Here is a 113,339-nt window from a genome sequence, read left to right as displayed (position 1 = left end):
CCGCGCAGCAGATCGACCTGGATTTCCTGTGGGAATGCGCGCCGACCGACGAGTTCGCGTATACGGCGCTGGCCGCGGAATACTTCGGCGCGACGTACGGCCCGGTGGAGCGTGCGGCGCTGGTGTTGCGACTGCACGGCTCGCCCGTCTACTTCCGCCGCAAGGGGCGCGGCCAGTACCAGCGCGCGCCGGAAGAGCAGCTCAAGATGGCGCTCGCGTCGCTCGAGCGCAAGCGCCAGCAGGCGCTCGTCCAGGCGCAGTATGAAGAGGAACTGAAGGCCGGCAAGCTGCCGGAAGCGTTCGCGGGCAAGGTGCTCGGGCTGCTGACGCGGCCGGACAAGAACGCGATCGAATACAAGGCGATGGAGGCGGCGGCCGGTGCGCGCGGCGTGTCGCCGGCGCGGCTGATGCTCGACTGCGGCGGCATCGCGTCGCCGCGCGCGCTGCACGAGGCGCGCTTCCTCGCGGAGTTCTTCCCGCACGGCACGGGCTTCCCGGCCGTCACGGTCGGCCCGCTGCCGGACGACCTGCCGCGCGCGGACGTCGAGGCGTTCTCGATCGACGACATCACGACGACCGAAATCGACGACGCATTCTCGGTCGAGCATCTCTCCGACGGCCGCGTGCGCATCGGTGTGCACATCGCGGCGCCGGCGCTCGGCATCGTGCGCGGCGACGCGATCGACGCGATCGCGCGCACGCGCCTGTCGACCGTCTACATGCCGGGCGACAAGATCACGATGCTGCCGGACGACGTCGTCGACGTGTTCACGCTGAAAGAGGGCGACTACCGCCCGGCACTGTCGCTGTACATCATCGTCAACCGCGAAACGCAGGAGATCGTCGCGAACGAGACGCGCGCCGAGCTCGTGTTCGTGAAGAACAACCTGCGGCACAACAACCTCGACGAGCTCGTCAACGAAGAGACGCTCGCGGCCGGCACCGGCGACTACCCGCACAAGGACGACATCGCCGTGCTGTGGCCGCTCGCGCAGGCGCTGTTCGAGAAGCGCCAGGTCGCGCGCGCGGGTTACGGCCTGAAGCGCGAGGTGCAGCGCAACACCGACTACAACTTCTACGTCGAAGGCGAGCACGTGACGATCACGCCGCGCCGCCGCGGCTCGCCGCTCGACCTGATCGTGTCGGAGCTCGCGATCCTCGCGAACTCGACGTGGGGTGCGTTCCTGCACGATCACACGGTGCCGGGCATCTACCGCTCGCAGCGCGGCTTCGGCGCACCGGGCCCGAAGCGCACGCGGATGCAGACGACGGCCGCGCCGCACGAAGGTCTCGGCGTCGCGCAGTATGCCTGGAGCACGTCGCCGCTGCGCCGCTACGTCGACCTCGTGAACCAGTGGCAGCTGCTCGCGTGCGTGCAGCACGGCGTCACCGCGAAGCTCGCCGCACCGTTCAAGCCAAAGGACGCCGACCTGTACGCGGTCGTGCAGGGCTTCGACGACACGTATACGGCCTACGCCGACTACCAGCGCCGGATGGAGTACTTCTGGTGCCTGCGCTGGCTCGCGCAGGAGCAGAAGAAGCAGGTCGTCGCGAGCGTGGTGAAGGGCGATCTCGTGCGCCTCGAGGAAATTCCGCTGCTGCTGCATGTGCCGGGGCTCGGCGTGCATGCCCGCGGCACGCGCGTGCTGCTCGACGTGATGTCGCTCGACGAGCTGACGATCGAGGCATCGGTGCGGTTGCTGAACGTGCTCGATGCGCCGACCGTGACGAGCGGCGACGCGGCCGACGAAGAGGATGACGCCGAAGGCGGCGACGACACGCTGATCGACGCCGAAGACGCGACGGCCGAAACCGAGGCGGAAGCGCTGGCGGAGGCGGACGGCGCGGCAGCCGGCGAAGGTGGTGAAGGCGGCGAAGCCACGGGCGGCAACGCCGAAGAAGAGGGGCGCGCATCATGACCGCAGCTGCGTCGACGAGCGGCGCCGACCGCTATGTCGTGTTCGGCAACCCGGTGGCGCACAGCAAGTCGCCGTTCATCCACGCGCAGTTCGCCGCGCAGACGGGCGAGCCGGTCGAATACACGCACCGGCTCGCGCCGGTCGACGGGTTCGACGCGGCCGTGCGGGCATTCGTCGCCGAAGGCGGTCGCGGCGCGAACGTGACGGTGCCGTTCAAGCTCGAGGCGCATGCGCTTGCCGACACGCTGTCGCCGCGCGCGGCGGCGGCGGGCGCGGTGAATACGCTGCGCATCGACGCCGACGGCCGTATCCATGGCGACAACACCGACGGCGTCGGCCTCGTGCGCGACATCGAAGCGAATCTCGGCGTGTCGCTGGCGGGCGCGCGCATCCTGCTGCTCGGCGCGGGCGGCGCGGCGCGCGGTGTCGTGCTGCCGCTGCTCGACCGCGCGCCGCTGTCGATCACGATCGTGAACCGCACCGCGAGCAAGGCCGAGGCGCTCGTCGGCCAGTTCATGCAGGCCGCCCACGATGCGGGCTGCACGCTCGCGGGCGGCGGCCCGGACGTCGTGCGCGCGGAGCCATATGACGTGGTGATCAACGCGACGGCCGGCAGCCTCGATGCCGCGCTGCCGGAGTGCGACGCGGCCGCGTTCGGCGCGGGCACGCTCGCGTACGACATGATGTACGGCGCGCAGCCGACGGTGTTCATGCAGCATGCGGCGTCGCTCGGCGCGCGCACCGCCGACGGGCTCGGGATGCTCGTCGAGCAGGCGGCCGAATCGTTCTTCATCTGGCGCGGCGTGCGTCCGGACGGCGCACCGGTGCTGGCCGCGCTGCGCCAGGCGCTCGCGGCGAGCTGAACGGGGCGCGGCACGTGGTGGCGGTGAGCGGCACGCAGCACACGCGGACGGTGAGCCCGACGCGCTGGATCGTCTATGCGGGATCGGTGTTCGCGGGTGCGTGGCTCGCGACGCAACTGTTCTATCTCGTACAGATCGCGCTGTGGTCGTTCGTGAACCCGGGCTCGACCGCGTTCATGCGCACCGACGCGTGGTGGCTGTCGCGCGACAAGCCGCCCGCGCAGATCCAGCACCAGTGGGTGCCTTACGACCAGATCTCGCGCAACCTGAAGCGCGCGCTGATCGCGTCGGAAGACTCGACCTTCGCGACCAACAACGGCTACGACGTCGACGCGATCCTGCAGGCGTGGGAGAAGAACAAGGCGCGCGGCCGGATCGTCGCGGGCGGCTCGACGATCACGCAGCAGCTCGCGCGCAACCTGTTCCTGTCGCGCGAGAAGAGCTACATCCGCAAGGGGCAGGAGCTCATCATCACGTGGATGCTCGAAACGGTGCTCGACAAGGAGCGGATCTTCGAGATCTACCTGAATTCCGTCGAGTGGGGACGCGGCGTGTATGGTGCCGAGGCGGCCGCACGCTATTACTACCGGATTCCCGCGAGCCGGCTCGGCGCGTGGCAGTCGGCGCGCCTCGCGGTGATGCTGCCGAAGCCGCGCTGGTTCGACGCGCACCGCGGCTCGGCCTACCAGGCGCAGCGCGCGGCAGTCATCGCCCGCCGGATGGGCGCGGCCGAACTGCCGCAATCGGAGTGAACGGCGCGAGCGCGCCGTCACATTGACCGTTTCGACGCCCGTGCGCTGCACGCGGGTCGCTCGCGGGCCGTTTGTGCGCTGCAGCGCATGCGCGTCACGCGCATTTCGGGTCACATCCATTAGACGAATCCGTCTATTTCGCTTTGCTGAGCAATGCTCGCGATCACGCGCGTTTGTTGGCTGATATGGCACGAAATCCTGGAATTTTTAGTATTCCAGGGTAAACGCGAAAGTCCGTGAAAGGCACGTGAAATGCAACGTTTCGCGAACCGAAGCATTCCTGAAAGGTGTGCGCCGCACCGGCCGCCGGCCAAATATTTCAAAATTTTTCAAAGCTGACGGGCTCGCGTATATTGGCCAGCGCCTCGGCTTATCGGCCGCGATCGAGGCGGGGGGCGGCTTATCCGGCTGCTCGATACAAAAAACATCCGAGAGAAGGAAAGCAACGATGCCAGCGAGCAAAGCGAAGCTGTTGTTGGGAGTGGTGTTTTCTTCGCTGATTCTGACGGCCTGCAACGACGACGTGACATCGTCCGCTGCTGCCAGCGCCGACAACTCAGCCGATCCCGCCGGTCAGGTGGACAGGGCGTACAACGATCCGAACAGTTATTCGTCGAGCGCGAACGCGTCGCTCGACGCCTCCGCCGCGGTTGAAAAGGCCGCCGTCACGCATCACCAGATCACGCTGAACGGCAAGACGATCCGCTACACGGCCACGGCCGGCCACCTCGTCGCGCGCAATCCGCAGACGGGCGCGCCCGAAGCCTCGTTCTTCTATGTCGCCTATACGGCCGACAACCAGCCCGCGGCGAAGCGGCCCGTCACCTTCCTGTACAACGGCGGCCCCGGCTCGGCATCGGTGTGGCTGCACCTCGGCTCGTTCGGCCCGCGCCGGATCCAGACGGGCGACCCGAACGCGAACACGTCGACGTTCCCGTTCGTCGACAACCAGGAAAGCCTGCTCGACACGACCGACCTCGTATTCGTCGATGCGATCGGCACCGGCTTCTCCGAAGCGATCGCGCCGAACACGAACCAGACGTTCTGGGGCGTCGACCAGGACGGCGGCGCGTTCCGCGATTTCGTCACGCGCTACCTCGCCGTGAACCAGCGCAGTGCCTCGCCGAAATACCTGTTCGGCGAATCGTACGGCACGCCGCGCACCGACGTGCTCGCGAACCTGCTCGAGACCGCGGGCGTGAAGCTCGACGGCATCGTGCTGCAGTCGTCGATCCTGAACTACAACACGAACTGCGACATGGCGAGCGACTACATCGGCAACTCGAACAACGGGTCGAGCCCGGTGAGTTGCGCGGGTTTCGTGCCGTCGTATGGCACCGTCGGTGCGTACTACCAGCTCGACAACCCGAACCCGTCGAACCTGCCGCAGTATGCGGACCAGATGCGCCTGCTGACGGCCGGCAGCTACGCACCCGCCGTGAACGCGTACCTGGCGAGCCATACGCCGCCGCCGCCGGCCCTCGTCACGACGATGGTGAATTCGACCGGCGTGAAGCAGTCGCTGTGGAATGCGGACTTCAACGTGATCCCGACCTTCTTCGACAACAGCTTCCAGCTGTCGCTGATCCCGGGCACGCTGATCGGCCGCTACGACGCGCGCGTGAACGTGCCGGTGTCGAGCCCGCTTGCCGCGGACGGCGATCCGTCGAGCTCGTTCATCACGAAGCCGTTCACCGACACGATCGGCAAGTACCTGCCGAACGAGCTGAAGTACACCGCGCAGTCGGCGTATTCGTTGAGCAGCAACGCGATCAACACGTGGGACTGGACGCACGACGGGCTCGCGATGCCCGACACGATCCCCGACCTCGCCGCGGCGCTGACGCTGAATCCGCAGCTGAAGGTGCTGTCGCTGAACGGGTATCACGACATCGCGACGCCGTTCTACCAGACCGAGCTCGACCTCGCGCGGCTCGGGACGCAACCGAACCTGACGATCAGGGACTATCAGGGCGGACACATGGTCTATCTCGACGATACGTCGCGTCCGCAGGAGAAAGCCGACCTCGTGACCTTCTACAACGCGGCCGCGCACTGATGCTGCGCCGGCCGGCGGCAGGCGCCCGCGGTGGCGCCGCACCGGCCGTCGACGACCTCATTCCAGACTGGAGCCTGATATGAAGAATCGTTTCATCGTCGTTGCCGCGGCGCTCGCATGTGTCGGCGCCGCAGCATCCGTATCCGCGTTCGCGCAGGCGAGCGACGCCGCCGCGCCGGCGCGCGCGCGCCAGGCGCAGCTCGGCGATCCGTACGTGCCGCCGGCCGCGCGCAAGCCGACCGCCGGCACGCAGACGACGGGCGCCGCGCTGCATGCGCAGGTGGTGCGCAAGCTCGCGCGGCAGTTCAGCGCGGCCGACTCGCAGAACACGGGTTCGATCACCGAATCGCAGGCGCGCGCGGCCGGCCTCGGTTATGTCGCGAACCACTTCCGGCAGATCGACTCGAGCGGCAACGGCCGCGTGTCGTTCGCGGACGTACAGCGCTACATGCAGGCACGCAGCACGAGCCAGCAGTAAGCGCGGCGCGCGGTGAACCAACGGGGGCGGAACCTGCGACACGGCGGGTTCCGCCCCCGTGCACATGGCGCGGCCGTTACGGCGTGCCTGCCGCGGATTTCCGCCGAATTCTCATTATCTGGGCAACGCATTCAAATATTGGAGGCGAGTGCGTGCGCTCCTACAATCCGAAGCACATCGACAGCTTCGGACCCACGCATCGCGCGGCGCCCGACGCACACGGAGACACCTTCCATGAAGTTCGCCGGGCGCTTTATTCGGTGCATCGACCGCCGCCTCGCCGCGATGCCGGACGCAGTTCCGGCGTCGCGCGAACGGCTTCACCGGTTCCGTTGAAGAAGCCCGCCCCATGACCAAGATGCCCGACTCCCTTGCCCTCGACGCCCGGCGCGCGACGCCGGACGATGCGTCGCTGACCGACAGCATCGGCGCGACCAGCACGCCGCTCGATCTCGCTGCCCAGCAGGCCGGTACGCAGACGCTGCTGCGCGGTCTGGCGATCCTCGAGGCGATCGCGAACGGCGCGCGCGACATGCGCGCGATCGGCGCCGCACTCGGCACGACGCGCAGCACGACGCACCGCCTCGTCAGCAGCCTCGTGCAGGCGCGCTACCTGCGCCAGGTGCAGGGCGGCTACCTGCTTGGCCCGAAGCTGATCGAGCTCGGCACGATCGCGCTCGAGCAGATGCCGCTCACCGCGGTCGCGCGCCCGCACCTCGAAGCGCTCGCGGAAGCGACGCTCGACACGATCCATCTCGGCGTGCGCGACGGCGACGACGTGCTGTACATCGACAAGATTCCCGGTACGCGCGGCCTCGAGATGCGCTCGCGCGTCGGCCACCGGATGCCGCTCGCGTCGACCGGCATCGGCAAGGCGATGATGCTCGACCTCGATCCCGACCTGTGGCGCTCGCTGTTCGAGGCCGCACGGCGCGCGCTGGCCGGCGTCAATTTCAAGCCCGACAACCGGCCCGAGACGAGCGCGTTCCTGCAGCGCATGGCCCATTACGCAGCGGGCGGCTATACGTTCGACCTCGAGGAGAACGAGGCGTCGATACGCTGCGTGGCGGCACCGATCCGTGACGCATCGGGCGCGGTCGTCGCGGCGGTGTCGGTGGCGAGCACGATTCCGTACATGCCGCACGACCGGATGGACGAACTGATTCCGCTCGTGCAGCGCGAAGCGCGAGCCATTTCCGCGGAACTGGGCTGGAGCCCGCCGCAGGGTACCCGCAGGATCAAACGATGACGACTTCGACCCGGCCCGTTCCGGATGCCACCTCCGCCCCCCCGTCGCTGATCGCGCTCGACTGGGGCACGACCTCGCTGCGCGCGTATCTGTACGACGCGCACGGCGCGCTCATCGACACGCGCAGCCGTCCGGCGGGCGTCATGCATGTACCGGGCGGCGGCGCGCGCGCGTTCGACGCGGTGTTCGAGGAAGCCTGCGGCGACTGGCTCGACCGCTCGCCCGGCCTGCCGGTGCTCGCCGCCGGGATGGTCGGCAGCGCACAGGGCTGGCGCGAGGCGCCGTATGTCGCGGTGCCGGCCGGAGCCGACGCGCTCGTCGCGGGCCTCATCACGGTGACGACCTCGCGCGGGGCGACGATCTCGATCGTGCCGGGTGTGATCGCCACGGGCGAATTGCCCGACGTGATGCGCGGCGAAGAGACTCAGATAGTCGGCGCACTCGCGAGCGATCCCACGCTTGGCGCCGATCGTTCAGGGGTACTGATCGGCCTGCCGGGCACGCATGCGAAATGGGCGTGGGTGACGGACGGGCTGATCGAACGGTTCCAGACCTTCATGACCGGCGAGCTGTTCGCGGTGCTGCGCGACCACACGATCCTCGGCCGCACGATGCGCGCCGGTGCGTCGCCCGATCGCGCGGCGTTCGTGCGCGGCGTATCGGTCGCGCGCGGCGCGCGGCACACGGGGCTGCTCGCGACGATTTTCAGCACGCGCACGCTCGGCCTGACCGACCGGCTCGCGCCCGATGCGCAGGGCGACTACCTGTCCGGCCTGCTGATCGGCCATGAGCTCAACGCGCTCGACGCGATGCTCGCGGAGCGCGGCATCGCGCTCGCGGACCAGCCGCTGCTGCTGATCGGCGACGACGGCCTGTGCGCGCGCTACGCCGATGCGCTCCAGGAATTCGGCCACCCGCACGCGCGAGTCGTCGCGCATGCGACCGAGCGCGGCCTGTGGCGGATTGCGTCACGCGCCGGGCTCGTGCGCGCGGACGGCGAGCCCGTCTGCGCCGACCAATGAACCGATTGCAGAGGAACCCCTGATGCCGTCCGACCTTACGTTACCCGCGCCGTATACGCCTCACGCCGCGCTGATGCGCGCGTTCGACGCGTGTCCGCTGATCGCGATCCTGCGCGGGATCACGCCCGCCGAAGCGGCCGACCACGGCCGTGCGCTGTACGAAGCCGGCTTCCGGATCGTCGAGGTGCCGCTCAATTCGCCGGAGCCGTTCGGCAGCATCGCGGCGCTGCGGCGCGCGCTGCCCGACGACGCGATCGTCGGCGCGGGCACGGTGCTGCGCGCCGAGTATGTCGATCGCGTGCAGGATGCGGGCGGCTCGCTGATCGTGATGCCGCACAGCGACGCGGCCGTGATCCGCCGCGCACGCGAGCGCGGCCTCGCGAGCGCGCCGGGTGTCGCGACGCCGACGGAAGCGTTCGCGGCGCTCGCGAACGGCGCGGACGTGCTGAAGATGTTCCCGGCCGAGCAGCTGGGCGTGGTCGTCGTGAAGGCGTGGCGCGCGGTGATCGACCGCGCGGTGCCGCTGATCCCGGTCGGCGGGATTGCACCCGACAACATGCAGCCGTTCCTCGCGGCCGGCGCGAACGGCTTCGGGCTCGGTTCGGCGCTGTACCGGCCCGGCCAGCCGGCCGACGAGACTGCCGCGAACGCGCGCGCGTTCCAGGCCGGCCTGCGCGCGGCGCGCGGCGGAGCCGCATGATGGGCCGCCTCGCGGACAAGGTCGCGATGGTGACGGGCGCGGGCCGAGGCATCGGCGCCGCGATCGCCCGCGCGTTCGTTCGCGAGGGCGCGGCCGTCGCGCTCGTCGATCTCGACCTCCCGCAGGCGCAGCGCACGGCCGCCGGGATTGCACACGACATCGCCGGCGCGCGCGTCCTGGCGCTGCAGGCGGATGTCGCACGCCAGGATGCGGTGCGCGATGCCGTGGCGCGGACCGAGGCGGCGTTCGGCCCGCTCGACGTGCTCGTGAACAACGCGGGCATCAACGTGTTCGCCGATCCGCTGACGATGACCGACGACGACTGGCGCCGCTGCTTCGCGGTCGACCTCGACGGCGTGTGGCACGGCTGCCGCGCGGCGCTGGAAGGGATGGTCGAACGCGGTCGCGGCAGCATCGTGAACATCGCGTCGACGCATGCATTCAGGATCATCCCGGGCTGCTTTCCGTACCCGGTCGCGAAGCACGGCGTACTCGGTCTCACGCGTGCGCTCGGCATCGAATACGCGGCGCGCAACGTCCGCGTGAACGCGATCGCGCCGGGCTACATCGAGACGCAACTCACGCGCGACTGGTGGGACGCGCAGCCCGATCCGGCCGCCGCGCGCGCCGACACGCTCGCGCTGCAGCCGATGAAGCGGATCGGCCGGCCCGAGGAGGTCGCGATGACGGCCGTGTTCCTGGCGTCCGACGAGGCGCCGTTCATCAATGCCGCATGCATCACCGTCGACGGCGGGCGTGCGGCGCTGTACCACGACTGACACGATTGACGTAGCGATTCGAAAGACCGCACGTGCGACGGCCGCGCGCACGCTGCGTCGAAACCAACAAGCGGCTGCATCCTGTTCGATGAAGACAAGGAGACACTGGAGATGAAACGCAGAACGTTCGTAACGCTGGCCGCTGCGGCCGCGGTGGTGATCGGGAGCCCGGTTGCGCATGCGGCCGATCCGGTCAAGATCGGCTTCCTGGTGAAGCAGCCGGAAGAGCCGTGGTTCCAGGACGAGTGGAAGTTCGCCGAGATGGCGGCGAAGGCGAAAGGCTTCACGCTCGTGAAGATCGGTGCGCCGTCCGGCGAGAAGGTGATGAGCGCGATCGACAACCTGTCCGCGCAGAAGGCGCAGGGCTTCATCATCTGTACGCCCGACGTGAAGCTCGGGCCGGGCATCGTCGCGAAGGCGAAGTCGCACAACCTGAAGATGATGACGGTCGACGACCGCCTCGTCGACGGCGCGGGCAAGCCGATCGAGTCGGTGCCGCACATGGGGATCTCCGCGTACAACATCGGCAAGCAGGTCGGCGACGGCATCGCGGCCGAGATCAAGAAGCGCGGCTGGGACATGAAGGACGTCGGCGCGATCGACATCACCTACGAGCAGCTGCCGACCGCGCACGACCGCACGAGCGGCGCGACCGACGCGCTGGTGGCCGCCGGCTTCCCGAAGGCGAACGTGATCGCCGCGCCGCAGGCGAAGACCGACACGGAGAACGCGTTCAACGCGGCGAACATCGCGCTCACGAAGAACCCGCAGTTCAAGCACTGGGTGGCGTACGGCCTGAACGACGAGGCCGTGCTCGGCGCGGTGCGTGCGGCCGAAGGGCGCGGCTTCAAGGCCGACAACATGATCGGCATCGGCATCGGCGGCTCCGATTCGGCGCTGAACGAGTTCAAGAAGCCGCAGCCGACGGGCTTCTACGGCACCGTGATCATCAGCCCGAAGCGCCACGGCGAGGAAACCTCCGACCTGATGTACGCGTGGATCACGCAGGGCAAGGCACCGCCGGCGCTGACGCTGACGACGGGCATGCTCGCGACGCGCGACAACGTGTCGAAGGTGCGCGACGAGATGGGGCTCGCGTCGAAGTAAGCGGCCCGCCGGCTGCCGCGGCGATGCGGCGGCCGGCGGTCGATCGATTCCGGAAGTGGAGAGACGACGTGTCAGCGGCACTGCGTTTTGACAATATCGGCAAGGTATTTCCCGGCGTGCGCGCACTCGACGGCATCTCGTTCGACGTGCATGCGGGCGAGGTGCATGGCCTGATGGGCGAGAACGGCGCGGGCAAGTCGACGCTGCTGAAGATTCTCGGCGGCGAATACCAGCCCGATGCGGGCAGCGTGCTGGTCGACGGCCAGCCCGTGCAGTTCGCGAATGCGGCCGCGTCGATCGCGGCCGGCATCGCGGTGATTCACCAGGAGCTGCAGTACGTGCCCGACCTGACGGTCGCGGAAAACCTGCTGCTCGGCCGCCTGCCGAATGCGTTCGGCTGGGTGAGGAAGCGCGAGGCGAAGCGCTACGTGCGCGAGCGGCTCGCGGCGATGGGTGTCGACCTCGATCCCGATGCGAAGCTCGGGCGGCTGTCGATCGCGCAGCGGCAGATGGTCGAGATCTGCAAGGCGCTGATGCGCAATGCGCGCGTGATCGCGCTCGACGAACCGACCAGTTCGCTGTCGCATCGCGAGACCGAGGTGCTGTTCAAGCTCGTCGACGACCTGCGCGCGCAGGGCCGCGCGCTGATCTACATCTCGCACCGGATGGACGAGATCTACCGGCTCTGCAATGCGTGCACGATCTTCCGCGACGGGCGCAAGATCGCGTCGCACGAATCGCTCGCCGACGTGCCGCGCGAACGGCTCGTCGCCGAAATGGTCGGGCGCGAGATTTCGGATATCTACCATTACGCGCCGCGCACGCTCGGCGACGTGCGGTTCTCCGCCGAAGGCGTCGACGGCCATGCCCTGCGCGAACCCGCGAGCTTCTCGGTGCGCGCGGGCGAGATCGTCGGCTTCTTCGGGCTGGTCGGCGCGGGCCGCAGCGAGCTGATGCGGCTCGTGTACGGCGCGGACCACCGGCGCGCGGGCGTGCTGACGCTCGACGGCGCGCGCATCGACGTGAAGCGCACCGGCGACGCGATCCGCCACGGCATCGTGCTGTGCCCCGAGGACCGCAAGGAAGAAGGGATCATCGCGATCGCGTCGGTCGCGGAGAACATCAACATCAGCTGCCGCCGCCATTCGTTGCGCGCGGGGCTGTTCATCAACCGCAAGGCCGAAAGCGAAACCGCCGACCGCTTCATCCAGCGGCTCAAGATCAAGACGCCGAACCGGCGCCAGAAGATCCGCTTCCTGTCGGGCGGCAACCAGCAGAAGGCGATCCTGTCGCGCTGGCTCGCGGAGCCCGACCTGAAGGTCGTGATCCTCGACGAGCCGACGCGCGGGATCGACGTCGGCGCGAAGCACGAGATCTACGACGTGATCTACCGGCTCGCGGAGCGCGGCTGCGCGATCGTGATGGTGTCGTCGGAGCTGCCGGAAGTGCTCGGCGTGTCCGACCGCATCGTCGTGATGCGCGAAGGCCGGATCGCGGGCGAGCTGCCGCGCGAACGGGCGAACGAGCACGCGGTGTTGAGCCTGGCGCTGCCGCAGACGAGCGCCGTCGAGGCGGCCTGACGCGGGACACGACAATCGAATCGGACGCGCGGCACGGGCCGCGCGATGCAGGAGCAGGAGACACAATCATGCAAGTCAACGAAAACCTCGGCAGCGCCGCCGTGAAGCCCACGGCCGACGCGCTGGTGCCGCAGCAGAGCGACCGCCAGAAGTGGTGGCAGCACCTGACCGAATACAGCCTGATCGCGATCTTCGCGGTGATGTTCATCACGATGTCGCTGACGGTCGATCACTTCTTCTCGATCGACAACATGCTTGGCCTCGCGCTGTCGATCTCGCAGATCGGCATGGTCGCGTGCACGATGATGTTCTGTCTCGCGTCGCGCGACTTCGACCTGTCGATCGGCTCGACCGTCGCGTTCTCGGGCGTGCTGTGCGCGATGGTGCTGAACGCGACCGACAACACGTTCGTCGCGATCGTCGCCGCGGTCGCGGCCGGCGCCGCGATCGGCTTCGTGAACGGCGCGGTGATCGCGTACCTGCGCATCAACGCGCTGATCACGACGCTTGCGACGATGGAGATCGTGCGCGGGCTCGGCTTCATCGTGTCGAAGGGGCAGGCGGTCGGCGTGTCGTCGGATACGTTCATCGCGCTCGGCGGGCTCACGCTCTTCGGCGTGTCGCTGCCGATCTGGGTCACGCTGCTGTGCTTCATCGCGTTCGGCGTGCTGTTGAACCAGACGGTGTATGGCCGCAACACGCTCGCGATCGGCGGCAATCCCGAGGCGTCGCGTCTCGCGGGGATCAACGTCGAACGCACGCGCGTGTACATCTTCCTGATCCAGGGCGCGGTGACGGCGCTCGCGGGCGTGATCCTCGCGTCGCGCATCACGTCGGGCCAGCCGAACGCCGCGCAGGGCTTCGAGCTGAACGTGATCTCCGCGTGCGTGCTCGGCGGCGTGTCGCTGATGGGCGGCCGCGCGACGATCTCCGGCGTCGTGATCGGCGTGCTCATCATGGGCACGGTCGAGAACGTGATGAACCTGCTGAACATCGACGCGTTCTACCAGTACCTCGTGCGCGGCGCGATCCTGCTCGCGGCCGTGCTGCTCGACCAGCTGAAGAACCGCGGCGTTCGCGACTGACCCGGCCTGCCCTGACGGAGACGAACCGCATGACCATCGACATTTCCGCGCACGACGCGCACACCACGAGCCACGCGCGCTATGCACGGTATCCGAGCCTCGAGGATCGCGCGGTGCTGATCACGGGCGGCGCGACCGGCATCGGCGCGGCGTTCGTCGAACACTTCGCGTTGCAGGGCGCACGCGTCGCGTTCGTCGACCTCGACGCGAGCGCCGGCGCCGCGCTGGCGGACAGCCTCGCGCACGTACGCCACGCGCCGCTGTTCATCCAGTGCGACCTGACCGACGTCGGCGCGCTGCGCCATGCGATCGACGCGATCCGCGCGCGCATCGGCGCGATCGCGGTGCTCGTGAACAACGCGGCGAACGACGCGCGCCACGCGATCGGCGACGTGACGCCCGAATCGTTCGACGCGGGCATCGCGGTGAACCTGCGTCACCAGTTCTTCGCCGCGCAGGCGGTGATCGACGACATGAAGCAGCAGGGCGGCGGCGCGATCATCAATCTCGGCTCGATCAGCTGGATGCTGAAGAACGGCGGTTATCCCGTCTACGTGATGGCGAAGGCGGCCGTGCAGGGGCTGACGCGCGGTCTCGCGCGCGACCTCGGCCCGTTCGGCATCCGCGTGAATTCGCTGGTGCCGGGCTGGGTGATGACCGACAAGCAGCGCCGGCTGTGGCTCGACGACGCGGGCCGCGCGGCGATCAAGGCCGGCCAGTGCATCGACGCCGAACTGCTGCCCGCCGATCTCGCGCGGATGGCGCTGTTCCTCGCGGCCGACGACAGCCGGATGATCACCGCGCAGGACGTGATCGTCGACGGCGGCTGGGCCTGACCGTTCGCACGACCCGCATCGTTTCTTCGACGAAGGAAAGGAGTTCATCATGACCGCCACGTCCTCGCGCGCATCGTCGTCCACCAGCCAGTCGCGCCGCGCGCGCCTGGCCGCCGCCGCGCAGCCGGTCAGCCCCGGCCCGCAGACGGCCGCCTTCGCGCAGGGCGTCGGCGCCGCGCATGCGGCGGCCGTCACGCTGTCGAACGCGGCGCTGCGGCTCGACGTGCTGCCGCATCTCGGCGGCGGCATCGCGCGCTTCGACTGGCGCGGCGACAACGGCGCGTTGATGCCGGTGTTCCGCCGCTGCGACCACCCGGAGACGGCGACGGACCCGAACCAGCTCGCGTGCTACCCGCTGCTGCCTTACTCGAACCGCATCGGCGGCGCGCGTTTCGAATGCGACGGGCGCAGCGTCGCGGTGCCGCGCAACCGCCGCGACGAGCCGCTGCCGATCCATGGCGACGGCTGGCTCGCGCCGTGGCAGGTGGACGATGCGACCGCCACGTCGCTGCAGCTGTCGCTCGATCGCACCGCCGGTGCGCCGTATGCGTTCCGCGCGATCCAGTCGTTCGAGCTCGACGATACGACGCTGTCGATCGCGCTGACGATCGAAAATGCGGGGCGCGCGCGATTGCCGTTCGGGCTCGGCGTGCATCCGTTCCTGGTGCGCGACGACGTGACCGAGCTGGCCGCGGCCGCCGGCGGGCTGTGGCTGTCGGGCGCCGATTTCCTGCCGGTGCGGCACGTGAGCGTGCCGCCGGCCTGGCAGTTCGGCGTCGCGTATCCGCTGCCGGCCGCGCTCGTCAATCACGCATTCACCGGCTGGGGCGGCCACGCGACGGTGAGCTGGCCGCGCCGCGGACTGTCGCTGACGGTGGCGGCCGACGCCGATGCGTACGTGCTCTATACCCCGCCCGGCGAGGATTTCTTCTGCTTCGAGCCGGTCGATCATCCGATCAACGCGGTGAACCTGCCGGGCGGCGCGACCGCGCACGGGATGACGCTGCTCGCGCCCGGCGAGCGGCTCACGCGGCGGTTCGCGTTCACCGTCGAGCGCGCCGATGCGCGCGGCAATGGCGCGACACGCGAGGCGCGCCGGCGACGCGGGTAAAATACGCGGTCTACCAACGGTTTGCCGCGAGTACCCGCCATGTCTTCCCCGCTTACTTTCATCGAATCGCTGCGCGCCGCGTGGCAGCGCACGAATTCGCTGCTGTGCGTCGGCCTCGATCCCGAGCCGTCGCGCTTTCCCGTGCAGTTCGAGGGCCAGCCCGACGCGATCTTCGAATTCTGCCGGCAGATCGTCGACGCGACCGCGCAATACGCGAGCGCGTTCAAGCCGCAGATCGCCTACTTCGCCGCGCATCGCGCGGAAGACCAGCTCGAGCGCCTGATCGCGCACATCCACCTCCAGCACCCGGGCCTGCCCGTGATCCTCGACGCGAAGCGCGGCGACATCGGCAGCACGGCCGAGCAGTACGCGCGCGAAGCGTTCGAGCGCTATCGCGCGGACGCCGTCACGGTGAACCCGTACATGGGTTACGACTCGGTCGAGCCGTACTTCGAGCACGAAGGCAAGGGCGTGATCGTGCTGTGCCGCACGTCGAACCCGGGCGGCTCCGACCTGCAGTTCCTCGACACGAACGGCCGGCCGCTGTACCAGGTCGTGGCCGATCTCGCGGCGAACAAGTGGAATGCGAAGAACGGCCAGCTCGGCCTCGTGGTCGGCGCGACGTTCCCGAAGGAAATCGAGATCGTGCGCGGGATCGTCGGCGACATGCCGCTGCTGATCCCCGGCATCGGCGCGCAGGGCGGCGACGTGCAGGCGACCGTCAACGCAGGCCGCACGGCCGACGGCACCGGCATGATGATCAACTCGTCGCGCGCGATCCTGTACGCGAGCAAGGGCGAGGATTTCGCCGAAGCCGCGGCGCTCGCCGCGCAGAAGACCCGCGACACGATCAACGCGCATCGCTGATCGACGCTGGCGCCGGCTGCCCGCGCGGGCAGCCGGTTCCGGCAGGCCCGCGTTCGCGGGCCCGTGCCGCTTTCTCCGCTTTACCGCCACCGTTTCCCGCCTTCCCGGCCGTCGCACTGACGCGCACGGGCAATTTCCCGTCGTTTCCGCACCGCATGTCCGCGCGCCAATCGCGCGATGCTCGCGCTTGTCATCGATCTGTAACGAAACTGTCAAGAAAGGGAGTGACGCCATGCCCAAGCTGTCCCGACGTCTTCTGAGCGCGCTTGCCGCGTCGTTGTGCATGAGCTTCGCCCACGCGGCGGACCTGTCGCACTGGCCGGCCGACAGCGCGAAGGCGTTGAACGCGATGATCGCCGCGCACGCGAACCGCGGCGACTACGCGGTGTTCGACGCCGACAACACGACCTACCGCTACGACCTCGAGGAGTCGCTGCTGCCGTACCTGGAGAACCGCGGCGTGCTGACGCGCGACACGCTCGACCCGTCGCTGAAGCTGATTCCGTTCAAGGATTCCGCCGACTACAAGGAATCGCTGACGAGCTATTACTACCGGCTCTGCGAGATCGACGACCTGGTCTGCTACCCGTGGATCGCGCAGGCGTTCGCCGGGCAGTCGCTGGCCGACCTGAAGCGCCACGTCGACGCGATGCTCGCCGACGGCAAGCCGATCCCGATCCGCTACTGGCAGGGCGACAAGGTGGCCGACGGCACGGTGAACCCGCCGCGTTTCTTCCGCGGGATGCAGGAGCTGTACAACGCGCTGCGCGAGAACGGGATCGAGGTCTACGTGATGACGGCCGCGCACGAGGAGCTCGCGCGGCTCGTGCTGTCCGACCCGAAGTACGGCTACAACGTGAAGCCGCAGAACGTGATCGGCGTGACGACGCTGCTGCGCAACCCGGCGACCGGCGCGCTGACGACGTCCCGGTTGCAGATCAAGGCGGGCAAGTACGACGAGGCCGCGAACCGCAGCCTCGTGATCACGCCGTTCCTGATGAACCCGATGACGTGGTACGAAGGCAAGCTCGGCTCGATCGTCGGCTGGATCGACCAGTGGAAGAAGCCGGTGCTCGTCGCGGGCGACACGCCGACGTCCGACGGCTACATGCTGCTGAACGCGACCGACGTCGCGCGCGGCGGTGTGCGCGTGTGGGTGAACAAGAAGGACAAGCAGATGGCGCAGATCCGCGCGTGGTCGGATGAATCGGCCGCGCGGCAGAAGTCGCTCGGCCTGCCGGTCACGGCGGACAAGAACTGGATCGTCGTGAAGCCCGACGCGATCCAGTAAGCGGGCCGGCCGGGGCGCGGCGGGCGCCCCGGCCGGTCAGCCCTCGCGCTCGTCGAGCAGTTTCAGCAGCCCGCGCAGTGCATGCGCGGCCGCCTGCGTGCGGATCTGATCGCGGTCGCCCTTGAACACGAGCGTCTCGACGTCGGTATGCAGCCGGTTGCTCCAGCCGAACGACACGGTGCCGACCGGTTTCTTCTCGCTGCCGCCGGCCGGGCCCGCGATGCCGGTGACGGACAGCGCGACCTGCGCGCGGCTGTTGCGCAGCGCGCCTTCGGCCATCGCGCGCGCGACGGGCTCGCTGACGGCGCCGTGCTTGTCGATCAGGTCGGGCGGCACGCCGATCATGTCGATCTTGGCCTGGTTCGAGTACGTGACGAAGCCGCGCTCGAACCACTGGCTGCTGCCGGAGATGTCGGTGATCGCGGTGGCGATCATGCCGCCGGTGCAGGATTCGGCGGTGGCGAGCGTCAGGTGCTCGTCACGCAGCTTGTTGCCTGCGCGGATCGCAAGCTGGTGGACGACGGAATCGGTTGGCATGCGCGTCGGGAAACGGGAGTCGGGAAATCGGTCAGCCGACGACGGAGCGCCACAGGGCGATCACGAGCAGCGTCATGAACGCGGCGACCAGGTCGTCGACCATGATGCCGAGCCCGCCTTTCAGGCGGCGCTCGAAATAGCGGATCGGCGGCGGCTTGAGCATGTCGAAGATGCGGAACGCGACGAACGCCCATAGCTGGCCGATGAAGGTCGCGGGCGTGACGAACAGCATCACGAGCCAGATCGCGACGATTTCGTCCCAGACGACGGCGCCCGGATCGGACGTGCCCATCTTTCTCGCGGTGAAGCCGGTGAGCCACGTGCCCGCCGCGAAGCCGACCGCGATCAGCGCCCACCATTCGGGCACCGTCAGGTAGCGGTTGAGCACGACGAACGTGAGCCAGCCGAACAGCGAGCCGAACGTGCCGGGCATGAGCGGCGCGAGCCCGCTGCCGAAGCCGAGCGACACGAGGTGTGCGGGGTGCGACAGCATGAAGCGCGCGGTCGCGCGCCGCGGCGCGTGTCCGCCAGGTGCGGCGCCGGGCTCGGCCGCGGCGTGCGCGGGCGTCGGGTCAGTCTGCATGGAAGTGGTCGAAGCCGTGCAACGTGAGGGCGAGGGGCGCGCCGGCGGCGTCGCGCCACGCGATCGCGGGCTGTTCCGACGGCGCGGACAACGCGCGTATTGTACCGATTCGCGTGACCGGCACGCCGGCCGTCAGGCCGGCCGCTTCGACCGCCGCGCGGGCCGCCGCCGGCGCGGTGAAGCACAGTTCGTAGTCGTCGCCGCCGGCCAGCGTGCAGCGTCGCTGCACGTCGGGCGGCAGCGTCGCGAGCGCGGCCGAGCGCGGCACCGCGTCGGCATCGATCTCGGCGCGCACGTGCGAGCGGGCGAGGATGTGCTGCAGGTCGCCGGCGAGGCCGTCCGAGATGTCGAGCGCCGCGTGCGCGACGCCCGCGAGCGCCAGGCCGAGCGCGATGCGCGGCTCGGGGCGCTCGAGCGCGCGCCGGAACGCAGCGGCTTCGGCCGCGCCGGCCGCCCATTCGCCGCGCGCGACGCCGAGGCCGGCGCGCGCGTCGCCGAGCGTGCCGGACACCCAGACGTCGTCGCCGTCGCGCGCGGCATCGCGCCGCAGTGCGGCGTCGGGCGCGACTTCGCCGAATACGGTGACGCACAGGTTCAGCGGGCCGCTCGTGGTGTCGCCGCCGATCAGCTCGCAGCCGTAGCGCTCGGCGAGCGCGAACAGCCCGTTGCTGAATGCTTCCAGCCACGCCGCGTCGGCACGCGGCAGCGCGCACGCGAGCGTGAAGGCACGCGGTTCGGCGCCCATCGCCGCGAGGTCGGACAGGTTGACCGCGAGCGTCTTGTGGCCGAGCGCATCGGGCGCGACATCGGGGAAGAAGTGGCGGCCTTCCACCAGCATGTCCGTCGAAATGGCCAGCAATTTCCCGGATCGCGGCGCGATCAGCGCGCAATCGTCGCCGATGCCGAGCGTCGACGCGCGCGCCCCCTGCGCGGCGCGGCGCGTGAAGAAGCGTTCGATCAGTGAAAACTCGGAGAGGGCGGCTGGCACGGCGGGCGATCCGGAACGGTTGAAGGAACGGCATTGTACGAGGCGAACGGCGGCGCTTCTGCACCATCCGGACCATTTTTGTCGCGGCTGTTGCACCCGAATCGCCGGTCTGGCGGCCGATGATTGGCGCTACAATGCCGTCGAACAGTTATTCTAATCCGCCCGTCACGAGACACATGTCCACCCAATCCTCCTCCAAAGCCAAGCTCCGCGAAGCCGCCCTCGACTATCACGAATTCCCGACCCCCGGGAAAATCGCGATCGCCCCGACCAAGCAGATGATCAACCAGCGCGATCTCGCGCTCGCGTACTCGCCGGGTGTGGCGTACGCGTGCGAGGAGATCGTCGAGAATCCGCTCAACGCGGCACGCTTCACCGCGCGCAGCAACTTGGTCGGCGTCGTCACGAACGGCACGGCGGTGCTCGGCCTCGGCAACATCGGGCCGCTCGCGTCGAAGCCGGTGATGGAAGGCAAGGCGGTGCTGTTCAAGAAGTTCGCGGGCATCGACGTGTTCGACATCGAGCTGAACGAGTCGGATCCGCACAAGCTCGTCGACGTGATCGCCGCGCTGGAGCCCACCTTCGGCGGGATCAACCTGGAAGACATCAAGGCGCCTGACTGCTTCATCGTCGAGCGCGAAGCGCGCAAGCGGATGAAGATCCCGGTGTTCCACGACGACCAGCACGGCACCGCGATCGTCGTGGCCGCGGCCGTCACGAACGGGCTGAAGGTCGTCGGCAAGGACATCAAGAAGGTCAAGCTCGTCGCGTCCGGCGCGGGCGCGGCCGCGCTCGCGTGTCTCGACCTGCTGGTCGACATCGGCCTGCCGCTCGAGAACATCACGGTGACCGACCTGGCCGGCGTGGTCTACAAGGGCCGCACCGAGCTGATGGACCCGGACAAGGAGCGTTTCGCCCGCGAAACGGAAGCCCGGACGCTGGCCGAAGTGATCGACGGCGCGGACATCTTCCTCGGCCTGTCGGCCGCCGGTGTGCTGAAGCCGGAGATGGTGAAGGGCATGGCCGAGCGCCCGCTGATCCTCGCGCTCGCGAACCCGACGCCGGAAATCCTGCCGGAAGCGGCGCTCGAAGTGCGCCCCGACGCGATCCTCGCGACCGGCCGCACCGACTACCCGAACCAGGTCAACAACGTCCTGTGCTTCCCGTTCATCTTCCGTGGCGCACTCGACGTCGGCGCGACGACGATCACGCGTGAAATGGAGATCGCGGCCGTCAACGCGATCGCCGAGCTCGCGCAGCACGAGCAGAGCGACATCGTCGCGACCGCGTACGGCATCCAGGACCTGTCGTTCGGGCCCGAATACCTGATTCCGAAGCCGTTCGATCCGCGCCTGATCGTGAAGATCGCGCCGGCCGTCGCGCAGGCCGCGATGGACGGCGGCGTCGCGACGCGCCCGATCGAGGACATGGAAGCCTACAAGCAGCACCTGCAGCAGTTCGTGTACCACAGCGGCACGACGATGAAGCCGATCTTCCAGATCGCGCGCGCCGCGCCGGAAGAGAAGAAGCGCGTCGTATTCGCGGAAGGCGAAGAAGAGCGCGTGTTGCGTGCCGTTCAGATCATCGTCGACGAAAAACTCGCGAAGCCGATCCTGATCGGCCGCCCGTCGGTGATCGAGCACCGTATCCAGCGCTATGGCCTGCGCCTGACGCCGGGCACCGATTTCACGGTCGTCAACACCGAGCACGACGAGCGCTACCGCGACTTCTGGCAGACGTACTACAAGATGATGGCGCGCAAGGGCATCAGCGAGCAGCTCGCGCGCGTCGAGATGCGCCGCCGCACCACGCTGATCGGCTCGATGCTGGTGAAGAAGGGCGAAGCGGACGGGATGATCTGCGGCACGATCAGCACCACGCACCGCCACCTGCACTTCATCGACCAGGTGATCGGCAAGCGCCCGGGCTGCAGCGTGTACGCGGCGATGAACGGCCTCGTGCTGCCGGGCCGCCAGATCTTCCTCGTCGACACGCACGTGAACGTCGATCCGACCCCGGAGGAACTGGCGGAGATCACGATCATGGCCGCGGAAGAAGTGCGCCGCTTCGGCATCGAGCCGAAGGTCGCGCTGGTGTCGCACTCGAATTTCGGCACGAGCAACGCACCTTCGGCGAAGAAGATGCGCGATACGCTCGCGATCCTGCAGGAACGTGCACCGGAGCTGAAGGTCGACGGCGAGATGCACGGCGACGTCGCGCTCGACGCGGCACTGCGCAAGGAAATCCTGCCGGAATCGACGCTGGAAGGCGAAGCGAACCTGCTGATCCTGCCGAACATCGACGCCGCGAACATCGCGTACAACCTGCTGAAGACGGCTGCGGGCAACAACATCGCGATCGGGCCGATCCTGCTGGGTGCCGCACAGCCGGTGCACGTGCTGACCGAATCGGCGACCGTTCGTCGCATCGTCAACATGGCGGCGCTGCTGGTCGCCGACGTGAACGCCGCGCGCTGAGCCAAAACGAACGCGCCAGGCCGGTCGAACCGGCGTGGCGCGTCGGGCGAAATTGTAAACAAAAGCAAAAAGAGGCGTGCCCGCAATGGGCACGCCGCGGGCAGGGCGCAAACGCGCTTCCCTCAAGGCAACAGCAGCATCTCTCCACTCCTGGTAGCGAGCGCGGCAAGGAGGCAGGTCTTGCCGTACGAGAGATGCCGCCTTTATTTTATCTTGTGTAAGATAAATGTAGTGTGATTTCGGTAAAAAATGCGTAATTCCGGACATCGCGATGCTTTCGATTCCCAAACGGACATTGATTCGCGCGGCCAATAACGCTACGCTAACGCCTTTGTTGGTCGTCAACTACTTGATTTAACAGCGGGAACCCTGGTTCATGGCACGCAAGTGGCTCCGCAACGGCGCGCTCGCGTCCGTCTTCGCGATGTTCGCGATGGGTATCGTCGGCACGCCGACGGGCAGTCTGGTTTCCGCCGCTTACGCACGGGAGGCCGTTCCGGCCGACGTCGCGGCGAGCGGGCTCGATACGATCCCGACCGCCAGTCTTCCGCGCGAGGCCGTGACCACGCTGGGCCTGATCGGCGCCGGCGGCCCCTATCCGTACGAGAAAGACGGCGTCGTGTTTGGCAACCGCGAGCGGATCCTGCCAAAAGCGAAGCGCGGCTACTACCATGAGTACACGGTACCGACGCCACGTGCCCGCAATCGCGGCGCGCGCCGGATCGTCTGTGGCGGGCCGTTGCGCCGGATCGACAACTGTTATTACACGGGCGACCACTACAACAGTTTTAAACGTATTGTTGAATGACTTCGGGACGAATGGCATGAGCGACTCCATCTACGCGCACGAAACGGCGGCGGCGGAACTGTTCGCGGCCGGCGACGGCAACCTGTTTCAGCGCGTGATTCAACTGCACGCGGCGGCGCAGGCCGGCGGCACGCCGGAGCAACAGGAAGCCGTGCCCGGGCTTTCATCGAACGAGGAGCCTATGAGCCTTTTCACGACCGTGCGACCCAATCTCGTGCAGTCGATCCGCGCGTTCCGCGTGCAGGATCTTGCCGACGAAGCCGGCCGGCTCGGCCAGCATTTCCTGTATGCGTATTGCGGCGCCGCGCAGTCGAAGCAGGAAGTGATGGAAACGATCGCGACATCGTTCCTGTTCCCGAAGCATTTCGGGAAGAACTACGACGCGCTGTACGACTGCCTGACCGACCTCGTCGCGAAGGCCGGCGCGCAGCCCGGTTTCGTGATCGTCCTCGAAGGGCTGCCGATCGCGCAGAAATTCGACAAGGAAGGGCGCGAGACGCTGCTCGACGTGTTCCGCGAGGCGGCCGAATTCTGGGCCGAGCGCAAGGTCGCGTTCCGCGTGTTCTACTCGTTCGCATAAGCACGGGTCGGCCAACGGCCGATCCGGTGAAACACCCGCCCAAAGCCCGCTTCGAGCGGGCTTTTTTGCGTCCGCGCGCGATGCGCTGCACGCGCCGCGCCCGGCCCGACAAAAGCCTTTCATCGCGCACCTTTTTCCGCGACAATCGGTCAGCCCGGCCGCGGCCGCCGCGCCGGGCGCACAACACCAATCATTCGAGAGAGGGCCGTTTTCCCATGACCGCTACCCGATTTGCGGCGCGCGCCCGTGCGCGCCGTCCGCTCGTCCGCGCGCTGGCCACGTGTGCGCTGTCGCTCGGCATCCCGCTTGCCGCGCAGGCCGCGGCGCTCACACCCGAACAGACCGTCGACGTTTATCTGGGCGCCATCGTCAACAGCGACGCGGCGAAGGTCGAGCAATTCAACGACACGGTGCGCGAGACCGCCGATCCGAAGGAGGCCCGGAACATGCTGCTGCCGGCCGACATGTACGGCGACATGCGCGAACAGATGCTCGGGCAGACGCTGGCATTGATGTCGGAATCCGCGCGCGAGGCGCTGGCGCCGTCGCTCGACTCGATGCTGGTCGCGTACACGGGCGCGTTGCGGCGCTCGCAATGCAACGTCACCGGCGTCAAGCGCACGCCGGGTGCAGGCGGGAAGGGGCAGGAACACGCCACGGTCAGTTTCGAGTGCAAGGTGGCCGACGTCACGCCGCCGGGCGACGCGGCCACGAAAGCGCGCGCGAACGCGAAAACCGACCAGCAGCGCTTCGCGGCTGTCAGGACGACGTTCACGGACGTGGCGCGCGCGTTCAACGACGCTCCGGTCAGCCGGCGCATCAAGGGGCAGGTGGAGATGGTCGGTTCGGACAGCAAGGGCTGGACGACCGACAGCCCCGAAAGCCTGCTGAAGCCCGTCGTCGATGCGCTGTCCGGCCCGGTTGTCGCGGCGGTCGCCGCCAGCCAGCAATGAGGCTGGCGCGCCGGCCCGATCGATTCGATACCGACATGACCCGACCGATGGACGTTTCCCTTCATGCGCGCCGCGGCGCGCGTTTTCCGTTGTTCCGCGCGACGCGCGCGGCCGTGCTGTTCGCGCTCGTCGCGGGCGGTGCCGCGCACGCGGCGGTGCTGACGCCCGAGCAGACCACCGATCTGTATCTCGGCACCTTCGTCAACGGCGACGTCGCCAAGGCGGCGCGGTTCAACGATGCCATGCGCACGCGCTTCGACGGCAAGGACGCACTCGACGTCGCGGCGATCCCGAAGCTCGGCGACACGATGCGCGACAACATGATCGCCGCGCTGCTGTCGAAGATGCCGGCCAGGTCTCGTGCGGCATTGCGCGAACCGATCAGCGCGTCGATCACGTCGTATCAGCATGTGCTGGCCCGTTCCGAATGCAAGGCGACCGGTTCGACGCAGAGGCCGAACGAGTACGTGGCGGGCGAATCGATCGCGACGGTCGATTTTTCGTGCCGTGTCGTCGATGTGGAGCCCGGCGTGAAGGCGCTGAAGGAGAAGCTGGGCAACCCGCGCCTGAAGACCGACAAGGCCCGGACGGCCTTCCTCGCCGCGTTTTTCTCGGGCATGGCGCGCGTCTACGACGAGGCCCCGATGGGCCGCCCCGTGACGGGGCAGGTCGATCTCTACGGCACGAACGAGAAGGGCTGGCTCACGGGTTCTCCGGGTGACGTGCTGTCGCCGCTGGTTGATGCGTTGCTGGGGCCGATCGGCTCGGCGGGCGGAGAAGCCGACAAGTAAGCGACGCGATCCCGGCCGCTGCACATGGCCGGCATGCCGTGCATTCGAACGGGGAGTGAACGATGAAGATCCTCACGCGAGGGATGCTGGTTGTCGCGGTGGCCGTTTCGATGTGCGGAGCGGCTGTGGCGGGCGACAACGCCGCCGAGCCGGTCGCGCTGCCGGTTTCGCCGGCGGCGCACGCGGCCGTCGAGCGGCTGCTCGCCGATCTGCGCACGCGCTCGACACCGGACCAGTACGCGGCGGTGGCCGCCGCGATTCACGCGTCGCCGGCGCTGGCGGCGCAACTGGACGAACTGGTCGACGCCGGCCTGCTGACGCGCATCGCGGTCGACAGCGGCGAGCCCGCGCTCGGCAGGACGACCGGCGCGTTGCGCTACGGGAGCGTGTGGATCCTGACGCCGGCGTTCGTCGCGCAACAGGCGCCGCGGCGCCTGTTCGACGTCGTGCAGGACGACGACATCCTGCCGGACAACATGGTGTTCGCGCTCGGCTACATGGCATGGCGCGCGAAGCACGATGCCGACGTGAGCCGCGCGTCCGACGCGCTGCGGGCGTCGGACGACAGCGCGGACGCGAAGAAGCAGCGGTGGATCGACCTGAACACGCGGATCGACGCCGGCGGCTTCATCCAGGGCTGGAACGACACGGTGGACGCGGCCACGTTCCAGCAGGGCGGCAGGCCGGTCAGCATCGTGCAGGCGGTGCAGATGATGATGAACCTGCGCTATCGCGGCCCGCTGATCACGGCGATCCGGGCGACGCCGCCGGCGCGCAAACTGCGGATCACCGGGCCGGCGCTCGCGCTCGATGCGGACAACCTCGACGCGCTGGCATCCGCGCTCCAGACTTCCCCCGTCATCGACATCGAGCCGTTCAGCGCGGCGCGCTGACACGCGTCGCCGTGCGCCGGCGTCATGCCGCGGGGCGTGCCCGGCCGCGTCTCGCGATCACCACCCGCCCCAGCGCGCGGCGAGCGCGGCGAGCACGGCCGCGCCGGCCGTCTCGGTGCGCAGCACGCGGGGCCCGAGCGACAGCGCGGTGAACCCGCGTGCGCGGGCCGCGTTTTCCTCGTCGGGCGACAGCCCGCCTTCCGGCCCGATCAGCAGCGTGACGATTGCCGCAGGCGGCGCGTCGGGCAGCGACGCGAACGGGATGCTCGCGCGCGGCGACAGCAGCAGCCGCAGCTCGCCGTCGGCCGGCGCGGCCGGCAGCGTATCGAGCCACGCGTTGAAGCCGGCGATCTGCGCGACGTCGGGCACGCGGTTGCGCCCGCATTGTTCGCACGACGCGCGCACGACGCCGCGCCAGTGCGCGACGCGCTTGTCCGCGCGCTCGCCGGCGAGCTTCACGACGCCGCGCGCGGTCGACAGCGGCACGACCGCGGCAACGCCGAGCTCCACGGCTTTCTCGATCACCCAGTCCATCTTGTCGCCGCCGGCGATGCCTTGCGCGAGCGTCACGCGATAAGGCGGCTCGGCTTCGGCCGGCTCGAACGTGTCGATCTGCGCGAGCGCGCTGCGCTTGTCGATCTCGACGAGCCGCGCGCGGTACTGGCCGCCGGTGCCGTCGAACAGCGCGAGCACGTCGCCGGGCTGCAGGCGCAGCACCTGCGCGTGGCGCGCGACATCGGCCGGCAACGCGAGCGTGGCGTCGGCGCGCAGTGCCGCGTCGACGAAAAAGCGCGGCACGGCCGCGGTGGTGGTGGCTTCGTTCATGCGTGTAGCGGTTGGGGTCATGCGTCGAGACGGCGCCCGAGCGCCCATCGGTAGCCGTCGAGATCCTCGATCTGCGCGAACCGGTCGCCCCAGAACTGGTCCTGCGGCGGGCTCAGCGATTTCGCGCCCGCGTCGAGCGCGCGCTGCCAGGTGGCGTCGACGTCGTCGACATACAGGTAGAACGACTGCGGCGCGGTGGCGTTCGCGCTCTTCGGCGTGAGTGCGGTCGAGCCGAACGCACCCTCGGGCGCGAACATCACGATCAGCTGGCCGCGGTAGGCCATCTCGACGTGCATGATCGCGCCGTCCTCGTCGTGCACGTCGCGCAGCTCGAAGCCGAATGCGGCCTTGAAGAAATCGATGGCCGCGCGCGCGTTGCGTACGGCCAGGTAGGGTGTCAACCAAGGCACGTTGGCCGGACGTGGATCGGTCATGAAAATCTCCTGTGTGGGCGCTTCGGCGCTTGCGCTGATTCCATGCTTCGGCGTTCGTTCAGGGGGCGGCGCGGCGTCCGTGGCGATTCGCCCCGTGCCGCACGTCACGCATTTTGCGAAGACACGACGGGAAAGCGGAGCGAGGCGCCGCGCCGACGCTCAGCGGCGAACGCCCAGTGTATCGCGCAGCGCGCGCGGCAGGGCAAAGAGGGACGCATGCAGCCGGGCGTCGTAGTAACGCAAACCCTGGACGCGGCGGGCGGCGAGCCGCTCGTCGACGTCGTGCGCGAACAGCGCGGCCGCGTCGAGCGTGTCGCTCGCGATCGCCATCAGCCACTGCGAGCCGTACAGCGGCACGTGCGCGGACAACGGATCGACGACCGAGAAGCTCGCGCGCAGGTCGTCGAGCAGCGCGGCGATGCGCGCCGTGTGGAACAGCGGCGAGCCGAGGTGCATCGAGATCGCGCCGCACGGCGTGAGGATCCGCTTGAGTCGCGCATAGAACTCGCGCGTATAGAGGCCGGCCGCCGGCGAATCGGGCGGCGTGAGGTCGAACACGACGAGATCGAAGTGTTCGACGGTCGACGTGACGAAATGCGCGGCGTCGCCGATCACGACCTCGACGCGCGGATCGTCGAGCGCGCCCTGGTGCACGTCGTCGAGATAACGACGCGCCATGCCGACCACCTCGTCGTCGAGCTCCGCGACGACGATCCGCTCGATGCATGCGTGCTTGAGCAACTGGCGCGCCGCGCCGCCGTCGCCGCCGCCGAGCACGAGCGCCTTCCTCGGGCACGGATGCGCGAGCGCGGCCGGGTGCGTCATGCACTCGTGATACACGTATTCGTCGCCGACCGACGTCATCGGCCGGCCGTCGAGCGTAAACAGGCGGCCGAGCTGCGGCGTTTCCCAGACTTCGATCTGCTGGTGCGGCGACGCGACGTGCGCGAGCCGACGGGCGTTCGGGAAGCCGTACGCGGCGTCGGGCGTGGGATGAAAGAGAAGGGTCGTGCTCACGGGCGGGCCGCCAGGGCAGGGAGTTCCGACGTCTGAATTATAGGAGGCGGGCGGTTTGACGGAAAACCGTGCCGGAACACTACGCGCCGACAAGGGAAATGTCAGGCCATCTGTTAAAATGACGAGCTTTGCAGCCTCGTCCGTAGGCTCCGTCCGCTTCGCGTCCGTCAGGCGCCGCACCGCGCGCCGGGAACGATCGACGCCCGAGCTTCCGGATGCCGCCGTGCCCCGTTTCCTCGACTCGTTCTCCGGACTCGACATGACGACTTCGTCTCCCGCCTCCACCACCCTGATGGCCAACGCGATCCGCGCGCTCGCGATGGACGCCGTCCAGCAAGCGAACTCCGGCCACCCCGGCATGCCGATGGGCATGGCCGAAATCGGCGTCGCGCTCTGGTCGCGCCACCTGAAGCACAACCCGACGAACCCGCACTGGGCGGACCGCGACCGCTTCGTGCTGTCGAACGGCCATGGCTCGATGCTGCTGTACTCGCTGCTGCACCTGACCGGCTACGACCTGCCGATGGAAGAGCTGAAGAACTTCCGCCAGCTGCACTCGAAGACGCCGGGCCACCCGGAATACGGCATCACGCCGGGCGTCGAGACGACCACCGGCCCGCTCGGCCAGGGTCTCGCGAACGCGGTCGGCATGGCGCTCGGCGAAGCGCTGATGGCCGACGAGTTCAACCGTGACGGCGCGAAGATCGTCGATCACCACACGTACGTGTTCCTCGGCGACGGCTGCCTGATGGAAGGCATCTCGCACGAAGCCTGCTCGCTCGCCGGCACGCTGAAGCTGAACAAGCTGATCGCGCTGTACGACGACAACGGCATCTCGATCGACGGCGACGTCGTGAACTGGTTCCACGACGACACCCCGAAGCGCTTCGAAGCCTACGGCTGGAACGTGATCCCGAACGTGAACGGCCATGACGTCGACGCGGTCGACGCGGCCATCGCGAAGGCGAAGCTGTCGGACAAGCCGACGCTGATCTGCTGCAAGACGGTGATCGGCCAGGGCGCGGCGACCAAGGCCGGCGGCCACGACGTGCACGGCGCGGCGCTCGGCGCGGAAGAAATCGCGAAGACGCGCGAAGCGCTCGGCTGGAAGTGGGAGCCGTTCGTGATCCCGCAGGAAGTCTACGCGGCCTGGGATGCGAAGGAAGCCGGCAAGCGCGCCGAAACCGAATGGGACGCGACGTTCGCCGCCTATCGCGCGAAGTTCCCGGCAGAAGCCGCCGAATTCGAGCGCCGGATGGCCAACAAGCTGCCGGCCGACTGGGCTGAAAAGGCCGCGGCGATCATCGCCGGCGCGAACGAGCGCGCCGAGACGGTTGCGACCCGCAAGGCGTCGCAGCAGGCGATCGAAGGGCTGGCTGCCGCGCTGCCGGAGCTGCTCGGCGGCTCGGCCGACCTGACCGGCTCGAACCTGACCAACTGGAAGGCGTCGAAGGCCGTCCGCGCGAATCCGGAAGGCCCGGGCGTCGTGCTGGGCAACCACATCAACTACGGCGTGCGCGAATTCGGCATGAGCGCCGCGATCAACGGCCTCGCGCTGCACGGCGGCCACAAGCCGTTCGGCGGCACGTTCCTGACGTTCTCCGACTACAGCCGCAACGCGCTGCGCGTGGCCGCGCTGATGAAGGTGCCGTCGATCTTCGTGTTCACGCACGATTCGATCGGCCTCGGCGAAGACGGCCCGACGCACCAGTCGATCGAGCACGTGTCGAGCCTGCGCCTGATCCCGAACCACGACGTGTGGCGTCCGGCCGACACGGTCGAGACGGCCGTCGCGTGGACCCACGCGGTCGCCGCCGACCGTCCGTCGAGCCTGATCTTCAGCCGCCAGAACCTGGCATTCAACCCGCGTACCGATGCGCAGATCGCGAACATCGACAAGGGCGGCTACGTGCTGAAGGACTGGGACGAAGAGATCGTCGCGCGCAAGATCATCCTGATCGCGACGGGCTCGGAAGTCGAACTCGCGATGAAGGCCGTCGAGCCGCTCGCGCAGCAAGGCATCGCGGCACGCGTCGTGTCGATGCCGTCGACCAACGTGTTCGACCGCCAGGACGCCGAATACCGTGAACGCGTGCTGCCGCACGGCGTGCGCCGTGTCGCGATCGAAGCGGGCGTGACCGCCTTCTGGCACAAGTACGTCGGCCTCGAAGGCGGCGTCGTCGGGATCGACACGTTCGGCGAATCGGCACCGGCCGGCGTACTGTTCAAGTACTTCGGCTTCACCGTCGAGCACGTCGTCGAGACCGCCAAGGCCGTGCTGGCCTAAAGACATACGCGACGCGCGCCGCCCCTCGCGCGCGTCGCACGTGAAGCTGCACGAAACGAATTTTTTCAGCCATCAGGAGATAGACCATGACGATTCGCGTCGCAATCAACGGCTACGGCCGTATCGGCCGCAACACGCTGCGCGCGTTCTATGAAAACGGCAAGAAGCACGATCTCGAGATCGTCGCGATCAACGACCTGGGCGATGCGAAGACCAACGCGCACCTGACCCAGTACGACACCGCGCACGGCAAGTTCCCGGGCGAAGTGTCGGTCGACGGCGATTACCTCGTCGTGAACGGCGACAAGATCCGCGTGCTGGCGAACCGCAACCCGGCAGAACTGCCGTGGGGCGAGCTGGGCGTCGACGTCGTGATGGAATGCACGGGCTTCTTCACGACGAAGGAAAAGGCGAGCGCGCACCTGAAGGGCGGCGCGAAGAAGGTCATCATCTCGGCACCGGGCGGCAAGGACGTCGACGCGACGATCGTCTACGGCGTGAACCACGACGTGCTGAAGGCCGAGCACACCGTCATCTCGAACGCATCGTGCACGACGAACTGCCTCGCGCCGCTCGTCAAGCCGCTGAACGACAAGATCGGCCTCGAAACCGGCCTGATGACGACGATCCACGCGTACACCAACGACCAGGTGCTGACGGACGTCTATCACGAAGACCTCCGCCGCGCGCGTTCGGCTACCCACAGCCAGATCCCGACGAAGACGGGCGCCGCTTCGGCCGTCGGCCTCGTGCTGCCGGAACTGAACGGCAAGCTCGACGGTTACGCGATCCGCGTCCCGACGATCAACGTGTCGATCGTCGACCTGTCGTTCATCGCGAAGCGCGACACGACGGTCGAGGAAGTCAACGCGATCATGAAGGAAGCATCGGAAGGCGCGCTGAAGGGCATCCTCGGCTACAACGACGCACCGCTGGTGTCGATCGACTTCAACCACAACCCGGCTTCGTCGACGTTCGACGCAACGCTGACCAAGGTGTCGGGCCGCCTCGTGAAGGTGTCGAGCTGGTACGACAACGAGTGGGGTTTCTCGAACCGCATGCTGGATACGGCTGTCGCATTCGCGAACGCGAAGTAATCCCGCACGTTGCGCGGCCGCCGCAAGGCGGCCGGCGTGGCGAACGAGCCCGGCCCGGTTTTCCGGCCGGGTTTTTTATTGCCCGGCGTTCGCCGTCACGTGTTCGAGTGCGTCGACGAACGCGCGCTTCAGCGGGCTGTCGAGATCGGTCCACGCGAGGCCGATTCCGGTGCGGTGCCCGGCCAGGTCGAGCGGCCGCGCGAGCACGTTCGGCGGCAGCGCGCTGGCAGCCTCCGCCGGCATCAGCCCGATTCCCATCCCCGCCGCGACGAGCGCGAGCATCGTCGTGAACTCCCCGAACTCCTGCGCGATCTCGAGCGTCGTGCCCGCGCGGCTCAGCGCGAGCAGCATGTCGTCGTGAAAGCCCGGCGCGTAGCGGCGCGCGAGCACGAACGCGGGCTGGCCGCGCAGCGCGGCCGGCGGGATGGCGTCGTGCGCGGCGAGCGGATGGTCGAGCGGCAGCGCGACGACGAAGCCTTCCTCGAGCACCACGCGCGTGTCGATGCCCGCATACGCGGCCGGCAACCGGATCATCCCGAAATCGATCCGCCGGTCGCGCAGCGCGGCGACCTGGTCGGGCGTCGGCATGTCCTTCAGTTCGAGCGTGATCAGCGGATAACGCTCGCGCATCGTGCGCAGCACGGCCGGCAGCAGCGCGGGCAGCACCGACGACACGAACGCGATCCGCAGCGTGCCGATCTCGCCGCGGCTCGACAGCCGCGCCATCTGTTCCGCGCGCGCGGCCTGCTGCAGCGTGGCGCGTGCCTCGGGCAGGAACACGCGCCCCGTCTCGCTCAGTTCGACCTTGTGGCGGTCGCGCTCGAACAGGCGTGCGCCGAGTTCTTCCTCGAGCGCCTTGATCTGCATGCTCAGCGCGGGCTGCACGATGAACAGGCGCTGCGCGGCGCGCCCGAAATGCAGTTCTTCCGCGAGCGTGGCGAAGGCGCGCAATTGCTTGAGTTCCATGGGCGGCGGGCAGGCGTGAGCGGTAATCAGATTTCATGATAACCGGATCAAAAAAGACCATTGGCGCGGTGCCCGGCCGGCGGCCGAAGATACCGTCAACGCGAGACCGGCCGCGATGGGCCGCCGGCTCGACTGGCACGAGGAGACACGCATGACCCACGCGCTCGAACGGTTCCGCCTCGACGGCCGCCGCGCACTGATTACCGGTTCCGGACGCGGGATCGGGCTGACGCTCGCCCGCGGGCTGGCCGAAGCCGGCGCGGCGATCGTCATCAACGATCGCAATGAGGAGAAGGCCGCGACGCTCGTGCGGCACCTGCGCGAGGAAGGTTTCACGGCCGACTACGCGGTATTCGACGTCGCCGAGCACGCGCAGGTGCGTGCGGCGATCGACGATTTCGAGGCGCGCGTCGGCGCGATCGACATCCTCGTGAACAACGCGGGCATCCAGCGCCGCGCGCCGCTCGACGCATTCGAACCCGACGACTGGCAGGCATTGATGCGCGTGAACCTCGACGGCGTGTTCAACGTCGCGCAGGCGGTGGCGCGGCACATGATCGCGCGCGGCCGCGGGAAGATCATCAACATCTGCTCGGTGCAGAGCGAGCTCGCGCGGCCGACGATCGCGCCGTATGCCGCGACCAAGGGCGCGGTGCGGATGCTGACCAAAGGGATGTGCGCCGACTGGGCGCGCCACGGCATCCAGGCGAACGGCCTCGCGCCCGGCTATTTCGAAACCGAACTCAACCGCGCGCTGGTCGACGACGCCGCGTTCTCGGACTGGCTGTGCAAGCGCACGCCGGCCGGCCGCTGGGGGCGCGTCGACGAGCTGTGCGGGGCGGCGATCTTTCTCGCATCGGCCGCATCCGATTTCGTGAACGGCCAGACGCTGTTCGTCGACGGCGGCCTGACCAGCGCCGTCTGAGCGGCGGCGCGAGCGCGCCATGCGCGCAGCGCCGTTGCGCCGGCCGCGGCCGGCATCCGAATTCCCAGAAGAGCCCGCCGCACGAGCGGGCCGATGTCCCGGTCGCGGTACGCGCCGGGTTCCGGAACGGAAGGCAGGAGACAGGAGACAACGATGGATCGCATTTCCCCGCCGCCCGCGCGGCACGATGCAGGGTCCGGTGCGCCGGGCGAGACCGTCGAGCGCCGCGGCGTCGACACGAAGCAGCTCAACCGCGCGGCATGGACCTGCTCGCTCGGCAGCGCGCTCGAATACTACGATTTCGCGTTGTACACGCTCGCATCGGCGCTGGTTTTCGGGCCGCTGTTCTTTCCCGCGCAGACTGCCGAGACGCGGCTGATCGCGAGCTTCGGCACCTACTTCGTCGGCTTTGCGGTGCGCCCGCTCGGCGGGGTCGTGTTCGGCGTGCTCGGCGACCGGATCGGCCGCAAGTTCGTGCTGACGGCGACGGTGCTGCTGATGGGCGTCGCGAGCACGCTGATCGGCGTGCTGCCGACCTTCGAAACGGCGGGCTACTGGGCCCCCGGCCTGCTCGTGCTGCTGCGCATCCTGCAGGGCCTCGGTGCCGGAGCCGAGCAGGCCGGCGCCGCGGTGCTGATGACCGAATACGCGCCGCCCGGCAAGCGCGGCTTCTATGCGTCGCTGCCGTTCCTGGGCATCCAGCTCGGCACGGTGCTGGCGGCCGCGGTCTATTTCCTGCGGCTCGCGAACCTCGACCGCGTCACCGACGGCTGGGGCTGGCGCGTGCCGTTCCTGTTCAGCGCGGTGATCGTCGCGGTCGGGATCTACATGCGCGTGCGGCTGCACGAGTCGCCGACCTTCGTGCGGCTCGAGAAGCGTGCGCAGGTATTGGCGAATCCGCTGAAGAGCGCCGTGCAGCATTCGAAGCGCTCGCTGCTGATCGGCATCGGCCTGCGGATGGCCGAGAACGGCGGCTCGTCGATCTACCAGGCACTCGCCGTCAGCTATCTCGCGGGCGTGATCGGCATGAAGGGGCCGATCGGCGCGCTCGCGCTGGTGTGCGCGGCGACCGTCGGCGCGTGTACGGTGCCGCTGGCGGGCCGGCTCAGCGACCGCTTCGGCCGCGTGCGCGTGTATCGCACGTTCGCGTGGTTGCAGCTCGCGCTCGCGTTCCCGGTGTGGTGGATCTTCAGCCAGGGGAACGTGGTCGCGAGCGTGATCGCGATCTCGGTCGCGCAGGGCTTCGCGAACTGGGGGATGCTCGGCGCGCAGGCCGCGCTGCTGCCCGAACTGTTCGGCGCGCGCCATCGCTACATGGGCGTGTCGTTCTCGCGCGAGGTGTCGGCCGTGCTCGCGGGCGGGATTGCGCCGCTCGTCGGCGCGACGATCATCGCGACCGTGATCGCGCTGCACGGCGGCGATCACGCGGCCGGCGTGCGCGCCTGGGTGCCGATCGCCGCGTACCTGGTGCTGCTGACGCTGATCACGCTGTTCACGACGTCGCGGATGCCCGAAACGCTGAACCGCGATCTCGACGATCCGCTCGACGCGGCACAGGTGGCGCAGGCCCCGGGCACCGATGCGCTCGCGCGGCACGCATGAACGGGCCGGGCGGCTGACGCGGCCCGGCCTGCCTTTGCATTCAACTTACCTCGACAGGAGCAAGCGCAGATGGCGCACGAATTGACCCAGCGGCCCGAACTGCTGATGACGGGCCCTTACCAGCCGTGGGACGACGCATGGCTGTCGGCAGGCTATGACGTCCACCGGCTGTGGGAAGCCGCCGACCGCGCGGCGTTCCTCGCCGAGCACGGCGCCGGCGTGCGCGCGATCGCGACGCGCGGCGATCTCGGCGCGAATGCCGCGCTGATCGCCGCGCTGCCGAAGCTCGAGATCATCGCGTGCTACGGCGTCGGCACCGATGCGATCGACCTGGCCGCCGCGCGCGAGCGCGGCATCCGCGTGACGAACACGCCCGACGTGCTGACCGGCGACGTGGCCGACCTCGGCGTCGGGCTCGCGCTCGCGATGATGCGCCGTATCGGCGCCGGCGACGCGTACGTGCGTTCCGGTGCCTGGCGCGACGGCGACATGCCGCTCGTCACGCGGCTGTACGGCAAGCGCGTCGGCGTGGTCGGCTTCGGCCGGATCGGCTCGACGATCGCGCGCCGGCTGTCGGGCTTCGACGTCGAGCTCGGCTACTTCGACGTCGCGCCGCGCGTGGACAGCCCGCACCGCTTTTTCGGCGACCTCGCCGAGCTGGCCGGCTGGTGCGACCTGCTGATCGTCACGCTCGCGGGCGGGCCGGCGACGCGTCACCTCGTCGGCGCCGACGTGCTCGACGCACTCGGGCCGCAAGGTTATCTGGTGAACGTGTCGCGCGGCACGACCGTCGACGAACCCGCGCTGCTCGACGCGCTCGAGCGCGGTGCGATCGCCGGTGCGGCGCTCGACGTGTTCTGGAACGAGCCGCGCATCGACCCGCGTTTCCTCGCGTTGCCGAACGTGCTGCTGCAGCCGCACCATGCGAGCGGCACGATCGAGACGCGCCAGGCGATGGGCTGGCTGGTGCGCGACAACCTTGCCGCGCACTTCGCCGGCGCGCCGCTGGTCACGCCGGTCGTCTGAGGAGGCTGTCATGCGTATGCGTTGCATGTGTGTCGTGATCCACGGGCCGAACGACCTGCGGGTGGAAGAGCAGGACGCGGGCGAGATCGGCCCGGGTCAGGTGCGCGTCGAGGTTGCGATGGGCGGCATCTGCGGCTCCGATCTCCATTACTTCCGGCACGGCGGCTTCGGTGCGATCCGTCTGCAGCAGCCGATGGTGCTCGGCCACGAGGTCGCCGGCACGGTCGCGGAAGTCGCGCCGGACGTGACGTCGGTGAAGGTCGGCGATCGCGTCGCGGTCAATCCGAGCCGGCCGTGCGGTGCGTGCCGCTACTGCCTCGAAGGGCTGCCGAACCAGTGCCTCGACATGCGCTTCTACGGCAGCGCGATGCGGATGCCGCACGTGCAGGGCGCATTCCGCAACGCGCTCGTGTGCGACGCGGTGCAGTGCGTGAAGGTTGCCGATCACGTGCCGATGTCGCTCGCGGCGCTCGCCGAACCGTTCGCGGTCGGGCTGCATGCGGTGTCGCGCGCGGGCCCGCTGATCGGCAAGCGCGTGCTCGTGTCGGGCTGCGGGCCGATCGGCGTGCTCGCGGTCGCGGCGGCGCGCGTGCACGGCGCGGCGGAGATCGTCGCGACCGACGTCGTCGAGGCGCCGCTGGAAGTGGCGAGCGCGCTCGGCGCCGACCGCACGATCAACGCGGCGGCCGACGCCGGATGGGTCGAGCGCTACAGCGCCGACAAGGGCACGTTCGACGTGATGATCGAGTGTTCGGGCAATGCGCGCGCGCTGCGCGACGGGCTGGACGTAATGCGTCCGCGCGGGGTCGTCGTGCAGCTCGGGCTCGGCGGCGACGTCAGCCTGCCGCAGAACGTCGTGGTCGCGAAGGAGCTGTCGATCTGCGGTTCGTTCCGCTTTCACGCGGAATTCGCGCTCGCGGTGCAGCTCATCAATGCGGGGCGCGTCGACCTGCGGCCGGCCGTCACGCGCGTGTTCCCGATGCGCGACGCGAACCTCGCGTTCGAACTGGCCGGCGACCGGCAGCGTGCGATGAAGGTGCTGATCGATTTCGTCGACGAGGCTGCGTGACGGTCGCGCACTGGCGCGCGACTGTCTCGACGCGATCGTGAAAAGGGCACGCCCGCGCTTCGCGGGGCGTGCCCTTTTTCATGGTGACGAGAAAACGCCCCGCTGAATTACTGCGTGACCTGCCGCGCGCCGGCGCGCTGCGACGCGAGCCACGACACGACCAGCACGCCCGCGAGCGCCGCGCCCGCGATGCACACGCCGCGCCAGCCGTCGATGCCGTACGCGACGCTCGCCGCGAACGACCCGAGCGCGCCGCCGATGAAGTAGCTCGTCAGGTAGATCGTCGTCACGCGGCTGCGCGCGTTGCCGGCCAGCGCATAGATCACGCTCTGGTTCGAGATGTGGACGCCCTGCACGCCGACGTCGAGCAGCAGGATGCCCGCGATCAGCGCCGCGAGCGAGTGCGCGCCGGTCGCGATCAGCGCGAACGACGCGAGCACGGCCGCCGCGAACAACCCCGTCGCGGCATTGCCGTGTCCGCGATCGACCAGCCGGCCGGCCGACGTCGCCGCGAGCGCGCCCACCGCGCCGACGACGCCGAACAGGCCGATCTGCCCTTCGGAATAGCTGTACGGGGGCTGGCTCAGCAGGAACGTGAGGCCCGTCCACAGCAGGCTGAAGCACGCGAACACGAGCGCGCCGTAGGCGGAGCGCAGCGCGATCAGCGGTTGCGCGCGCACCAGCGCGACGAGCGACTTCATCAGCGCCGCATAGTCGAGGCGCGCGTCGCGGCGATCCTTCGGCAGCTTCACGGCGAGCACGGCCGTCAGCGCGAGCACCATCACCGCGGCGATGCCGTACACGGCCCGCCAGCCGAACCCGTCGGCGATCGCACCGGCCGCGACGCGCGCGAGCAGGATGCCGAGCAGCAGCCCGCTCATCACGGTGCCGACCGCGCGGCCGCGCGAGCGCGCGTCGGCGAGCGACGCCGCGAACGGCACCAGCAGCTGCGTCGAACAGGTGACGAAGCCGACCGCGACGTTCGCGACGACGAACATCGTGAAGTTCGTGCTGAACGTGACCGCTGCCAGCGCGACGACGTTGAGCATCAGCAGCCGCACGATCAGCGTGTGGCGGTTGACCGCGTCGCCGAGCGGGACGATCAGCAGCAGGCTCGCCGCATACCCGAGCTGCGTCAGCGTGACGAGATAGCCGAGTTCGGTCGGCGCGCGGCCGAAGCTGTGCGCGATCGCGGCGAGCAGCGGCTGCGCGTAATAGATGTTGCCGATGACGATGCCGCACGCGCACGCGAACAGCAGCGTCATGCCGCGGGTCAGGGGAGGGTGGTTGTCTTGATGCGGTTCCATGGTCGCGAAAAACAGCGGCGCCGGCCGGCGGCACGGGGCCGTCGGCTGCGCGGGGTGACGGAAATCGGGGCCGGCGTCAACGGATCGGCGGTGAACCGATGCGCGCCGGGCGGATCGCGGCCGGGCCCGGATCGGGCGGGCGGCGGATCGTCGTGCGGCGGGCGCAGGCAGGCGGGCCCGGGCGGGCCGTTCCGGTGCGGAAAGCAGGTGCGATGCGCCGGAACGGATGTGCGTATGATGCGGGAATCGAACCATAGCGTCCAAGACTGGATCGTTATGCTCTTCATTGGCAAAACCAATACGTCGGCCGCCATGCTACTCCGCCACATCCGCTATTTCCTGGCCGTCGCCGAGCAGCGCAGTTTCACGCGCGCGGCCGACGCGCTGCATGTGTCGCAGCCGACGCTGTCGCAGCAGGTCCGCCAGCTCGAGGAAACGCTCGGCGTGCAGCTGTTCGACCGATCGGGCCGCACGGTGCAGCTCACCGAGTTCGGCGAGGTCTATGCGCGCCACGCGCGTGCCGCGCTGCACGAACTCGATACGGGGCAGCGCGCGCTGCACGACGTCGCCGGCCTCGGCGGCGGGTCGTTGCGGCTCGCGATGATGCCGACCTTCGCGGCCTACCTGAGCGGCTCGCTGATCGACGCGTTCCATGCCGACTATCCGAACGTCGCGCTGACGATCGACGCGATGCCGCAGGAACGCATCGAGGCGCTGCTCGCCGACGACCGGCTCGACGCGGGCTTCGCGTTCATGCCGCCGCGCGCGCCGGACGTCGACGCACTGCCGCTGTGGGACGAGCCGCTCGCGCTCGTGACGGGCCGTACGCACCGTCTTGCGCGGCGGCGCCGCGCGCTGACGCCGGCCGAGCTCGGCGGCGAGCCGCTGGTGCTGCTGAGCCGCGCGTTCGCGACGCGCGAGAGCATCGACCGCTATTTCATCGAGCACGGCGCGAGGCCGAAGATCGCGATCGAGACGAATACGGTCAGCGCGGTGCTGGAGCTCGTGCGGTGCGGCCGGCTCGCGACGGTGCTGCCCGACGCGGTCGCGCGCGAGAGTGCCGACCTGTGCGCGCTGGAGATCGATCCGCCGCTGCCCGCGCGCACGGCTGCGCTGCTGACACGCAAGGGCGCGTACCGCAGCGTCGCGGCGCGCGCGTTCATCGAGCGTGCGCTCGCGTATCGGGATCCGTCGGGAGGTTGACCGGTGCGACGGGGCGGCGCGCGCGGCGCGTGGCCGCCCGGGCCGTCAGGTGCGCGGTGTCGGGAAGAAGATGCCCGCGCGCTGCGCGGCGTTCGCGATGTGCGTTTCGATCGCGGTGCCCGCGGCGGCCGCATCGCGTGCGATCAGCGCGTCGACGATCGCGCGGTGCTCGGTCCACGTCGACAGCAGCAGCTCGCGCCGGTAGAACGGCATGCGCTGGCTTTCCTTCATGATGTCGGCGCTGCTGCGCAGGATCGATTCGATCGCCGCGTTGCCCGCGAGATGGATGATCCGCATGTGGAAGTCGAAGTCGAGCTGCGATGCCGCGTCGAGCTCGCTTTCGGTGAGCGCGACGTGCAGGTCGGCGAGATTGTCCTCGAACCACGCGATGTCGTCGTCGGTGACGACGTGCGCGGCCATTCGCGCGGCGAATCCTTCGAGCGCGTAGCGCATCTGGTAGGTATCGGGCGGCGACGACTGCTCGGCGAACCGCCACGCATGGGCGGCCGTGGCCTGCGCGCTTTCGACATACACGCCCTTGCCCGCGCGGATGCGCAGCATCCCGAGCGCCTCGAGCGTCGACAGCGCCTCGCGCAGCGACGCGCGGCTGATCTCCAGCTCCTCGGAGAGCTGGCGCTGGGCCGGCAGCAGGCTGCCGACCGGATACACGCCTGCCTCGATCCGGTCGCGGATCGTCGCGATGGCGGCGTCGGTCACGGTATGCGGAACGTTTTTCATGAGGTGAACTTTGGCCGGTCTGACCGGCATTGTAATCCGCACGCAGGCGGTGCATGGACGCCCTACGGGAAAGCCACGATCTGCCCCTGTTAGGTGCGTGTCAGGCGGGTGGGGAGGGGGTGGGAAATCCCTATTTTGTCCGTCCTTGACGCCACTATATCGGCTTCCTACTATCGACCATAACATCACTGGTCTTACCAGTATGAACAGACGAAACTGCAACCGTTGGATCGGGAGAGCGCCGTGTCGAAATTCCTCAATTCGCTGTTTGGCCGGGTAGTCGTCGCATTGATCCTGGGGATCGCGCTAGGCGCGTTCTTCCCGCATTTCGCCGAGTCGCTGCGACCGCTCGGCGACGGCTTCCTGAAGCTCATCAAGATGGTGATCGGGCCGATCGTGTTCTGCGTCGTGGTCAGCGGGATGGCGAACGCGGGCGACCTGAAGAAGGTCGGCCGGGTCGGCCTGAAGGCCGTCATCTACTTCGAGGTGATGACGACGCTCGCGCTCGGCATCGGCCTCGTGCTCGCGTGGGTCACGCGCCCGGGCGTCGGGATGAACATCGACCTGCGCTCGCTCGACGCGTCGTCGCTCGCGTCGTACGCGAAGAACGCCGAGAGCCTGAAGGATACGGCCGGCTACCTGATGAAGATCATCCCCGAGACCGCGATCGACGCGTTCGCGAAGGGCGACATCCTGCAGATCCTCGTGTTCGCGGTGCTGTTCGGTTCCGCGCTGTCGCTGCTCGGCGACAAGGCGCAACGCGTCAACTCGCTGATCGAGGAACTGTCGCACGTGTTCTTCCGGATCATCGGCTTCATCATCAAGCTCGCGCCGCTCGGCGTGCTCGGCGCGATCGCGTTCACGACCGGCAAGTACGGCGTCGCGTCGCTCAAGCAGCTCGGCTACCTGGTCGCGGTGTTCTACCTGAGCTGCTTCGTGTTCGTCACGGTCGTGCTCGGCGTGGTGATGCGGCTCGCGGGCTTCTCGGTGTTCAAGCTGATCCGCTACCTGCGCGAGGAGCTGTCGATCGTGCTCGGCACGGCGTCGTCGGACGCGGTGCTGCCGCAGGTGATGCGCAAGCTCGAATACATGGGCGTGAAGGATTCGACGGTCGGCCTCGTGATCCCGACCGGCTATTCGTTCAACCTCGACGGCTTCTCGATCTACCTGACGCTCGCCGTGCTGTTCATCGCGCAGGCCACCAACACGCCGCTGTCGACGCACGACCTGATCGTCGTGCTGCTCGTGTCGCTCGTCACGTCGAAGGGCGCGCACGGGATCCCGGGCTCGGCGATCGTGATCCTCGCGGCGACGCTGTCGGCGATCCCCGCGATTCCTGTGCTCGGCCTCGTGCTGATCCTGCCGGTCGACTGGTTCGTCGGCATCGCCCGTGCGCTGACCAACCTGATCGGCAACTGCGTCGCGACGGTGGTCGTCGCGGTGTGGGAGAACGACATCGACCGGGCCCGCGCGAAGCGCGTGCTGAACCGCGAGCTGCGCTACGTGCCGGCCGAAGAGGAAGACCGCACGGCGCCGGTCGCCGGCGATCAGGCTCACGCGCTCTGAGCGCGACCCCGCGCGGGCGGCCTTGCCCCGGGCCGCCCCGCGCACCTGGCATTCATGTGGCCGGCGCCTCGATGCGCCGGCCCTTCATCAAACTACAGGAGACGACATGGCAGCCCCCATCCTCGATCCGGATGCGCCGGCGTTTACGCGGCGTTACATGAACCTCGCCGACCCGCGCCTCGGGGCGCAGGCGCTCTTTGCCAGCGACGAGTTCTTCGCGCCGAAGGAGCGCATGCTGAATCCCGAGCCGGCCGTGTTCATTCCCGGCAAGTACGACGACCACGGCAAGTGGATGGACGGCTGGGAAACGCGCCGCAAGCGCACGACCGGCCACGACTTCTGCGTGGTGCGGCTCGCGCGGCCGGGCGTGATTCACGGCGTCGACCTCGACACGAGCCATTTCACCGGCAACTTTCCGCCGGCCGCGTCGATCGACGCGTGCGTCGCGGAAGGCGACACGCCGTCCGACAACGCCGAATGGCGCACGATCGTCCCGGCGACGACGCTGCAGGGCAATTCGCATCGCTACGTGAGCGTCGACGATGCGCAGCCTTATACGCACCTGCGCGTGAACCTGTACCCGGACGGCGGCCTCGCGCGGCTGCGCGTGTACGGCCAGCCGCAGCGCGACTGGCGCCAGGTGCCGGCCGGCGAGCTCGTCGATCTCGCGGCGATCGAGAACGGCGGCTACCTGGTGGCCGCGAACAACCAGCACTTCGGCCCGGCATCGCAGATGCTGATGCCGGGGCGCGGCGCGAACATGGGCGACGGCTGGGAAACGCGGCGCCGCCGCGAGCCCGGCAACGACTGGGCGATCGTCGCGCTCGCGCGGCCGGGCATCATCCGGCGCGTCGAGGTCGATACCGCGTTCTTCAAGGGCAATTTCCCCGACCGCTGCTCGCTGCAGGCCGCGAGGGTGGCGGGCGGCACCGACGACTCGCTCGTCACGCAGGCGATGTTCTGGGCCGAACTGCTCGGCGAGCAGAAGCTGTCGATGGACCACGTCCACACGTTCGACCAGCTTGCGGCGCTCGGCCCCGTCACGCACGTGCGTTTCAACATCTTCCCGGACGGCGGCGTGTCGCGCCTGCGTCTGTGGGGCGAGCCGGCTTGAAGGAGGGCAACGGCATGAGCGGATCCCGCATCCTGCGCGTCGAGCGCCTGACCCGCGAAGCGTTCGCGCCGTTCGGCGACGTGATCGCGCTCGAAGGCGCGCGCCATTTCCCGATCAACGGCGGCACGACCGAGCGCTTCCACGATCTCGCGACGATCGACGTGTGCGCGGACGGCGGCCGCCCGCTCGTCAGTGTGTTCCGCGCGCAGCCGCGTGCGCTGCCGGTTGCGGTCACGCTGATGGAGCGCCATCCGCATGGCAGCCAGGCGTTCATCCCGCTCGCGGCGGTGTCGCGTTACGCGATCGTCGTCGCGCCGGCCGGCGAGTTCCGGCCCGACGCAATGCGCGCGTTCCTCGCGGAAGGCTGGCAGGGCGTGAATTATGCGAAGGGCGTCTGGCACCATCCGCTGCTCGCGCTGGATGCGGTCAGCGATTTCGTGATCGTCGATCGCGGCGGCCCGCAGCCGAACTGCGACGAAATCCCGCTCGAGCGCGCGTGGGCGCTGGAGTTCGAACCGGCCTGCGCGGGCGCGGCATGACGAAGGCGGGCAGGCCGGCCCCTCCGGCGGCCTGATGTCACCCGGGGCCGCCCGGGCAGGCAACGCGAAGGGTGTGCGAAAGCCTGGGCGGGCCCGCCCGTGGGGCGGCGGTGCGCCGCCGGTTTCCCCGGGCGGGCGCCTCCTGCGTATCCCGAAAAGAAGACGGCCCGGAAGGCGAATCGCCGTCCGGGCCGTCCTGGATGCGCCGCGCGCGCGGCTGGATCTCAGTGCTTGCGGTGCGGGCAGTTCTCGGTCGTGCAGGAACCGTACATCGCGAGCGAGTGCTCCTGGAGCCGGAAGCCGCGCTCCTTCGCGATCGCCTGCTGGCGGCTTTCGATCTCGGCGTCGAAGAATTCCTCGACCCGGCCGCAATCGAGGCACACGAGGTGGTCGTGGTGCGAGCCTTCGTTCAGTTCGAACACGGCCTTGCCGGATTCGAAGTTGCTGCGCGACAGCAGGCCGGCCTGCTCGAACTGCGTCAGCACGCGGTAGACGGTGGCAAGCCCGATGTCGAGCTGCTCGTTGAGCAGGTTCCGGTAGACGTCTTCTGCGGTCAGGTGGCGCACCGGGCTTTGCTGGAAGATCTCGAGAATCTTGAGGCGCGGTAGGGTGGCCTTTAGCCCGATATTCTTGAGATCCGTCGGATTGGTCATGGCTAGGCATCCCTAGAGTACAATGCAGGGCTTCAATGTTACCGGCTTTTCGCCGTTCCAGAAACACGCGCGGCCTGCGACGCGGGCCTGCACGGTGAGGGAAATGATTCCAGAATCTCTTTCGCACTTTCAGAGGAGCCGCATGCGGAGTGTCATCATCGCTGCCGCCGCCGTTGCCGCGCTGGCTGGTTGTTCGTCGTACGACAGCGTGACGCAGCGCATCGCGCAGAGCATCACCCCCTACCGGATCACCGTCGTGCAAGGCAACTTCGTGTCGCAGGAGAAAGCCTCGCAGCTGCAGGTCGGCATGTCGCGCGAGCAGGTACGCGCGCTGCTCGGCACCCCGCTGCTGGCGGACATGTTCCACGCCGACCGCTGGGATTACCTCTTCTACTTCAAGCGCGGCTCGACGGCGGTCGTCCAGCAGCGCGATCTCGTCGTGACGTTCTCGGGCGATCGCGTCGCGGGCTGGACGGGGGCGGACAACCTGCCTTCGGAACTCGACCTGCTGGCCGACATCGACGGCGACCGTGGCGGCAAGAAGGCGAAGGCGGCCGCAGCGGCGAAGAAGGCCGCCGAGGCTGCCGCCGCCGCGAGCGCCGCACAGGCGGCGAGCGCGCCGGCGCCGGAGACGGTCGCGAGCCCGTCCACCGTGCCGGCGTCCGGCGCGGTGGTCGACCAGGATGCGAACGCGCAGGCCGCCCGCGCGGCGAACCGCGCGACCAACCAGGTGTCGGGCCAGGGCACGGCTGCGCGGCGGTTCACGCCGTCCACGCAGGCTGCCGGCGGTGCGCCGGTGCCGGGCGGCCAGCCGCCGGGCGCGGTTCCGGCGATCCAGCCGCAGTTCCAGTTCCATCGTCCGCCGCCGCCGAACGCGTCGAACGAGGCGTCGCCGCCGGTCGGCCCGCAAGGCTCCGACACGCTGCAGAACCAGCCGCTCACCGCGCCGGCGCAATAAGCCCGCGCGCGGAAACAGGGCGGCATGCGCCGCCCGCCTTTAGACCTGTCGTGTAGAAAGCCATGAAGATTGCGATTGCCGGCGCATCGGGCCGTATGGGCCGGATGCTGATCGAAGCCGTTCTCAACGATTCCGACGCGCAGCTCGTCGGCGCGCTCGACCGCGCCGATTCGCCGTTCCTCGGCCAGGACGCCGGCGCGTTCCTCGGCAAGGAAACCGGGGTCAGGCTGACCGCCGATCTCGACGCCGTGTTCGCGCAGGCCGACTACCTGATCGACTTCACGCGTCCGGAAGGCACGATGGCCCATATCGAGGCCGCGCTGCGCCACGACGTGAAGCTCGTGATCGGCACGACCGGCTTCACCGCCGAGCAGAAGGCCGGGCTGCAGGCCGCGGCGGGCAAGATCGGCATCGTGTTCGCGGCGAACATGAGCGTCGGCGTGAACGTCACGCTGAAGCTGCTCGAATTCGCGGCGAAGCACTTCTCGCACGGCTACGACATCGAGATCATCGAGGCGCATCACCGCCACAAGGTCGACGCGCCGTCGGGCACCGCGCTGATGATGGGCGAAGCGGTCGCCGGCGCGCTCGGGCGCTCGCTCGACGATTGCGCGGTGTACGGCCGCCACGGCGTGACGGGCGAACGCGATCCGTCGTCGATCGGCTTCGCGGCGGTGCGCGGCGGCGACATCGTCGGCGATCACACCGTGCTGTTCGCCGGGATCGGCGAGCGCATCGAGATCACGCACAAGTCGTCGAGCCGCGTGTCGTATGCGCAGGGCGCGCTGCGCGCGGTCCGCTTCCTGTCGGCGCGCGGCGCCGGCCTGTTCGACATGCAGGACGTGCTCGGCCTGCGCTGACCCCACGGGGAAACTCCGATGGCGATACCCACCGGCGTTGTCCACTACCTCGAAAGCGGCGATGCGATCACGCATGCCGTCGCCTATGTGCTGCTGGCGATGTCCGTCGCCAGCTGGTGCTTCCTCCTCATGAAAGCCTGGCTGCTGGTCCGCGCGAAGCGGCAGGGGCCGCGCGCGCTCGCCGCGTTCTGGCGCGCGCCGTCGCTCGACGCGGGCATAACCGCGCTCGCCGGCGCCGACCGCGAGCGCGTGTTCGTGCCGCTCGCCGAAGCCGCGCGCGATGCGGCCGACGATCACGACCCGGCCGCGCTGGCCGCGCGCGTCGAGCGCGGCGAACGCGTGCTGCGTGCGTTGCGGCACGCGATGCTGCGCTCGCAGCGGCGCCTCGAGTTCGGCCAGGTGCTGCTCGCGTCGATCGGCAGCACCGCGCCGTTCGTCGGGCTGCTCGGCACCGTGTGGGGCATCTATCACGCGCTCGGCAGCATCGCCGCGAGCGGGCAGGCGCAGATCGAGAGCGTCGCGGGGCCGGTCGGCGAGGCGCTGATCATGACCGCGTTCGGGCTCGTGGTCGCGATTCCCGCGGTACTGGCCTACAACATCCTCGGGCGGCTCGTGCGGCAGCTCGCCGAGGAACTCGACGGTTTCGCGCGCGACCTGCACGTGTTCGTGTGCGCGCAGGAAGCCTGACGCGTCCATTCCGGAGGAGCGACCATGGCATTCGGCGGACTCGAGCACCACAAGACGTCCGCGCCGATGGCGGAGATCAACATGACGCCGCTGATCGACGTGATGCTGGTGCTGCTCGTCATTTTCATCATCACCGCGCCGCTGATGACGCACGCGATCCGGCTCGACCTGCCGAAGGTCGCGGCCAGCGTCGCGCGCGACACGCCGCAATCCGTCACCTTGTCGATCGACGACGCGGGCAAGCTGTACTGGGACGACACGCCGGTGGCGCTCGACGCGCTGCCCGCGCGCTTCCGGGCCGCCGCCGCGGGCGGTGCGCCGCCCGAGCTGCGGCTGCGAGCGTCGCGCGCGACCCGCTACGACGTGATCGCGCGGGTGATGGGCGCCGCGCAGGCCGCCGGCCTCACGCGGATCGGCTTCGTGACCGACGTGCCGCCGCAGGCGGGCGGTTCCGCGGCGGCGCCTGCCGTGCCGGCCAACCGCTGAGCGGATCCGGCGGGCCTGTCCCTGGCGCAGGATCGGGCCGCCCGCCGCAAGACCGGTCGAATGGGCCGGCGCGGGCGGTATAATCAACGTTTTTCCCGGTTGGCAGGCTCTTTTCACAGGTAACCCGGAATTTTCCAGGCTACCCGGGCATGCTGCGGGTTGCCCGGAAAATTCCCGGAAACCGTGAACAGGTCCGGCAACAGCGAACCTGCCGGTCCGCCGGGCAAGCACGATTTTCGATCCACTCCTGCGCGCGCCGTCGCGCCGCTTAAAGCCTAGTCCGAACCACACCATGCACGAGAGATACGTACCCGCCGACGTCGAAGCCGCCGCCCAGGGCGACTGGCGCGCAGCCGATGCCTACAAGACGCAGGAAGATTCGCAGAAGCCGAAGTTCTACTGCGTGTCGATGCTGCCGTACCCGTCCGGCAAGCTGCACATGGGTCACGTGCGCAACTACACGATCAACGACGTGATGTACCGCTATCTGCGGATGAACGGCTACAACACGCTGATGCCGATGGGCTGGGACGCGTTCGGGATGCCGGCCGAGAACGCCGCGATGGCGAACGGCGTGCCGCCCGCGAAGTGGACCTACGACAACATCGACTACATGAAGGGCCAGATGCAGTCGATGGGCCTCGCGATCGACTGGTCGCGCGAGATCGCGACGTGCAAGCCGGACTACTACAAGTGGAACCAGTGGTTGTTCCTGAAGATGCTCGAGAAGGGCATCGCGTACAAGAAGACGGGCACCGTGAACTGGGACCCGGTCGACCAGACCGTGCTCGCGAACGAGCAGGTGATCGACGGCCGCGGCTGGCGCTCGGGCGCGCTCGTCGAGAAGCGCGAGATCCCGATGTACTACCTGCGCATCACGCAGTACGCGGATGAGCTGCTGAACGACCTCGACGGCCTCGGCTGGCCCGAGCGCGTGAAGATCATGCAGCAGAACTGGATCGGCAAGAGCTTCGGCGTGAACTTCGGCTTCCCGTACGAACTCGACGGCGAGAAGAAGCTGCTGCGCGTGTTCACGACGCGCGCCGATACCATCATGGGCGTCACGTTCTGCGCGATCGCGGCCGAGCATCCGCTGGCCACGCGCCTCGCGCAGGACAAGCCCGAGCTGCTCGCGTTCATCGACGAATGCAAGCGCGGCGGTGTCGCCGAGGCCGACGTCGCGACGATGGAGAAGAAGGGCGTCGCGACGGGCTTCTCGGTCACGCACCCGCTGACCGGCGAGCCGGTCGAGGTGTGGATCGGCAACTACGTGCTGATGAGCTATGGCGAAGGCGCGGTGATGGGCGTGCCGGGCCACGACGAGCGCGATTTCGCGTTCGCGAAGAAATACGATCTGCCGATCAGGCAGGTGATCTCGGCCGAAGGCCAGCAGTACTCGCTCGACGCATGGCAGGAGTGGTACGGCGACAAGGAAACCGCGGTCTGCGTGAACAGCGGCAAGTACGACGGCCTGCGCTACACGGAAGCCGTCGACGCGGTCGCGGCCGACCTGAACGCCGGCGGTTTCGGCGACAAGCAGGTCACGTGGCGCCTGCGCGACTGGGGCGTATCGCGCCAGCGCTACTGGGGCACGCCGATCCCGATCATCCACTGCCCGTCGTGCGGCGACGTGCCGGTGCCCGAGCAGGATCTGCCCGTCGTGCTGCCGGAAGACCTCGTGCCGGACGGCTCGGGCAACCCGCTCGCGAAGTCGGAAGCGTTCCTGAACTGTTCGTGCCCGAAGTGCGGCGCGGCCGCGAAGCGCGAAACCGACACGATGGACACCTTCGTCGATTCGTCGTGGTACTTCTCGCGCTACACGGCGCCGGACGCCGAGACGATGGTCGACGCGCGCACCGATTACTGGATGCCGATGGATCAATACATCGGCGGCATCGAGCACGCGATCCTGCACCTGCTGTATTCGCGCTTCTGGACCAAGGTGATGCGCGACCTCGGCCTCGTGAAGTTCGGCGAGCCGGCGAAGAACCTGCTCACGCAGGGGATGGTGCTGAACGAGACGTTCTACCGTGAAGACGCTTCCGGCAAGAAGACCTGGTACAACCCGGCCGACGTGACGGTCACGCACGACGACAAGGGCCGCCCGGTCGGCGCGACGCTGAACACGGACGGCCAGCCGGTCGTGCTCGGCGGCATCGAGAAGATGTCGAAGTCGAAGAACAACGGTGTCGATCCGCAGGTGCTGATCGACCAGTACGGCGCCGATACCGCGCGCCTGTTCACGATGTTCGCCGCGCCGCCCGAGCAGCAGCTCGAGTGGTCGGGCGCGGGCGTCGAGGGTGCGAGCCGCTTCCTGCGCCGCGTGTGGAGCTTCGGTGCGACGAACCGTGAAGCGCTCGCCGCGCGCGCGGGCTTCGATGCGGCCGCGCTCGGCGAAGCCGACAAGGCGCTGCGCCGCGAAATCTACAGCGTGCTGAAGCAGGCCGATTTCGATTACCAGCGCCTGCAGTACAACACGGTCGTGTCGGCCGCGATGAAGATGCTGAACGCGATCGACGGCGCGAAGGGCGCGACGCCCGGCGTGCTGCGCGAAACGTACGGCGTGCTGTTGCGCGTGCTGTACCCGGTCGTGCCGCACGTCACGTTCGAGCTGTGGAAGGCGCTCGGCTATGCGGACGAATTCGGCCCGCTGCTCGACGCACCGTGGCCGAAGGTCGACGAGGCCGCGCTCGAGCAGGCCGAGATCGAACTCGTGCTGCAGGTGAACGGCAAGGTGCGCGGCGCGCTGAAGGTCGCGAAGGACGCGAGCCGCGAGGCGATCGAAGCTGCGGCGGTGGCCGACGAAGCGTTCGCGAAGTTCAGCGACGGCAAGCCGGCGAAGAAGATCGTCGTCGTGCCGGGCCGCCTCGTGAACATCGTCGTCTGACGGCCGCCGGCCGTCGGACGTACCCAGAAGGAGCGAAGGTGATCCGCAGATCGTTTTTGATGCTCGCCGTCGGCAGCGCGGTCGCGCTGTCGGCATGCGGCTTCCAGTTGCGCGGCCAGCAGGACTACGCGTTCAAGCACCTGCTGATCGTCGGCGCGCCGGCGCCGGTCGAGGCGCGCTTCGTGCGCCTCGTCGAGGCCGGCAGCGACACGAAGATCGTCAAGTCGGCGGACGACGCCGATGCCGTGCTGCGCATGTGGGAGTCGCGCGGGCAGAATACGCTGACGCTCAACAAGTTCGGCTCGGCGCAGGAATACGCACTGTTCTATACGCTGAGCTACACGCTCACGAGCAAGGACGGCACCGTGCTGATCCCGCCGAGCGCGATCGCGCTGAATCGCGCGATGACGTACAGCGACCAGTACACGAACGCGAAGGCGCAGGAAGCCGACATCCTGTACGGCGACATGCAGAACGACGCGGTCGACCAGCTGATGCGGCGTCTCGCGATCGTCCACTCGCTGACGCCGGCGCCGGAAGACGTGGTGCCGGGTGTCGCGCCGCGCGCGCCGTTGCCGCCGCCGCCGCTCTGATCGACGGCATACGCACCGATGCAATTGCGACTTGATGCACTGGAGCCGCACCTCGCGAAGGGGTTGGCCGGGCTCTATACCGTGTACGGCGACGAGCCGCTGCTCGCGCAGGAGGCGTGCGACCGCATTCGTGCAGCCGCGCGTGCGGCCGGTTTCACCGAGCGTTCGGTGCATACGGTCGAGCGCGGTTTCGACTGGAGCGTGCTGCTCGGCGCGACCCAGGCGATGTCGCTGTTCGGCGAGCGCCAGCTGATCGAGCTGCGCATTCCGTCGGGCAAGCCCGGCAAGGAAGGCGCCGACGCACTGAAGACGCTCGCGGCCACGCCCAACCCAGACGCGCTGATGCTCGTCACGTTGCCGCGCCTCGACGCGGCCACGCAGAAATCCGCCTGGTTTACCGCGCTGCAGAACGGTGGCGTCGCGCTGAAGATCGATCCGGTCGACCGCGCGCAGCTGCCGAACTGGATCGGCCAGCGTCTCGCGATGCAGGGCCAGCGCGCCGCGCCCGGCGAAGACGGGCGGCGCGCGCTGCAGTTCATCGCCGAGCGCGTCGAAGGCAACCTGCTCGCCGCGCACCAGGAAATCCAGAAGCTCGGGCTGCTGTATCCGCAGGGCGCGCTGTCGTTCGAGCAGGTGCACGACGCGGTGCTGAACGTCGCGCGTTACGACGTCTTCAAGCTGAACGAAGCGATGCTCGCCGGCGACGCCGCGCGGCTTGCGCGGATGATCGACGGGCTGAAGGGCGAGGGCGAGGCGATCGTGCTGGTGATGTGGGCCGTCGTCGAGGAACTGCGCACGCTGCTGCGGATCAAGCGCGGCACGACGGCCGGCAAGCCGCTGGCGACGCTGCTGCGCGAGAACCGCGTGTGGGGGCCGCGCGAGCGGCTGATCGGCCCCGCGCTGAACCGTGTGTCGGAAGCCGTGCTCGAGAAGGCACTCGCGTTTGCCGCGAAGCTCGACCGGCAGGTCAAGGGGCTCACGGCCGTCGTGCCGGGCCGCCGCACGCAGGACGAGCCGCCGCCCGATCCGTGGGACGGGCTGTTCCAGCTCGCGATGACGGTGGCCGGTGCCCGCGGCGAGCGACCGCCGACCGCGGGCCGCGTGCGACGCTAAGTCCCGTCCGGGCCTTCAGCGCGCGCTGCGCAACCCGCATACAATGTTTCGATCACGGGCGCGGCTCTCCGGCCGCCGTCCACGCTTCCCCACGAATTCATGCCGCCCAGCGCGGCGCGCTTCTCGAGTCACACGATGGATATCGATCAGTACATGACCGACCTGGGCCGTCGCGCCCGGCACGCTTCCCGCGCGATGGCGCGCGCCAGCACGGCCGCGAAGAACGCGGCACTCGACGCCGTGGCTCGCGCGATCGAACGCGACGCGCAGGCACTGAAGGACGCGAATGCTCGCGATGTCGCCCGTGCCCGTGAAAAGGGGCTCGATGCAGCGTTCGTCGATCGCCTGACGCTGTCGGACAAGGCGCTGAAGACGATGGTCGAGGGCTTGCGCCAGGTTGCGTCGCTGGCCGATCCGATCGGCGAGATCGGCAACCTCAAGTACCGCCCGAGCGGAATCCAGGTGGGCCAGATGCGGGTGCCGCTCGGCGTGATCGGCATCATCTACGAATCGCGCCCGAACGTGACGATCGACGCGGCCGCGCTGTGCCTGAAGTCGGGCAACGCGACGATCCTGCGCGGCGGCTCCGAAGCGCTCGAATCGAACGCGGCGCTCGCGAAGCTGATCGGCGAAGGGCTCGAAGCCGCCGGCCTGCCGCAGGATGCGGTGCAGGTCGTCGCGACGGCCGATCGCGCGGCGGTCGGCAAGCTGATCACGATGACCGAATACGTCGACGTGATCGTGCCGCGCGGCGGCAAGAGCCTGATCGAGCGCCTGATCAACGAGGCCCGCGTGCCGATGATCAAGCACCTCGACGGCATTTGCCACGTGTACGTCGACGATCGCGCCGACCTCGGCAAGGCGCTGACCGTCTGCGACAACGCGAAGACGCACCGCTACGGCACCTGCAACACGATGGAGACGCTGCTCGTCGCGAGCGGTGTCGCGGCGAAGCTGCTGCCGCCGCTCGGCCAGCTGTATCGCGACAAGCAGGTCGAGCTGCGCGTCGATGCGGCCGCGCGCGCGGTGCTCGCCGATGCGGGCGTCGGCCCGCTCGTCGATGCCACCGAGGAAGACTGGCACACCGAGTATCTCGCGCCGGTGCTCGCGATCAAGGTCGTCGACGGCCTCGACGCCGCGATCGAGCACATCAACCATTACGGCTCGCATCACACGGATGCGATCGTCACCGAGGATCACGACCGCGCGATGCGGTTCCTGCGCGAAGTCGATTCGGCGAGCGTGATGGTCAACGCGTCGACGCGTTTCGCGGACGGTTTCGAATTTGGCCTCGGCGCGGAAATCGGCATCTCGAACGACAAGCTGCACGCACGCGGCCCCGTCGGCCTGGAAGGGCTGACGTCGCTGAAGTACGTCGTGCTCGGGCACGGCGAAGGCCGCCAATAACAAGCGAGGCACACAACCGATGGCGATGCTCTGGGTCAAGACGTTCCATATCGTTCTGATCGCCGCGTGGTTCGCGGGGCTCTTCTACCTGCCGCGCATCTACGTGAACCTGGCGATGGAAACCGATCCGGCCGCCGTGCGGCGCCTGTTGCTGATGGCGCGCAAGCTGTTCCGCTTCATGACGATGATCGCGGTGCCGGCGCTGGCCTGCGGGTTGTGGCTGTGGCTTTCGATCGGCATCGGGCAGGGGCAGGGCTGGATCCACGCGAAGGTGACGGTCGTGCTGCTGCTCATCGTCTATCACGCCTATTGCGGGCACCTGCTGCGGGTGTTCGAGCGTGGCGAGAACCGCCGCACCGACAAGTGGTATCGCGTGTTCAACGAGCTGCCGGTGCTCGGCATGCTCGCGGCGGTCGCGCTGGTCGTGATCAAGCCGTTTTGAGCGGCGTGGCCGGCGCGGTTGCCGGTGCGGAACCCTGCGCAACGGCGCCCCTCGGGGCGCCGTTCGTCGTTTACGCGCGCGCTGCCTGCCGCCTGCTCAATCCTTCGTGCCGTCGTCGATCCGGCGCCGCGTGATCGCTTCCTTCGCGCGGCCGACCCGTTCCATGAGCGCGGGGCCGCGCGACAGCGCGACGCCGACAGCGAGGATGTCGCCGATCGCGAGATGCGACATCCGCGACGTCATCGGCGAGAACACGTCGGTTTCCTCCGCGACGTTCGACGCGAGGCTCACCGTCGCGAGCTTCGCGAGCGGCGAATGGCTCTGCGTGATCGCGACGACTTTCGCGCCGCACGCGAGCGCGGAGCGCGCGGCGTCGACGATGTCGCGCGTGCGGCCGGTGTTCGAGATCGCGACGACGACGTCGTGCGGCCCGAGCAGCGCCGACGACATCGAGAACGTGTGCGGGTCCGAATACGCGACGCTCGGCACGCCGAGCCGGAAGAACTTGTGCTGGATGTCCTGCGCGGCGATGCCGGAGCCGCCGGCGCCGTAGAACTCGATCCGCGATGCGTTCGACAGCAGCGCGATCGCTTCGGCGACGCTGCCGGCCGACAGGCTGTTGCGCACCTCGATCAGCGCGCCGATCGTACGGTCGAACACCTTGCCGATGATGCCGGGCGCCGGTTCGTCGGGCTCGACGTCGCGATAGACCGACGACACGCCCGGCGCGACGCTCTGCGCGAGCCGGATCTTGAATTCGCGGAAGCCGCTGCAGCCGAGCGCCTGGCAGAACCGCGCGATCGTCGGCTGGCTGACGCCCGCGCGCGTCGACAGCTCGGTCATCGCGAGGTCGAGCACCTCGCGCGGCGCGGCGAGGATGTAGTCGGCGAGCTTGCGCTCGGACGGGCGCAACTCGGCGCGGATCGCTTCTATGCGGGGCAGCATGGACGGGCAGGCAGAAATCGGGTTCGGATGAGCGAGTGTATCGCAATCGAATTGTAGAAAATCTACATCAAATTGCTAGCTGATTTGTCGGCATTTCATGGCACGTGGGATACCGATGATTAGGGTTTTCACTAGGTAAAGCCTTGCTGGTGGCGGGAATAAGGGTTGCGCACGTGCGGATCGACATTGCGCGCTTGTAGTTTTTCTACTAGACTGGCTTCGTTCGTTCGATGCACTCGATCGTCCCCACGATTCCAACCGCCGGTGTCGGCCGGCATACAGGAGCGCCCAGCATGACATCGCTACACCCCACTCTGGCGAAGGTCACCGAACGCGTGATCGCCCGCAGCCAATCGACCCGTTCCGCCTATCTGCAGCGCATCGACGGCGCGCAGGGCAAGTTCCCGGCACGCGGCGCACTGTCGTGCGCGAACCTCGCGCACGGTTTCGCGGGCCTCGAGGGCAACGACAAGTTCTCGATCAAGGCGATCCGCGAGCCGAACATCGGCATCGTGTCCTCGTACAACGAGATGCTGTCCGCGCACGCGCCGTACAAGGATTTCCCCGAGATCATCAAGGCGGCCGCGCGCGAGAACGGCGGCGTCGCGCAGTTCGCGGGCGGCGTGCCGGCGATGTGCGACGGCGTCACGCAGGGCAACCCGGGGATGGAGCTGTCGCTGTTCTCGCGCGAGGCAATCGCGATGGGCACGGCGATCGCGCTCACGCACAACATGTTCGACGCGGCGCTCTGCCTCGGCATCTGCGACAAGATCGTGCCGGGCCTGCTGATCGGCGCGCTGCAGTTCGGCCATCTGCCGACGATCTTCGTGCCGGCCGGCCCGATGACGAGCGGCCTGTCGAACGACGACAAGGCGAAGATCCGCCAGCAGTTCGCGACCGGCCAGGTCGGCCGCGACGCGCTGCTCGAAGCCGAATCGGCCGCGTATCACGGCCACGGCACCTGCACGTTCTACGGCACCGCGAACAGCAACCAGATGCTGATGGAGCTGATGGGGCTGCACCTGCCGGGCTCGGCATTCGTTCATCCGCACACGCCGCTACGCACCGCGCTGACGGCCGAGGCCGCGCGCCGCGTGCTCGACCTGACCGTCGAACGCGGCCACTACACGCCGATCGGCCATGTGATCGACGAGAAGGCGATCGTCAACGGGATCGTCGCGCTGCTCGCGACGGGCGGCTCGACCAACCACACGCTGCACCTCGTCGCGATCGCACGCGCGGCCGGCATCCTGATCGACTGGAACGACTTCGACGAACTGTCGGCCGTCGTGCCGCTGCTCGCGAAGATCTACCCGAACGGCAAGGCCGACGTGAACCACTTCCACGCCGCGGGTGGCGTGGCCTTCCTGGTGCGCAACCTGCTCGAAGGCGGGCTGCTGCATGAAGACGTGACGACCGTCGCGGGCAAGGGCCTGTCGCACTACACGAAGGAGCCGAAGCTGATCGACGGCAAGCTGACGTGGGTCGACGGCGCGGCCGAGAGCCACGACACGAAGGTGCTGCGCGGCATCCGCGACCCGTTCCAGCCGGACGGCGGCCTGCGCCTGATGCAGGGCCGGCTCGGCCGCGGCGTCATCAAGATTTCGGCGGTCGCGCCCGAGCACCGCAAGGTGACGGCGCCCGCGATCGTGTTCGATTCGCAGGAAGCCGTGCAGGAAGCCTTCGATCGCGGCGAGCTGAAGCGCGATTTCGTCGCGGTCGTGCGCTTCCAGGGCGCGCGCGCGAACGGGATGCCCGAGCTGCACCGTTTGACGCCGCTGCTCGGCGTGCTGCAGGATCAGGGCTTCCACGTCGCGCTTGTCACCGACGGCCGCATGTCGGGCGCGTCGGGCAAGGTGCCGGCCGTGATCCACGTGTCGCCGGAAGCGCTGCTGGCCGGCCCGCTCGGCAAGGTGAAGACGGGCGATACGCTCGTGATCGACGCCGAAGCCGGCGTGCTCGACATCGAGGTCGACGCCGCCGAGTGGCAGGCGCGCCCGGTCGCGCAGCCGCTGCACCAGGCCGAGAACGAGGTCGGTTTCGGGCGTGAACTGTTCGGCGTGTTCCGCGCGGCCGCCGCGCCGGCCGAGCAGGGCGCATCGGTTTTCGGCGCGCTGGTCGGCGAATCGGCCGCCCACGTCGCCGCATGAATTTCAAGGAGCCAATTCAATGAAGACGATTGCTGAAATCGTGAAGCTGGGCCCGGTCATCCCGGTGCTCGCGTTCGACTCGGTCGAGCAGGGTGAACACGTGTCGCGCGCGTTGCACGCGGGCGGCGTGAAGGTACTCGAGATCACGCTGCGCACGCCGGCCGGCCTGGAAGCGATCCAGCGCGCGAGCCAGCTCGCGGACGACATCGTCGTCGGCGTCGGCACGATCACGAAGCCCGAGCATTGCGAGCAGGCGAAGCGCGCGGGCGCGAAGTTCGGCGTGTCGCCGGGGCTGACGAAAGAGCTGCACCTCGCGTCGCTCGACGCGGGCCTGCCGCTGCTGCCGGGCGTGATGACGCCGAGCGACATCATCCAGGCACTCGAATTCGGCTACGAGATCGTGAAATTCTTCCCTGCTCAACAAGCGGGCGGCGTGCCGATGCTGCAGGCGTTCCACGGCCCGTTCCCGGCGCTGAAGTTCTGCCCGACCGGCGGCATCACGGTCGAAACCGCCCCGAATTTCCTGAAGCTGCCGAACGTGGTGTGCGTCGGCGGCTCGTGGCTCACGCCGAAGGCCGCGCTCGCCGCGCAGGACTGGGCCGAAGTCACGCGTCTCGCGCAAGCCGCGAGCCAGCTTCCCCGTTAAGACTTGTACGGAATGATGGTTTGACCCTCGGAAGACAAGCGCTTAGTGCTTGTTTTACCGAGGGTTTTTGCTGATGGAACCGGTTCTATCCGCGAACCGTAAAGATAAGTAAAATTCAGCGTCCTGACGGTGGGGGTCTCCCCGCTGTTTCGGAGACCTGCATAGCCGGGCATACTCGCAACGATCGCCCGGTTCGAATAATCCCAAGGAGGAGTCCACATGGGGGCTGTCCAAGGCAGCATGCTGCTCATCTATACCGTGATCGCGATCGTGGCGTTGATCGTGATGATCGCGCGGTTCAAGATCTATCCGTTCCTGGTGCTCATCATCGTGTCGCTCGGCCTCGGCCTGGTGGTCGGGATGCCGATGGACAAGATCGTCAAGTCGTTCGAGACGGGCAACGGCAATACGCTCGGCCACATCGCGATCGTCGTCGGCCTCGGCACGATGCTCGGCAAGATGATGGCCGAATCGGGCGGCGCCGAACGGATCGCGACCACGCTGATCGACTGGTTCGGTGAAAAGAACATCCACTGGGCGATGATGTTCGTCGCGATCATCGTCGGCCTGCCGGTGTTCTTCGAAGTCGGCTTCGTGCTGCTGATCCCGATCGCGTTCAACGTCGCGAAGCGCACCGGCAAGTCGCTGCTCGTCGTCGGCCTGCCGATGGTGGCCGGCCTGTCGGTCGTGCACGGGCTGATCCCGCCGCACCCGGCCGCACTGCTCGCGGTCCAGCAGTACGGCGCCGATATCGGCAAGACGATCGCATTCGGCCTGATCGTCGGCGTGCCGACCGCGATCGTCGCGGGCCCGCTGTTCGCGCTGACGATCTCGAAGTTCGTGAAGCTGCCGGAGAACAACCCGCTCGCCGCGCAATTCGTCGACACGCACACCGAAGGCAAGAAGCGCGAACTGCCGGGCTTCGGCATCACGCTGTTCACGATCCTGCTGCCGGTGATCCTGATGCTGGTCGGCAGCTGGGCCGACCTGCTGTTCGCGCCGAAGACGCTGCCGAACAACCTGCTGCGCTTTGCCGGCAACTCGGACGTCGCGCTGCTGATCGCCGTGCTCGTGAGCTTCTTCACGTTCGGCAAGCTGCAGGGCTTCAACCGCGACCAGATCCAGAAGTTCTGCGGCGAGTGCCTGGCGCCGATCGCCGGGATCACGCTGATCGTCGGCGCGGGCGGCGGCTTTGGCGGTATCCTGCGTGATAGCGGGATCTCGCAGCAGATCGTCGCAACGGCCACGCAGGCGCACCTGTCGCCGCTGCTGCTCGGCTGGTTCGTCGCCGCGCTGATTCGTCTGGCCACGGGCTCGGCAACGGTCGCGATGACGACGGCCTGCGGCATCGTCGCACCGATCGCGGCGGCATCGGGGGTGGCGGTCCGTCCGGAGCTGCTGGTGCTCGCAACGGGCTCGGGCTCGCTGATCTTCTCGCACGTGAACGACGGCGGCTTCTGGCTGATCAAGGAATATTTCGGGATGACGGTCGGCCAGACGTTCAAGACCTGGACGCTGCTCGAAACGATCATCTCGATTCTCGGCCTGAGCTTCACGCTGCTGCTGAGCATGGTTTTGTAACAAGGGGTAGTCAATGATTCTGATCGCAATGGGCGTGTCGGGCGCGGGCAAATCGCGAATCGGCGAAATGCTGGCGGAACGCCTGTCGTGCAGCTATACCGACGGCGACGCGTTTCACAGCGCGGCGAACAAGGAAAAGATGCATCACGGCATTCCGCTGACCGACGACGACCGCTGGCCGTGGCTGCGCACGATCCGCGCGGCCATCGAGGAAAAGCAGCGCGCGGGCGAGACGGCCGTGTTCACGTGCTCATCGCTGAAGCGGTCGTACCGCGACGTGCTGCGCGGCACCGACACCGACGTGCGGTTCGTATATCTGAAGGGTTCGTTCGAGGTGTTGCACGAGCGCCTGAAGAGCCGCACCGGCCATTTCTTCGATCCGTCGCTGCTGAAGAGCCAGCTCGACACGCTCGAGGAACCGGGCCCGGACGAAGCGATCGAGGTCAGCATCGAGCTGACGCCCGAACAGATCGTCGATCAGGTCATGCTGAAGATCGGCATCGCGCAGCAGCACTGAGCGCGGTTCGCGGCATTCATCACGCAAAAGGCGCCCCTCGGGGCGCCTTTTGCGTTGGCGGCCGGCGGGCCGGTCAGGCCGTGGGCGCCTGCTTCGCGATGCCGTCGAGCAGTACGTCGAGCATCGTGTCGTGCACGGCTGCCGGATCGAGCTGCGCGTAGAGCGGGGCGGCCGCCTTGACGAGCGGATGCGCGGCGTCCGACAGCGCTTCCATTTCCGCGAGCTCGACGTCGTTCGCGGCGCGCGTGAGGCCGCCGGCTTCGGCCGCGGCAAGCCCGATCACGCTCGCATACCAGCCGACGCAAACCGATGGCAGCGCCGCGCGCGGGATGCCGGCGTCGGCCAGCGCGCGATGCACGGCCTCGATGTGCGCGAGATCGGCCGGCCCGGTACTCATGTGCCGCTGCAGCAGTGCGAACGCGGCCGGGTAGCGCAGCGCGAGCGCGCGGTACTGGCGCGCGAGATCTCGCAGCCGTTCGCGCCACGGCAGTGTGGCGTCGACCGGCACGAGCGAGCGCGACAGCGCGTTCGCGATCGCGCGGCTCAGGCCTTCCTTCGACTTGAAGTGGTACAGCACGCTCATCGGGTCGCAGCCGACCGACTGCGCGAGCTTGCGCACGCTGAACGCGGCTTCGCCGACGTCTTCGAGCAGCGCGAGCGCTGCCGCGACGATCGCATCCTTGTCGAGGCCGCGCGGGCCCTGGGCGGGTTTGTCTTTCATCGATACGGGCCGGTGTGCCGGTGCGGCACCGGCTGTAAACTTGACGAAAGCTGATTCTACACTGTAGAATTATTTCTGCGGTGTAGAAATTGGGTGTCCCGGCACCTTTCAATACGTGCTTTCGCACAGTCCGGGATCCAGGCGGCACGAGCGTGCCCGCCGTCAACACGGGCCATCGCGCCCCTTTTCTCGTTGACACCCATGTGGAACCGGCTGCCCCACCCGCGAAGCCAGAAGGCTCTTCGACAGGCGGCCCAAGACCATGCAAGTGCAATCATGACTTTCAACAATCAACCCCTGATCCAGGGCGAATCGCGTTTCGAGCAAACGCAACTGAACATCGAAAAAGACAACTGGAACTGGTGCGATCCGGCCCGTCACGACGGCGAGCGCCCGGCGAACTGGTACGAGGCGTCGCTGTCGCGCCATGAAAACACCGCGCCGCTCGCGCACGACGCGGTATGCGACGTGCTCGTGATCGGCGCGGGTCTGCTCGGCGCATCGGCCGCACTGCATCTCGCCGAAGCGGGCGTCGACACGATCCTCGTCGACAAGCACCACGTCGGCTCGGCCGCATCGGGGCGCAACGGTGGGCAACTGACGCCCGGCCTCGCGCGCTGGGAAGCGGCCGACATGATCGACCACCTGTCGCACGACGACGCGAAGCGGCTGTGGCGCTTCGCGTCGACCGAATCGATGGACCTGATCGATACGATCGGTGCGCGTTACGCGCTCGAGCTTGACCGCAAACGCGGGCACATCACGGCGGCCGTCCACCCCGGGCACATGAGTGCGCTGCTGGACGGCTCGGATGCGCGCCGTCATCTCGGCGACGCGGGCGTGACGCTCGTCGGCCGCCATCAGCTGCACGACGAATACGTGCGTTCGGGGCTGTACCACGGCGCGGCGATCGATGCGATCGGCGGGCAGATCCATCCGCTCGCGCTGGTGCGCGGGCTCGTCCACGGTTTCCGCCTTAACGGCGGCACGCTGTACGAGGGCACCGAGGTACTCGAGCTCGACGAGACGCCCGCGGGCGTCGTCGCGACGACGCCGGGCGGCACGATCACCGCCCGCAAGGGCGTCGTGCTCGCGCTGCACAACACGACGTTCCGGCTGCTCGACGACGGCGCCGCGACGACCGTGCCGTTCTTTACCTATGTGAGCGTGACGGCGCCGCTCGACGTCGACGTCGCGACGCTGATGCCGGCCGGCATGCCCGTGTACGACACGCAGTTCCAGATCGACTACTACCGGCCGGTACGCGGCAACCGCCTGCTGTTCGGCGGGCAGGGCACCGGCACGTGCTGGGCGCAGCCCGACGTCAACGCGTATCTGCTGACGCGGCTGAACACGGTGTTCCCGCAGGTCGACGGCCAGTTCGCGCTCGATTATTGCTGGAGCGGCGTCAGCGACTTCACGCTGAACGGCGCGACCGACAGCCGCAAGACCGACGGCCGCGTGCCGATGTACATGGTGCAGGGCTGGAGCGGCCACGGCGTCGCGCAGACGGTGCGGATCGGCAAGGCGATCTGCGACGATTTCGTCGGACGCAACGACGATTTCTCGATGCTGACCGGCATCGACCATCGCGCGATTCCGCTTGGGCGCCAGTTGTCGCCGATCGCGATCCCGGCCGCGAAGGCTGCGATGAGCGTGATGAGCGCGCTCAATCCGGGGCGGATGATTTCGTTCTGAGCGGACGCGGCACGCAATGAAAAAGCCCGATGCGATTGCTCGCATCGGGCTTTTTTACGTACGGAGACGGGCGCTTACGCGATCCGCTTCGCGAGTTCGACGGCCTTGCCGATGTACGACGCAGGCGTCATCGCGAGCAGGCGATCCTTCGCGTCTTGCGGGATCGCGAGCGTGCCGACGAATTCCTGCAGCGCTTCGCGCGTGATGCCCTTGCCGCGCGTCAGTTCCTTCAGCTGCTCGTACGGGTTCTCGATGCCGTAGCGGCGCATCACCGTCTGCACCGGCTCGGCGAGCACTTCCCAGCAGTTGTCGAGATCTTCGTTCAGGCGCTGCGGGTTCACTTCGAGCTTGTCGAGGCCGCGGATCAGCGAGTCGTATGCGAGCAGCGAGTAGCCGAGCGCGACGCCCATGTTGCGCAGCACCGTCGAGTCGGTCAGGTCGCGCTGCCAGCGCGACACCGGCAGCTTGTCGGCGAGGTGGCGCAGCGTCGCGTTCGCGAGGCCGAGGTTGCCTTCCGAGTTCTCGAAATCGATCGGGTTGACCTTGTGCGGCATCGTCGACGAGCCGATCTCGCCGGCCTTCGTCTTCTGCTTGAAGTAGCCGACCGAGATGTAGCCCCACACGTCGCGGTCGAGGTCGAGCAGGATCGTGTTCGCCCGTGCCACGGCGTCGAACAGCTCGGCCATGTAGTCGTGCGGCTCGATCTGGATCGTGTACGGGTTGAACGTGAGCTTCAGGCGGTTTTCGATCACGTCGCGCGAGAACGCTTCCCAGTCGAATTCCGGATACGCGGACAGGTGCGCGTTGAAGTTGCCGACCGCGCCGTTCATCTTGCCGAGGATCTCGACCTTCTCGATGCGCGCGATCGCGCGGTCGAGACGGGCCGCGACGTTCGCGAGCTCCTTGCCGAGCGTCGTCGGGCTGGCCGGCTGGCCGTGCGTGCGCGACAGCATCGGCTGGTCGGCCAGCGCGTGCGCGAGCGCGACGAGGCGCTGGTGGACCGTGCGCAGCGCCGGCACGATCACGTGCGTGCGCGCACCGGCGAGCATCATCCCGTGCGACGTGTTGTTGATGTCCTCGGACGTGCACGCGAAGTGGATGAATTCGCTGGCCTTTTCGAGTTCTTCCTGGCCCTTCACCGATTCCTTCAGCCAGTATTCGACGGCCTTCACGTCGTGGTTCGTCACGCGCTCGATTTCCTTGATGCGCGCGGCGTCGTGGGCGGTGAAGCGCTCGGCGAGCTGCAGCAGAAACTGCTCGGAGGCTTCCGAGAAGCGCGGGACTTCCGCGAAGCCGGCGCGCGACAGCGCGATCAGCCAGTGCACCTCGACGGTGACGCGGTGGCGCATGAAGGCGGCTTCGGAGAGCCAGTCGCGCAGCGCTTCGGTCTTGCTGGCGTAGCGGCCGTCGATGGGCGAGAGCGCGGTGAGGGCGAAAAGCGTATCGGGACGAGTGTCGGACATGATCGGGCGGGCTTTGAGGGCCGGGTCGAGCGAGGAGGGAGAATCCGGCATTTTACCATCGGCGCGGGACGATTCCGGCCGCGCCCGGCGAGCCGCCGCCGCCGCGTGCCGACGCCATGCCGGCGCCCGCATCCGGCAGCGCGCCGGGCCGCTTGCGCGGCCGCCGGCCGGGCCCGCCCGCCGGTAGAATGCAGGCTTCTTCCCGACCGCCGCCCGCCGCGCCCGCCTGCATGGAACTGAAATGGCTCGAAGACTTCGTTTCGCTCGCGGAAACGCGCAGCTTTAGCCGGTCCGCCGAGCTGCGGCACGTGTCGCAGCCGGCGTTTTCGCGGCGTATCCAGGCGCTCGAGGCATGGCTCGCGACCGAATTGATCGATCGTTCGGTCTATCCGACGCGGCTGACGCAGGCCGGGCAGATCTTCTACGAGCAGGCGCTGACGATGCTGTCGCAGGCGCACGAGGCGCGCACGCTGCTGCGCGGCCACGTCGGCGCGCCGGTGCCGACGATCGAGTTCGCGGTGCCGCACACGCTGTCGCTCACGTATTTCCCGCGCTGGCTGCAGCGGATCGAGGCGAAGATGGGCCAGGTTCACACGCGGCTGCGCGCGCTGAACGTGCACGATGCGGTGCTGTCGCTCGTCGAGGGCGGCTGCGATCTCGTGATGGGCTACCACCATCCGAGCCATCCCGTTGCGCTCGACCCGGCGCGCTACGACATGCTGATCCTCGGCAGCGAGCCGATCAGCCCGTTCTCGGCCCCGGGCCGCGCGGGGCGGCCGCGCTATACGCTGCCCGGCACGGCCGACGCGCGCGTGCCGTACCTGTCATATACGCCGAACGCGTATCTCGGCCGGATGACGGAGGTCATCGTCGCGAATGCGTCGACGCCGCTGTTCCTCGATCGCGTCTATGAAACCGACATGGCCGAAGGGCTGAAGGCGATGGCGCTCGCGGGCCACGGCGTCGCGTTCCTGCCGCACAGCGCGGTCGAGGATGCGGTGGCGGGCGGCCGCCTGATCCGGCTCGACCGGTCGGTGCGCGGCGGCGCGCATCCGTTCACGCTGACGATGGAGATCCGGCTGTACTGCGACAAGCTCGCGCTGCAGGGCGACGATCCACGACAGAAGCTCGTGCGTGCGCTGTGGGACGTCGTGCGCGACGAACTGCGCGAATCCGCGGGTTAACCGTGGGCGGTTAACCGTCGATCGTCCGGCCCGGCCGGCTGTCGTCGGGCTTGCGGTGCCTGTCGGGCACCTGCCCGGCGGCCGGCCCGCGCCCGCGCAACACGATTTCTCGAGCACGCGATGCACGGCCGATCGCGGGCGTTCTTGCGCAAATCGACCGCAGATTTGCGAAAAATCGCGATCATGCAAGAAACGCATAATCGAATAAGCAAACGGCATTGGATAAAAAAAACGGGTTTTTCGACAATGTGCGCACTTCGTTGAACGTTGGAGCATCCATGTCTTCGCAACAGCAGTCCATCCCGTCCTACCTGCACGCCGACGATCTCGGCCCGTGGGGCAACTACCTTCAGCAGGTCGATCGCGTCGCACCGTACCTCGGCTCGCTGTCGCGCTGGCTCGAAACGCTGAAGCGTCCGAAGCGTATCCTGATCGTCGACTGCCCCATCGAGCTCGACAACGGGACCGTCGCGCACTTCGAAGGCTATCGCGTGCAGCACAACGTGTCGCGCGGCCCGGGCAAGGGCGGCGTGCGCTACCACCAGGACGTGACGCTGTCGGAAGTGATGGCGCTGTCGGCATGGATGTCCGTGAAGAACGCAGCAGTGAACGTGCCGTACGGCGGCGCGAAGGGCGGCATCCGCGTCGACCCGCGCAAGCTGTCGCGTGGTGAGCTCGAGCGCGTCACGCGCCGCTACACCAGCGAAATCGGCATCATCATCGGCCCGAACACCGACATTCCGGCACCGGACGTCAACACCAACGAACAGGTGATGGCGTGGATGATGGACACGTACTCGATGAACCAGGGCCAGACGTCGACCGGCGTCGTGACCGGCAAGCCGATCGCGCTCGGCGGTTCGCTCGGCCGCAAGGAAGCAACGGGCCGCGGCGTGTTCGTCGTCGGCTCCGAAGCGGCGAAGAAGAAGGGCCTGGAAATCGAAGGCGCACGCATCGCGGTGCAGGGCTTCGGCAACGTCGGCGGCATCGCGGCGAAGCTGTTCCAGGAAGCGGGTTCGAAGGTGATCGCGGTGCAGGATCACACGGGCACGATCTACCAGCCGGCCGGCCTCGATTCGAACAAGCTGCTCGACCACGTTGCCCGCACGGGCGGCGTCGCGGGCTTCGAAGGCGCGGAGCCGATGCCGAACGACGAGTTCTGGACGGTCGAAACCGACATCCTGATCCCGGCGGCACTGGAAAACCAGATCACCGAGAAGAACGCAGCGAAGATCCGCACGAAGATCATCGTCGAAGGCGCGAACGGCCCGACGACGACGGCGGCGGACGACATCCTGACCGCGAACGGCGTGCTCGTGATCCCGGACGTGATCGCGAATGCGGGCGGCGTGACCGTGTCGTACTTCGAGTGGGTGCAGGATTTCTCGAGCTTCTTCTGGACGGAAGACGAGATCAACCACCGTCTCGAGCGCGTGATGCGCGAAGCGTTCTCCGGCGTGTGGGCGGTCGCGGAAGAGCACAAGGTGTCGGTGCGTACGGCGGCGTTCATCGTGGCGTGCAAGCGCATCCTGATGGCGCGCGAAATGCGTGGCCTCTACCCCTGATCATTGACTATGATCCATTCATGACGCAATCCACCCGGTTGCGGATATGAACCCTCGCGGGCGGTGCCGAATCCGGCATCGCCCGCGCGCGCATTCGGGGCGCCTGGAGCCGGGAGGGAGGCTTTGTCAGGGGCGCTGCGACGTGCGGTAAACAACAGTACTTTCAAAAATATTACTTTGATACACTGGCGCGGGTTTTAGCCAAGGAGATGACCAAAATGAAATACCAAAAGGCAGTCCTGATGGTCGCGGCGCTTTGCGCGTTCGCAAGCGGCGCGCATGCTCAGGAGACGGGCACGCTGAAGAAGATCAAGGACACGGGCGTGATCTCGCTGGGCCACCGCGAATCGTCGATTCCGTTCTCCTACTACGACCAGAACCAGCAGGTTGTCGGCTATTCGCGCGAATTCCAGCTGAAGGTGGTCGACGCGGTGAAGAAGAAGCTGAACCTGCCGAACCTGCAGGTCAAGAACATCCCGGTCACGTCGCAGAACCGCATCCCGCTCGTGCAGAACGGCACGGTGGACATCGAGTGCGGCTCGACGACCAACAACACCGAGCGCCAGCAGCAGGCCGCGTTCTCCGACACGATCTTCGTGATCGGCACGCGCCTGATGACGAAGAAGGATTCGGGCGTCAAGGATTTCGCCGACCTGAAGGGCAAGACGGTCGTGACGACTGCCGGCACGACGTCGGAGCGCCTGCTGCGCAAGATGAACAACGACAAGCAACTCGGCATGAACATCATCAGCGCGAAGGATCACGGCGATTCCTTCAACACGCTGGAATCGGGCCGCGCGGTCGCGTTCATGATGGATGACGCGCTGCTCGCAGGCGAGCGCGCGAAGGCGAAGCAGCCGGGCGAGTGGGTGATCGTCGGCACGCCGCAATCGGAAGAAGCGTACGGCTGCATGATGCGCAAGGGCGATGCGGACTTCAAGAAGGTCGTCGACGACGCGATCTCGCAAGTCGAGAAGTCGGGCGAAGCCGCGAAGATCTACGCGAAGTGGTTCGAGAACCCGATCCCGCCGAAGGGGCTGAACCTGAACTTCCCGCTGTCCGATTCGATGAAGAAGCTGTACGCGAACCCGAACGACAAGGCGCTCGACTGACCGCACGGCCGTTGATGCAGAAATGACGCTAATGAGACGGAAGAGGCCACGCTTCTTCCGTCTCTTTTTGCTGGAGTCTTGCCCATGTCTTACCACTGGAACTGGGGCATCTTCCTGAGCCCCGTGTCGACCGGCGAGCCGACGACTTATTTCGGATGGCTGATGTCCGGCTTCTGGGTGACGATCGAAGTGTCGCTCGTCGCCTGGGTCATCGCGCTGATCGTCGGGTCGCTGTTCGGCGTGCTGCGCACCGTGCCGAACAAATGGCTGTCCGCGATCGGCACCGTGTACGTGTCGATCTTCCGGAACATTCCGCTGATCGTGCAGTTCTTCGTCTGGTATCTCGTGATACCCGAGCTGCTGCCCGCGTCGATCGGCACCTGGATCAAGCAGTTGCCGCCCACCACGCAGTTCTTCACCGCGTCGATCATCTGTCTCGGCCTGTTCACGGGCGCGCGCGTGTGCGAACAGGTGCGCTCGGGGATCAACGCGCTGCCGAAGGGCCAGCGCGCCGCCGGCCTCGCGATGGGCTTCACGCAATGGCAGACGTACCGCTATGTGCTGCTGCCCGTCGCGTACCGGATCATCGTGCCGCCGCTCACGTCGGAATTCCTGAACATCTTCAAGAACTCCGCGGTCGCGTCGACGATCGGCCTGCTCGACCTGTCCGCGCAAGCGCGCCAGCTCGTCGACTACACCGCGCAGACGTATGAATCCTTCATCGCGGTGACGCTCGCCTACGTGATCATCAACCTCGTCGTGATGGCGTTCATGCGCTGGATCGAAGGCCGCACGCGGCTGCCCGGCTATATCGGAGGCAAGTGATGCATCAGTTCGACTGGAGTAGTATTCCCGGCGCGATACCGACGCTGTGGACGGGCGCGGTCGTCACGTTCAAGATCACGCTGATCGCGATCGTCGTCGGCATCGTCTGGGGCACGCTGCTGGCGCTGCTGCGGCTGTCCGGCGTGAAGCCGCTCGCGTGGTTCGCGAAGGCGTACGTGACGGTGTTCCGCTCGATCCCGCTCGTGATGGTGCTGCTGTGGTTCTTCCTGATCGTGCCGCAGGTGCTGCAGGGCGTGCTCGGGCTGTCGCCGACGATCGACATCCGGCTTGCATCGGCGATGGTCGCGTTCTCGCTGTTCGAAGCCGCGTATTATTCCGAGATCATCCGCGCCGGTATCCAGGCGGTGCCGCGCGGGCAGGTGAACGCCGCGTTCGCGCTCGGCATGAACTACGCGCAGGCGATGCGCCTCGTGATCCTGCCGCAGGCGTTCCGCGCGATGGTGCCGCTGCTGCTCACGCAGGCGATCGTCCTGTTCCAGGATACGTCGCTCGTGTACGTGATCAGCCTCGCGGACTTCTTCCGCACGGCGGCCAACATCGGCGATCGCGACGGCACGACCGTCGAGATGGTCCTGTTCGCCGGCGCATGCTATTTCGTGATTTGCTCGTTGGCGTCTGCTCTCGTCAAGGGTCTCCAGAAAAAGGTCACAAGATGATTTCCATCAAGAACGTTTCGAAGTGGTACGGCCAGTTTCAGGTCCTCACCGACTGCACGACCGAGGTCAAGAAAGGCGAAGTGGTCGTCGTGTGCGGCCCGTCGGGCTCGGGCAAGTCGACGCTGATCAAGACCGTGAACGGTCTCGAGCCGTTCCAGCAGGGCGAGATCCTCGTGAACGGCCAGTCGGTCGGCGACAAGAAGACGAACCTGTCGAAGCTGCGCTCGAAGGTCGGGATGGTGTTCCAGCATTTCGAGCTGTTCCCGCACCTGTCGATCACCGAGAACCTGACGCTCGCGCAGATCAAGGTGCTCGGCCGCGGCAAGGACGAGGCGAACGAGAAGGGCCTGAAGCTGCTCGACCGCGTCGGCCTGAAGGCGCACGCGCACAAGTTCCCGGGCCAGTTGTCGGGCGGCCAGCAGCAGCGTGTCGCGATCGCGCGCGCGCTGTCGATGGATCCGATCGCGATGCTGTTCGACGAACCGACGTCCGCGCTCGACCCCGAGATGATCAACGAAGTGCTCGACGTGATGGTCGAACTCGCGCAGGAAGGGATGACGATGATGGTCGTCACGCACGAGATGGGCTTCGCGAAGAAGGTCGCGCATCGCGTGATCTTCATGGACAAGGGCGCGATCGTCGAGGACGACCGCAAGGACGATTTCTTCTCGAATCCGAAATCGGAACGCGCGAAGGACTTCCTCGCGAAGATCCTGCACTGAGCGTTCACGCGCGTCGATGCGAACACCGCCCGGCCGAGCGCCGGGCGGTTTTTTTTCGTCCGCTGTCCGCCGTTCGCGGGCGTTACCAGCTGTAGCGGTAGCCGACCTGCCCGACGATGCCGCGCCGATAGTCGCCGCCGATGTTGCGCGCGATCTTCGCGTTCGCGTACAGCTCGCCTGACTTGCCGAAGCTCGCGGTCACGCCGACGCCGAGTTCGTACCACGTGCGGCCGAGATGCGTCGCGAACGGCGTGCCGCCGACGACGGTCTGGCCCGGCGACAGGAAGTCGTGCAGCACGTCGGCCGTGAAGTACGGCGTGGCAGCGCTGCCGCCCGAACCGGACTGCAGGTTCGGCCGGAAGATGCGCACCCCGACGCGGCCGCGCAGCGCGTTCGTCGTCGTACCCGATACCGCCGATACGTTGTCGTTGAACCCGTTCAGCTTCAGGTACTGGTACATCAGCTGCGCCTGCGGCTCGACCGCGACCGGCAGGCCGCCGATCGCGAAGGGCTTGCCGACTTCCTGCGACAGCGCGACGCCGAAGCCGTTTTGCGACGCCTCGTTGCCGTAGCTGTCGCGATAGCGGTTGCCGTAGTGCGTGACCTGCCCGACGCTGTCGAAGTACGTGCCGTCGGACAGGTACTTCGTCCAGTAGCCGCCGACGCTCTGCGCGTGCATCTCGACCGAGCCCGTCGACGTCGACAGGTTGGCCGTATCGGCGCGTGCCATGTCGCTGAAGCTCGCGTTCGACACGCCGATGCTGGCCGTCACGCCCGCATGTGTGCTGCCGGCGCCGTTCGGCGCCTGGTCGAGCGTCCAGTCCTTGCCGAACTGCGCGAAGAAGGTGCGCTCGTCGGCCGCGAAGCGGCCCGCGTTCGCGTCGAGGCTCTGGCCGCCGATACGCCCCCATACGCCGTCGCGATTGCCGGGCTGCTGCTTGTCGAGGTTGGCGATGTCGCCGACGCGCTCGTGCAGCTTGCCGAGCGTCGAGAAGCCGTAGTCGGCGTTCAGCAGCGGCGTGAGCGCGTAGCCGGCGACCCCGGGGCGATACGCGAGCGTGCCGCCGTTGCCGTTGCCGTTCCCGCCGCCGTCGCCGCCACCGGACGGGTGGATCGGGTCGCCCGGGTCCGACGGATCGAGTTGCGAGCGCAGGTACCAGCCGTTCGCGTCGCCTTGCCCGCCGCGATAGAGCCGGTATTCGTACGCGCCCGCCTGCACGGGCCCGGCGAGCTGGAATGCCGATGCGGTGGTCGTGCCGCCGTTGGTCGTGACGACCACCGGAATCCCGTCGCCCTTCGTCTGCGCGCCGGTGCCGGCCGTGTTGGCGATCTTCAGGCCCGTCGTGCCGCTTGCCGTGCCGCCGTTCACGATCACCCGGTCGGTCGGCGATGCGTCGGCGCCGAGGAACGTGTTGAGCGCGATCGTGCCGCCGTTGCCGACGTAGCTGCCGGTCGTGAGCGTCTTGTAGCTGCCCGCGAGCGTCGGCGAACCGGTCGGTGCGGCGAATGCGACCAGGCCCGCGTTGTTCAGGCTGCTCAGCACGGAGCTGCCCGTCATGCGCCACGTGCTGGTGGAGTCGACGGTCAGTGCGACCGGGTCGATCTTGCCGGTCAGGGTCGTGCCGTTCGCGAGGCGCACGTTGCCGGTGCTCGAGGCGTCCGAGACGATGTCGCCGGCCAGGTTCACGGCCGAGGCGGTGAAGGTGGCGTTGCTGCCGTTCGACAGGTCGAGCAGCGTACCGTTGCCGGCCGTCACGACCGTGCCGTTGCGCACCGCGATGTCGGCCGTGCCGCCGCGCGCGGCGAAGGCTGGGCCGGTCGCGGACGTCACGCTGCCGCCGTCGACGAGCACCGAACTCGTCGCGCTGTTTGCGAGCGTATCGGACGTCAGCACGCCGGCCGCCGCGCCCTTGAGCGTCGTGCCGGTCAGTGCGAGCACGCCGCCGCTGTCGGCGGTTGCGCCGTTGCCGGCGGCACTGGCGATCGTCGAGCCCGTATCGCCGATGCGGCCGCCGTTGCGTGCGACGATGCCGTCGGCCAGGCTCCCCGATGCGGCGATCTTCGCGGCCGACAGCAGGGCCGTCGCACCGCCATCCATGACGATCGCGTGTGCGCCGGCACCCGTCGTCGCGACGGTCGTGCCGGTCGCCGCGAGCGTCGAATCCGCGCCCGTCACGTGGACGCCGAGCGCGTTGCTGCCGGCGGTGCGCACGACCGTCGCCGCGTCGGCCGCGATGCGCGCGCCACCGCCCGTCGACACGATGCCGTTCGCGCCGCCGCCGGTCGTCGTGACCTGTGTGCCGGACAGCGCGATCGTCGTATTCGTGCCGAGGTTGTGAATCCCGCTGCCCGAGCCGCCGGCCGCGATCGACGCCGCACCGGCCGCGATCCCGCCGCCCGATACGGTCGAGTCGATCAGCACGCCGTCGGCGCTGCCGTTCGCGATCACGGTGCCGGTGCCCGACAGCGCGACCGATGCGCCGGCACCCGTCAGACGCACGCCCGCGACGCCGTCATCGGCTTCGATCGAACCCGCGTTGGCCAGCGTGGCCGACGCGCCCTGCACGAGCGCACCGGCGCCGTTCGATACGCGGATCGTCGACGCGTTGTTCACCGTGCCGAGCGTGCCGACCACGACGCCCGTCGAGCCGGCGCCCGTCAGCAGCACCGAGTCGCGGTTCTCGAGCGTGCCGAGGTTCTGCGCGACGAAGCCCGTCACGCCCGCGGTCGACGACGTAACGGCCGCGTCGTTGGTCAGCGTCGTCGCGACCGGCGCGCCGGCATTGGCGCCGGCGAGGTCGTGCGCCTGGCCGTCGACGACGCCTGCGATCGCGCCTGCGGCATTCAGGTTGATCGTCGCGCCCGCGTCGATCGTGCCTTGCGCGCCGCCCTCGACGCCGATCGCGATCCCGTTCGCGCCGTTGACGTTGTAGATCGCGTTACCGGTCGACAGCACGGTGCCGGCGTCGGTCGCGAGCACGCCGTGCGCGCGCTGGCCGTTGACGTCGGTCGTCAGCGTTCCGGCTGCCGACGCGCCCGTGTAGGCAGCGCCGCCTGCGACTCGGAACAGCGTCGAATCGTCGGTGTCGACGCTCAGGTGCTGCGCGGCGACGTTGATCTTCGAGCCGGCGCCATAGGCATAGAAGCCGATCTGGCTGGTGCCCGACATGAACGCCGGCACCGCGTTGGCGCCGACGTCGATCGTCGCGCCCGAGCGCGCGTGCACGCCGATCGCGCCGGTGCCCGTCAGGTTGAGTGCGCCGTCGAGCGTGGCTTTCGCGTGCGGCCCCTCGGCCCACACGCCGTAGTTTCGTGTGCCCGATGCGGGATCGAGGCCGCCGGCCACGTTGATCGTGCCGGTCGAGGTCGCGGCCGTCGCGTTCGTGCCGGTCCCGACGACCATGATGCCGATGCCGTTTACGCCGTTCAGCGTGATGGTGCCGGTGTTGGTCACGGTCGCCGCCGTGTTGGCCGCGAGCATGCCGACGTTGGCGAGCGGCGTGCCGGGCGCGGCACCGTTGACGACGATCGAACCCGCGTTGGTCAGCGTGCCGGACGACGAGTTGATGCTCGCCATGGCGGCGCCGTTCTGCGTCTGCGAACCGATCACGATCGTGCCGAGGTTGTTCGCGGTGCCCGACGGGCCGAGCAGGATGCCGTATGCGTGCGTGGACAGCGCGACGTCGTTCGCGGCCTCCGGCGTGCCGGCATCGTACTGGGCCGCGCGGCCGAGATAGATCGTGCCGCCGGCTTCGTTCGTGAAGCTGCCGCCGGCGACGAGGCCGCCGATCACCTGGCTGTCGAGCGTCGTCGCGTTGACGCCGACGTTGATCGTGCCGACGTTCGATGCGCTCGCGCCGTCGGTCGCGGCGATCGCGTAGTTCTGCAGGTCGAGCCGGTTGTGGTCGAGATTCCACGCACCGACGTTCATCACGCCGTTGTTGACGAACGTGGTGCCCGTACCGTTGGCATACACGCCGCTGCCTTCGACGTACGTATCGAGGCCGAAATTGTCGGGCGGTGCGGTGCCGCCCGTGCCGACATTGTCGCCCGACGTGTAACCGGACGAAATCACGCCGTTGTTGACGCCGCTCGCGCCGCTCAACAGGCGCACCAGGGTGAAGTCGCCCGACAGGCGCCCGTCGTTGACGAAGTGCGCGCCGTTTTCCGCGACGACGGCCGCGCTCGCGTCGATCGTATTGGCGCCGCGGAAGTCGATCTGGCCGTCCTTGCCGATGTGCAGCGTCGCGTTCGCGCCCGTGCCGTGCATCACCGACGGATAGTTTCTGGGGAGCGCGTTCTTGTCGTCGGGCGACACGTTGTTCGCATACTCGAAGGTTTGCGTGGCGAACGTCACGGCCTGGCCGAACGCATTGTCGTAGGCTGCCTGCGAGCCGAGTGCGCCGTTCTGGACCGAATGCACGAGAAAGTTGTTGTACGCGGCGAGCGACGCGGCGTCGGTGACGGTCCACTTGCTGCCGTCGAACGCGGTGAAGGTGCCCGCGTAGGTCGGCACGTCGAGCTCGATGCGGCCGACGGGGCCACCGCTTGCCAGATAGTCGCCGGTGATGAACCAGACCTGGTTCCGTGAATTCCAGTTGATGACGCTCGGTGTCGAGCCGGTGCCGTCCGCGTAGGTCAGGTCGGTCTGCTTGGCCGCGATCGTGATCGCGTTGCCGGTCGCCGCGGGCGCGTTCGCGGGATTGCCGATCGATACGTCGAGCGTGCCGCCCGAATTCGCGACCGTGCCGATGCGCGTGTTCACGTACTGGTCGCCGTTCACGTCGTGATAGACCTGCACGACGGTCGAGCCCGCGTTCGACGCGACGAACGCGGTCGAGTCGTAAGTGGCGACGGACGTATGGCCGCCCGTGATCGAGTCGGGGGTGCCGACGCTCTGCGTCTTGCCGCCGAGCGACACCAGCGGCTGATCCGGATTGCCTGAAATGATGGGCGTGTTGGCGAACGGCATCGGCGTATAGCCCATGTCGCCGGTTGCGCCGGTCCATGCGCCCGTCAGGCCGACGCGGTCGCCGCCCGACACGGTCGTGGCGCCGGCGAGGTTGTCATTGACGGTCGGGCTGAAGCTGCCGAGCGCGCAGGTACCGCCGCTCGCGACGGCCGCGCCGCTGCCGCACGTCGATGCGTACGCGGAGCTTGCCGACAGCATGGCCAGCACGGCACCGAGTGCCGCGGCGCGAAGCGGCGTCCGGCGCGCTGCCGCGTGGGCGGCGCGAAGGCCTGCACCGGATGGGCTGCCCGACCGCTTGCCGCGCGCCCGCGCCGTTTCCGCAACCGCGACCCAGCAGCCGGTGGTCTCGCTCCATATCGATCGAAATGAGTGATTCACGACAAGCCCCTCTCTCTTGTTTTGATGTGGTTTTCACCGCGGTGCGGTGAAATCGCAATCCGCGGTGGGGAATGGCGTGAATGGATGTGTGGCGTCCGTGGCCGTATCTCCGTCATTCGCGATTCGTTACACCGAGGATGAGCGGACTCTACTGATCGGGAAGGAGGTGAATTGTCGGGAAGCTAACAAATGCGGCAATAGTGCTGCTTTTATTCGGTATTTTTTGATTGTGTGACGAATCGAACTGAAGGCCTTGCAGGGTAAGGATTCGACCGATTATTTGCGTGCGAATTTGCGATCGCGGGATCAGTGGGGTGGCGCACGGTTTGCGTCAGGTCGATACGTTAAAATGCGGTTCCCGGATTATCTGCATTCCGATTGAGTGATTTATTATTTTCTCGCCTGGATCGTTTTATATTGAAACGAATCGAATCGGGCGAATGTTGTGCTGCTTCGCTTCGATATACGGGAATCTGGCCCGGATGAACCGGAATCGGCGCGGGGCGAGCGATATGACCCGGCGGCGAGCCGTCGATTTGCAGGACAGCGGCTGACAGGGGAAGGGCGCTGGCGCGCGGGGCTCAGAAGTCGATCGCGTCGTCGGAATCGACGTCGGCGGCGGTGGCGAGCGCCTCGCGCGTGTCACGCGGCGCCGACGCCGATGCGTCGAGCGCCGGATTGCGCAGCTTCTCGAGCACGCGTTCGGGCACCGGGATCCGCATCCGCGCGGCGACGTCGCCGCACTGGAACATGATCAGTTCGCCCGGCTCGAACGCGGTCCAGACTTCGTTGTCGGTGAGCGGTTGCGTCGCGATCACCGCGACGCGATCCTCGGGCGTCGTGTATTTCGCGAAGTCGATCGACAGGTCTTCGTCGACGAGATGCGCGGTCGAGAACGGCCAGCGCCGCACGAGGTAGTGCAGCCGCGTCGAGCAGTGCGCGAACAGTGCCTGGCCGTTCGACATCAGGAAATTGAACACGCCGTGATCGGTGATGCCGCGTGTCAGCTCGCCGACGCGCTCGAACAGCTCGGGCAACGGCGGCTGCGCGCCGGGAAACGCTTCGCGCAGCCCCTGCATCAGCACGCAGAACGCTTGTTCGCTGTCGGTCGTGCCGACCGGATGATAGACGCTGCCGTCCATGTCCGGCGCGTAGTCCTGGAGGTCGCCGTTATGCGCGAAGATCCAGTGCCGCCCCCACAGCTCGCGCATGAACGGATGGCTGTTCTCGAGCAGGATGTGGCCCTGCGTCGCCTTGCGGATGTGCGCGATGGTGTTCTTGGACTTGATCGGGTAGCGCTTCACCATTTCGGCGATCGGCGACGTGGCCGATGCCTGGTGATCGATGAACAGGCGGCAGGCCTTGTCCTCGAAGAACGCGATGCCCCAGCCGTCGGCATGGTGATCGGTGAGCCCGCCCCGGGCCGCGAAACCTGTGAAGGAGAATGTGACGTCCGTCGGCGCGGCGCAGTTCATTCCTAAGAGTTGGCACATTTTACTTGGGGCAGCAGGCTCAGGCGGGGGGTAACGAACCGGGCGAACCCCGGTACAATGCGGCTTCTAGCATATCACCGAGCCCTGAGCGGTAAAAAGCGGATTCCGCTGGCCAAAGGCCCCGTGTTGCGGTTTGCCGTCAGTCGGCCCGCGCACGCGTGTTCCGGCCCCGCCAACGGCAAGCACGTTCCTCACGACGCCTCCTATGACTGCCTCGAACGCTTCCTCCCCGGCGACGCTCTCGCTCGCCCGTCCCGACGACTGGCACCTGCACCTGCGAGACGGCGACATGCTGGCCGCCGTGCTGCCGCACACCGCGCGCCAGTTCGGCCGTGCGATCGTCATGCCGAACCTGAAGCCGCCGGTGACGACCACCGCGCAGGCGCAGGCCTATCGCGAGCGCATCCTCGCCGCGCTGCCGGCCGGGATGACGTTCGAACCGCTGATGACGCTGTACCTGACCGACAACACGCCGCCCGACGAGATCCGCCGCGCGCGCGAAAGCGGCTTCGTGCACGGCGTGAAGCTGTATCCGGCCGGTGCGACGACGAATTCCGACCACGGTGTCACCGATCTCGCGAAATGCGCGAAGACGCTCGAGGCGATGCAGGAAACCGGCATGCCGCTGCTCGTGCACGGCGAGGTGACCGACGCATCGATCGACCTGTTCGACCGCGAGAAGGTCTTCATCGACCGCGTGATGACGCCGCTGCGCCGCGATTTCCCGGGCCTGAAGATCGTGTTCGAACACATCACGACGAAGGACGCGGCCGACTACGTGCGCGACGCCGATGCGGCGCCCGGCCTGCTCGGCGCGACGATCACCGCGCATCACCTGCTGTACAACCGCAATGCGCTGTTCGTCGGCGGGATTCGCCCGCATTACTACTGCCTGCCGGTGCTGAAGCGCGAGACGCATCGCGTCGCGCTGGTCGAGGCCGCGACGTCGGGCAACCCGCGCTTCTTCCTCGGAACCGACAGCGCGCCGCATGCGCGCGACGCGAAGGAAACCGCGTGCGGCTGCGCGGGCTGCTATACGGCACTGCATGCGCTCGAACTGTATGCGGAAGCGTTCGACCACGCCGGTGCGCTCGACAAGCTGGAAGGTTTCGCGAGCTTCTTCGGCGCCGATTTCTACGGGCTGCCGCGCAGCGCCGAGACGGTCACGCTGCGTCGCGAGGCATGGGAGTTGCCGCGCGAGATCTTCGCGGGCGATACGCCCGTCGTGCCGCTGCGCGGCGGCGAGACGATCGGCTGGAAACTGGCGTGACCTTCGCGCCGCCGCGCGAACCTGGCCAGGCGGCCGGTAGCGGGGCGGCGGATTTTGCGCGGATCGACTGGTCCGTGCCGTGGCTCGCGCCGTACGCGGGCCCCGGCCGCGTTGTACAGGCGGCCGCAAGGGCGGGCGAGGCCGCGCTGCTCGACGCGCTGAACGGCACCCTGGGCGATACCGGGCCCGACGGCCCGCGCACCAGCGGCCGTGGCCGGCCGCTGCGGTTCGTGCCGCAGGCAGCATTGCCGCCCGGCGTCGCGTACGAGACCCATATCGCAGAGACGGGCGGTGTCCCGACCCGCCACAATCTGCACGACTTCTTCAACGCGCTCGTCTGGTTCGCGTATCCGCGCGTCAAGGCCGCACTGAACGCGCGCCAGGCCGCGGCGATCGACGCGGCGGGCGGGGTCGGCCCCGTGCGCGGCACGTTGCGCGACGCGCTCACGCTGTTCGACGAGAACGCCGCGTTGTTCGTGACGGCCGACCGTGCGCTCGCCGACGCGCTGCGCGGGTTCGACTGGCTGCGGCTGCTGGTCGCCGCGCGCGATGCGTGGGGCACGCGCTGCGAGGCGCGGCTGGTCGGCCATGCGCTGCTCGAGAAACTCGTCGCGCCTTACAAATCCTGCACCGCGCACACGTGGATCGTCGAAGTGGGCGCCGACTATTTTTCGTGGCCCGACGCGCAACGCATCGCGCATGTCGACGCCCGTGTCGCCGCGGAACTCGCGACGCGCGCGCTGACGAGCCGCGATTTCGCGCCGCTTCCGGTGCTCGGCGTGCCGGGCTGGTGCGATGCGAATGTCGAGCCCGCGTTCTACGACGATCCGGCCGTATTTCGCAGCGGCCGCCGCTCGCGCGCTGCCGGCGGCGGCGCGCAGTGCTAGAATGCGCGTCGCAAAGCAGGCCAGGCAGTCGCGGCCTCGCCGCCTTCGGGCGCGCGGGGGCGAGGAAAGTCCGGACTCCACAGGGCAGGGTGATGGCTAACGGCCATCCGTGGCGACACGCGGAACAGGGCAACAGAAAGCAAACCGCCGATGGCCCGGCGCAAGCCGGGATCAGGTAAGGGTGAAACGGTGCGGTAAGAGCGCACCGCGGCGACGGCGACGTTCGCCGGCACGGTAACCTCCACCCGGAGCAATTCCAAGTAGGCAGGCGCGCATCTTCGGATGCAGGACGGGGCCCCCGTCTCGTCTGCGGGTAGGAAGCTTGAGCGCGTCAGCAATGGCGCGCCTAGAGGAATGGCTGCCACGCGTTGCGTGCTTCGGCGCGCAGCGTGCACAGAATCCGGCTTATCGGCCTGCTTTGCCGTTCGAATGCGAAAGGGCCGGCGTCTCCCAATGGAGCGCCGGCCCTTTTTTCATGTGTGCTCGCCGTGCGGTCAGCCGGCGACGATGTCGAACGAATGCGTGAGTTCGGCCGTCTTCGCGATCATGATCGACGCGGAGCAATACTTATCGTGCGACAGGTTGATCGCGCGTTCGACCGTGGCCGGGTTCAGGTTGCGGCCGGTGACGGTGAAGTGGAAGTGCACTTTCGTGAACACCTTCGGGTCTTCGCTCGCGCGTTCGGCCTTCAGTGTGACCGAGCAGCCGCTGACTTCCTGGCGGCTCTTCTTCAGGATCAGCACGACGTCATAGGCCGTGCAGCCGCCGGTGCCGAGCAGCACCATCTCCATCGGGCGCGGCGCGAGGTTGTGACCGCCGCCTTCGGGCGCGCCGTCCATCGCGACGAGGTGGCCGCTGCCGGTCTCGGCGGAAAACGCCATGCCGTCCTGACCCATCCAGCTTACTTTGCATTCCATGCTTGCACTCCAGCGTTGCCTGATTCGGATTCGATCCGGCATTGTAGCCCGCGGCGCAACGGCCGGCTGATGCGGTGCACGACGCGCAACGCGGGCACCGCGTGAGTGGCGCCCCGGACAGCCAATTCCCCTCCGGACTTAGGGGTTTTGCTCTAGATGAGGGCGGCTCCTGATCGTGCTTTCCGGAATCAGGTCATTGATTTCAAAGAGAAAAGTCGTGATTCAAACGCGCCGCATTAAATTTCATATTGTGGCGTTTGATTTCGCAATGCAAATTTTCTTGTGGAGTCTACGACGCGTTCGTATAATGAGCCTCATTGGTTGTCGCGCTGCGGCAACCTCCGAATGTCTCCTCCACCCTCCTCCTATGGTGGATTAAGCCCGAACCAGCCGTTCGGGCTTTTTTTCGTCCCATGCAAACATCGGCGCGCGGTTTGCGCGCGCCGACAGGGTCACGCGGGCTGCCTTGCGGCAGGCTGCGAGGTCGCGTCGGGCGGCGTGCCGCGCGGGCGCGCATCGGGCGCCGGCGCGTGGACGGCCGACGCATGCCCGTGCCCGCGTGCGCAGAAGTGGCGGACGCGTTCGCGCACCGCGCGCAGGCGGGCGACGCGATCCTCGGCATGCGCGGCACGGGCTTCGGCAAGGCGTGTATCGAGGGCTTCGAGCTTGGCTTCGCAGTCGGCGCGGGCGGCGACGGCAGGTGCCGCGGCGGCCAGCATCACGGCCGCGAAGAAGGGTGTAAGTCGTTGATTCATCATGCTTGTTTGTTGTTTTCCGTGTTCGGCCGGTCTGGCGCGGCAAGGTCATGTGCCGCGTGTCGATGGGTGCCTCCCCGGGCGCTCGGTTCGCCTGGCTTGTCGGGGCACGACCGGATTTTGGCCCATTTCGGCCGCCGTGGACACGGGGAGCGGATTCCCTTTGACCGCGTTGCGGTATTTCCTTTATAATTCAGGGCTTTTCCGCATTCATGCCCACGGAAAAAGAACAGGGAGAGCCTGCACCGCGCCTCGAAGCGCACACAGACAAGCAGGAAGAACACATCGGGCAAAGCAATTTTTTTGGATCGATCATGAAGACGTTTTCCGCAAAAGCCCATGAGGTGACGCGCGAATGGTACGTGATTGACGCGACGGATAAGGTTCTCGGCCGTGTTGCCAGCGAAGTGGCACGCCGTCTGCGCGGCAAGCACAAGCCTGAGTTCACCCCGCACGTCGACACTGGTGATTTCATCATCATCATCAACGCGAGCAAGTTGAAGGTCACGGGCAACAAGACTCTGGACAAGAAGTACTACCGTCACTCGGGCTACCCGGGCGGTATCTATGAAACGACGTTCGGCAAGATGCAGGAACGCTTCCCGGGCCGCGCGCTCGAGAAGGCGGTCAAGGGCATGCTGCCGAAGGGCCCGCTCGGTTACGCGATGATCAAGAAGCTGAAGGTCTACGCAGAAGCGACGCATCCGCACTCGGCTCAACAGCCGAAGGCGCTCGAGATCTAAGGGGACCCACATGATCGGTAACTGGAACTACGGTACGGGCCGCCGCAAGAGCGCAGTCGCACGTGTCTTCATCAAGGCTGGCAAGGGCGACATCATCGTCAACGGCAAGCCCATCGCTGACTACTTCTCGCGCGAAACGTCGCTGATGATCGTGCGTCAACCGCTGGAACTCACGAACCACGGCCAGACGTTCGACATCAAGGTGAACGTGAACGGCGGCGGCGAAACGGGTCAGGCAGGTGCAGTGCGCCACGGCATCACCCGTGCACTGATCGACTACGATGCGACGCTGAAGCCGTCGCTGTCGAACGCAGGCTTCGTCACGCGCGATGCACGTGAAGTCGAGCGTAAGAAGGTCGGTCTGCGCAAGGCACGCCGCGCCAAGCAGTTCTCGAAGCGTTAATTCCGCTTCATGGCCGCGCCGCTCCCGGGCGGCGTCCGCCGGAAAAACCGCCAGCTTTCGCGCTGGCGGTTTTTTTATGCCCGTTTCCAGGCGCGTGCTGCCGCGGCCTGCGCATGCGTGTTTGATGAAATCGACAAGAACCTATTGATTTCATGGACTTCAGCACGATCTTCTGATCGGCCCTACAATAGCGGCTAAAGCTTTTTGGAGAGTTCGCAATGAACGCTGTTACCGAATCCGCAGCAACGACGGCCGAAATGCCGGTTCCGTTCGTCTTCACCGACGCCGCAGCCGACAAGGTCAAGCAACTGATCGACGAAGAGGGCAATCCCGACCTGAAGCTGCGCGTGTTCGTGCAGGGCGGTGGCTGCTCCGGCTTCCAGTACGGCTTCACGTTCGACGAGGAAGTCAACGAGGACGACACCGTGATGAACAAGAACGGCGTCCAGCTCCTGATCGACTCGATGAGCTACCAGTACCTGGTCGGCGCCGAGATCGACTACAAGGACGACCTCAACGGCGCCCAGTTCGTGATCAAGAACCCGAACGCGACCACCACCTGCGGGTGCGGCTCGTCGTTCTCGGTCTGAGCGCACGACAGATCCACGCCGGTTCGCCGGAATGAAAAACGGGGCATCATGCCCCGTTTTTTGTGCCCGTTTTCCATGCGGCGCTCGCCACGCGGCCGGCATCGCATCAGCGCGGATAGAGTGCGCCGAGCACGCGGTTGCCGCCCGCACCGGTGACCGTCGCGAGATTGCCGGGCTGGCGCGCGGTGAAACGGTACGCGAGCCACGCGAACGCGAGTGCCTCGACCTGCTGAGGCGGCACGCCGAGTGCCGCCGTCGTATCGACCGTGGCCGGCACGCCGGCCTCGTGCAGCGCGTGCCGGAGCGCATCGAGCAGCACCGGATTGCGTGCGCCGCCGCCGCATACGAACACGGCCTTGCAGCTCGCTGCGTGCCGTGCGATCTCGCGCGCGACCGAAACGGCCGTGAGCGCGGTGAGGGTGGCCTGCACGTCCTGCGGCGCGACGTGTGAGAACGCGGCGAGCTTCGCGTCGAGCCAGGCGGGATTGAACAGGTCGCGCCCGGTGCTTTTCGGCGGCGGTGCGGCGAAATAGGGCTCGTCGAACAGCGCGTCGAGCAGCGCTGCATGGACGGTGCCGCGCGCCGCGAACTTGCCGCCGTCGTCGTACGGCTTGCCGAGATGGCGGGTCGCCCATTCGTCGAGCAGCGCATTCGCGGGGCCGCAGTCGAAACCGCGCACGTCGCCGCCTTCGCCGGGCAGGATCGTGATGTTGCTGATCCCGCCGAGATTGCAGACGACGCGCGTCTCGCCCGCTGCGCCGAACACCGTTGCATGGAAGGCCGGCGCGAGCGGTGCCCCGTGGCCGCCTGCCGCGACGTCGCGGCTGCGGAAATCGGCGATCACGTCGACCTGGGCCAGCTCGGCGAGCAGTGCCGGGTTGTTGATCTGCCGCGTATAACCGCGCTCGGGGCGATGGCGCACGGTCTGGCCGTGCACGCCGATCGCGCGGATCTCGTCGCGCGACAGCCCGGCCGTGCGCTGCAATTCGTGGCAGCACACCGCATAGCGCGCGACCAGCGCGTTCGCGGCGAGCGATTCGCGGTCGATCTCGTCGTCGCCGGGCTGCTGCAGCGCGAACAGCACGTCGCGCAGCGATTGCGCGAAGCCGACGAACGCTTCCGCGAGCACGACCGGCGCCTTGCCGGCCTCGAAACGCACGGCGACGCCATCGACGCCGTCCATGCTGGTTCCCGACATCAGCCCGAAGTAGATGCCGTCGGCCGGATGGGCGTTTTGCGGTTGTCGTTGCGGCACGTTGGGTTCTCCTGGATCGTGCGGCGCGGGCCGGTGCCGCGCGCCTTGCGCCCGATTATCCGCGCAACGCGGCGCGCCGTTAAGCGATGGGCGCGCAAGTTATGGGAAAATCCCTGTTTTTGCGACATTCTTCCTGGCACCGATGAGCACCGAACCCAGTTCCAAGCCTGTTTTCCCGATCACCGACGAAGTCCGGCATGCGCTCGCCGTCACGAAGCGCGGCGTCGACGAACTGCTGATCGAGGAAGAGTTCGCGCAGAAGCTCGCGCGCAGCGCGGCCACGGGCACGCCGCTTCGCATCAAGCTCGGCCTCGATCCGACCGCACCCGACATCCACATCGGCCACACCGTCGTGCTGAACAAGATGCGTCAGCTGCAGGACCTCGGCCACACGGTGATCTTCCTGATCGGCGATTTCACGTCGCTGATCGGCGATCCGTCGGGCCGCAACGCGACGCGCCCGCCGCTCACGCGCGAGCAGATCGAGTCGAACGCGAAGACCTACTTCGAGCAGGCCGCGCTCGTGCTCGATCGCGAGAAGACCGAGATCCGCTACAACAGCGAATGGTCGATGCCGCTCGGCGCGGACGGGATGATCAAGCTCGCGTCGCGCTACACGGTTGCGCGGATCCTCGAACGCGAGGATTTCACGAAGCGCTTCCAGGGCGGCGTGCCGATCTCGATCCACGAATTCCTGTACCCGCTGATGCAGGGCTACGATTCGGTCGCGTTGAACGCCGATCTCGAGCTGGGCGGCACCGACCAGAAGTTCAACCTGCTGGTCGGCCGCGAGCTGCAGAAGCAGTACGGCCAGGAACAGCAGTGCATTCTCACGATGCCGCTGCTCGAAGGCCTCGACGGCGTCGAGAAGATGTCGAAGTCGAAGGGCAACTATGTCGGCATCAGCGAGAAGCCGACCGACATGTTCGGCAAGCTGATGAGCATCTCGGACACGCTGATGTGGCGTTACTTCGAACTGCTGTCGTTCCGCGGCCTCGACGAGATCGCCGGCTTCAAGCGCGAGGCCGAAGGCGGCCGCAACCCGCGCGACTTCAAGGTGCTGCTCGCGCAGGAAATCGTCGCGCGGTTCCACTCGCAGGCCGACGCCGAACGTGCGCTCGAGGACTTCAACCACCGCGCGAAGGGCGGCGTGCCGGACGACATCCCGTCGGTCACGCTCGCGGGCGCACCGCTCGCGATCGGCCAGTTGCTGAAGCAGGCGGGGCTCGTGCCGTCGACGAGCGAAGCGCTGCGCAATATCGAGCAGGGCGGTGTGAAGATCGATGGCGCGACCGTGTCGGACAAGGGCCTGAAGGTCGAAGCCGGCGAGTTCGTCGTCCAGGTCGGCAAGCGCCGCTTCGCGCGCGTCACGCTGACCGCATGATCGCGCTGATCCAGCGCGTGAAGCGCGCCGACGTGCGCGTCGGCGACCGCACGACGGGCGAGATCGGCGCGGGCCTGCTCGCGCTCGTCTGCGCGGAGCGCGGCGACACCGATGCAGCGGCCGACAAGCTGCTCGCGAAAATGCTCGGCTACCGCGTGTTCAGCGATGCCGCCGGCAAGATGAACCTGCCGGTGTCGAATATCGACGGCGAGGGCCGCGCAGGCGGCTTGCTGCTCGTGTCGCAGTTCACGCTGGCGGCCGATACCAACAGCGGGCTGCGTCCGAGCTTCACGCCGGCCGCGCCGCCCGACGAAGGCGCGCGGCTTTTCGACTATTTCGTCGCGGCCGCGCGTGCGCGCCATCCGGTCGTCGAGACGGGCGAGTTCGGCGCCGACATGCAGGTGTCGCTCGTCAACGACGGCCCCGTGACATTCTGGCTGCAAGTGCGGCCCTGATTCTTCCCCGGAGACGCCCCGCGATGGCCACCACGCAGATTCTTTTCATCCGCCATGGCGAGACGGCCTGGAATCGCATCAAGCGCATCCAGGGCCATATCGACATCCCGCTGGCCGATACGGGGCTCGCGCAGGCCCAAAAGCTGGCCGCGCGGCTCGCACGCGACGCGCGTGACGGTGCACGGATCGACGCGGTCTATTCGAGCGACCTGATGCGCGCGCAACAGACCGCGCAGCCCTTCGCCGATGCGCTCGGGTTGCCGCTGTTGCTGCGGGAAGGGCTGCGGGAACGCTCGTACGGCGCATTCCAGGGGCACGACAGTACCGAGATCGAGGCGTTGTTTCCGGACGCATACGCGGCGTGGCAGACGCGCGATCCGGGCTTCGCGCCGGAAGGCGGCGAGTCGCAGCGTGAGTTCTATCACCGCGTGCTGCACGCGCTCGAGCCGATCGTGGCCGCGCACCCGGGCGGCCGGATCGCGTGTGTCGCGCACGGCGGCGTGCTCGACAGCGTGTACCGGTTTGCAAACGGCATCGAACTGTCGGCGCCCCGCAATTATCAGCTGCTCAACACGAGCATCAACGTCGTCGATTACGCGGATGGCCGCGCGCAGGTCGTGCAGTGGGCCGACGTCTCGCACCTGGACGCCGCGAGCGACGACGACGGGTACCGCAAGGTGCTCTGAACCGGCAGGCTCCGTCCGGCATGGCCGGCCGGGGCTTCCTTCCTGCGTGGCGCTCGCCGCTTACTGCGGCAGCGCGTGGCGGGTCTTGTAGTCGAGCGCGTACGCGATCTTGCCGGGCTTGTCCGCCGCGATCGGCTGGCGCAGCTTGTCGAATTCCCCCTTGTTGTATTTCTTCCCGCCGTTGATCGCGTCCGCGCGCCCGAGGTCGGCGCCCGTCTTGCCGTCGATCACGGGGTCCGTGGCCGCGACCATGCGCGCCGACGCATTCCAGGCCGCGTTCAGGTAGCCCGTGTCGGCCTTTGCCGGATCGGGATCGGTTGCGCCGGCGCGCGTCAGGTCGTAGCCGTCGAGCGAGAACGTGCCCGGTTGCGCGCGCAGCCAGTCGGCCCAGTAGAACTCGAGGTAGTCGGTGGCTTGTGCGGGCTTGCTGTAGGCGATGTCGCGCGTGAAATAGACGAGCGAGCGGTAGCGGTCGTTCGTCATCCCGAGTTTCAGGCCGAGCCCGGTCGGCAGTTGGGCGGCCGTGATCGGCTTGCCGTCACCGTTCTTGAGGCGCAGATAACCGCGGCTCTGCATCTGCTGCCAGAACGCGTCGCCCGAGTAGTCGCTGAGGTTGTCCTTGACGACGACGTGCACGTGCAGCGCCGGGCCGCCGTCGGGCGTCTCGTAGTAGGTCGACAGGCCGTGGTGGCCGTCGGTCAGGTACAGCGCATCGCCGTTCGGGCCGATCACGACCGGGTTCAGCACCGACCGGTCGCGGGCGTTCGCGTCGGTCGTCTTGCACGCGTAACTGGCGGGATCGCGCAGTACCGACTTGGCCGTGTAGCCCGCCGCAGCGACACCGCCGAGGCCTTCGTCCGCACAGAAGTCGTCGAATTTCTTGTCGGGCTGCAGTTCGTAGCGGCCGAGCTTGTAGTAGATCTGGTCGTAACCGATTGCACCCTGCGTCGGATGGAGGTCGCCGAGCGTCACGTCGATCAGGTCGCCCGCTCGGGCAGCCTTCCACTTGCCTGGTTGTGGCGTGACGGTGGCGGGCGGCGCCGGGGCGGGCGCGGTCGGGGTGCCGCCGGACGGCGTTTGCGCGTCCGAACGCGCGACGGCGGCGACATCGTCGCCTCCACAGGCGCCGAGGGCGAGGACGGCGGACAGGCTGGCGGCGAGGGCGAAACGGATCGGCAGGCGTGGCATCGCGGGTATCGGGTGTCGGTCGGATTGGCGGAACACCGCGCGGGTCACGGACAGGCGGGACGGACGGCGCGTGCGACCGTGCGCGGGTGCAAGCCCGTCAGCTTGTCACAGGTATTTGACAGCAAATTGAAATGACGGGAAGAGGCGGATCGTCAGGTGGATGAGGCGCTGTCGGGCGGTGCTGCCGTCGCGCGGCGGCGCGCACGCTTTGACGCGCCGTTCACGAGCGCCCAGCGCAGCACGGGCGCGACGACCCGTATGCCGGGCCGGACCACCGCGCGCCGCAGTGGCGCGAACGTCGACACGCCGAGCATGCGCTGCGCCCATGGCGGCAGCAGGTCGATTCCGGCATGCATCACCAGTGACGCGGCCGGCCGCAGCACCGGCTTCGCGACCGGCACGTTCAGCAGGATGGACATCACGTCGAACGTACGCGGCCCGGCCTCGAGTTCGGGCTGCATGCGTGCGAGATACGCGGCCACCTCGGCACGCGAACGGGGAACCTCGTGTGCGCCGAGCAGTTCGGCGACCAGTGCCGTCTCGGCGTAGTAGCGATCCTGCAATTCACCCGGCAGGGCCGGATTCACGTAGCGCAGATGCGCGGCGAGGAAACTCGATACTTCCGCGACGTGCACCCAGGTCAGCAACGCCGGATCGTCGGCGCGATACGGCCGGCCGTCCGGTGCGGTGCCCGATATGTGCGCGTGGATCGATTTCACGCGCTCGATCAGTGCGAGGGCGTCCGCGCGACTGCCGAAGGTCGTACCGGTGATGAACGTGGCGGTGCGCCGCAAGCGACCCAGGATGTCGGTGCGAAACGACGAGTGATCCCAGACGCCCGCGAGGGCGAGCGGATGGAGCGCCTGCAGCAGCAGTGCGGCGATGCCGCCCGTCATCATCGACGTGAAGTCGGCATGTACGCGCCAGCAGACGGCGTCGGGGCCGAACAGCCCCGGGTCTCCGGGCGGAGAGGAGAGGTCGAGCGACGGGCCGCCGCCGCCCGCCGTCAGGTGCGTGACGCCGGCCACGAGCCGCTTGCGGATCGGCTCGGCCCAGCGCGGGCCCGGTGCGGGTGCGGTGGGGTGGTGGCTGGGCGGCGTCGTCATGGCGGGTGCGGCTCGGGCGACGGGTTACTTCCCGTCGGGGGTATCCCACTCGCCGCGTTCGGTGCGGCCGGCGTCGGGCACGGAAAGCCCGAAGTGGCGATACGTGAGCAGCGTCGCGACGCGCCCGCGCGGCGTGCGCTGCAGGAAGCCCTGCTGGATCAGGTAGGGCTCGAGTACGTCCTCGATCGTGTCGCGCTCTTCGCCGATCGCCGCCGCGAGGTTGTCGATACCGACCGGGCCGCCGTCGAACTTGTACAGGATCGCCTCGAGCAGCTTGCGGTCCATCAGGTCGAAGCCGACCGGATCGACGTCGAGCATCGCGAGCGCGGCATCGGCGACGGCCGCGGTGATCTGGCCGTCGGCCTTCACTTCCGCGAAGTCGCGCACGCGTCGCAGCAGCCGGTTCGCAATCCGCGGCGTGCCGCGCGAGCGCTTCGCGATTTCCAGCGCGCCGTTCGGATCGATCTGCGCGTTCAGCAGCGATGCCGAGCGCCGCACGATGCGCGACAGTTGATCGGCGTCGTAGAACTCGAGGCGCGCAACGATCCCGAAACGGTCGCGCAGCGGGTTGGTCAGCATCCCGGCGCGGGTGGTGGCGCCGACCAGCGTGAACGGCTGCAGGTCGAGCTTCACGCTGCGCGCGGCCGGGCCTTCGCCGATCATGATGTCGATCTGGTAATCCTCGAGTGCCGGATACAGGATTTCCTCGACGACCGGCGACAGCCGGTGGATTTCGTCGATGAACAGCACGTCGTTCGCCTCGAGGTTCGTCAGCAGCGCGGCGAGATCGCCCGCGCGCTCGAGCACGGGGCCGGACGTCTGGCGCAGGTTCACGCCCATTTCCCGCGCGATGATGTGCGCGAGCGTCGTCTTGCCGAGGCCCGGCGGCCCGAACAGCAGCACGTGGTCGAGCGGCTCGGAGCGGCGCTTGGCGGCTTCGATGAAGATCTCGAGCTGGCCGCGCACCTTTTCCTGGCCGACGTAGTCGTCGAGCTGGCGCGGCCGCAGCGCACGTTCGAACACCTCCTCGTGCGACGAGGCGGGCGTGGCGGCGATGATCCGCGGCTCGGTGGCGAGTTTGTCGGTTTCAATCATGCGGCCATTGTACCGCGCGCCGCACTCCCGCCCACCTGGCCGAACGGCCGACTGGCGCGCGATGCCGCGCCGCGCGACACTGGTTTCGACGGCCGGATTGAACGCGCGTTACGCCTTCGACAACGCCTTCAGTGCGAGCTTGATGCCTTCGGATACACCGGTGCCGGCCGGCACGTTCTTGATCGCGGCCAGGCCTTCCTTTTCGGAATAGCCGAGCGCAAGCAGCGCGTTGAGGATGTCGGTTGCGTGGTCGGACGGCGACGCGGCGCCGGCGAGCGCGCCGAGATCGGCGCCGAGCTTGCCCTTCAGTTCGAGCAGCAGGCGTTCGGCCGTCTTCTTGCCGATGCCGGGCAGGCGCGTGAGGCGTGCGGCGTCCTGCATCGTCACGGCCTGCGCGAGTTCCTGCACGCTCATGCCGGACAGCACGGCGAGCGCCATGCGCGCGCCGATGCCGGTGATCTTCAGCAGTTCGCGGAAGGTCGTGCGCTCTTGAGGCGTCAGGAAGCCGTACAGCAGGTGCGCGTCCTCGCGGACGATCTGCTGCGTGAGCAGCACGACGCGCTCGCCCGTTTGCGGCAGGTTGTAGAAGGTGCTCATCGGCACGTCGATTTCGTAGCCGACGCCGTTGCAGTCGACGAGCAGGTGAGGCGGGTTCTTTTCGAGCAGGATGCCGGCGATGCGACCGATCATGGAGGGCGGGATGCGAGGAATAAAGCGCGAGTGTAGCGCACGTGCGGCGCAATGCCGACGGGATCGGCCGTCAGGCCGGGGCAACGGGTGTCGTGGGTGTGCCGCGTCCGGTCGAAACGGTCGACACGGTCGATCCGGCGAACCGCACGCCGGCACGCGCGATGTCAGCCGACCAGCCGCCCGCGCCGTACGCGCAGCCCTTTCTTCGCGAGCGCCGGCGCGAGGCCGCCGAGCGTGCTGAGCGTGTCGCCGCCGTGCGCGTGGCAGATCGCCATGCCGAGCGCGTCGGCCGCGTCGGAGCCCGGCTGTCCGGAGAGATTGAGCAGCCGCGTGACCATCTCCTGCATCTGCGTCTTGGTCGCGCGGCCGTAGCCGACCACGGCCTGCTTGAGCTGCAGCGCCGTGTATTCGGCGACGGGCAGGCCGCCCGCGACGAGGCCGCAGATCGCGGCGCCGCGCGCCTGGCCGAGCAGCAGCGTCGACTGAGGGTTCACGTTGACGAACACCTTTTCGATCGCGGCCTGATCGGGTGCGTGCTCGCGCACGATGGTCGAGACGCCCTGGAAGATCGTGCCGAGGCGGGTGGCCAGGTCGGCGGTCGGCGTACGGATCACGCCGCTCGCGACATAGGCGAGCCGGTGGCCGCTGACGTCGATGATGCCGAAACCGGTGACGCGCAGGCCGGGGTCGATGCCGAGAATTCGCATGAGTGAGGAGAATGGCGTGATGCAGCGATACTACAACGAATGGTGTGCGGCGCCGGCCGCACGGTTGCGTGCGCCGGCGCAACGCAATAAAAAACCCGGCGGGTGCAATGCCGCCGGGTTCCCGTGCAGCGGCCGCGCGGGCCGCAGGCCGCGATCAGTGACGGAAGTGACGCACGCCCGTCAGGATCATCGCGATGCCGTGCTCGTCGGCTGCGGCGATCACTTCGTCGTCGCGCATCGAGCCGCCCGGCTGGATCACGCAGGTCGCGCCGGCCGCCACGACGACGTCGAGGCCGTCGCGGAACGGGAAGAACGCATCCGACGCGACAGCCGAACCGGCCAGCGTCAGGCCCGCGTTCTGCGCCTTGATGCTTGCGATGCGCGCGGAATCGACGCGGCTCATCTGGCCGGCGCCGACGCCGAGCGTCATGCCGTTGCCGCAGAACACGATCGCGTTCGACTTCACGTATTTCGCGACGCGCCACGCGAACAGCAGGTCGTCCATTTCCTTCGCGGTCGGCTGGCGCTTCGTGACGACGCGCAGCTCGCTCGGCTGCACGTTCTTCGAATCGAGCGACTGCACGAGCAGGCCGCCGCCCACGCGCTTCAGGTCGAATGCGTTATGGCCGTCGCCCAGCGCGATCTCGAGCAGGCGCACGTTCTGCTTCGCGGCGAACACCTGCTTCGCGGCGTCGGAGAACGACGGGGCGATCAGCACTTCGACGAACTGCTTCGCGACGGCCTGGGCAGCCGCTTCGTCGACTTCGCGGTTGAACGCGATGATGCCGCCGAAGGCCGACGTCGGATCCGTCTGGAACGCCTTCGCGTACGCGTCGGCCGAATCGTTGCCAACTGCAACGCCGCACGGGTTCGCATGCTTGATGATCACGCAGGCCGGTGCGTCGAACGTCTTCACGCATTCCCACGCCGCGTCGGAATCCGCGATGTTGTTGTACGACAGTTCCTTGCCTTGCAGCTGGCGGTAGTTCGCCAGCGCGCCGGCCGGCGTCGCGAGGTCGCGGTAGAACGCCGCGCTCTGGTGCGGGTTCTCGCCGTAGCGCAGGTCCTGCACCTTGTCGAACGCCAGGTTCAGCGTGGCCGGGTACGTGCTGCGCGAAGCGTGCTTCAGCTCGTCGGTCAGGCTCGTCAGGTAGTTCGTGATCGCGCCGTCATATTGCGCGGTGTGCGCGAACACCTTCGTCGCGAGGCGGAAGTTGGTCGCGTAGCCCACCGCATTGCCGTTCGCCTTCATTTCATCGAGCACGACCGCGTAGTCGGCCGGATCGACGACGACCGTCACGTCGCGGTGGTTCTTCGCGGCCGAGCGCAGCATCGTCGGGCCGCCGATGTCGATGTTCTCGATCGCGTCGGCGAGCGTGCAGTCGTCCTTCGCGATCGTCGCGACGAACGGATACAGGTTCACGACGAGCAGGTCGATCGTCGGGATGCCGTGCTGTTCCAGCGCCTGCATGTGCTCGGGCAGGTCGCGGCGGGCGAGGATGCCGCCGTGCACCTTCGGGTGGAGCGTCTTCACGCGCCCATCGAGCATCTCCGGGAAGCCCGTGTAATCGGCCACTTCGGTCACGGGCAGGCCGGCGTCGGCGAGGAGTTTCGCGGTGCCGCCCGTCGACAGCAGCTTGACGCCGAGGTCGGACAGCGACTTCGCGAAGTCGACAATGCCGGTCTTGTCGGAAACGGAAATGAGCGCTTGCTTGATCATGATGGAACCACCAATAGCCAGGGAAACGGGGACGGGACGGCTGCCTACAGCAGGCCGTGCTGCTGCAGCTTCTTGCGCAGCGTATTGCGATTGATGCCGAGGTACTCCGCGGCGAGCGACTGGTTGCCGCCTGCCTGTACGAGCACGACCTCGAGCATCGGCTTTTCGACGCAGGACATCACCATTTCATAGACGTCGTGCGGATTGGAGCCGTCTAGATCCCGGAAATACACGTCCAGGCTCTCGCGGACACATTGTTCGATGTTGTGCTTGCTCATGCTGCTAACTGGTTATGGTCGTCCGACTCGCCCTGGCCGTTTTCCTCTTCGTCGTCGACGTAGACGAGGTGGTCCGACAGCGCCTTTTGCGCCTCGAAGAATGCATTGACGGCGGCGAGCTGCTCGCGGGTGGAATCGAGCGTGTTCATCCTGTGCCGGAACCCGTTGGCACCGGAAAGGCCGCGAGTGTACCAGCCGATGTGCTTGCGCGCAGTACGGACTCCCGTGAATTCACCATAGAACGCGTAGTGGTCTTCCAGGTGTTCGTTCATCACGTGCTGGATCTCGTCGATCCGCGGCGGGGGCAGCAGCTCGCCGGTTTGCAGGAAATGATCGATTTCGCGGAACAACCATGGCCGACCTTGCGCAGCGCGACCGATCATCAGGGCATCGGCGCCGGTCGCGTCGAGCACGGCCTTCGCCTTCGCGGGCGACGTGATGTCGCCGTTCGCGACCACCGGAATCCGCACCGCCGCCTTCACGGCCGCGATGGTGTCGTATTCGGCGTCGCCGCGGTACAGGTCGGCGCGCGTGCGGCCGTGCACGGTGAGCATCGAAATGCCGGCGGCTTCGGCCAGGCGCGCGACCGTGATCGCGTTCTTGTGCTCGCGATCCCAGCCCGTGCGGATCTTCAGCGTGACGGGCACCGCATCGGGCCCCGTGCCGACCGCCGCGACGACCGCCTCGACGATGCGCTGCACGAGCGGCTCGTTCTGCAGCAGCGCGGAGCCGGCCGCGACGTTGCAGACCTTTTTCGCCGGGCAGCCCATGTTGATGTCGATGATCTGCGCGCCGTTGTCGACGTTGTAGCGGGCCGCTTCGGCCATCATCGCCGGATCGGCGCCCGCGATCTGGACCGCGATCGGCTCCACTTCGCCTTCGTGGTTCGCGCGCCGCATCGTCTTCGCGCTTTTCCACAGCTGCGCGTTGGACGCGACCATCTCGGACACGGCGTAACCGGCCCCCATCCGCTTGCAGAGCTGGCGGAACGGACGATCCGTCACGCCGGCCATCGGGGCGACGAACAGGTTGTTACGCAATACGTGAGAGCCGATAACGGGCATCGCAATGGCACCGCCCGCGGCGGGCGCGGGCATGAAAAGGGCAGACGGAAACGCGCATTTTACCGTATTCCCATGCCCCGCCGATTTGACCCGGTTTGAGTGGCGCGACTGTGCGCGCCGCGCGTCAGTTGCGCTGGCCGAACATCATCTGGCGCGCGATCACCTTCTTGAGCGGCGGCACGAACTCGAGTGCGGTCAGCGCGGCACCGCGCAGCAGCGGGAGCGGGCCCGAGTCGATCGTGAACAGGCGTGCCAGCGTGTCTGTCGCGCCGATCGTGAAGCGCCGGTCGAGTGCGCGGCGCGCGTTGAAGGTGGCGAGCGCGGTCGCTTCGAAGCCTTGCGTGGACAGCGTGTCGACGAGCGTATGCGCATCGCGCAGCCCGAGGTTGAGCCCCTGGCCCGCGACGGGGTGCAGGGTTTGCGCGGCATTGCCGATGATCGCGACGCGGCCGTTGACGAGCGTCTGCGCGGCGTTCAGGCCGAGCGGGAAAGACGCGCGGCCCGCGATCGCGACGAAGTCGCCCATGCGCTCGCCGAACGCGCTGCCGAGCTCGCGCAGGAATGCGTCGTCGGGCAGCGCGGCGCGGCGCGCCGCTTCGTCGGGCGTGCAGCACCACACGAGCGAATACTCCGCCTGGCGCGGGCCGCCAAGCGGCAGCAGCGCGAGCGGGCCTTCGTGCGTGAAGCGTTCCCACGCGACGTTCGGGCGCGGCGCCGATACCGTGACCGTGCCGACGATCGCGGTCTGGCCGTAGTCGCGGCGATGCTTGCCGGTATCGGCCCGCTGTTCGTGGAACAGCCCGCCTTCGGCATTGATGACGATGCGTGCGCGCAGCGTGCGCTCGCCTTGCGGGCCATCGAGCGTCAGCGTGACGCCGTCGGCATCCTGCTGCGGCTCGCGCGCGGTGGTCGACGTGAGCCAGTCGACGCGGGTGCCGCGCACGGCGCCGGCGAGTGCCTGCACGAGCGAGCCGAAGCGCACGACATAACCGAGCGCGGCGAGGTCGTGTTCGTCGCGGTCGATCAGCGTGCGGCCGAAATGGCCGCGCTGCGATACGTGGATGTGTTCGATCGGCGTCGCGTCGGCGGGCCACGCGAGCGTGTCGAGCAGCACGCGGCTGCCGTGCGACACGGCGATCGCGCGCGGATCGTTTGCGCTCGCGGCCGGTTCACGCGCATCGATCAGCGCGATCGATGCGTGCTGCGTGGCGCTGCGGCGCGCGAGCCAGCCGGCGAGCGCGAGCCCGACGGGGCCCGCGCCGACGATGGCGAGGTCGTAGTCCGGCGTGGCCGGGGAGGAGGCGGTCGTCATCTTGATTCGTGAAACGGAGGTAACGGTCGGCGGCAGCCGGTCATGCGAGTGCGCGCATCAGCGCTTCGATCTCGTCCGCCGCGACGGGCACGCCGCGCGTGATCAGCTCGCAGCCCTGCTCGCGCACGATCGCGTCGTCCTCGATGCGGATGCCGATGTTCCAGTACTCGGGCGGCACGTCGTCGTCGGCGCGCACATACAGGCCGGGTTCGACCGTCAGCGTCATGCCGGCCTTCAGCGTGCGCCAGGGCAGCGCGCCGTTGCCGTCGCGCTCGGCGAGCCGCTCGCGGTAGTCGCCGCAATCGTGCACGTCCATGCCGATCCAGTGGCCGGTGCGGTGCATGTAGAAGCGCGTGTACGCACGCTCGGCGATCACGTCGTCGACGTTCGAGAAGCGCGTTTTCGGGATGATGCCGGTGTCGAGCAGCCCCTGCGCGAGCACGCGCACGGCGGCGTCGTGCGGTGCTTCGAACGGCACGCCGGCGCGCGTCGCGTCGATCGCGGCCTGCTGGGCGGCGAGCACGATGTCGTACAGCGTGCGTTGCGCGGGCGAGAAGCGCCCGTTGGCCGGAAACGTGCGCGTGATGTCCGACGCGTAGCCGTCGAGTTCGCACGCGGCGTCGATCAGGATCAGGTCGCCGTCCTTCGCGGTTGCGTTGCCGGCCGGGTAGTGCAGCACGCACGCGTTCGCGCCGGCCGCGACGATCGAGCCGTACGCGGGCGACTGCGCACCGTGCTTGCGGAACACATACAGCAGCTCGGCTTCGAGTTCGTATTCGCGGATCCCGGGGCGGCACGCCTGCATCGCGCGGCGGTGCGCGAGCGCGGAGATGTGCGCGGCGCGCATCATGATCGCGAGCTCGTGCTCGTCCTTCACGAGCCGCATGTCGTCGAGGAGCGGCGTGAGGTCGAGCATCGCGTCCGGTGCGGCGACGCCCGTGCGCGCCAGCGCGCGCACCGCGTCGATCCAGCCCGCGAGCCGGCGGTCGAAGTCGGCCGATGCGCCGAACCGGTAGTGCACGGTGCCGGAGTCGGCGAGCAGGCGCGGCATCTCCGTATCGATCACGTCGACCGCGAACGCCGCGTCGAAGCCGAACGCATCGCGCGCGGCTTCGGGCCCGTAATGGAAGCCTTCCCAGATCTCGCGGTCGGCATTCTTGCCGCGGCAGAACAGGATCGACTCCGGCGCGCCGTGCGGCGCGGCCGCGTTCAGCACGAGCACGGCATCCGGCTCGGTGAAGCCCGTCAGGTAATGGAAGTAGCTGTCGTACCGGTACGGGTAGGCCGTATCGCGGTTGCGCAGCAGTTCCGGCGCGGTGGGGACGATGGCGACGCCGCCGCCGGCGGCACGCAGTGCGGCAAGCACGCGTTCACGGCGCTGGCGGTAGACGTCGACGGCGATGGCGGTATCGAGGGGCGCGTTCATTCGTGCGATTGTAGCGCCGCGTGACGCCGCGCGTGAGAGAGGGGGCGGGAAGCCGCGCCGGGCGGTCCGCGTGACGGTTGTTGCAAACCATCCACAGGCCGGTCGGGCGATTTTCTGTCGCGCGACGCCGGCCGGTTATGATCGGCGACAACGTATACTCTCGGCGGTTCCCTTAAAAAGGCAGATGATGAAATTAATCGGTTCGCTCAGCAGCCCGTACGTCCGCAAGGCGCGGATCGTGCTGGCTGAAAAGAAGATCGACTACAAGCTGGAGCTCGAGAACGTGTGGGCGCCGGAGACGGATATTCATGCTTCGAATCCGCTCGGCAAGGTCCCGTGCCTCGTGATGGAGGATGGTGCCGCGGTGTTCGATTCCCGCGTGATCTGCGAATACGTCGACACGCTGTCGCCGGTCGGCAAGCTGATTCCGCCGTCGGGGCGCGAGCGCGTCGAAGTGCGCTGCTGGGAAGCGCTGGGCGACGGCGTGCTCGACGCGGCCGTGGCGATTCGCCTCGAATACACGCAGCGGGACGAAGCGCAGCGCAGCGCGAGCTGGATCGCGCGCCAGCAGCGCAAGATCGACGACGCGCTCGTCGCGATGTCGCAAGGGCTCGGCGGCAAGACGTGGTGCGTCGGTAATCATTACACGCTCGCCGACATCGCACTCGGCTGCGCGCTCGGCTATCTCGACTTCCGGATGCCCGAGCTCAACTGGCGCGACCGCCACCCGAACCTCGACAAGCACTTCGTGAAGCTGCTGCAGCGCCAGTCGTTCGCCGACACGCTGCCGCAGAACTGAGCCGCACGCGACGCGTACACGCATTCACGCATTCGGCAGACAAAAGAAAAGCGCCCCGCGGGGCGCTTTTCTTTTTGCCGGGCCGCCCTCGCGGCGGGGGCGCTCGCATGCATCATTCGATCGACGCGTAGACGGCCTCGCCGAGCGTGAACGAATCGCTGCGCGAAATCGGCCACCACTTGTCGTACAGCGTAAAGCCGCAGGTGTTGCCGTCGAGCAGCGCGCCGGGCTTCAGGTACTTCAGCAGCTGCGACATCAGCCGGACCTCGTGCGGCGCGATGCGCTGCACGATGTGATGCGCGCGCAGCTCCGACGGATGCGCGAGGCCGGCCGCCTGCACGAGCTCCTGCAGCGCGTGCAGCGTGTTGCGGTGGAAGTTGTACACGCGGTCGGCCTTGTCGGGCACGACGAGCGCGCGCTGACGCACCGGGTCCTGCGTCGCGACGCCGGTCGGGCAGCGGCCCGTATGGCAGGTCTGCGCCTGGATGCAGCCGACCGCGAACATGAAGCCGCGCGCCGAGTTCACCCAGTCCGCGCCGATCGCGAGCGTGCGGGCGACGTCGAACGCCGTGATGATCTTGCCGCTCGCGCCGATCTTCACGCGGTCGCGCACGCCGATCCCGACGAGCGTGTTGTGCACGAGCAGCAGCCCTTCCTGCAGCGGCACGCCGACGTGGTCGGTGAATTCGAGCGGCGCCGCGCCCGTGCCGCCTTCCGCGCCGTCGACGACGATGAAGTCCGGCACGATGCCGGTCTCGAGCATCGCCTTCGCGATCCCGAAGAATTCCCACGGATGGCCGACGCACAGCTTGAAGCCGGTCGGCTTGCCGCCCGACAGCGTGCGCAGCCGTTCGACGAATTCGAGCAGCCCGCGCGGGGTCGAGAATTCCGAGTGCGTCGCGGGCGAGATGCAGTCCTTGCCCATCGGCACGCCGCGCGTCTCGGCGATCTCCGGCGTGATCTTCGCGGCCGGCAGCACGCCGCCGTGGCCGGGCTTCGCGCCCTGCGACAGCTTGACCTCGATCATCTTGACTTGCGGATCGGCGGCCTGCTTCGCGAACTTGTCGGGGTTGAAGGTGCCGTCGTCGTTGCGGCAGCCGAAGTAGCCGGACGCGATTTCCCAGATGATGTCGCCGCCGTTCTCGCGGTGGTACTTCGACAGCGAGCCTTCGCCCGTGTCGTGCGCGAACCCGCCTTTCTTCGCGCCGAGGTTCAGCGAGCGGATCGCATTCGCGGACAGCGAGCCGAAGCTCATCGCCGAGATGTTGAAGATCGAAATGTCGTACGGTTGCGCGCGATTCGCGCCGACGCGGACACGGAAATCGTGGTTCGGCAGCTTCGTCGGCGCGAGCGAGTGGCTGATCCATTCGTGCGCGACGGCTTTCACGTTCAGCTCGGTGCCGTACGGGCGGTTGTCGGCGACGTTCTTCGCGCGCTGGTAGACGAGGCTGCGCTGCGCGCGCGAGAACGGTTTCTCGTCGGTGTCGTCCTCGACGAAATACTGGCGGATTTCAGGTCGGATGAATTCGAACAGGAAGCGGAAGTGGCCCCAGAGCGGGTAGTTGCGCAGGATCGCGTGGCGGTCCTGCTTCAGGTCGTACAGGCCGAGCGCGACGAGGGCGGCGGGAATCAGGATCCACAGCCACGCGATCGCGTGCCGCGCGGCGAGTGCCGCGACGGCCACGAACAGCAGGACCGCGCACCACATCGCGAGATAGCGTCGGGAAAACATGGGGACTCCGTCGTAATTATCTGGATGGCCATCGCTCGCGAGCGGTCGCGCGGCGGCCGGCAGGTCGGCGCCCTCGGCGTCGCGCCGGGCCGGCGGGCAGGGTGCCCGAGCCGTGCCTGGCCGCCGCCGGCGCCCACGATGGTCGAGAGTCTACTACGGGTCCCGTGAAGCTCGCGTTGCCGAGCCGGCCCGCCGCGTCAGGTGAGCGCGTGACGGATGAACGGGCCGTATGCGGGCGCGTCGGGCTTCAGCCTGACGCCGGCTTCGAAGTCCGTGTCGCGGTTGAACGGCACCCGCGGCCACGTGTGCCAGGCGCGCAGTCGCGCGCGGTAGTCCGCGAGCGCTTGCGCGAGGCGCGCGTCGCGGTGCCGCGCGGCGTCGCCGGCCGGATCGCTGCGAACCTCGTGGATCAGGTGCGGTTCGAGCACGTCGAAGCCGACGTAGCGCAGCGCGTGCATGAGCGGCCACAGCAGCAGGCGCGTGTCGCCCTCGCGGCCGTCGGGCGCGCAGGCGGCGGCCGACGATCCGGTCGTCACGCTCAGCAGCGCGCGGCGCCCGTGCAACACGCCGCTGTCATGGCGCCGGCGGCTGCTGTAGAGGCCGCCGTAGACGAACACGCGATCCATCCAGCCCTTCAGGATCGCCGGCGCGCCGAACCACCACAGCGGGAACTGCAGGATCAGCGCGTCGGCCTGTTGCAGCAGCCCGACGTGATACCCGACCTCCGGCGCGAGCGTGCCGCGCTCCCAGTGGTGGCGTTGCTCGCGTTGCGCGTCGAAGCGTGCCGTGTCGAGCCGATCGGCGTAATGGCGCGGCGCCTCGCTCGGGTCGAACCCGTCGGCGTACAGGTCCGCGACGGTCGCGGTATGGCCGGCGGCGCGCCACGTATCGGCCGCCGCATGGGAGAGGGCCGCGTTGAACGACTGCGGTTCGGGATGGGCGACGACGATCAGCGCATGCATGGCGGGCTCCGTGAGTATGCGACGATGATGGCCGGCGGCAGCGGGGCCGCGCAATCACGCACCCGGAGGTAACCATGGCTTTTCCCGGCGACGTCTATGCGGCGGACTGTTCGGCGCGCGACGCGCTCGCGCTGATCGCCGGCAAATGGACGCTGCTGATCCTGCCGGCGCTGGCCGAGCGGTCGCTGCGCAACGGCGAGCTGCTGCGGCGCATCGGCGGCATCTCGCAGAAGGTGCTCACGCAGACGCTGCGCGAGCTGGAGCGCAACGGGCTGATCGAACGGATCGCGATCGCCGCGCGGCGATCGCATGTCGAATACCGGCTGACGCCGGTGGCGGAATCGCTGGTGGACACGCTCGTGGCGCTCGATCGCTGGGCCGAGCGTCATTTCCCGGTGCTCGACGCGGCGCGCGAGCGCTACGACGCGGCCGTGCAGCACATGCGCTGAACAGGCGGGCGGGGCCGCGGGCGCGGCCGCTTTCGGGCGGCGCCTGCGGCGCGTCAGCGTGCGGCCGCGAGTGCCGGCGCGTCGAGCGCCTGCCGGTCGCTGGTTGCCGCGCTTTCGATGATGCCGCCGCCGAGACAGATCTCGCCGTCGTACAGCACGGCCGACTGGCCGGGCGTGACGGCCCACTGCGCGTCGTCAAATGCGAGCGAGAAGCGTGCTTCGCCTGCCGGGCCGGGCACGGCGGCGCCGAAGGCGCATGCCGCGTCGGCCTGCCGGTAGCGCGTCTTCGCGCCGCACGCGAAGCCCTCGGCCGGCGGCTCGCCGGCGACCCAGCTCACGTTGCCGGCAACGAGTTCGCGCGACAGCAGCCACGGATGATCGTGGCCCTGCACGACGTACAGCGTGTTCGACGCGATGTCCTTCGCGGCGACGAACCACGGTTCGCCGCTGCCGCTCTTGCTGCCGCCCAGGCCGATGCCCTTGCGCTGGCCGAACGTGTAGAACGCGAGGCCGATATGCTCGCCGACGACCTTGCCGTCCGGCGTCTTCATCGGGCCGGGTTTGGTCGGCAGATAGCGGTTCAGGAAATCGCGGAACGGCCGTTCGCCGATGAAGCAGATGCCGGTCGAATCCTTCTTCTTCGCGTTCGGCAGCCCGATCTGCGCGGCGATCTCGCGCACCTTCGTCTTCGGGATCTCGCCGAGCGGGAACATCGTCTTCGACAGTTGCGCCTGGTTCAGCCGGTGCAGGAAGTACGACTGGTCTTTCGTATGGTCGAAGGCCTTCAGCAGCTCGAAACGCCCGTCGCGCTCGCGCACGCGCGCATAGTGGCCCGTCGCGATCATTTCCGCGTCGAGCGACATCGCGTGATCGAGGAACGCCTTGAACTTGATTTCGGCGTTGCACAGCACGTCGGGGTTCGGCGTGCGGCCGGCCGAGTATTCGCGCAGGAACTCGGCGAACACGCGATCCTTGTATTCCGCCGCGAAGTTGACGGCTTCCACGTCGATGCCGATCAGGTCGGCCACCGACACGACGTCGATCCAGTCCTGGCGCGTCGAGCAGTATTCGCCGTCGTCGTCGTCTTCCCAGTTCTTCATGAACAGGCCGACCACGTCGTAACCCTGTTCCTTCAGCAGCCACGCGGTCACCGACGAATCGACGCCGCCCGACATGCCCACCACTACACGGCGCTTGCTCATTTGTTGACCGCCTGACGTTCGAATGCTTCGGGGCGCGGCGCGACCGAATGCGTATGCACGAAATCGAGCGGAATGCGCCGCCCGGCGAGGTAATCGTCGACGCAGCGCATCACCGCGGGCGAGCGATGGCGCTCGCTGCACGCGCGCAGTTCGTCGGCGGTCATCCACAGCGTGCGGACGATGCCGTCGTCGAGCGCGTGGCCCGCGACCGGCTCGCCGGCCGTGCCGCAGAACGTGAAGCGCAGGTAGGTCGCGCCGGCGGTGCCGGGACGGTCGTAGTGCGCCAGATAGACGCCGACGAGCGCGTCGGGCGTGAACGGGTGCGCGGTTTCCTCGAGCGTCTCTCGGATCACGGCGTCGGCCAGCGTTTCGCCGGCTTCGAGATGGCCTGCCGGCTGGTTGATGCGCAGGCCCGACGAGGTTTCTTCCTCGATCACGAGAAAGCGGCCGGCATGCTCGACGAGCGCCGCGACCGTCACATGCGGGGTCCAGATTTCGGGTTTCATGGTTCGGCATTTTACCGGTTGCGCCCGAACGCTGCCCGGCGTTCGGTCAGACGAATCCGACCCTCGTAATCGTCCGTCGCGCCGGTGCGCGGTCACGCCGGCCAGGCTGACGCGTCGATCTCGCGCGATCGCGCGCAAAGGCGGGTGCGACCGCCGCTTTCGCCTAAAGTGAAACGTGAGTGCCGTCGCTCGCGAGCCGGTAGTCCGGCTGCCCGGCTCGTTGCGCGGTGGAAATCGCCGGAAACGACCTGCCGGCGATGACTGGAGGGACTGACGATGCATATTGGCGTGCCTGCCGAAACGCGGGCGAACGAGGCGCGGGTGGCCGCGACGCCGGAAACCGTGAAGAAATACGCGGCGGCCGGGCATCGGGTCAGTATCGCGAGAGGGGCCGGCCTCGCGGCCAGTTATCCCGACGCAGCCTATGCGGCCGCCGGTGCCGAACTGACCGGCCAGTCGGCCGCGTTCGACGTCGACATCGTGCTGAAGGTCCAGGCCCCCACCGACGCCGAGCTGCCGTCGCTCAAGCGCGGCGCCGTGCTGGTCGGCATGCTCGATCCGTTCAACGGCGAGCAGGCGGCGAAGCTCGCCGCGGCCGGCGTGACGGGCTTCGCGCTCGAAGCCGCGCCGCGCACGACGCGCGCGCAGGGGCTCGACGTGCTGTCGTCGCAGGCGAACATCGCGGGCTACAAGGCCGTGCTGGTCGCCGCGGCGCTGTATCCGCGCTTCTTTCCGATGCTGATGACGGCCGCGGGCACGGTGAAGGCCGCGCGCGTGCTGATCCTCGGCGCGGGCGTCGCGGGCCTGCAGGCGATCGCGACCGCGAAGCGCCTCGGCGCGGTGATCGAGGCGTCCGACGTGCGGCCGGCCGTGAAGGAGCAGATCGAGTCGCTCGGCGCGAAATTCCTCGACGTCCCGTTCGAAACCGACGAGGAGCGCGACGCTGCGCAGGGTGTGGGCGGCTACGCGCGCCCGATGCCGCCGTCGTGGCTCGGCCGCCAGGCCGCGCTCGTGCACGAGCGCGCGAAGCAGGCCGACATCGTGATCACCACCGCGCTGATTCCCGGGCGCCCGGCGCCGACCTTGATCTCGGTCGAAACCGTGCAGTCGATGAAGCCGGGCTCGGTGCTCGTCGATCTCGCGGCCGGCCGCGGCCCGGAATTCGACGGCCGCAAGAGCGGCAACTGCCCGCTGACGGTCGCCGACCAGGTGATCGCGCACCACGGCGTGACGATCGCCGGCTACACGAATCTCGCGTCGATGGTCGCCTCGGACGCATCGGCGCTGTATGCGCGCAACCTGCTCGACTTCATGAAGCTGATCGTCACGAAGGAGGGCACGCTGAACATCGACCTGACCGACGACATCGTCGCCGCGACGCTCCTGTGCCGCGACGGCGAAGTCACGCGCCGATAACGGAGGAGACCATGGAAGTCGTCAATCACACGGTGATCGACGTGATCATCTTCGTGCTGGCGGTGTACGTCGGCTACCACGTGGTGTGGAACGTCACGCCGGCGCTGCATACGCCGCTGATGGCCGTGACCAACGCGATCTCGGCGATCGTGATCGTCGGCGCGATGCTCGCGGCCGCACTCACCGTCGGCGCGACCGGCAAGGTGTTCGGCACGCTCGCGGTCGCGCTCGCGGCGGTCAACGTGTTCGGCGGCTTCCTCGTGACGAGGCGCATGCTCGAGATGTTCCGCAAGAAGGCGCCCCGGCAGCCCGGGCGCGGCAAGGAGGGCGCGCGATGAGCATGAACGTCGTCACGCTGCTGTACCTCGTCGCATCGGTGTGTTTCATCCAGGCGCTGAAAGGCCTGTCGAACCCGACGAGCGCGCGGCGCGGCAACCTGTTCGGGATGGCCGGGATGGCCGTCGCGATCCTCACGACGATCGCGCTGATCGCCAGGCAGGCGGCCTGGCTCGGCGCGAACCTGCCGCTCGGCCTCGCGCTGGTGCTCGGCGCGCTGATCGTCGGCGGCGGCGTGGGGGCGTTCGTCGCCGCGCGCGTCGAGATGACGAAGATGCCGGAGCTCGTCGCGGCGATGCACTCGCTGATCGGTCTCGCGGCCGTGTGCATCGCGTACGCAGTGGTGTCGGAGCCGGAAGCGTTCGGGCTCGTGCCGCAGGACGCCGTCGCGCCGGACTTCATTCCGTACGGCAATCGCGTCGAGCTGTTCATCGGCACGTTCGTCGGCGCGATCACGTTCTCCGGGTCGGTGATCGCGTTCGGCAAGCTGTCGGGCAAGTACACGTTCCGGCTGTTCCAGGGCGCGCCGGTCGTGTATGCGGGCCAGCACCTGCTCAACCTGATGCTCGCGCTCGGGATGCTCGGCTTCGGCATCCTGTTCTTCATCACGCAGTCGTGGCTGCCGTTCATCATCATGACGGCGATCGCGTTCGCGCTCGGCGTGCTGATCATCATCCCGATCGGCGGCGCGGACATGCCGGTGGTCGTGTCGATGCTGAACTCGTACTCCGGCTGGGCGGCGGCCGGCATCGGCTTCTCGCTGAACAACGCGATGCTGATCATCGCGGGGTCGCTGGTCGGCTCGTCGGGCGCGATCCTGTCGTACATCATGTGCCGCGCGATGAACCGCTCGTTCTTCAACGTGATCCTCGGCGGCTTCGGCGGCGAGGCGGCGGCCGGCGGTGCCGCGGGCGCGAAGGAGCAGCGGCCGGTGAAATCGGGTTCGGCCGACGATGCGGCGTTCATGCTCGGCAACGCGGAAACGGTCGTGATCGTGCCGGGCTACGGGTTGGCCGTCGCCCGTGCGCAGCACGCGCTGAAGGAACTGACCGACAAGCTGGTCGAGAAGGGCATCGACGTGAAGTACGCGATCCATCCGGTCGCGGGGCGGATGCCGGGCCACATGAACGTGCTGCTCGCGGAAGCGGAAGTGCCGTACGAGATCGTGTTCGAGATGGACGACATCAACGGCGAATTCGGCCAGGTCGACGTCGTGCTCGTGCTCGGCGCGAACGACGTGGTGAACCCGGCCGCGAAGAACGACCCGGCATCGCCGATCGCGGGGATGCCGATCATCGAGGCGTACAAGGCGCGCACGGTGATCGTCAACAAGCGGTCGATGGCGGCCGGCTACGCGGGCCTCGACAACGACCTGTTCTACATGGACAAGACGATGATGGTGTTCGGCGATGCGAAGAAGGTCATCGAGGACATGGTGAAGGCGGTCGACTGATGCATGCGCCGGTAACGCAGGCGGCCTGCCCCGATTCACGGGCAGCCTCGAAGGACAGGCCCGACCGGCGCAAGCCGGCCGGGTCGTTTTCATGGTGCGACGAGGTTCGCGATGCACGCGGCGATCGTGTCGCGTACGCGCACGATCGCCGGGTCGCGCTGCGTGCTCGAGCGCCAGCCGATTTCGACCGGGTAATGCGGCAAGTCGACCGGGCAGGCGAGCGCGCGCAACGGTGTGGATCGCGCGATCGCGCGCGCCGCGTGCGAGGGAATCGTCGCCACCGCGTCGGAGCCGGCGAGCAGGTACGGCAACGCGGCGAAATGCGTGGTCGACGCCGCGACGCGCCGCTTGTGGCCGAGCGTGGCCAGCGCCTCGTCGACGATCCCGATCACGCCGCCCGACGACACGAGCAGGTGGTCGCGCTGCAGGAAATCGGCGAGCGTGAGCGTGCGCGGCGGACGTGGGCGGGCGGCCGGGTCGATCAGGCACGCATAACCGCCCGTCGCGACCGCGCGCCGGCTGAGCCCGTTCGCCGAGAAGCCGCCCGATGCGATCGCGAGGTCGACGCCGTGGCGCAGCAGCGCGTCGCCGGCGATGCCGCTGTGCGTCTGCCGGAAGATCAGCCGGATGCCGGCGGCTTCCCGTGCAACGGCGTCGATCAGCGCGCGGCCGAGCGCGATCTCGAAGTCGTCCGACAGCCCGATCGAGATCGTGCGGCCGATGCGGTCGCCGCCGTCGGCCGCGATCGCGAGGCTTTCGCGGCAACGGTCGAGCGCGTCGGACAGGATCGGTTTCAGTTCGTCCGCGCGCGGCGTCGGCGCGAGCCCGCGGCCGGTGCGCACGAACAGCGGATCGGCATAGATCACGCGCAGCCGCGCGAGCGCCGCGCTCACCGCCGACTGCGTGAGGCCGAGCCGCAGCGCCGCGCGGCTCGCGCCGCCTTCCTCGTACAGCGCCTCGAACACTTTCAGCAGGTTCAGGTCGAGGCTGGCGATATCATCCGTATTCATGACACTTATCGTTCTATCGATTTGATCGATGACATCATATCGATAAAGATGGCGTTACCCCATTCACCGGAGACGCCTTCATGTCCACTTCAGTCATCGCCGCGCTGCAGATCGGCGCATCGCCCGACGGCACGCGCGCCACGCTCGACACGATCCTCGGCTACGAAACCGCGATCCGCGACAGCGGCGCGTCGCTCGTCGTGCTGCCCGAGGCCGTGCTCGGCGGCTATCCGAAAGGCGAGATCTTCGGCACGCGGCTCGGCTACCGGCTGCCCGAGGGCCGCGACGCGTATGCGCGCTACGCCGCGCAGGCGATCGACGTGCCGGGGCCGGAAACCGACGAGCTGGCCGCGCTGTCGCAGCGCACGGGCGCGAGCCTCGTGGTCGGCGTGATCGAGCGCGGCGGCAGCACGCTGTATTGCACGGCGCTGTTCTTCGATCCGCGCGACGGGCTCGTCGCGAAGCACCGCAAGCTGATGCCGACCGGCACCGAGCGGCTGATCTGGGGGCAGGGCGACGGCTCGACGCTGCCCGTCGTCGACACGGCCGCGGGCCGCGCGGGTGCTGCGGTCTGCTGGGAGAACCACATGCCGCTGCTGCGCTGCGCGATGTACGCGAAAGGCGTGCAGATCTGGTGCGCGCCGACCGTCGACGAGCGCGACGTGTGGCAGAGCTCGATGCGGCATATCGCGCACGAGGGGCGCTGCTTCGTCGTCAGCGCGTGCCAGGTGCAGCCGTCGCCGCGCGCACTCGGGATCGACGTGCCGGGTTGGGATCCGGAGCGGCCGCTGATCCGCGGCGGCAGCGTGATCGTCGGGCCGCTCGGCGACCTGCTGACGGAGCCGCTGATCGGCACGGCCGGGCTCGTGACCGCGCGTATCGATACCGACGAACTCGTGCGGGCGCGTTACGACTTCGACGTGGTCGGGCATTACGCGCGGCCCGACGTGTTCTCGCTGCACGTCGACGAGCGGCCGAAGCGCACGGTGGTGTTCGGCGCGTAGGGAAAGGCGGGCCGGGCGCCGTGCGGCGGGCGGCCCGGAACAGGAACGGCGGCGGTGCGCCCGCCGCCGTGCCGCGTCAGCGCATCGGCGCTTCCGCGATCCGCATGTAATCGGCGATCCGCCGTCCTTCCATGTCCGGAAACTGCTCGTGCACGACGATGTCGCCCATCCGCGCGATGTCGAAGGTGCGGAAATCGCCGCGCAGCTCGCACCACGCGCCGATCGTCCAGCGCCCGCCCCAGTAGACGAGCCCGAGCGGCCACACGCGGCGTTGCGAATGCGCGCCGAGCCGGTCGCGGTAGTCGAAGCTGACGACGTGGCGCGTATCGATGGCCTGGTGGATCGCATCGACCTTCGCGCAAAACGTCTCGTCGATGTGGAACGACGGTGCGAACACGGGCAGGCGGTCGAGCGCCGTGCGCTTGTCGGCCGGCATCGCCGACGCGATCTTCGCGAGCGCCGAGCGTGCGCCGCTCGCGAAGCGCGCGCCGCCCCAGGTTTCGAGCATGCGTGCGCCGGCGGCGAGCGCCGCGAGCTCCTCGGCCGTGAACGTGAGCGGCGGCAGGCTCGCGTTGCGGTTCAGCCGGTAGCCGATGCCGGCTTCACCTTCGATCGGTACCCCTGACAGTTGCAGGTCGCGCACGTCGCGATAGACCGTGCGCGGCGACACCGACAGCCAGTCGGCCAGCTGCTGCGCGGTCGTGAGACGACGCCCGCGCAGCAGCTCGGCGATCTGGAACAGGCGGTCGGCACGGCGCGTCATGACGGCACCTCGGCTCCAACGGCAATGGGGACTTCGCGATGATAGCGCCGCGCGCGCCCGATGGCCGCTGCGCTCAGTGGCATTTCGGCGCGTGCAGGCCGACGCGGTTGCCTTCGGTGTCGATCAGGTAGCCGACGTAGCCGTAGTTGTTCGGCAGTTCGACGACGGAGCCCTGCACGACGCCGCCCGCGCGCTTCGCGCGTTCGAGCGCCGCGACGACCGATTCGCCGGCGTTCAGGTAGACGAGCACGCCGTTCGCGCTCGGCTTGATCTGCTGCGGATCGAACACGATGCTGCCGCCCGTGCTCGATGCGTCGCGGTCGAACGTGGCCATCGGCACGCCGCCGATGACTTCGCGCTGCAGCGTCGTTTGCAGCACGGTTTCGTAGAAGCGGATCGCCCGGTCGAAATCGAGGGACGGAATGTCGAACCACGCGATTGCGCGCTCGGGGGTGGCAGTGGCAGTGGCGGTGGCAGTTGCAGTTGCGGACGTCATGACGAGTTCCTTGTTGCGTTGTTGTTCGGGTTCGGTGCGGAAACCAGCCTTGCATTGCGCCGGGATTGCAGTGTGATCGCGGTCTGCTGACACCGTATTGTCAGTAGAGGTCGGGAACGATCCGCCGCACCGGCTGGTCGTCACGTGGCGCATGCTCGTCGGGGGAGAGTGGGGAATCGCGCGTGACCTGCGTCGTGAAGCCGACCGTCACGCACGACGGGCTGGTGCCGGGCTCGGAGATGGAAGATGGATCGCGAGATTCGCGGCGAGTGGCCGGTCGTGCCGTCGAGCCGCAAGACGCTGCTCGAGACGGGGCAGGCGCTGCCGTTCACGACGGGGCGCCGGGAGAAGTCGAAGCATTGAAACGGAACGCCGCCGTTGCCGCGGATGCGGTAACGGCGTCGTTCCGGTTGTCGCGCAGGGGCCGTATCGGCGGCCCCGTCGCGACCATGATGCGGATTACGCGTCGCCTTCCGGCGTGGCCGGGCGCGCCTTCACGCTGCCGGCGATCAGGTCGAAGCGGAACAGCCGGCATTCGAGCGCGCCGTTGAACAGCGGCGTCTTGGCCGATTCGCGCAGCCGCAGCTGGCCCGGCAGCGAACGATCGGACGTCAGCAGGAACGCCTGCCAGCCCGTGAAGCGCTGCTTCAGCGCATCGCCGAGCGCGTTGAAGAACTCGCTGTCCGGTGCGTCGGTGTGGGTGCGGCGGAACGCGTCGTCGTTGCCGCGGTTGCGGCCCGTCTCGCGCACCTCGCCGCGCGCGCTGCGGCCGCGCACCTCGATCCGCTCGCCGTACGGCGGGTTCGCGAGGATGATGCCCGGGCCGTCGCAGGGCGGCGTCATCCCGCGCGCGTCGACCTGCTTGAGCCACACCGACGGCACGCCCGCGCGCTCGAGGTTCGCGCGTGCCTTCTCGAGCATGTCGCCGGAGATGTCGCTGCCGTACACGCCGAGCGCTTCGCCGCGTTTGCCGCGCGCCGCACGCTTCGCGTCCAGCGCCGGGACCTTCAGCCCCTGCCATGCGGTGATGTCGTATTGCTTGAGTTTCTCGAAGCCGAACCGGCGCTCGACGCCGGGTGCCACGCCGAGCGCGATCTGCGCGGCTTCCGCGAGGAACGTGCCGCTGCCGCACATCGGGTCGTACAGCGCCGTGCCGGGCGTCCAGCCCGTCAGGCGCAGGATGCCGGCCGCGAGGTTCTCGCGCAGCGGCGCCGCGCCCTTGTCGAGGCGCCAGCCGCGCTTGAACAGCGGCTCGCCCGACGTGTCGAGGTACAGCGTGCACTCGTTGGCCGTCAGGAACGCGAACACGCGCACGTCGGGCGCACCGGTATCGATGCTCGGGCGCGCGCCGGTCTTCTCGCGCATCCGGTCGCAGATCGCGTCCTTCACGCGCAACGTCGCGAATTCGAGGCTCTTCAGCGGCGACTTGATCGCGGTGATGTCGACGCGCAGCGTCTGCGTCGCCGCGAACCAGCGCTCCCACGGCTGCTCGAGCGCGAGCGCGTAGACGTCCTGCTCGTTGCGGTAGGCGCGGTGCGCGATCTTCAGCAGGACCCGGCTCGCGATCCGCGAATGGAGGTTCGCGGCCATGCCGGCGGCCCAGCCGCCGCTGAAGTGGACGCCGCCCGGCACCTGCGCGCCCGCGGTGAACGGCGCGCCGTTCAGGTGGCGGCCGGCGATTTCGGCCAGCTCGGCGGCGAGCGCCGCTTCGAGGCCGCGCGGGCAGGGGGCGAAGAATTCGTACAGGGTGGGCGAGGACATAAGGCGGGTGAGGACGTGCAAAAGTCCACTATTGTACGCGGCGCGGGCGGCCGGGGCCGGCGTTGCGTCGCGTTTCGGTGCCGCGGCGCGGGCCCGGGCGCCGCGCATGCGTGCCGGGGGCGGCCCGGCGGCGCCCGGGCGGGCACCGCCAGGCCGCCGCGGGCTCAGTGCGAACCCGGCTGGCCGGCGCGGGCGGCCGGGCTGCTGCCCGGCCAGAACAGCGCGAGCGGATTCGACAGCACCGTGCGGACGATCGCGGCGACGAGCGCGCGCACCTTGGTCGGGCGCAGGCTGCGCGAGCGCACGGCCATCGTGAACGCGAGCGCGAAGCTCACGAGCACGTTGAGGATCGCCATGCTGAGCACGCCGGCGCCGGCCCACCACAGCTCGGGGGTGCCCAGCGCGTCCTTGCCCAGCACGCCGAGCGCGATCCCGATCGAACCGGCCGACAGCGTCACGTGCCGCACCTCGAACGGGAACATGAACACGGTGACGATCGCGGGGATGAGACCGAGCATCAGGCCGAGGCCGACGTTCGCGACCACGCCGGCCACGTTCGACCGGCAGAAATGCGCGAGCTTCGCGGCGCCGGCCGCGCCGAGCGTGAGGCGCAGCCGGCGGTTGTACGTGAGCGCGTCGCCGACCCGGTGCAGCACGAACCAGTTGTCGGCCCAGCCCGCAAGCAGGCTCGACGCCCACAGCAGCACGCCGGTCAGCGCCGCGTAGAGCGGCGTCGGGCCGAGCAGCGAGAACGAGTGCAGCGTCGCGTGCGCCTTCTCCGGCGAGATCAGGTTCGCATGCAGCAGGTTGCTGGCGAACAGCTGCACCAGCAGGCACACGGGCAGCACGACGAGCACGTTGCCCGAAATCGCGGCGGCCTGCGTGCGGATCAGCGCGATCACCGATGCCACGAACGCCTTCACGCCTTCGTCGTGACCCGTGTCGTCCAGCTCGCGCGCGAGCGTCGGCGCGGTCATCGCAGGCTGCTTGGTCGCGAGCGTGAAGTGCAGGAAGTGCATCAGCATGAAGCTGGCCGCGTAGTTGACGCCCGCGAGCAGCCCTTCGAGCATCGACTGCAGGTGCGCGCCCGTGATCGCGAACTTCACGCACACCGTCACGACGGTGACGAGGCCGCCGCCCGCGGCCATCCGCAGCATCTTCAGGTACTCGGCGCGGCCGCGCGAGATGTAGTGCTCGCCGGTGTCCGCGTTGGTTTCGACGAGCTTGCGCGCGAACAGCGAGAAGTTGCTGCGCACGAGGTGCGACACGCTCTGGCTGTTGTGGTTCGCGTCGACGAGCTCGGCCGTCAGGTGCGCCATCCCGTGCAGGTCGTCGCGCGCCATCCACGCGTTGAGCAGCATCTCGGCGCGCAGGATGCGCATGCGCATCCGCTCGACCTGGAACACGATGTCGACCGACACGCCGTTGCGGTACAGGTGCGAGAACACCTCGTCGACGGCGATCCGGCATTCGTCGAGCAGCACGCGCAGGTAGTTGACCTCGTGCAGCAGCTTGCTCGGGTCGCCGCCGTCCTCGACGGCCGCGTGCGCGGTCTCGACCGCGAGCATCGCGCGCGTGAGGCGGTAGAACGGCTGCGTTTCCAGCGGCTTGCGCGCGTCGTCGTCGGAGAGCCGGCTGCGCACCGTCTGCGACAGGCCGGTCGAGCTGATCTGGCAGGTCAGGTTGTGCAGCGCGGCCAGCAGGTCGCGCGAGAACGAACCCGGCTCGTGGCGCTCTTCGTCGGTGACGTCGAACGAGAACAGGTCGGCGAGGCGCGTGAGGAGATCGTCGGGCAGCGCGTCGATCCATTGCGCGTCTTCCGGCGTCGGGAACATCAGCGTGAAGAGCGCCGACAGCTCGCGGCGGTTCGGCGCCGGCGGGATCAGCGACGAGTCGATCCGCTCGAACAGCGCGCCGAAGAAGCCCGAGTGCACGGGCATGCCGGCGTCGCACAGGAGCGAGATGCCGTCGCACTCGCGCAGGATGCCGCGCAGGATGCGCGCGGCATGCGCCTTCCATGCGGGGTTGCGATCGAGCACGTGGAACAGGTAGCGCAAGCGCGCGTGGGCCGGGTACGCGCGCGCATCGGCGTCGCGATCGGCCGGCGCGTCCTGCATCGTGCCGGTGCGGCGCAGCCAGTGCGCGAGCTCGATCAGCCATTCGCTGCGCTCGGCGTACGACGCATCGGCGTCGGCGTGCGCGAGCAGCGCATCGAGCTGGTGAGCGGCATTGCGCGACGCGCGCCACTTCTTGATCAGGGTCGTCAGGGAACGAAACATAAACGGAATAGCGAAAGCCCTCGGCGGGCGGGTTCGGGATGCCGGCCGGGAAACGGCGCGGCGCCGGGGAGAACGGGTGAGACGGGGCAGGTTGCCGGACGATGCGAGGCGACCCGCGATGCGGCTGCCCCGCTGCGGTGCACGGTGCGGGCGCCGCTGGCTGGCGCGCACGACGAGCGGCGCGGGCCTGAAAGTGCGTAGGATCGTCAATCGGGCCGGAAAACGCAAGCCGACCGCGTTGCACGAAGCCGGTTCCGGCCGACTTTGACAAACAATGTCATGGCCGTCCGGCCGGGAGCGCGACGCGGGGCCGGGGCCGGCCGCGGCAGCGCATCGCCGACGGCGGCCGGCGGTCGCTATCGGACGCGCCGCGCTGGACGAAGCCGCGCAGGCGCGTACGCCGTCGAGCGTTCGCCTGCGCGCCGCACGCTTACGCGCCGGACTTGCCCGTCGCGCCGGCGTCGCCGCCCGGCGCCGGATTG

General features: G+C 68.2%; 103 protein-coding genes and 1 other RNA gene (1 of these 104 running past the window's edge). 67 read left to right on the top strand and 37 right to left on the bottom strand.

Annotation, left to right across the window (positions count from 1 at the left end; all coding sequences use genetic code 11):
• The 16 genes from E9536_RS32865 to E9536_RS32785 form a co-directional block, all read left to right on the top strand.
• Positions 1–1,919: the 3' portion of an RNB domain-containing ribonuclease gene (locus tag E9536_RS32865; protein WP_027788423.1), read on the top strand. The gene continues 178 nt to the left of window position 1, outside the view; 1,919 of the gene's 2,097 nt are visible here — the last part of the coding sequence; its start codon lies beyond the left edge, outside the window; the stop codon is at positions 1,917–1,919.
• Positions 1,916–2,782 (top strand): shikimate dehydrogenase, encoded by an 867-nt coding sequence (aroE, locus tag E9536_RS32860; RefSeq protein WP_027788422.1) that lies wholly within the window; start codon positions 1,916–1,918, stop codon positions 2,780–2,782. The genes E9536_RS32865 and aroE overlap by 4 nt, the downstream gene beginning before the upstream one ends.
• A 14-nt stretch (positions 2,783–2,796) precedes the next feature.
• A complete protein-coding gene (gene mtgA, locus E9536_RS32855; RefSeq protein ID WP_042976647.1) occupies positions 2,797–3,534 on the top strand; it encodes a monofunctional biosynthetic peptidoglycan transglycosylase in 738 nt (245 codons plus the stop codon).
• A gap of 448 nt (positions 3,535–3,982) precedes the next feature.
• Positions 3,983–5,593, top strand: coding sequence for a peptidase S10 (locus E9536_RS32850; RefSeq protein WP_027788420.1), 1,611 nt, complete (start codon positions 3,983–3,985; stop codon positions 5,591–5,593).
• 79 nt (positions 5,594–5,672) lie between these two features.
• Complete coding sequence (locus E9536_RS32845; protein WP_027788419.1) at positions 5,673–6,071, top strand: EF-hand domain-containing protein; 399 nt, start codon at positions 5,673–5,675, stop codon at positions 6,069–6,071.
• 349 nt (positions 6,072–6,420) lie between these two features.
• Positions 6,421–7,320 (top strand): IclR family transcriptional regulator, encoded by a 900-nt coding sequence (locus tag E9536_RS32835; RefSeq protein ID WP_021161879.1) that lies wholly within the window; start codon positions 6,421–6,423, stop codon positions 7,318–7,320.
• The gene (locus E9536_RS32830) at positions 7,317–8,342 is read left to right on the top strand and encodes a 2-dehydro-3-deoxygalactonokinase (protein WP_136472175.1); all 1,026 of its coding nucleotides are present in this window, start codon (positions 7,317–7,319) and stop codon (positions 8,340–8,342) included. Before E9536_RS32835 ends, E9536_RS32830 begins: the two co-directional genes overlap by 4 nt.
• A gap of 22 nt (positions 8,343–8,364) precedes the next feature.
• A complete protein-coding gene (locus E9536_RS32825) occupies positions 8,365–9,042 on the top strand; it encodes a 2-dehydro-3-deoxy-6-phosphogalactonate aldolase (protein WP_060372815.1) in 678 nt (225 codons plus the stop codon).
• The gene (locus E9536_RS32820; protein WP_042976654.1) at positions 9,042–9,821 is read left to right on the top strand and encodes an SDR family oxidoreductase; all 780 of its coding nucleotides are present in this window, start codon (positions 9,042–9,044) and stop codon (positions 9,819–9,821) included. Before E9536_RS32825 ends, E9536_RS32820 begins: the two co-directional genes overlap by 1 nt.
• 111 nt (positions 9,822–9,932) lie before the next feature.
• Complete coding sequence (locus E9536_RS32815) at positions 9,933–10,928, top strand: arabinose ABC transporter substrate-binding protein (RefSeq protein WP_027788415.1); 996 nt, start codon at positions 9,933–9,935, stop codon at positions 10,926–10,928.
• Between the two features lie 68 nt (positions 10,929–10,996).
• The gene (gene araG / locus E9536_RS32810; RefSeq protein WP_027788414.1) at positions 10,997–12,508 is read left to right on the top strand and encodes an L-arabinose ABC transporter ATP-binding protein AraG; all 1,512 of its coding nucleotides are present in this window, start codon (positions 10,997–10,999) and stop codon (positions 12,506–12,508) included.
• A 68-nt stretch (positions 12,509–12,576) separates the two neighbouring features.
• Positions 12,577–13,593 carry an L-arabinose ABC transporter permease AraH gene (araH, locus tag E9536_RS32805; protein ID WP_048026113.1) on the top strand — a complete coding sequence of 339 codons (1,017 nt, stop codon included), beginning with the start codon at positions 12,577–12,579 and terminating at the stop codon, positions 13,591–13,593.
• Between the two features lie 29 nt (positions 13,594–13,622).
• Entirely contained in the window at positions 13,623–14,429 is an 807-nt protein-coding gene (locus E9536_RS32800; protein ID WP_136472173.1) for an SDR family oxidoreductase, read from the top strand.
• 49 nt (positions 14,430–14,478) lie between these two features.
• The gene (locus E9536_RS32795; RefSeq protein ID WP_059697857.1) at positions 14,479–15,540 is read left to right on the top strand and encodes an aldose 1-epimerase; all 1,062 of its coding nucleotides are present in this window, start codon (positions 14,479–14,481) and stop codon (positions 15,538–15,540) included.
• A gap of 39 nt (positions 15,541–15,579) precedes the next feature.
• A complete protein-coding gene (gene pyrF / locus E9536_RS32790; protein ID WP_059697855.1) occupies positions 15,580–16,407 on the top strand; it encodes an orotidine-5'-phosphate decarboxylase in 828 nt (275 codons plus the stop codon).
• A 232-nt stretch (positions 16,408–16,639) separates the two neighbouring features.
• Complete coding sequence (locus tag E9536_RS32785; RefSeq protein WP_027788409.1) at positions 16,640–17,698, top strand: hypothetical protein; 1,059 nt, start codon at positions 16,640–16,642, stop codon at positions 17,696–17,698.
• Positions 17,699–17,734: 36 nt separating this feature from the next.
• On the opposite strand, the gene E9536_RS32780 is transcribed toward E9536_RS32785, so the two are convergent.
• From E9536_RS32780 to thiL, 3 genes are read right to left on the bottom strand one after another with little or no spacing between them, the layout of a single operon-like run.
• Positions 17,735–18,235, bottom strand: coding sequence for a CinA family protein (locus tag E9536_RS32780; protein WP_021161868.1), 501 nt, complete (start codon positions 18,233–18,235; stop codon positions 17,735–17,737).
• 31 nt (positions 18,236–18,266) lie between these two features.
• The gene (locus tag E9536_RS32775) at positions 18,267–18,818 is read right to left on the bottom strand and encodes a phosphatidylglycerophosphatase A (RefSeq protein ID WP_060085805.1); all 552 of its coding nucleotides are present in this window, start codon (positions 18,816–18,818) and stop codon (positions 18,267–18,269) included.
• Positions 18,808–19,806 carry a thiamine-phosphate kinase gene (gene thiL / locus E9536_RS32770; protein ID WP_060085806.1) on the bottom strand — a complete coding sequence of 333 codons (999 nt, stop codon included), beginning with the start codon at positions 19,804–19,806 and terminating at the stop codon, positions 18,808–18,810. The genes E9536_RS32775 and thiL overlap by 11 nt, the downstream gene beginning before the upstream one ends.
• Before the next feature lie 134 nt (positions 19,807–19,940).
• Between thiL and E9536_RS32760 the strand changes: the two genes are divergently transcribed.
• From E9536_RS32760 to E9536_RS32735, 6 genes are all read left to right on the top strand, one after another.
• A complete protein-coding gene (locus tag E9536_RS32760; protein WP_027788406.1) occupies positions 19,941–22,283 on the top strand; it encodes an NADP-dependent malic enzyme in 2,343 nt (780 codons plus the stop codon).
• 376 nt (positions 22,284–22,659) lie between these two features.
• Positions 22,660–23,091: a ribonuclease gene (locus tag E9536_RS32755; protein WP_006476946.1), complete on the top strand. Its 432-nt coding sequence runs from the start codon at positions 22,660–22,662 to the stop codon at positions 23,089–23,091.
• A gap of 16 nt (positions 23,092–23,107) precedes the next feature.
• Positions 23,108–23,671 carry a barstar family protein gene (locus tag E9536_RS32750; RefSeq protein WP_136472171.1) on the top strand — a complete coding sequence of 188 codons (564 nt, stop codon included), beginning with the start codon at positions 23,108–23,110 and terminating at the stop codon, positions 23,669–23,671.
• 215 nt (positions 23,672–23,886) lie between these two features.
• The gene (locus tag E9536_RS32745) at positions 23,887–24,624 is read left to right on the top strand and encodes a hypothetical protein (protein WP_136472169.1); all 738 of its coding nucleotides are present in this window, start codon (positions 23,887–23,889) and stop codon (positions 24,622–24,624) included.
• A 35-nt stretch (positions 24,625–24,659) separates the two neighbouring features.
• Positions 24,660–25,415: a hypothetical protein gene (locus E9536_RS32740; RefSeq protein WP_247873544.1), complete on the top strand. Its 756-nt coding sequence runs from the start codon at positions 24,660–24,662 to the stop codon at positions 25,413–25,415.
• 62 nt (positions 25,416–25,477) lie between these two features.
• Complete coding sequence (locus tag E9536_RS32735; protein WP_059697845.1) at positions 25,478–26,308, top strand: hypothetical protein; 831 nt, start codon at positions 25,478–25,480, stop codon at positions 26,306–26,308.
• A gap of 57 nt (positions 26,309–26,365) precedes the next feature.
• On the opposite strand, the gene E9536_RS32730 is transcribed toward E9536_RS32735, so the two are convergent.
• The 3 genes from E9536_RS32730 to speE all read right to left on the bottom strand — a co-directional run bounded on the left by E9536_RS32730 (position 26,366) and on the right by speE (position 28,584).
• A complete protein-coding gene (locus tag E9536_RS32730) occupies positions 26,366–27,133 on the bottom strand; it encodes a 16S rRNA (uracil(1498)-N(3))-methyltransferase (RefSeq protein WP_059697844.1) in 768 nt (255 codons plus the stop codon).
• A 17-nt stretch (positions 27,134–27,150) separates the two neighbouring features.
• A complete protein-coding gene (locus E9536_RS32725) occupies positions 27,151–27,567 on the bottom strand; it encodes a VOC family protein (protein WP_021159271.1) in 417 nt (138 codons plus the stop codon).
• A gap of 159 nt (positions 27,568–27,726) precedes the next feature.
• Entirely contained in the window at positions 27,727–28,584 is an 858-nt protein-coding gene (speE, locus tag E9536_RS32720; RefSeq protein ID WP_027788400.1) for a polyamine aminopropyltransferase, read from the bottom strand.
• 259 nt (positions 28,585–28,843) lie between these two features.
• On the opposite strand from speE, the gene tkt reads away from it, so the two are divergent.
• Both tkt and gap read left to right on the top strand, forming a co-directional pair.
• On the top strand, positions 28,844–30,871 hold the full coding sequence (tkt, locus tag E9536_RS32715) for a transketolase (protein ID WP_049098284.1): 2,028 nt from the start codon (positions 28,844–28,846) through the stop codon (positions 30,869–30,871).
• Positions 30,872–30,957: 86 nt separating this feature from the next.
• Positions 30,958–31,968 (top strand): type I glyceraldehyde-3-phosphate dehydrogenase, encoded by a 1,011-nt coding sequence (gap, locus tag E9536_RS32710; protein ID WP_006485712.1) that lies wholly within the window; start codon positions 30,958–30,960, stop codon positions 31,966–31,968.
• 75 nt (positions 31,969–32,043) lie between these two features.
• On the opposite strand, the gene E9536_RS32705 is transcribed toward gap, so the two are convergent.
• On the bottom strand, positions 32,044–32,934 hold the full coding sequence (locus E9536_RS32705) for a LysR family transcriptional regulator (RefSeq protein ID WP_136472165.1): 891 nt from the start codon (positions 32,932–32,934) through the stop codon (positions 32,044–32,046).
• Between the two features lie 151 nt (positions 32,935–33,085).
• On the opposite strand from E9536_RS32705, the gene E9536_RS32700 reads away from it, so the two are divergent.
• The 4 genes from E9536_RS32700 to E9536_RS32685 all read left to right on the top strand — a co-directional run bounded on the left by E9536_RS32700 (position 33,086) and on the right by E9536_RS32685 (position 37,556).
• Positions 33,086–33,859, top strand: coding sequence for an SDR family NAD(P)-dependent oxidoreductase (locus E9536_RS32700; protein WP_027788397.1), 774 nt, complete (start codon positions 33,086–33,088; stop codon positions 33,857–33,859).
• A gap of 153 nt (positions 33,860–34,012) precedes the next feature.
• Complete coding sequence (locus tag E9536_RS32695; protein ID WP_136472163.1) at positions 34,013–35,461, top strand: MFS transporter; 1,449 nt, start codon at positions 34,013–34,015, stop codon at positions 35,459–35,461.
• A 69-nt stretch (positions 35,462–35,530) separates the two neighbouring features.
• Positions 35,531–36,487: a 2-hydroxyacid dehydrogenase gene (locus E9536_RS32690; RefSeq protein ID WP_136472161.1), complete on the top strand. Its 957-nt coding sequence runs from the start codon at positions 35,531–35,533 to the stop codon at positions 36,485–36,487.
• 10 nt (positions 36,488–36,497) lie between these two features.
• A complete protein-coding gene (locus E9536_RS32685; RefSeq protein ID WP_059484616.1) occupies positions 36,498–37,556 on the top strand; it encodes an L-idonate 5-dehydrogenase in 1,059 nt (352 codons plus the stop codon).
• Between the two features lie 107 nt (positions 37,557–37,663).
• On the opposite strand, the gene E9536_RS32680 is transcribed toward E9536_RS32685, so the two are convergent.
• Positions 37,664–38,863, bottom strand: coding sequence for an MFS transporter (locus E9536_RS32680; protein WP_059697834.1), 1,200 nt, complete (start codon positions 38,861–38,863; stop codon positions 37,664–37,666).
• A 312-nt stretch (positions 38,864–39,175) separates the two neighbouring features.
• Here E9536_RS32680 and cynR point away from each other — a divergent pair, with 312 nt between their 5' ends.
• Positions 39,176–40,066, top strand: coding sequence for a transcriptional regulator CynR (gene cynR, locus E9536_RS32675; protein WP_027788392.1), 891 nt, complete (start codon positions 39,176–39,178; stop codon positions 40,064–40,066).
• Positions 40,067–40,111: 45 nt separating this feature from the next.
• Here the strand turns inward: cynR and E9536_RS32670 are convergent, their stop codons facing one another.
• Positions 40,112–40,834: an FCD domain-containing protein gene (locus E9536_RS32670; protein ID WP_021159281.1), complete on the bottom strand. Its 723-nt coding sequence runs from the start codon at positions 40,832–40,834 to the stop codon at positions 40,112–40,114.
• 213 nt (positions 40,835–41,047) lie between these two features.
• Here E9536_RS32670 and E9536_RS32665 point away from each other — a divergent pair, with 213 nt between their 5' ends.
• From E9536_RS32665 to E9536_RS32655, 3 genes are all read left to right on the top strand, one after another.
• Complete coding sequence (locus tag E9536_RS32665) at positions 41,048–42,370, top strand: C4-dicarboxylate transporter DctA (RefSeq protein WP_021159282.1); 1,323 nt, start codon at positions 41,048–41,050, stop codon at positions 42,368–42,370.
• A 106-nt stretch (positions 42,371–42,476) separates the two neighbouring features.
• Positions 42,477–43,484 (top strand): allantoicase, encoded by a 1,008-nt coding sequence (gene alc / locus E9536_RS32660; RefSeq protein ID WP_060169927.1) that lies wholly within the window; start codon positions 42,477–42,479, stop codon positions 43,482–43,484.
• Positions 43,485–43,498: 14 nt separating this feature from the next.
• A complete protein-coding gene (locus E9536_RS32655; protein WP_059687211.1) occupies positions 43,499–44,023 on the top strand; it encodes an ureidoglycolate lyase in 525 nt (174 codons plus the stop codon).
• A gap of 224 nt (positions 44,024–44,247) precedes the next feature.
• Here the strand turns inward: E9536_RS32655 and fur are convergent, their stop codons facing one another.
• A complete protein-coding gene (fur, locus tag E9536_RS32650) occupies positions 44,248–44,676 on the bottom strand; it encodes a ferric iron uptake transcriptional regulator (protein WP_006400349.1) in 429 nt (142 codons plus the stop codon).
• 142 nt (positions 44,677–44,818) lie between these two features.
• On the opposite strand from fur, the gene bamE reads away from it, so the two are divergent.
• The 9 genes from bamE to E9536_RS32605 all read left to right on the top strand — a co-directional run bounded on the left by bamE (position 44,819) and on the right by E9536_RS32605 (position 54,109).
• Positions 44,819–45,634 (top strand): outer membrane protein assembly factor BamE, encoded by an 816-nt coding sequence (gene bamE / locus E9536_RS32645; RefSeq protein ID WP_059697831.1) that lies wholly within the window; start codon positions 44,819–44,821, stop codon positions 45,632–45,634.
• Between the two features lie 62 nt (positions 45,635–45,696).
• Entirely contained in the window at positions 45,697–46,494 is a 798-nt protein-coding gene (gene dapB, locus E9536_RS32640) for a 4-hydroxy-tetrahydrodipicolinate reductase (RefSeq protein ID WP_021159286.1), read from the top strand.
• An 18-nt stretch (positions 46,495–46,512) separates the two neighbouring features.
• A complete protein-coding gene (locus tag E9536_RS32635; protein WP_027788388.1) occupies positions 46,513–47,181 on the top strand; it encodes a MotA/TolQ/ExbB proton channel family protein in 669 nt (222 codons plus the stop codon).
• Positions 47,182–47,205: 24 nt separating this feature from the next.
• Entirely contained in the window at positions 47,206–47,667 is a 462-nt protein-coding gene (locus tag E9536_RS32630; RefSeq protein ID WP_136472159.1) for a biopolymer transporter ExbD, read from the top strand.
• Positions 47,668–47,959: 292 nt separating this feature from the next.
• Positions 47,960–50,554, top strand: coding sequence for a leucine--tRNA ligase (gene leuS / locus E9536_RS32625; RefSeq protein WP_059697827.1), 2,595 nt, complete (start codon positions 47,960–47,962; stop codon positions 50,552–50,554).
• Between the two features lie 38 nt (positions 50,555–50,592).
• Complete coding sequence (gene lptE / locus E9536_RS32620; RefSeq protein WP_027788385.1) at positions 50,593–51,147, top strand: LPS assembly lipoprotein LptE; 555 nt, start codon at positions 50,593–50,595, stop codon at positions 51,145–51,147.
• Between the two features lie 18 nt (positions 51,148–51,165).
• Positions 51,166–52,260, top strand: coding sequence for a DNA polymerase III subunit delta (gene holA, locus E9536_RS32615; RefSeq protein ID WP_027788384.1), 1,095 nt, complete (start codon positions 51,166–51,168; stop codon positions 52,258–52,260).
• Positions 52,261–52,395: 135 nt separating this feature from the next.
• On the top strand, positions 52,396–53,667 hold the full coding sequence (locus tag E9536_RS32610; RefSeq protein WP_060085815.1) for a glutamate-5-semialdehyde dehydrogenase: 1,272 nt from the start codon (positions 52,396–52,398) through the stop codon (positions 53,665–53,667).
• 19 nt (positions 53,668–53,686) lie between these two features.
• Positions 53,687–54,109, top strand: coding sequence for a CopD family protein (locus E9536_RS32605; protein WP_011350935.1), 423 nt, complete (start codon positions 53,687–53,689; stop codon positions 54,107–54,109).
• A gap of 96 nt (positions 54,110–54,205) precedes the next feature.
• Here E9536_RS32605 and E9536_RS32600 read toward each other — a convergent pair whose 3' ends face one another.
• Positions 54,206–55,054, bottom strand: a complete 849-nt coding sequence (locus E9536_RS32600) for a MurR/RpiR family transcriptional regulator (protein WP_021158790.1) — start codon at positions 55,052–55,054, stop codon at positions 54,206–54,208.
• 293 nt (positions 55,055–55,347) lie between these two features.
• On the opposite strand from E9536_RS32600, the gene edd reads away from it, so the two are divergent.
• From edd to E9536_RS32575, 4 genes are all read left to right on the top strand, one after another.
• On the top strand, positions 55,348–57,204 hold the full coding sequence (gene edd, locus E9536_RS32595; protein ID WP_021158788.1) for a phosphogluconate dehydratase: 1,857 nt from the start codon (positions 55,348–55,350) through the stop codon (positions 57,202–57,204).
• A gap of 19 nt (positions 57,205–57,223) precedes the next feature.
• Entirely contained in the window at positions 57,224–57,850 is a 627-nt protein-coding gene (eda, locus tag E9536_RS32590; RefSeq protein ID WP_011350938.1) for a bifunctional 4-hydroxy-2-oxoglutarate aldolase/2-dehydro-3-deoxy-phosphogluconate aldolase, read from the top strand.
• A gap of 219 nt (positions 57,851–58,069) precedes the next feature.
• Complete coding sequence (locus tag E9536_RS32580) at positions 58,070–59,431, top strand: GntP family permease (RefSeq protein WP_136472157.1); 1,362 nt, start codon at positions 58,070–58,072, stop codon at positions 59,429–59,431.
• Positions 59,432–59,444: 13 nt separating this feature from the next.
• Positions 59,445–59,948, top strand: coding sequence for a gluconokinase (locus E9536_RS32575; protein ID WP_027788380.1), 504 nt, complete (start codon positions 59,445–59,447; stop codon positions 59,946–59,948).
• Positions 59,949–60,021: 73 nt separating this feature from the next.
• Here the strand turns inward: E9536_RS32575 and E9536_RS32570 are convergent, their stop codons facing one another.
• Positions 60,022–60,669 carry a TetR/AcrR family transcriptional regulator C-terminal domain-containing protein gene (locus E9536_RS32570; protein ID WP_027788379.1) on the bottom strand — a complete coding sequence of 216 codons (648 nt, stop codon included), beginning with the start codon at positions 60,667–60,669 and terminating at the stop codon, positions 60,022–60,024.
• Positions 60,670–60,945: 276 nt separating this feature from the next.
• Here E9536_RS32570 and E9536_RS32565 point away from each other — a divergent pair, with 276 nt between their 5' ends.
• Positions 60,946–62,367, top strand: coding sequence for an FAD-dependent oxidoreductase (locus tag E9536_RS32565; RefSeq protein ID WP_136472155.1), 1,422 nt, complete (start codon positions 60,946–60,948; stop codon positions 62,365–62,367).
• A 74-nt stretch (positions 62,368–62,441) separates the two neighbouring features.
• Here E9536_RS32565 and purB read toward each other — a convergent pair whose 3' ends face one another.
• Positions 62,442–63,830, bottom strand: coding sequence for an adenylosuccinate lyase (gene purB / locus E9536_RS32560; protein ID WP_027788377.1), 1,389 nt, complete (start codon positions 63,828–63,830; stop codon positions 62,442–62,444).
• Between the two features lie 230 nt (positions 63,831–64,060).
• On the opposite strand from purB, the gene E9536_RS32555 reads away from it, so the two are divergent.
• The 6 genes from E9536_RS32555 to E9536_RS32530 all read left to right on the top strand — a co-directional run bounded on the left by E9536_RS32555 (position 64,061) and on the right by E9536_RS32530 (position 69,915).
• Positions 64,061–65,014: a LysR substrate-binding domain-containing protein gene (locus E9536_RS32555; RefSeq protein WP_027788376.1), complete on the top strand. Its 954-nt coding sequence runs from the start codon at positions 64,061–64,063 to the stop codon at positions 65,012–65,014.
• A 278-nt stretch (positions 65,015–65,292) separates the two neighbouring features.
• Entirely contained in the window at positions 65,293–66,579 is a 1,287-nt protein-coding gene (locus tag E9536_RS32550; protein ID WP_021163078.1) for a Glu/Leu/Phe/Val dehydrogenase, read from the top strand.
• A 218-nt stretch (positions 66,580–66,797) separates the two neighbouring features.
• A complete protein-coding gene (locus E9536_RS32545; protein ID WP_027788375.1) occupies positions 66,798–67,691 on the top strand; it encodes a glutamate/aspartate ABC transporter substrate-binding protein in 894 nt (297 codons plus the stop codon).
• Positions 67,692–67,775: 84 nt separating this feature from the next.
• Positions 67,776–68,516 (top strand): amino acid ABC transporter permease, encoded by a 741-nt coding sequence (locus E9536_RS32540; RefSeq protein WP_027788374.1) that lies wholly within the window; start codon positions 67,776–67,778, stop codon positions 68,514–68,516.
• A complete protein-coding gene (gene gltK, locus E9536_RS32535; RefSeq protein ID WP_059697820.1) occupies positions 68,516–69,193 on the top strand; it encodes a glutamate/aspartate ABC transporter permease GltK in 678 nt (225 codons plus the stop codon). The genes E9536_RS32540 and gltK overlap by 1 nt, the downstream gene beginning before the upstream one ends.
• Positions 69,190–69,915: an amino acid ABC transporter ATP-binding protein gene (locus E9536_RS32530; RefSeq protein ID WP_027788372.1), complete on the top strand. Its 726-nt coding sequence runs from the start codon at positions 69,190–69,192 to the stop codon at positions 69,913–69,915. The genes gltK and E9536_RS32530 overlap by 4 nt, the downstream gene beginning before the upstream one ends.
• An 82-nt stretch (positions 69,916–69,997) precedes the next feature.
• On the opposite strand, the gene E9536_RS32525 is transcribed toward E9536_RS32530, so the two are convergent.
• On the bottom strand, positions 69,998–75,265 hold the full coding sequence (locus E9536_RS32525; RefSeq protein ID WP_136472153.1) for an autotransporter outer membrane beta-barrel domain-containing protein: 5,268 nt from the start codon (positions 75,263–75,265) through the stop codon (positions 69,998–70,000).
• 581 nt (positions 75,266–75,846) lie between these two features.
• Positions 75,847–76,758 (bottom strand): class II glutamine amidotransferase, encoded by a 912-nt coding sequence (locus E9536_RS32520; protein WP_081066068.1) that lies wholly within the window; start codon positions 76,756–76,758, stop codon positions 75,847–75,849.
• 205 nt (positions 76,759–76,963) lie between these two features.
• Between E9536_RS32520 and pyrC the strand changes: the two genes are divergently transcribed.
• The 3 genes from pyrC to rnpB all read left to right on the top strand — a co-directional run bounded on the left by pyrC (position 76,964) and on the right by rnpB (position 79,339).
• Positions 76,964–78,028, top strand: coding sequence for a dihydroorotase (pyrC, locus tag E9536_RS32515; protein WP_136472151.1), 1,065 nt, complete (start codon positions 76,964–76,966; stop codon positions 78,026–78,028).
• Positions 78,025–78,915: a DUF3025 domain-containing protein gene (locus E9536_RS32510; protein WP_136472149.1), complete on the top strand. Its 891-nt coding sequence runs from the start codon at positions 78,025–78,027 to the stop codon at positions 78,913–78,915. The genes pyrC and E9536_RS32510 overlap by 4 nt, the downstream gene beginning before the upstream one ends.
• Before the next feature lie 12 nt (positions 78,916–78,927).
• An RNA gene (gene rnpB, locus E9536_RS32505) (RNase P RNA component class A) lies at positions 78,928–79,339 on the top strand.
• A gap of 70 nt (positions 79,340–79,409) precedes the next feature.
• On the opposite strand, the gene E9536_RS32500 is transcribed toward rnpB, so the two are convergent.
• Positions 79,410–79,874: an OsmC family protein gene (locus E9536_RS32500; protein WP_027788367.1), complete on the bottom strand. Its 465-nt coding sequence runs from the start codon at positions 79,872–79,874 to the stop codon at positions 79,410–79,412.
• A 410-nt stretch (positions 79,875–80,284) separates the two neighbouring features.
• Positions 80,285–80,590, bottom strand: coding sequence for a DUF1090 family protein (locus E9536_RS32495; RefSeq protein WP_060174144.1), 306 nt, complete (start codon positions 80,588–80,590; stop codon positions 80,285–80,287).
• Between the two features lie 311 nt (positions 80,591–80,901).
• Between E9536_RS32495 and rplM the strand changes: the two genes are divergently transcribed.
• The 3 genes from rplM to erpA all read left to right on the top strand — a co-directional run bounded on the left by rplM (position 80,902) and on the right by erpA (position 82,323).
• Positions 80,902–81,330, top strand: coding sequence for a 50S ribosomal protein L13 (gene rplM, locus E9536_RS32490; RefSeq protein WP_009687896.1), 429 nt, complete (start codon positions 80,902–80,904; stop codon positions 81,328–81,330).
• Between the two features lie 10 nt (positions 81,331–81,340).
• Positions 81,341–81,733, top strand: a complete 393-nt coding sequence (gene rpsI / locus E9536_RS32485) for a 30S ribosomal protein S9 (protein ID WP_011883283.1) — start codon at positions 81,341–81,343, stop codon at positions 81,731–81,733.
• A gap of 218 nt (positions 81,734–81,951) precedes the next feature.
• Positions 81,952–82,323: an iron-sulfur cluster insertion protein ErpA gene (gene erpA / locus E9536_RS32480; protein WP_006751888.1), complete on the top strand. Its 372-nt coding sequence runs from the start codon at positions 81,952–81,954 to the stop codon at positions 82,321–82,323.
• A gap of 106 nt (positions 82,324–82,429) precedes the next feature.
• On the opposite strand, the gene E9536_RS32475 is transcribed toward erpA, so the two are convergent.
• Positions 82,430–83,578, bottom strand: a complete 1,149-nt coding sequence (locus E9536_RS32475; protein WP_124839504.1) for an anhydro-N-acetylmuramic acid kinase — start codon at positions 83,576–83,578, stop codon at positions 82,430–82,432.
• A gap of 142 nt (positions 83,579–83,720) precedes the next feature.
• Between E9536_RS32475 and tyrS the strand changes: the two genes are divergently transcribed.
• The 3 genes from tyrS to E9536_RS32460 are packed head-to-tail and all read left to right on the top strand — an operon-like array spanning position 83,721 to position 86,103.
• On the top strand, positions 83,721–84,962 hold the full coding sequence (gene tyrS / locus E9536_RS32470; protein ID WP_059685236.1) for a tyrosine--tRNA ligase: 1,242 nt from the start codon (positions 83,721–83,723) through the stop codon (positions 84,960–84,962).
• Complete coding sequence (gene dtd, locus E9536_RS32465; RefSeq protein ID WP_011350959.1) at positions 84,959–85,417, top strand: D-aminoacyl-tRNA deacylase; 459 nt, start codon at positions 84,959–84,961, stop codon at positions 85,415–85,417. Before tyrS ends, dtd begins: the two co-directional genes overlap by 4 nt.
• Positions 85,418–85,440: 23 nt before the next feature.
• A complete protein-coding gene (locus E9536_RS32460) occupies positions 85,441–86,103 on the top strand; it encodes a histidine phosphatase family protein (protein ID WP_059693814.1) in 663 nt (220 codons plus the stop codon).
• A 60-nt stretch (positions 86,104–86,163) separates the two neighbouring features.
• Here the strand turns inward: E9536_RS32460 and E9536_RS32455 are convergent, their stop codons facing one another.
• From E9536_RS32455 to E9536_RS32410, 10 genes are all read right to left on the bottom strand, one after another.
• Positions 86,164–87,291 carry a ParB/Srx family N-terminal domain-containing protein gene (locus E9536_RS32455; protein ID WP_134255641.1) on the bottom strand — a complete coding sequence of 376 codons (1,128 nt, stop codon included), beginning with the start codon at positions 87,289–87,291 and terminating at the stop codon, positions 86,164–86,166.
• Positions 87,292–87,443: 152 nt separating this feature from the next.
• Positions 87,444–88,397 (bottom strand): oxygenase MpaB family protein, encoded by a 954-nt coding sequence (locus tag E9536_RS32450; RefSeq protein ID WP_136472147.1) that lies wholly within the window; start codon positions 88,395–88,397, stop codon positions 87,444–87,446.
• Between the two features lie 24 nt (positions 88,398–88,421).
• Positions 88,422–89,492 carry a Holliday junction branch migration DNA helicase RuvB gene (gene ruvB / locus E9536_RS32445; protein ID WP_136472145.1) on the bottom strand — a complete coding sequence of 357 codons (1,071 nt, stop codon included), beginning with the start codon at positions 89,490–89,492 and terminating at the stop codon, positions 88,422–88,424.
• Between the two features lie 108 nt (positions 89,493–89,600).
• Positions 89,601–90,182 carry a Holliday junction branch migration protein RuvA gene (ruvA, locus tag E9536_RS32440; RefSeq protein ID WP_021162490.1) on the bottom strand — a complete coding sequence of 194 codons (582 nt, stop codon included), beginning with the start codon at positions 90,180–90,182 and terminating at the stop codon, positions 89,601–89,603.
• Between the two features lie 164 nt (positions 90,183–90,346).
• Entirely contained in the window at positions 90,347–90,889 is a 543-nt protein-coding gene (ruvC, locus tag E9536_RS32435; protein WP_021162491.1) for a crossover junction endodeoxyribonuclease RuvC, read from the bottom strand.
• Positions 90,890–91,043: 154 nt separating this feature from the next.
• A complete protein-coding gene (purH, locus tag E9536_RS32430; RefSeq protein ID WP_021162493.1) occupies positions 91,044–92,609 on the bottom strand; it encodes a bifunctional phosphoribosylaminoimidazolecarboxamide formyltransferase/IMP cyclohydrolase in 1,566 nt (521 codons plus the stop codon).
• A 44-nt stretch (positions 92,610–92,653) separates the two neighbouring features.
• Complete coding sequence (locus tag E9536_RS32425; protein WP_006476892.1) at positions 92,654–92,887, bottom strand: Fis family transcriptional regulator; 234 nt, start codon at positions 92,885–92,887, stop codon at positions 92,654–92,656.
• Positions 92,884–93,951 carry a tRNA dihydrouridine synthase DusB gene (gene dusB / locus E9536_RS32420; RefSeq protein ID WP_042977079.1) on the bottom strand — a complete coding sequence of 356 codons (1,068 nt, stop codon included), beginning with the start codon at positions 93,949–93,951 and terminating at the stop codon, positions 92,884–92,886. The genes E9536_RS32425 and dusB overlap by 4 nt, the downstream gene beginning before the upstream one ends.
• 124 nt (positions 93,952–94,075) lie before the next feature.
• Entirely contained in the window at positions 94,076–95,263 is a 1,188-nt protein-coding gene (locus tag E9536_RS32415) for a UbiH/UbiF/VisC/COQ6 family ubiquinone biosynthesis hydroxylase (RefSeq protein ID WP_136472143.1), read from the bottom strand.
• A 40-nt stretch (positions 95,264–95,303) separates the two neighbouring features.
• On the bottom strand, positions 95,304–96,689 hold the full coding sequence (locus tag E9536_RS32410; RefSeq protein ID WP_136472141.1) for an aminopeptidase P N-terminal domain-containing protein: 1,386 nt from the start codon (positions 96,687–96,689) through the stop codon (positions 95,304–95,306).
• Between the two features lie 187 nt (positions 96,690–96,876).
• On the opposite strand from E9536_RS32410, the gene E9536_RS32405 reads away from it, so the two are divergent.
• Positions 96,877–97,488 carry a glutathione S-transferase N-terminal domain-containing protein gene (locus tag E9536_RS32405; RefSeq protein WP_027788357.1) on the top strand — a complete coding sequence of 204 codons (612 nt, stop codon included), beginning with the start codon at positions 96,877–96,879 and terminating at the stop codon, positions 97,486–97,488.
• 112 nt (positions 97,489–97,600) lie between these two features.
• Here E9536_RS32405 and E9536_RS32400 read toward each other — a convergent pair whose 3' ends face one another.
• Both E9536_RS32400 and E9536_RS32395 read right to left on the bottom strand, forming a co-directional pair.
• Positions 97,601–99,220 (bottom strand): FMN-binding glutamate synthase family protein, encoded by a 1,620-nt coding sequence (locus E9536_RS32400; protein WP_021162498.1) that lies wholly within the window; start codon positions 99,218–99,220, stop codon positions 97,601–97,603.
• Positions 99,221–99,417: 197 nt separating this feature from the next.
• On the bottom strand, positions 99,418–100,182 hold the full coding sequence (locus E9536_RS32395) for an NAD(P)H-dependent oxidoreductase (RefSeq protein ID WP_059693807.1): 765 nt from the start codon (positions 100,180–100,182) through the stop codon (positions 99,418–99,420).
• A gap of 74 nt (positions 100,183–100,256) precedes the next feature.
• On the opposite strand from E9536_RS32395, the gene E9536_RS32390 reads away from it, so the two are divergent.
• Complete coding sequence (locus E9536_RS32390) at positions 100,257–100,631, top strand: helix-turn-helix domain-containing protein (RefSeq protein ID WP_136472139.1); 375 nt, start codon at positions 100,257–100,259, stop codon at positions 100,629–100,631.
• Between the two features lie 53 nt (positions 100,632–100,684).
• On the opposite strand, the gene mnmA is transcribed toward E9536_RS32390, so the two are convergent.
• Both mnmA and E9536_RS32380 read right to left on the bottom strand, forming a co-directional pair.
• Positions 100,685–101,833, bottom strand: a complete 1,149-nt coding sequence (gene mnmA, locus E9536_RS32385; RefSeq protein WP_059487115.1) for a tRNA 2-thiouridine(34) synthase MnmA — start codon at positions 101,831–101,833, stop codon at positions 100,685–100,687.
• Entirely contained in the window at positions 101,830–102,339 is a 510-nt protein-coding gene (locus E9536_RS32380) for an NUDIX hydrolase (RefSeq protein WP_021164203.1), read from the bottom strand. The genes mnmA and E9536_RS32380 overlap by 4 nt, the downstream gene beginning before the upstream one ends.
• Positions 102,340–102,615: 276 nt before the next feature.
• On the opposite strand from E9536_RS32380, the gene E9536_RS32375 reads away from it, so the two are divergent.
• Genes E9536_RS32375 through E9536_RS32365 form a run of 3 tightly spaced genes read left to right on the top strand, consistent with a single transcriptional unit; the run spans position 102,616 to position 105,544 of the window.
• Positions 102,616–103,755 (top strand): Re/Si-specific NAD(P)(+) transhydrogenase subunit alpha, encoded by a 1,140-nt coding sequence (locus E9536_RS32375; protein WP_060349052.1) that lies wholly within the window; start codon positions 102,616–102,618, stop codon positions 103,753–103,755.
• A gap of 11 nt (positions 103,756–103,766) precedes the next feature.
• A complete protein-coding gene (locus E9536_RS32370) occupies positions 103,767–104,093 on the top strand; it encodes an NAD(P) transhydrogenase subunit alpha (RefSeq protein WP_027788352.1) in 327 nt (108 codons plus the stop codon).
• Complete coding sequence (locus E9536_RS32365; protein ID WP_060207123.1) at positions 104,090–105,544, top strand: NAD(P)(+) transhydrogenase (Re/Si-specific) subunit beta; 1,455 nt, start codon at positions 104,090–104,092, stop codon at positions 105,542–105,544. Before E9536_RS32370 ends, E9536_RS32365 begins: the two co-directional genes overlap by 4 nt.
• An 89-nt stretch (positions 105,545–105,633) precedes the next feature.
• Here the strand turns inward: E9536_RS32365 and E9536_RS32360 are convergent, their stop codons facing one another.
• Positions 105,634–106,554, bottom strand: coding sequence for a LysR family transcriptional regulator (locus E9536_RS32360; protein WP_060193640.1), 921 nt, complete (start codon positions 106,552–106,554; stop codon positions 105,634–105,636).
• 80 nt (positions 106,555–106,634) lie between these two features.
• Between E9536_RS32360 and E9536_RS32355 the strand changes: the two genes are divergently transcribed.
• On the top strand, positions 106,635–107,558 hold the full coding sequence (locus E9536_RS32355) for a carbon-nitrogen hydrolase family protein (protein WP_059693802.1): 924 nt from the start codon (positions 106,635–106,637) through the stop codon (positions 107,556–107,558).
• A gap of 76 nt (positions 107,559–107,634) precedes the next feature.
• Here the strand turns inward: E9536_RS32355 and E9536_RS32350 are convergent, their stop codons facing one another.
• The 4 genes from E9536_RS32350 to E9536_RS32330 form a co-directional block, all read right to left on the bottom strand.
• Positions 107,635–108,321, bottom strand: coding sequence for a YafY family protein (locus tag E9536_RS32350; RefSeq protein WP_027788348.1), 687 nt, complete (start codon positions 108,319–108,321; stop codon positions 107,635–107,637).
• A gap of 73 nt (positions 108,322–108,394) precedes the next feature.
• Complete coding sequence (locus tag E9536_RS32345) at positions 108,395–108,817, bottom strand: VOC family protein (protein WP_136472137.1); 423 nt, start codon at positions 108,815–108,817, stop codon at positions 108,395–108,397.
• Between the two features lie 459 nt (positions 108,818–109,276).
• Entirely contained in the window at positions 109,277–110,578 is a 1,302-nt protein-coding gene (locus tag E9536_RS32335) for a class I SAM-dependent RNA methyltransferase (RefSeq protein ID WP_021164196.1), read from the bottom strand.
• Positions 110,579–110,742: 164 nt separating this feature from the next.
• Positions 110,743–112,857, bottom strand: coding sequence for a site-specific recombinase (locus E9536_RS32330; RefSeq protein ID WP_136472135.1), 2,115 nt, complete (start codon positions 112,855–112,857; stop codon positions 110,743–110,745).
• Positions 112,858–113,339 lie beyond the last annotated feature (482 nt).

The organism is Burkholderia sp. LS-044 (assembly GCF_004803625.1).
Taxonomy (GTDB): Bacteria; Pseudomonadota; Gammaproteobacteria; order Burkholderiales; family Burkholderiaceae; genus Burkholderia; species Burkholderia cepacia.
This window is presented reverse-complemented; position numbering and strand designations above follow the sequence as displayed.

Excerpts from the sequence above, each read along its gene's own strand:
- E9536_RS32335 (WP_021164196.1), bottom strand. The coding sequence starts at position 110,578 with ATGTCCTCGCCCACCCTGTACGAATTCTTCGCCCCCTGCCCGCGCGGC.
- pyrC (WP_136472151.1), top strand. The coding sequence starts at position 76,964 with ATGACTGCCTCGAACGCTTCCTCCCCGGCGACGCTCTCGCTCGCCCGT.
- E9536_RS32825 (WP_060372815.1), top strand. The coding sequence starts at position 8,365 with ATGCCGTCCGACCTTACGTTACCCGCGCCGTATACGCCTCACGCCGCG.
- cynR (WP_027788392.1), top strand. The coding sequence starts at position 39,176 with ATGCTACTCCGCCACATCCGCTATTTCCTGGCCGTCGCCGAGCAGCGC.
- E9536_RS32830 (WP_136472175.1), top strand. The coding sequence starts at position 7,317 with ATGACGACTTCGACCCGGCCCGTTCCGGATGCCACCTCCGCCCCCCCG.
- E9536_RS32605 (WP_011350935.1), top strand. The coding sequence starts at position 53,687 with ATGGCGATGCTCTGGGTCAAGACGTTCCATATCGTTCTGATCGCCGCG.
- purH (WP_021162493.1), bottom strand. The coding sequence starts at position 92,609 with ATGATCAAGCAAGCGCTCATTTCCGTTTCCGACAAGACCGGCATTGTC.
- dapB (WP_021159286.1), top strand. The coding sequence starts at position 45,697 with ATGAAGATTGCGATTGCCGGCGCATCGGGCCGTATGGGCCGGATGCTG.
- aroE (WP_027788422.1), top strand. The coding sequence starts at position 1,916 with ATGACCGCAGCTGCGTCGACGAGCGGCGCCGACCGCTATGTCGTGTTC.
- E9536_RS32820 (WP_042976654.1), top strand. The coding sequence starts at position 9,042 with ATGGGCCGCCTCGCGGACAAGGTCGCGATGGTGACGGGCGCGGGCCGA.
- E9536_RS32415 (WP_136472143.1), bottom strand. The coding sequence starts at position 95,263 with ATGACGACCGCCTCCTCCCCGGCCACGCCGGACTACGACCTCGCCATC.
- E9536_RS32410 (WP_136472141.1), bottom strand. The coding sequence starts at position 96,689 with ATGAACGCGCCCCTCGATACCGCCATCGCCGTCGACGTCTACCGCCAG.
- E9536_RS32780 (WP_021161868.1), bottom strand. The coding sequence starts at position 18,235 with ATGCCAACCGATTCCGTCGTCCACCAGCTTGCGATCCGCGCAGGCAAC.
- E9536_RS32520 (WP_081066068.1), bottom strand. The coding sequence starts at position 76,758 with ATGTGCCAACTCTTAGGAATGAACTGCGCCGCGCCGACGGACGTCACA.
- ruvA (WP_021162490.1), bottom strand. The coding sequence starts at position 90,182 with ATGATCGGTCGCATCGCCGGCATCCTGCTCGAAAAGAACCCGCCTCAC.
- E9536_RS32795 (WP_059697857.1), top strand. The coding sequence starts at position 14,479 with ATGACCGCCACGTCCTCGCGCGCATCGTCGTCCACCAGCCAGTCGCGC.
- E9536_RS32735 (WP_059697845.1), top strand. The coding sequence starts at position 25,478 with ATGAAGATCCTCACGCGAGGGATGCTGGTTGTCGCGGTGGCCGTTTCG.
- tkt (WP_049098284.1), top strand. The coding sequence starts at position 28,844 with ATGACGACTTCGTCTCCCGCCTCCACCACCCTGATGGCCAACGCGATC.
- mnmA (WP_059487115.1), bottom strand. The coding sequence starts at position 101,833 with ATGAGCAAGCGCCGTGTAGTGGTGGGCATGTCGGGCGGCGTCGATTCG.
- E9536_RS32635 (WP_027788388.1), top strand. The coding sequence starts at position 46,513 with ATGGCGATACCCACCGGCGTTGTCCACTACCTCGAAAGCGGCGATGCG.
- E9536_RS32355 (WP_059693802.1), top strand. The coding sequence starts at position 106,635 with ATGTCCACTTCAGTCATCGCCGCGCTGCAGATCGGCGCATCGCCCGAC.
- E9536_RS32370 (WP_027788352.1), top strand. The coding sequence starts at position 103,767 with ATGGAAGTCGTCAATCACACGGTGATCGACGTGATCATCTTCGTGCTG.
- E9536_RS32345 (WP_136472137.1), bottom strand. The coding sequence starts at position 108,817 with ATGACGTCCGCAACTGCAACTGCCACCGCCACTGCCACTGCCACCCCC.
- gltK (WP_059697820.1), top strand. The coding sequence starts at position 68,516 with ATGCATCAGTTCGACTGGAGTAGTATTCCCGGCGCGATACCGACGCTG.
- E9536_RS32545 (WP_027788375.1), top strand. The coding sequence starts at position 66,798 with ATGAAATACCAAAAGGCAGTCCTGATGGTCGCGGCGCTTTGCGCGTTC.
- holA (WP_027788384.1), top strand. The coding sequence starts at position 51,166 with ATGCAATTGCGACTTGATGCACTGGAGCCGCACCTCGCGAAGGGGTTG.
- E9536_RS32455 (WP_134255641.1), bottom strand. The coding sequence starts at position 87,291 with ATGCCACGCCTGCCGATCCGTTTCGCCCTCGCCGCCAGCCTGTCCGCC.
- E9536_RS32740 (WP_247873544.1), top strand. The coding sequence starts at position 24,660 with ATGACCCGACCGATGGACGTTTCCCTTCATGCGCGCCGCGGCGCGCGT.
- E9536_RS32835 (WP_021161879.1), top strand. The coding sequence starts at position 6,421 with ATGACCAAGATGCCCGACTCCCTTGCCCTCGACGCCCGGCGCGCGACG.
- E9536_RS32850 (WP_027788420.1), top strand. The coding sequence starts at position 3,983 with ATGCCAGCGAGCAAAGCGAAGCTGTTGTTGGGAGTGGTGTTTTCTTCG.
- E9536_RS32800 (WP_136472173.1), top strand. The coding sequence starts at position 13,623 with ATGACCATCGACATTTCCGCGCACGACGCGCACACCACGAGCCACGCG.
- E9536_RS32330 (WP_136472135.1), bottom strand. The coding sequence starts at position 112,857 with ATGTTTCGTTCCCTGACGACCCTGATCAAGAAGTGGCGCGCGTCGCGC.
- E9536_RS32845 (WP_027788419.1), top strand. The coding sequence starts at position 5,673 with ATGAAGAATCGTTTCATCGTCGTTGCCGCGGCGCTCGCATGTGTCGGC.
- E9536_RS32450 (WP_136472147.1), bottom strand. The coding sequence starts at position 88,397 with ATGACGACGCCGCCCAGCCACCACCCCACCGCACCCGCACCGGGCCCG.
- E9536_RS32685 (WP_059484616.1), top strand. The coding sequence starts at position 36,498 with ATGCGTATGCGTTGCATGTGTGTCGTGATCCACGGGCCGAACGACCTG.
- E9536_RS32700 (WP_027788397.1), top strand. The coding sequence starts at position 33,086 with ATGACCCACGCGCTCGAACGGTTCCGCCTCGACGGCCGCCGCGCACTG.
- E9536_RS32360 (WP_060193640.1), bottom strand. The coding sequence starts at position 106,554 with ATGAATACGGATGATATCGCCAGCCTCGACCTGAACCTGCTGAAAGTG.
- E9536_RS32575 (WP_027788380.1), top strand. The coding sequence starts at position 59,445 with ATGATTCTGATCGCAATGGGCGTGTCGGGCGCGGGCAAATCGCGAATC.
- rplM (WP_009687896.1), top strand. The coding sequence starts at position 80,902 with ATGAAGACGTTTTCCGCAAAAGCCCATGAGGTGACGCGCGAATGGTAC.
- E9536_RS32680 (WP_059697834.1), bottom strand. The coding sequence starts at position 38,863 with ATGGAACCGCATCAAGACAACCACCCTCCCCTGACCCGCGGCATGACG.
- E9536_RS32390 (WP_136472139.1), top strand. The coding sequence starts at position 100,257 with ATGGCTTTTCCCGGCGACGTCTATGCGGCGGACTGTTCGGCGCGCGAC.
- E9536_RS32570 (WP_027788379.1), bottom strand. The coding sequence starts at position 60,669 with ATGAAAGACAAACCCGCCCAGGGCCCGCGCGGCCTCGACAAGGATGCG.
- E9536_RS32755 (WP_006476946.1), top strand. The coding sequence starts at position 22,660 with ATGGCACGCAAGTGGCTCCGCAACGGCGCGCTCGCGTCCGTCTTCGCG.
- E9536_RS32500 (WP_027788367.1), bottom strand. The coding sequence starts at position 79,874 with ATGCCGGATCGAATCCGAATCAGGCAACGCTGGAGTGCAAGCATGGAA.
- E9536_RS32565 (WP_136472155.1), top strand. The coding sequence starts at position 60,946 with ATGACTTTCAACAATCAACCCCTGATCCAGGGCGAATCGCGTTTCGAG.
- edd (WP_021158788.1), top strand. The coding sequence starts at position 55,348 with ATGACATCGCTACACCCCACTCTGGCGAAGGTCACCGAACGCGTGATC.
- rpsI (WP_011883283.1), top strand. The coding sequence starts at position 81,341 with ATGATCGGTAACTGGAACTACGGTACGGGCCGCCGCAAGAGCGCAGTC.
- E9536_RS32405 (WP_027788357.1), top strand. The coding sequence starts at position 96,877 with ATGAAATTAATCGGTTCGCTCAGCAGCCCGTACGTCCGCAAGGCGCGG.
- E9536_RS32425 (WP_006476892.1), bottom strand. The coding sequence starts at position 92,887 with ATGAGCAAGCACAACATCGAACAATGTGTCCGCGAGAGCCTGGACGTG.
- E9536_RS32580 (WP_136472157.1), top strand. The coding sequence starts at position 58,070 with ATGGGGGCTGTCCAAGGCAGCATGCTGCTCATCTATACCGTGATCGCG.
- E9536_RS32380 (WP_021164203.1), bottom strand. The coding sequence starts at position 102,339 with ATGAAACCCGAAATCTGGACCCCGCATGTGACGGTCGCGGCGCTCGTC.
- E9536_RS32540 (WP_027788374.1), top strand. The coding sequence starts at position 67,776 with ATGTCTTACCACTGGAACTGGGGCATCTTCCTGAGCCCCGTGTCGACC.
- E9536_RS32350 (WP_027788348.1), bottom strand. The coding sequence starts at position 108,321 with ATGACGCGCCGTGCCGACCGCCTGTTCCAGATCGCCGAGCTGCTGCGC.
- E9536_RS32775 (WP_060085805.1), bottom strand. The coding sequence starts at position 18,818 with ATGCAGACTGACCCGACGCCCGCGCACGCCGCGGCCGAGCCCGGCGCC.
- purB (WP_027788377.1), bottom strand. The coding sequence starts at position 63,830 with ATGTCCGACACTCGTCCCGATACGCTTTTCGCCCTCACCGCGCTCTCG.
- fur (WP_006400349.1), bottom strand. The coding sequence starts at position 44,676 with ATGACCAATCCGACGGATCTCAAGAATATCGGGCTAAAGGCCACCCTA.
- E9536_RS32495 (WP_060174144.1), bottom strand. The coding sequence starts at position 80,590 with ATGATGAATCAACGACTTACACCCTTCTTCGCGGCCGTGATGCTGGCC.
- E9536_RS32400 (WP_021162498.1), bottom strand. The coding sequence starts at position 99,220 with ATGTTTTCCCGACGCTATCTCGCGATGTGGTGCGCGGTCCTGCTGTTC.
- ruvC (WP_021162491.1), bottom strand. The coding sequence starts at position 90,889 with ATGCGAATTCTCGGCATCGACCCCGGCCTGCGCGTCACCGGTTTCGGC.
- leuS (WP_059697827.1), top strand. The coding sequence starts at position 47,960 with ATGCACGAGAGATACGTACCCGCCGACGTCGAAGCCGCCGCCCAGGGC.
- gap (WP_006485712.1), top strand. The coding sequence starts at position 30,958 with ATGACGATTCGCGTCGCAATCAACGGCTACGGCCGTATCGGCCGCAAC.
- E9536_RS32705 (WP_136472165.1), bottom strand. The coding sequence starts at position 32,934 with ATGGAACTCAAGCAATTGCGCGCCTTCGCCACGCTCGCGGAAGAACTG.
- dusB (WP_042977079.1), bottom strand. The coding sequence starts at position 93,951 with ATGCCCGTTATCGGCTCTCACGTATTGCGTAACAACCTGTTCGTCGCC.
- E9536_RS32745 (WP_136472169.1), top strand. The coding sequence starts at position 23,887 with ATGACCGCTACCCGATTTGCGGCGCGCGCCCGTGCGCGCCGTCCGCTC.
- E9536_RS32785 (WP_027788409.1), top strand. The coding sequence starts at position 16,640 with ATGCCCAAGCTGTCCCGACGTCTTCTGAGCGCGCTTGCCGCGTCGTTG.
- E9536_RS32725 (WP_021159271.1), bottom strand. The coding sequence starts at position 27,567 with ATGACCGATCCACGTCCGGCCAACGTGCCTTGGTTGACACCCTACCTG.
- E9536_RS32655 (WP_059687211.1), top strand. The coding sequence starts at position 43,499 with ATGAGCGGATCCCGCATCCTGCGCGTCGAGCGCCTGACCCGCGAAGCG.
- E9536_RS32555 (WP_027788376.1), top strand. The coding sequence starts at position 64,061 with ATGGAACTGAAATGGCTCGAAGACTTCGTTTCGCTCGCGGAAACGCGC.
- E9536_RS32630 (WP_136472159.1), top strand. The coding sequence starts at position 47,206 with ATGGCATTCGGCGGACTCGAGCACCACAAGACGTCCGCGCCGATGGCG.
- E9536_RS32375 (WP_060349052.1), top strand. The coding sequence starts at position 102,616 with ATGCATATTGGCGTGCCTGCCGAAACGCGGGCGAACGAGGCGCGGGTG.
- dtd (WP_011350959.1), top strand. The coding sequence starts at position 84,959 with ATGATCGCGCTGATCCAGCGCGTGAAGCGCGCCGACGTGCGCGTCGGC.
- E9536_RS32530 (WP_027788372.1), top strand. The coding sequence starts at position 69,190 with ATGATTTCCATCAAGAACGTTTCGAAGTGGTACGGCCAGTTTCAGGTC.
- eda (WP_011350938.1), top strand. The coding sequence starts at position 57,224 with ATGAAGACGATTGCTGAAATCGTGAAGCTGGGCCCGGTCATCCCGGTG.
- E9536_RS32395 (WP_059693807.1), bottom strand. The coding sequence starts at position 100,182 with ATGCATGCGCTGATCGTCGTCGCCCATCCCGAACCGCAGTCGTTCAAC.
- bamE (WP_059697831.1), top strand. The coding sequence starts at position 44,819 with ATGCGGAGTGTCATCATCGCTGCCGCCGCCGTTGCCGCGCTGGCTGGT.
- erpA (WP_006751888.1), top strand. The coding sequence starts at position 81,952 with ATGAACGCTGTTACCGAATCCGCAGCAACGACGGCCGAAATGCCGGTT.
- E9536_RS32730 (WP_059697844.1), bottom strand. The coding sequence starts at position 27,133 with ATGAACGAAGCCACCACCACCGCGGCCGTGCCGCGCTTTTTCGTCGAC.
- E9536_RS32690 (WP_136472161.1), top strand. The coding sequence starts at position 35,531 with ATGGCGCACGAATTGACCCAGCGGCCCGAACTGCTGATGACGGGCCCT.
- pyrF (WP_059697855.1), top strand. The coding sequence starts at position 15,580 with ATGTCTTCCCCGCTTACTTTCATCGAATCGCTGCGCGCCGCGTGGCAG.
- E9536_RS32760 (WP_027788406.1), top strand. The coding sequence starts at position 19,941 with ATGCCGTCGAACAGTTATTCTAATCCGCCCGTCACGAGACACATGTCC.
- E9536_RS32610 (WP_060085815.1), top strand. The coding sequence starts at position 52,396 with ATGGATATCGATCAGTACATGACCGACCTGGGCCGTCGCGCCCGGCAC.
- E9536_RS32550 (WP_021163078.1), top strand. The coding sequence starts at position 65,293 with ATGTCTTCGCAACAGCAGTCCATCCCGTCCTACCTGCACGCCGACGAT.
- E9536_RS32670 (WP_021159281.1), bottom strand. The coding sequence starts at position 40,834 with ATGCCGGTCAGACCGGCCAAAGTTCACCTCATGAAAAACGTTCCGCAT.
- tyrS (WP_059685236.1), top strand. The coding sequence starts at position 83,721 with ATGAGCACCGAACCCAGTTCCAAGCCTGTTTTCCCGATCACCGACGAA.
- E9536_RS32750 (WP_136472171.1), top strand. The coding sequence starts at position 23,108 with ATGAGCGACTCCATCTACGCGCACGAAACGGCGGCGGCGGAACTGTTC.
- araH (WP_048026113.1), top strand. The coding sequence starts at position 12,577 with ATGCAAGTCAACGAAAACCTCGGCAGCGCCGCCGTGAAGCCCACGGCC.
- E9536_RS32365 (WP_060207123.1), top strand. The coding sequence starts at position 104,090 with ATGAGCATGAACGTCGTCACGCTGCTGTACCTCGTCGCATCGGTGTGT.
- alc (WP_060169927.1), top strand. The coding sequence starts at position 42,477 with ATGGCAGCCCCCATCCTCGATCCGGATGCGCCGGCGTTTACGCGGCGT.
- E9536_RS32600 (WP_021158790.1), bottom strand. The coding sequence starts at position 55,054 with ATGCTGCCCCGCATAGAAGCGATCCGCGCCGAGTTGCGCCCGTCCGAG.
- ruvB (WP_136472145.1), bottom strand. The coding sequence starts at position 89,492 with ATGATTGAAACCGACAAACTCGCCACCGAGCCGCGGATCATCGCCGCC.
- E9536_RS32695 (WP_136472163.1), top strand. The coding sequence starts at position 34,013 with ATGGATCGCATTTCCCCGCCGCCCGCGCGGCACGATGCAGGGTCCGGT.
- E9536_RS32460 (WP_059693814.1), top strand. The coding sequence starts at position 85,441 with ATGGCCACCACGCAGATTCTTTTCATCCGCCATGGCGAGACGGCCTGG.
- E9536_RS32815 (WP_027788415.1), top strand. The coding sequence starts at position 9,933 with ATGAAACGCAGAACGTTCGTAACGCTGGCCGCTGCGGCCGCGGTGGTG.